The organism is Actinospica robiniae DSM 44927, assembly GCF_000504285.1.
GTDB lineage: Bacteria > Actinomycetota > Actinomycetes > Streptomycetales > Catenulisporaceae > Actinospica > Actinospica robiniae.
Genome location: NZ_KI632511.1, coordinates 1334459 through 1448819, shown reverse-complemented (window position 1 = coordinate 1448819; position 114361 = coordinate 1334459). Strand labels below are relative to the sequence as shown.

Annotated in this window: 113 protein-coding genes and 1 pseudogene (2 of these 114 cut by a window edge); 73 read left to right on the top strand and 41 right to left on the bottom strand. The window is 68.7% G+C overall.

The window, feature by feature from the left end; genetic code table 11:
• Positions 1-252 (bottom strand): IS630 family transposase gene (locus ACTRO_RS51295; protein ID WP_425394855.1); it reaches 809 nt to the left of the window's first position. Within the gene, positions 1-252 belong to an annotated coding region that runs on past the window's edge; the region does not span the whole gene.
• Positions 253-404: 152 nt separating this feature from the next.
• On the opposite strand from ACTRO_RS51295, the gene ACTRO_RS06255 reads away from it, so the two are divergent.
• The 7 genes from ACTRO_RS06255 (at position 405) to ACTRO_RS42840 (ending at position 10500) form a co-directional block, all read left to right on the top strand.
• Positions 405-893 carry a hypothetical protein gene (locus tag ACTRO_RS06255; protein WP_034261897.1) on the top strand — a complete coding sequence of 163 codons (489 nt, stop codon included), beginning with the start codon at positions 405-407 and terminating at the stop codon, positions 891-893.
• Positions 894-990: 97 nt separating this feature from the next.
• Positions 991-1692 (top strand): zinc ribbon domain-containing protein, encoded by a 702-nt coding sequence (locus tag ACTRO_RS06250; protein WP_034261893.1) that lies wholly within the window; start codon positions 991-993, stop codon positions 1690-1692.
• A 647-nt stretch (positions 1693-2339) separates the two neighbouring features.
• Positions 2340-3695 (top strand): hypothetical protein, encoded by a 1356-nt coding sequence (locus ACTRO_RS06245; RefSeq protein WP_157435832.1) that lies wholly within the window; start codon positions 2340-2342, stop codon positions 3693-3695.
• Positions 3692-4255, top strand: a complete 564-nt coding sequence (locus ACTRO_RS42845; RefSeq protein WP_051450388.1) for a hypothetical protein — start codon at positions 3692-3694, stop codon at positions 4253-4255. The genes ACTRO_RS06245 and ACTRO_RS42845 overlap by 4 nt, the downstream gene beginning before the upstream one ends.
• A 2-nt stretch (positions 4256-4257) precedes the next feature.
• Positions 4258-6225, top strand: a complete 1968-nt coding sequence (locus ACTRO_RS06235; RefSeq protein ID WP_034261888.1) for a coiled-coil domain-containing protein — start codon at positions 4258-4260, stop codon at positions 6223-6225.
• A 612-nt stretch (positions 6226-6837) separates the two neighbouring features.
• Complete coding sequence (locus ACTRO_RS06230; protein WP_034261885.1) at positions 6838-7170, top strand: hypothetical protein; 333 nt, start codon at positions 6838-6840, stop codon at positions 7168-7170.
• 51 nt (positions 7171-7221) lie between these two features.
• A complete protein-coding gene (locus tag ACTRO_RS42840; RefSeq protein WP_051450387.1) occupies positions 7222-10500 on the top strand; it encodes an AbiJ-related protein in 3279 nt (1092 codons plus the stop codon).
• 286 nt (positions 10501-10786) lie between these two features.
• On the opposite strand, the gene ACTRO_RS06215 is transcribed toward ACTRO_RS42840, so the two are convergent.
• Genes ACTRO_RS06215 through ACTRO_RS42835 form a run of 3 tightly spaced genes read right to left on the bottom strand, consistent with a single transcriptional unit; the run spans position 10787 to position 12799 of the window.
• Positions 10787-11749, bottom strand: a complete 963-nt coding sequence (locus ACTRO_RS06215; RefSeq protein ID WP_245594660.1) for a DDE-type integrase/transposase/recombinase — start codon at positions 11747-11749, stop codon at positions 10787-10789.
• A 20-nt stretch (positions 11750-11769) separates the two neighbouring features.
• Positions 11770-12228 carry a hypothetical protein gene (locus ACTRO_RS49475; RefSeq protein WP_051450385.1) on the bottom strand — a complete coding sequence of 153 codons (459 nt, stop codon included), beginning with the start codon at positions 12226-12228 and terminating at the stop codon, positions 11770-11772.
• A gap of 40 nt (positions 12229-12268) precedes the next feature.
• Positions 12269-12799, bottom strand: coding sequence for a DUF4145 domain-containing protein (locus tag ACTRO_RS42835; protein WP_051450386.1), 531 nt, complete (start codon positions 12797-12799; stop codon positions 12269-12271).
• A 101-nt stretch (positions 12800-12900) separates the two neighbouring features.
• Here ACTRO_RS42835 and ACTRO_RS06200 point away from each other — a divergent pair, with 101 nt between their 5' ends.
• Both ACTRO_RS06200 and ACTRO_RS06195 read left to right on the top strand, forming a co-directional pair.
• Positions 12901-13359 (top strand): hypothetical protein, encoded by a 459-nt coding sequence (locus tag ACTRO_RS06200; RefSeq protein ID WP_051450385.1) that lies wholly within the window; start codon positions 12901-12903, stop codon positions 13357-13359.
• 237 nt (positions 13360-13596) lie between these two features.
• Positions 13597-14343, top strand: a complete 747-nt coding sequence (locus ACTRO_RS06195; RefSeq protein WP_084316010.1) for a DDE-type integrase/transposase/recombinase — start codon at positions 13597-13599, stop codon at positions 14341-14343.
• Between the two features lie 493 nt (positions 14344-14836).
• Here the strand turns inward: ACTRO_RS06195 and ACTRO_RS06190 are convergent, their stop codons facing one another.
• Entirely contained in the window at positions 14837-16096 is a 1260-nt protein-coding gene (locus tag ACTRO_RS06190) for a hypothetical protein (protein ID WP_034261880.1), read from the bottom strand.
• A 203-nt stretch (positions 16097-16299) separates the two neighbouring features.
• Here ACTRO_RS06190 and ACTRO_RS48640 point away from each other — a divergent pair, with 203 nt between their 5' ends.
• Both ACTRO_RS48640 and ACTRO_RS06180 read left to right on the top strand, forming a co-directional pair.
• Complete coding sequence (locus tag ACTRO_RS48640; protein ID WP_034261878.1) at positions 16300-16590, top strand: transposase; 291 nt, start codon at positions 16300-16302, stop codon at positions 16588-16590.
• On the top strand, positions 16587-17507 hold the full coding sequence (locus tag ACTRO_RS06180) for an IS3 family transposase (RefSeq protein ID WP_211244118.1): 921 nt from the start codon (positions 16587-16589) through the stop codon (positions 17505-17507). The genes ACTRO_RS48640 and ACTRO_RS06180 overlap by 4 nt, the downstream gene beginning before the upstream one ends.
• On the opposite strand, the gene ACTRO_RS06175 is transcribed toward ACTRO_RS06180, so the two are convergent.
• The 3 genes from ACTRO_RS06175 to ACTRO_RS06160 form a co-directional block, all read right to left on the bottom strand.
• On the bottom strand, positions 17462-18118 hold the full coding sequence (locus ACTRO_RS06175; RefSeq protein ID WP_157435828.1) for a hypothetical protein: 657 nt from the start codon (positions 18116-18118) through the stop codon (positions 17462-17464). The genes ACTRO_RS06180 and ACTRO_RS06175 overlap by 46 nt on opposite strands.
• A 93-nt stretch (positions 18119-18211) precedes the next feature.
• A protein-coding gene (locus ACTRO_RS06170) for an IS3 family transposase (protein ID WP_245594284.1) occupies positions 18212-19446 on the bottom strand; the annotation gives its coding sequence in 2 pieces (ribosomal slippage) (positions 18212-19170 and positions 19170-19446; 1236 coding nt in all).
• 51 nt (positions 19447-19497) lie between these two features.
• Positions 19498-20652 carry a restriction endonuclease gene (locus tag ACTRO_RS06160; RefSeq protein ID WP_169739824.1) on the bottom strand — a complete coding sequence of 385 codons (1155 nt, stop codon included), beginning with the start codon at positions 20650-20652 and terminating at the stop codon, positions 19498-19500.
• A 499-nt stretch (positions 20653-21151) separates the two neighbouring features.
• Here ACTRO_RS06160 and ACTRO_RS46850 point away from each other — a divergent pair, with 499 nt between their 5' ends.
• Positions 21152-21685, top strand: a complete 534-nt coding sequence (locus tag ACTRO_RS46850; RefSeq protein ID WP_157435824.1) for a hypothetical protein — start codon at positions 21152-21154, stop codon at positions 21683-21685.
• A gap of 342 nt (positions 21686-22027) precedes the next feature.
• Here the strand turns inward: ACTRO_RS46850 and ACTRO_RS06150 are convergent, their stop codons facing one another.
• The 4 genes from ACTRO_RS06150 to ACTRO_RS06135 form a co-directional block, all read right to left on the bottom strand.
• On the bottom strand, positions 22028-23353 hold the full coding sequence (locus ACTRO_RS06150) for a tyrosine-type recombinase/integrase (RefSeq protein WP_051450384.1): 1326 nt from the start codon (positions 23351-23353) through the stop codon (positions 22028-22030).
• A gap of 146 nt (positions 23354-23499) precedes the next feature.
• Positions 23500-23817 carry a helix-turn-helix domain-containing protein gene (locus tag ACTRO_RS06145; protein ID WP_084316009.1) on the bottom strand — a complete coding sequence of 106 codons (318 nt, stop codon included), beginning with the start codon at positions 23815-23817 and terminating at the stop codon, positions 23500-23502.
• 203 nt (positions 23818-24020) lie between these two features.
• A complete protein-coding gene (locus ACTRO_RS50740; RefSeq protein WP_425394871.1) occupies positions 24021-24626 on the bottom strand; it encodes an XF1762 family protein in 606 nt (201 codons plus the stop codon).
• Between the two features lie 26 nt (positions 24627-24652).
• On the bottom strand, positions 24653-25639 hold the full coding sequence (locus ACTRO_RS06135; protein ID WP_051450383.1) for a hypothetical protein: 987 nt from the start codon (positions 25637-25639) through the stop codon (positions 24653-24655).
• Positions 25640-26684: 1045 nt separating this feature from the next.
• Between ACTRO_RS06135 and ACTRO_RS06130 the strand changes: the two genes are divergently transcribed.
• From ACTRO_RS06130 to ACTRO_RS06120, 3 genes are read left to right on the top strand one after another with little or no spacing between them, the layout of a single operon-like run.
• Positions 26685-27758: a tyrosine-type recombinase/integrase gene (locus ACTRO_RS06130; RefSeq protein WP_034261866.1), complete on the top strand. Its 1074-nt coding sequence runs from the start codon at positions 26685-26687 to the stop codon at positions 27756-27758.
• Complete coding sequence (locus ACTRO_RS06125) at positions 27759-28103, top strand: helix-turn-helix domain-containing protein (protein WP_034261863.1); 345 nt, start codon at positions 27759-27761, stop codon at positions 28101-28103.
• 5 nt (positions 28104-28108) lie between these two features.
• Positions 28109-29785, top strand: coding sequence for a site-specific integrase (locus tag ACTRO_RS06120; protein WP_051450382.1), 1677 nt, complete (start codon positions 28109-28111; stop codon positions 29783-29785).
• Here the strand turns inward: ACTRO_RS06120 and ACTRO_RS06115 are convergent.
• Positions 29713-30741, bottom strand: a complete 1029-nt coding sequence (locus ACTRO_RS06115) for a TRM11 family SAM-dependent methyltransferase (RefSeq protein WP_084316008.1) — start codon at positions 30739-30741, stop codon at positions 29713-29715. The genes ACTRO_RS06120 and ACTRO_RS06115 overlap by 73 nt on opposite strands.
• Positions 30734-31387: a hypothetical protein gene (locus ACTRO_RS46845; RefSeq protein WP_157435822.1), complete on the bottom strand. Its 654-nt coding sequence runs from the start codon at positions 31385-31387 to the stop codon at positions 30734-30736. The genes ACTRO_RS06115 and ACTRO_RS46845 overlap by 8 nt, the downstream gene beginning before the upstream one ends.
• A 777-nt stretch (positions 31388-32164) precedes the next feature.
• Here ACTRO_RS46845 and ACTRO_RS06105 point away from each other — a divergent pair.
• The 9 genes from ACTRO_RS06105 to ACTRO_RS06065 all read left to right on the top strand — a co-directional run bounded on the left by ACTRO_RS06105 (position 32165) and on the right by ACTRO_RS06065 (position 44117).
• The gene (locus tag ACTRO_RS06105) at positions 32165-32971 is read left to right on the top strand and encodes a transposase family protein (protein ID WP_169739823.1); all 807 of its coding nucleotides are present in this window, start codon (positions 32165-32167) and stop codon (positions 32969-32971) included.
• Between the two features lie 120 nt (positions 32972-33091).
• Positions 33092-33829, top strand: a complete 738-nt coding sequence (locus ACTRO_RS06100) for a hypothetical protein (RefSeq protein WP_034261855.1) — start codon at positions 33092-33094, stop codon at positions 33827-33829.
• Between the two features lie 302 nt (positions 33830-34131).
• Complete coding sequence (locus ACTRO_RS06095; RefSeq protein WP_034261852.1) at positions 34132-34500, top strand: pilin; 369 nt, start codon at positions 34132-34134, stop codon at positions 34498-34500.
• A 3-nt stretch (positions 34501-34503) separates the two neighbouring features.
• The gene (locus ACTRO_RS46840) at positions 34504-36471 is read left to right on the top strand and encodes a TrbL/VirB6 family protein (protein WP_051450380.1); all 1968 of its coding nucleotides are present in this window, start codon (positions 34504-34506) and stop codon (positions 36469-36471) included.
• 210 nt (positions 36472-36681) lie between these two features.
• On the top strand, positions 36682-37590 hold the full coding sequence (locus tag ACTRO_RS06085; protein ID WP_169739822.1) for a PrgI family protein: 909 nt from the start codon (positions 36682-36684) through the stop codon (positions 37588-37590).
• Positions 37591-37611: 21 nt separating this feature from the next.
• A complete protein-coding gene (locus tag ACTRO_RS06080; RefSeq protein ID WP_034261848.1) occupies positions 37612-39489 on the top strand; it encodes a VirB4 family type IV secretion system protein in 1878 nt (625 codons plus the stop codon).
• A gap of 35 nt (positions 39490-39524) precedes the next feature.
• Positions 39525-41993: a type IV secretory system conjugative DNA transfer family protein gene (locus tag ACTRO_RS06075; RefSeq protein WP_051450379.1), complete on the top strand. Its 2469-nt coding sequence runs from the start codon at positions 39525-39527 to the stop codon at positions 41991-41993.
• An 88-nt stretch (positions 41994-42081) separates the two neighbouring features.
• Positions 42082-43131 (top strand): replication-relaxation family protein, encoded by a 1050-nt coding sequence (locus tag ACTRO_RS42825; protein ID WP_051450378.1) that lies wholly within the window; start codon positions 42082-42084, stop codon positions 43129-43131.
• Positions 43119-44117: a C40 family peptidase gene (locus ACTRO_RS06065; protein ID WP_034261846.1), complete on the top strand. Its 999-nt coding sequence runs from the start codon at positions 43119-43121 to the stop codon at positions 44115-44117. Before ACTRO_RS42825 ends, ACTRO_RS06065 begins: the two co-directional genes overlap by 13 nt.
• A 123-nt stretch (positions 44118-44240) precedes the next feature.
• On the opposite strand, the gene ACTRO_RS06060 is transcribed toward ACTRO_RS06065, so the two are convergent.
• Complete coding sequence (locus ACTRO_RS06060; protein WP_034261844.1) at positions 44241-44735, bottom strand: GNAT family N-acetyltransferase; 495 nt, start codon at positions 44733-44735, stop codon at positions 44241-44243.
• Positions 44736-44836: 101 nt separating this feature from the next.
• Between ACTRO_RS06060 and ACTRO_RS06055 the strand changes: the two genes are divergently transcribed.
• Positions 44837-45808, top strand: coding sequence for a LysR substrate-binding domain-containing protein (locus ACTRO_RS06055; protein ID WP_084316002.1), 972 nt, complete (start codon positions 44837-44839; stop codon positions 45806-45808).
• Positions 45809-46220: 412 nt separating this feature from the next.
• Here the strand turns inward: ACTRO_RS06055 and ACTRO_RS06050 are convergent, their stop codons facing one another.
• The 3 genes from ACTRO_RS06050 to ACTRO_RS06040 all read right to left on the bottom strand — a co-directional run bounded on the left by ACTRO_RS06050 (position 46221) and on the right by ACTRO_RS06040 (position 50591).
• Positions 46221-46679 carry a hypothetical protein gene (locus ACTRO_RS06050; RefSeq protein ID WP_157435818.1) on the bottom strand — a complete coding sequence of 153 codons (459 nt, stop codon included), beginning with the start codon at positions 46677-46679 and terminating at the stop codon, positions 46221-46223.
• 1030 nt (positions 46680-47709) lie between these two features.
• Positions 47710-48945 carry an IS110 family RNA-guided transposase gene (locus ACTRO_RS06045; protein WP_034261837.1) on the bottom strand — a complete coding sequence of 412 codons (1236 nt, stop codon included), beginning with the start codon at positions 48943-48945 and terminating at the stop codon, positions 47710-47712.
• Positions 48946-49349: 404 nt separating this feature from the next.
• Positions 49350-50591, bottom strand: a complete 1242-nt coding sequence (locus ACTRO_RS06040; RefSeq protein WP_051450303.1) for an ISAs1 family transposase — start codon at positions 50589-50591, stop codon at positions 49350-49352.
• Between the two features lie 182 nt (positions 50592-50773).
• Between ACTRO_RS06040 and ACTRO_RS06035 the strand changes: the two genes are divergently transcribed.
• The 25 genes from ACTRO_RS06035 (at position 50774) to ACTRO_RS05915 (ending at position 69097) form a co-directional block, all read left to right on the top strand.
• Positions 50774-52066, top strand: a complete 1293-nt coding sequence (locus ACTRO_RS06035; RefSeq protein ID WP_425394854.1) for an IS4 family transposase — start codon at positions 50774-50776, stop codon at positions 52064-52066.
• Positions 52041-52322, top strand: a complete 282-nt coding sequence (locus ACTRO_RS48635) for a hypothetical protein (protein WP_051450305.1) — start codon at positions 52041-52043, stop codon at positions 52320-52322. The genes ACTRO_RS06035 and ACTRO_RS48635 overlap by 26 nt, the downstream gene beginning before the upstream one ends.
• 343 nt (positions 52323-52665) lie before the next feature.
• The gene (locus tag ACTRO_RS06025; RefSeq protein WP_034261835.1) at positions 52666-52884 is read left to right on the top strand and encodes a hypothetical protein; all 219 of its coding nucleotides are present in this window, start codon (positions 52666-52668) and stop codon (positions 52882-52884) included.
• On the top strand, positions 52884-53087 hold the full coding sequence (locus ACTRO_RS06020) for a hypothetical protein (RefSeq protein WP_034261833.1): 204 nt from the start codon (positions 52884-52886) through the stop codon (positions 53085-53087). The genes ACTRO_RS06025 and ACTRO_RS06020 overlap by 1 nt, the downstream gene beginning before the upstream one ends.
• A gap of 25 nt (positions 53088-53112) precedes the next feature.
• Entirely contained in the window at positions 53113-53514 is a 402-nt protein-coding gene (locus ACTRO_RS06015) for a hypothetical protein (RefSeq protein WP_034261830.1), read from the top strand.
• A gap of 15 nt (positions 53515-53529) precedes the next feature.
• On the top strand, positions 53530-53922 hold the full coding sequence (locus ACTRO_RS06010) for a hypothetical protein (protein ID WP_034261827.1): 393 nt from the start codon (positions 53530-53532) through the stop codon (positions 53920-53922).
• Between the two features lie 59 nt (positions 53923-53981).
• Positions 53982-55559 carry an AAA family ATPase gene (locus ACTRO_RS06005; RefSeq protein WP_211244116.1) on the top strand — a complete coding sequence of 526 codons (1578 nt, stop codon included), beginning with the start codon at positions 53982-53984 and terminating at the stop codon, positions 55557-55559.
• 78 nt (positions 55560-55637) lie between these two features.
• Positions 55638-57467: a VWA domain-containing protein gene (locus tag ACTRO_RS06000; protein ID WP_051450377.1), complete on the top strand. Its 1830-nt coding sequence runs from the start codon at positions 55638-55640 to the stop codon at positions 57465-57467.
• A gap of 65 nt (positions 57468-57532) precedes the next feature.
• Positions 57533-58138 carry a hypothetical protein gene (locus ACTRO_RS05995; protein ID WP_034261824.1) on the top strand — a complete coding sequence of 202 codons (606 nt, stop codon included), beginning with the start codon at positions 57533-57535 and terminating at the stop codon, positions 58136-58138.
• Between the two features lie 125 nt (positions 58139-58263).
• Positions 58264-58764: a hypothetical protein gene (locus tag ACTRO_RS05990; protein ID WP_034261822.1), complete on the top strand. Its 501-nt coding sequence runs from the start codon at positions 58264-58266 to the stop codon at positions 58762-58764.
• 27 nt (positions 58765-58791) lie between these two features.
• Complete coding sequence (locus ACTRO_RS05985; protein WP_034261820.1) at positions 58792-59361, top strand: hypothetical protein; 570 nt, start codon at positions 58792-58794, stop codon at positions 59359-59361.
• On the top strand, positions 59358-59906 hold the full coding sequence (locus tag ACTRO_RS05980; protein ID WP_157435816.1) for a hypothetical protein: 549 nt from the start codon (positions 59358-59360) through the stop codon (positions 59904-59906). The genes ACTRO_RS05985 and ACTRO_RS05980 overlap by 4 nt, the downstream gene beginning before the upstream one ends.
• Positions 59903-60298 (top strand): hypothetical protein, encoded by a 396-nt coding sequence (locus ACTRO_RS05975; RefSeq protein ID WP_034261813.1) that lies wholly within the window; start codon positions 59903-59905, stop codon positions 60296-60298. The genes ACTRO_RS05980 and ACTRO_RS05975 overlap by 4 nt, the downstream gene beginning before the upstream one ends.
• 14 nt (positions 60299-60312) lie before the next feature.
• The gene (locus ACTRO_RS05970) at positions 60313-61269 is read left to right on the top strand and encodes a hypothetical protein (RefSeq protein ID WP_157435814.1); all 957 of its coding nucleotides are present in this window, start codon (positions 60313-60315) and stop codon (positions 61267-61269) included.
• A gap of 159 nt (positions 61270-61428) precedes the next feature.
• A complete protein-coding gene (locus ACTRO_RS05965; RefSeq protein WP_034261807.1) occupies positions 61429-62388 on the top strand; it encodes a hypothetical protein in 960 nt (319 codons plus the stop codon).
• A 44-nt stretch (positions 62389-62432) separates the two neighbouring features.
• Entirely contained in the window at positions 62433-63521 is a 1089-nt protein-coding gene (locus ACTRO_RS05960; RefSeq protein WP_034261803.1) for a hypothetical protein, read from the top strand.
• A 74-nt stretch (positions 63522-63595) separates the two neighbouring features.
• Entirely contained in the window at positions 63596-64087 is a 492-nt protein-coding gene (locus tag ACTRO_RS05955) for a hypothetical protein (protein WP_034261799.1), read from the top strand.
• A 22-nt stretch (positions 64088-64109) separates the two neighbouring features.
• Positions 64110-64697 carry a hypothetical protein gene (locus ACTRO_RS05950; protein ID WP_034261795.1) on the top strand — a complete coding sequence of 196 codons (588 nt, stop codon included), beginning with the start codon at positions 64110-64112 and terminating at the stop codon, positions 64695-64697.
• A gap of 51 nt (positions 64698-64748) precedes the next feature.
• Positions 64749-65366, top strand: coding sequence for a hypothetical protein (locus tag ACTRO_RS05945; protein WP_034261792.1), 618 nt, complete (start codon positions 64749-64751; stop codon positions 65364-65366).
• A gap of 172 nt (positions 65367-65538) precedes the next feature.
• On the top strand, positions 65539-65907 hold the full coding sequence (locus ACTRO_RS05940) for a hypothetical protein (RefSeq protein WP_034261791.1): 369 nt from the start codon (positions 65539-65541) through the stop codon (positions 65905-65907).
• A 69-nt stretch (positions 65908-65976) separates the two neighbouring features.
• Positions 65977-66579 carry a hypothetical protein gene (locus ACTRO_RS05935; RefSeq protein ID WP_157435812.1) on the top strand — a complete coding sequence of 201 codons (603 nt, stop codon included), beginning with the start codon at positions 65977-65979 and terminating at the stop codon, positions 66577-66579.
• Positions 66576-67574 carry a hypothetical protein gene (locus tag ACTRO_RS05930; RefSeq protein WP_034261785.1) on the top strand — a complete coding sequence of 333 codons (999 nt, stop codon included), beginning with the start codon at positions 66576-66578 and terminating at the stop codon, positions 67572-67574. Before ACTRO_RS05935 ends, ACTRO_RS05930 begins: the two co-directional genes overlap by 4 nt.
• 124 nt (positions 67575-67698) lie before the next feature.
• Entirely contained in the window at positions 67699-68091 is a 393-nt protein-coding gene (locus ACTRO_RS05925; protein ID WP_034261781.1) for a hypothetical protein, read from the top strand.
• A 28-nt stretch (positions 68092-68119) separates the two neighbouring features.
• A complete protein-coding gene (locus ACTRO_RS05920; RefSeq protein WP_157435810.1) occupies positions 68120-68380 on the top strand; it encodes a hypothetical protein in 261 nt (86 codons plus the stop codon).
• Between the two features lie 189 nt (positions 68381-68569).
• Positions 68570-69097: a hypothetical protein gene (locus ACTRO_RS05915; RefSeq protein ID WP_034261774.1), complete on the top strand. Its 528-nt coding sequence runs from the start codon at positions 68570-68572 to the stop codon at positions 69095-69097.
• Positions 69098-69117: 20 nt separating this feature from the next.
• Here the strand turns inward: ACTRO_RS05915 and ACTRO_RS05910 are convergent, their stop codons facing one another.
• On the bottom strand, positions 69118-70362 hold the full coding sequence (locus ACTRO_RS05910; RefSeq protein WP_157435808.1) for a hypothetical protein: 1245 nt from the start codon (positions 70360-70362) through the stop codon (positions 69118-69120).
• On the opposite strand from ACTRO_RS05910, the gene ACTRO_RS05905 reads away from it, so the two are divergent.
• Positions 70361-70585, top strand: a complete 225-nt coding sequence (locus ACTRO_RS05905) for a hypothetical protein (RefSeq protein ID WP_157435807.1) — start codon at positions 70361-70363, stop codon at positions 70583-70585. The two genes, ACTRO_RS05910 and ACTRO_RS05905, sit on opposite strands and share 2 nt — an antisense overlap.
• A gap of 60 nt (positions 70586-70645) precedes the next feature.
• Here ACTRO_RS05905 and ACTRO_RS05900 read toward each other — a convergent pair whose 3' ends face one another.
• Complete coding sequence (locus ACTRO_RS05900) at positions 70646-70918, bottom strand: hypothetical protein (protein ID WP_051450376.1); 273 nt, start codon at positions 70916-70918, stop codon at positions 70646-70648.
• Positions 70919-71301: 383 nt separating this feature from the next.
• Between ACTRO_RS05900 and ACTRO_RS05895 the strand changes: the two genes are divergently transcribed.
• The 5 genes from ACTRO_RS05895 (at position 71302) to ACTRO_RS42815 (ending at position 74344) form a co-directional block, all read left to right on the top strand.
• The gene (locus tag ACTRO_RS05895) at positions 71302-71562 is read left to right on the top strand and encodes a hypothetical protein (RefSeq protein ID WP_034261765.1); all 261 of its coding nucleotides are present in this window, start codon (positions 71302-71304) and stop codon (positions 71560-71562) included.
• 217 nt (positions 71563-71779) lie between these two features.
• Complete coding sequence (locus ACTRO_RS05890) at positions 71780-72454, top strand: SPDY domain-containing protein (protein WP_169739821.1); 675 nt, start codon at positions 71780-71782, stop codon at positions 72452-72454.
• A 93-nt stretch (positions 72455-72547) separates the two neighbouring features.
• Positions 72548-73012: a hypothetical protein gene (locus ACTRO_RS05885; protein ID WP_157435805.1), complete on the top strand. Its 465-nt coding sequence runs from the start codon at positions 72548-72550 to the stop codon at positions 73010-73012.
• A gap of 99 nt (positions 73013-73111) precedes the next feature.
• On the top strand, positions 73112-73528 hold the full coding sequence (locus ACTRO_RS05880; protein WP_034261755.1) for a hypothetical protein: 417 nt from the start codon (positions 73112-73114) through the stop codon (positions 73526-73528).
• A gap of 150 nt (positions 73529-73678) precedes the next feature.
• The gene (locus ACTRO_RS42815; protein ID WP_051450375.1) at positions 73679-74344 is read left to right on the top strand and encodes a hypothetical protein; all 666 of its coding nucleotides are present in this window, start codon (positions 73679-73681) and stop codon (positions 74342-74344) included.
• 368 nt (positions 74345-74712) lie between these two features.
• Here the strand turns inward: ACTRO_RS42815 and ACTRO_RS05870 are convergent, their stop codons facing one another.
• Positions 74713-75195 carry a hypothetical protein gene (locus tag ACTRO_RS05870; protein ID WP_034261752.1) on the bottom strand — a complete coding sequence of 161 codons (483 nt, stop codon included), beginning with the start codon at positions 75193-75195 and terminating at the stop codon, positions 74713-74715.
• 154 nt (positions 75196-75349) lie between these two features.
• Here ACTRO_RS05870 and ACTRO_RS05865 point away from each other — a divergent pair, with 154 nt between their 5' ends.
• Positions 75350-75757: a hypothetical protein gene (locus tag ACTRO_RS05865; protein ID WP_157435803.1), complete on the top strand. Its 408-nt coding sequence runs from the start codon at positions 75350-75352 to the stop codon at positions 75755-75757.
• A 285-nt stretch (positions 75758-76042) separates the two neighbouring features.
• On the opposite strand, the gene ACTRO_RS05860 is transcribed toward ACTRO_RS05865, so the two are convergent.
• Both ACTRO_RS05860 and ACTRO_RS05855 read right to left on the bottom strand, forming a co-directional pair.
• Positions 76043-76531, bottom strand: coding sequence for a hypothetical protein (locus ACTRO_RS05860; protein WP_034261745.1), 489 nt, complete (start codon positions 76529-76531; stop codon positions 76043-76045).
• A gap of 73 nt (positions 76532-76604) precedes the next feature.
• Positions 76605-77432, bottom strand: coding sequence for a MarR family transcriptional regulator (locus ACTRO_RS05855; RefSeq protein WP_084316001.1), 828 nt, complete (start codon positions 77430-77432; stop codon positions 76605-76607).
• Positions 77433-77883: 451 nt separating this feature from the next.
• Here ACTRO_RS05855 and ACTRO_RS05850 point away from each other — a divergent pair, with 451 nt between their 5' ends.
• On the top strand, positions 77884-78087 hold the full coding sequence (locus tag ACTRO_RS05850) for a hypothetical protein (protein WP_034261739.1): 204 nt from the start codon (positions 77884-77886) through the stop codon (positions 78085-78087).
• Positions 78088-78285: 198 nt separating this feature from the next.
• On the opposite strand, the gene ACTRO_RS05845 is transcribed toward ACTRO_RS05850, so the two are convergent.
• The 13 genes from ACTRO_RS05845 to ACTRO_RS05785 form a co-directional block, all read right to left on the bottom strand.
• Positions 78286-79275, bottom strand: a complete 990-nt coding sequence (locus ACTRO_RS05845; protein WP_157435801.1) for a hypothetical protein — start codon at positions 79273-79275, stop codon at positions 78286-78288.
• A 286-nt stretch (positions 79276-79561) separates the two neighbouring features.
• Positions 79562-82711 carry an AfsR/SARP family transcriptional regulator gene (locus ACTRO_RS05840; RefSeq protein WP_034261735.1) on the bottom strand — a complete coding sequence of 1050 codons (3150 nt, stop codon included), beginning with the start codon at positions 82709-82711 and terminating at the stop codon, positions 79562-79564.
• 40 nt (positions 82712-82751) lie between these two features.
• Positions 82752-83183 carry a hypothetical protein gene (locus ACTRO_RS05835; RefSeq protein WP_245594311.1) on the bottom strand — a complete coding sequence of 144 codons (432 nt, stop codon included), beginning with the start codon at positions 83181-83183 and terminating at the stop codon, positions 82752-82754.
• A complete protein-coding gene (locus ACTRO_RS05830; RefSeq protein ID WP_281177840.1) occupies positions 83180-83656 on the bottom strand; it encodes a TadE/TadG family type IV pilus assembly protein in 477 nt (158 codons plus the stop codon). The genes ACTRO_RS05835 and ACTRO_RS05830 overlap by 4 nt, the downstream gene beginning before the upstream one ends.
• A complete protein-coding gene (locus tag ACTRO_RS05825) occupies positions 83653-84096 on the bottom strand; it encodes a TadE family protein (RefSeq protein ID WP_211244114.1) in 444 nt (147 codons plus the stop codon). Before ACTRO_RS05825 ends, ACTRO_RS05830 begins: the two co-directional genes overlap by 4 nt.
• A gap of 63 nt (positions 84097-84159) precedes the next feature.
• A complete protein-coding gene (locus ACTRO_RS05820; RefSeq protein ID WP_034261733.1) occupies positions 84160-84369 on the bottom strand; it encodes a hypothetical protein in 210 nt (69 codons plus the stop codon).
• 163 nt (positions 84370-84532) lie between these two features.
• The gene (locus tag ACTRO_RS05815) at positions 84533-85426 is read right to left on the bottom strand and encodes a type II secretion system F family protein (RefSeq protein ID WP_034261730.1); all 894 of its coding nucleotides are present in this window, start codon (positions 85424-85426) and stop codon (positions 84533-84535) included.
• A complete protein-coding gene (locus ACTRO_RS05810; protein WP_051452302.1) occupies positions 85426-86295 on the bottom strand; it encodes a type II secretion system F family protein in 870 nt (289 codons plus the stop codon). The genes ACTRO_RS05815 and ACTRO_RS05810 overlap by 1 nt, the downstream gene beginning before the upstream one ends.
• Positions 86292-87605 (bottom strand): TadA family conjugal transfer-associated ATPase, encoded by a 1314-nt coding sequence (locus tag ACTRO_RS05805; protein ID WP_034261724.1) that lies wholly within the window; start codon positions 87603-87605, stop codon positions 86292-86294. The genes ACTRO_RS05810 and ACTRO_RS05805 overlap by 4 nt, the downstream gene beginning before the upstream one ends.
• Positions 87602-88372 carry a P-loop NTPase family protein gene (locus ACTRO_RS05800; protein WP_051450374.1) on the bottom strand — a complete coding sequence of 257 codons (771 nt, stop codon included), beginning with the start codon at positions 88370-88372 and terminating at the stop codon, positions 87602-87604. Before ACTRO_RS05800 ends, ACTRO_RS05805 begins: the two co-directional genes overlap by 4 nt.
• Positions 88372-88956, bottom strand: coding sequence for an SAF domain-containing protein (locus ACTRO_RS05795; protein ID WP_051450373.1), 585 nt, complete (start codon positions 88954-88956; stop codon positions 88372-88374). Before ACTRO_RS05795 ends, ACTRO_RS05800 begins: the two co-directional genes overlap by 1 nt.
• A gap of 147 nt (positions 88957-89103) precedes the next feature.
• Positions 89104-89490 carry a PKD domain-containing protein gene (locus tag ACTRO_RS47950; RefSeq protein ID WP_051450372.1) on the bottom strand — a complete coding sequence of 129 codons (387 nt, stop codon included), beginning with the start codon at positions 89488-89490 and terminating at the stop codon, positions 89104-89106.
• Positions 89491-89999: 509 nt separating this feature from the next.
• Positions 90000-90560 (bottom strand): hypothetical protein, encoded by a 561-nt coding sequence (locus ACTRO_RS05785; protein WP_157435799.1) that lies wholly within the window; start codon positions 90558-90560, stop codon positions 90000-90002.
• A 408-nt stretch (positions 90561-90968) separates the two neighbouring features.
• Between ACTRO_RS05785 and ACTRO_RS05780 the strand changes: the two genes are divergently transcribed.
• The gene (locus tag ACTRO_RS05780; RefSeq protein ID WP_051450370.1) at positions 90969-91466 is read left to right on the top strand and encodes a prepilin peptidase; all 498 of its coding nucleotides are present in this window, start codon (positions 90969-90971) and stop codon (positions 91464-91466) included.
• 15 nt (positions 91467-91481) lie between these two features.
• Here the strand turns inward: ACTRO_RS05780 and ACTRO_RS05775 are convergent, their stop codons facing one another.
• The 3 genes from ACTRO_RS05775 to ACTRO_RS05765 all read right to left on the bottom strand — a co-directional run bounded on the left by ACTRO_RS05775 (position 91482) and on the right by ACTRO_RS05765 (position 94171).
• Positions 91482-92117: an HAD family hydrolase gene (locus ACTRO_RS05775; protein ID WP_034261718.1), complete on the bottom strand. Its 636-nt coding sequence runs from the start codon at positions 92115-92117 to the stop codon at positions 91482-91484.
• Positions 92118-92359: 242 nt separating this feature from the next.
• Positions 92360-92980 (bottom strand): flavoprotein, encoded by a 621-nt coding sequence (locus ACTRO_RS05770; RefSeq protein ID WP_051450369.1) that lies wholly within the window; start codon positions 92978-92980, stop codon positions 92360-92362.
• 12 nt (positions 92981-92992) lie between these two features.
• Positions 92993-94171, bottom strand: a complete 1179-nt coding sequence (locus ACTRO_RS05765; RefSeq protein WP_084315997.1) for a helix-turn-helix domain-containing protein — start codon at positions 94169-94171, stop codon at positions 92993-92995.
• Between the two features lie 127 nt (positions 94172-94298).
• Here ACTRO_RS05765 and ACTRO_RS05760 point away from each other — a divergent pair, with 127 nt between their 5' ends.
• The 11 genes from ACTRO_RS05760 (at position 94299) to ACTRO_RS44765 (ending at position 107925) form a co-directional block, all read left to right on the top strand.
• Positions 94299-95009: a hypothetical protein gene (locus ACTRO_RS05760; RefSeq protein ID WP_034261711.1), complete on the top strand. Its 711-nt coding sequence runs from the start codon at positions 94299-94301 to the stop codon at positions 95007-95009.
• Positions 95006-96076, top strand: a complete 1071-nt coding sequence (locus tag ACTRO_RS42805; RefSeq protein WP_157435797.1) for a GOLPH3/VPS74 family protein — start codon at positions 95006-95008, stop codon at positions 96074-96076. Before ACTRO_RS05760 ends, ACTRO_RS42805 begins: the two co-directional genes overlap by 4 nt.
• Before the next feature lie 36 nt (positions 96077-96112).
• Positions 96113-97564 carry an APC family permease gene (locus ACTRO_RS05750; protein WP_051450367.1) on the top strand — a complete coding sequence of 484 codons (1452 nt, stop codon included), beginning with the start codon at positions 96113-96115 and terminating at the stop codon, positions 97562-97564.
• The gene (locus ACTRO_RS05745) at positions 97561-98202 is read left to right on the top strand and encodes a GNAT family N-acetyltransferase (RefSeq protein WP_051450366.1); all 642 of its coding nucleotides are present in this window, start codon (positions 97561-97563) and stop codon (positions 98200-98202) included. The genes ACTRO_RS05750 and ACTRO_RS05745 overlap by 4 nt, the downstream gene beginning before the upstream one ends.
• A 187-nt stretch (positions 98203-98389) precedes the next feature.
• Entirely contained in the window at positions 98390-98617 is a 228-nt protein-coding gene (locus ACTRO_RS05740; protein ID WP_425394870.1) for a helix-turn-helix domain-containing protein, read from the top strand.
• Between the two features lie 188 nt (positions 98618-98805).
• The gene (locus ACTRO_RS42800) at positions 98806-99906 is read left to right on the top strand and encodes a CPBP family intramembrane glutamic endopeptidase (protein WP_245594659.1); all 1101 of its coding nucleotides are present in this window, start codon (positions 98806-98808) and stop codon (positions 99904-99906) included.
• Positions 99907-100182: 276 nt separating this feature from the next.
• Positions 100183-101436, top strand: a complete 1254-nt coding sequence (fxlM, locus tag ACTRO_RS05730) for a methyltransferase, FxLD system (RefSeq protein WP_034261708.1) — start codon at positions 100183-100185, stop codon at positions 101434-101436.
• Positions 101437-101471: 35 nt separating this feature from the next.
• Positions 101472-101630: an FxLD family lanthipeptide gene (gene fxlA, locus ACTRO_RS45280; protein WP_084315995.1), complete on the top strand. Its 159-nt coding sequence runs from the start codon at positions 101472-101474 to the stop codon at positions 101628-101630.
• 67 nt (positions 101631-101697) lie between these two features.
• Positions 101698-104673, top strand: a complete 2976-nt coding sequence (locus tag ACTRO_RS05725) for a lantibiotic dehydratase (RefSeq protein WP_034261705.1) — start codon at positions 101698-101700, stop codon at positions 104671-104673.
• A 1-nt stretch (position 104674) separates the two neighbouring features.
• Positions 104675-105898: a lanthionine synthetase C family protein gene (locus tag ACTRO_RS05720; RefSeq protein WP_034261703.1), complete on the top strand. Its 1224-nt coding sequence runs from the start codon at positions 104675-104677 to the stop codon at positions 105896-105898.
• Complete coding sequence (locus tag ACTRO_RS44765; protein WP_157435795.1) at positions 105880-107925, top strand: thiopeptide-type bacteriocin biosynthesis protein; 2046 nt, start codon at positions 105880-105882, stop codon at positions 107923-107925. Before ACTRO_RS05720 ends, ACTRO_RS44765 begins: the two co-directional genes overlap by 19 nt.
• A gap of 532 nt (positions 107926-108457) precedes the next feature.
• Here the strand turns inward: ACTRO_RS44765 and ACTRO_RS46825 are convergent.
• Positions 108458-109184 (bottom strand): annotated as a pseudogene (locus ACTRO_RS46825) (transposase); the annotation flags it as partial.
• Between the two features lie 47 nt (positions 109185-109231).
• Here ACTRO_RS46825 and ACTRO_RS05705 point away from each other — a divergent pair.
• The 3 genes from ACTRO_RS05705 to ACTRO_RS05695 all read left to right on the top strand — a co-directional run bounded on the left by ACTRO_RS05705 (position 109232) and on the right by ACTRO_RS05695 (position 112781).
• Positions 109232-109921 carry an integrase core domain-containing protein gene (locus tag ACTRO_RS05705; RefSeq protein ID WP_084315993.1) on the top strand — a complete coding sequence of 230 codons (690 nt, stop codon included), beginning with the start codon at positions 109232-109234 and terminating at the stop codon, positions 109919-109921.
• A gap of 258 nt (positions 109922-110179) precedes the next feature.
• Positions 110180-110449 carry a hypothetical protein gene (locus ACTRO_RS05700; RefSeq protein WP_034261699.1) on the top strand — a complete coding sequence of 90 codons (270 nt, stop codon included), beginning with the start codon at positions 110180-110182 and terminating at the stop codon, positions 110447-110449.
• Positions 110450-111266: 817 nt separating this feature from the next.
• The gene (locus tag ACTRO_RS05695) at positions 111267-112781 is read left to right on the top strand and encodes an arabinofuranosidase catalytic domain-containing protein (RefSeq protein WP_034261696.1); all 1515 of its coding nucleotides are present in this window, start codon (positions 111267-111269) and stop codon (positions 112779-112781) included.
• 196 nt (positions 112782-112977) lie between these two features.
• On the opposite strand, the gene ACTRO_RS48630 is transcribed toward ACTRO_RS05695, so the two are convergent.
• A protein-coding gene (locus tag ACTRO_RS48630) for a site-specific integrase (RefSeq protein WP_211244113.1) crosses the window boundary here: on the bottom strand, positions 112978-114361 show its 3' portion. Its footprint extends 251 nt past the window's final position; only the last 1384 of its 1635 coding nucleotides appear in the window; the start codon falls outside the window, past its right edge — the gene reads right to left on this strand; the stop codon is at positions 112978-112980.

Genomic DNA, 114361 nt, shown 5'->3' with positions numbered 1-114361 from the left:
GGCCTCCAATTTCGCGAACAACTCGTCGCTGAGCATCGGCAGGGATGTCGGGCCCTTCGAGACCAGCGCGGCCTCGCCGCCTTCGGACCAGGCCTTGCGCCAGCGCTGGAGCGAGCGCACGTGGACGCGCAGATCCTTGGCGATCAGCGTATTGTCCTGCCCGAGAGCAAAGCGTTCGGCCGCCGCCATCCGCAGGCGCTCGCGCACCTCCCGCCGCTGCGCGGTCAGACCACCGCCTTGTGGGTATCTCACGAGAACGGCTTACCGCAGAACTGACAGTCAGTCAGCTACCTCGATCGCCCTTGGGGCCCCTGAGCCCGGGTGTAAGTCGTTGGCGCCAAATCGTGGTTGTGCGTCATGCTCCTTGCCACGCGCCGCACCAGGCGCCCGGCGGGAGGGGGAGCATGAGGTACGTCGAGCTGAACGCCACGATAAACAACATCTCCGGGGTGATCAGCGCGCAGGCGTACCTGAAACTGCTACCCCAGTTGGCTCGCCACTTGCCGACTGGAGCTCGCGCCTTCGCAACCGACCCGCAGCACTACGACTTCTACAGCCGAAGGTGCGTGAAGGACCTCACGATCGACAACGTCTCCTTCCCGGGCGACGGCGGCCACCAGACCATCGAGATCAGGTTCGGCCACAACTGCTGGAAGCACGAGGAGAACCTCGTCATCACCTACTCGGGAGTCTCCAGTTACGAGCTGCGACCCGAAGACGGCACGAGTAGTTGGACGAACCTCAAGCCGGTAATCCTCGACGAAGTGCTGCCCCACGACCATGGCTGCAGCCACGAAATCGCCTGCCGGGCCGGCACACTCACCATCGTGTCCACCGATCTCGTCGCCTCATGGGCGCCGGCCAACTGCCCCGAGCAGCCGACGGCACGGTAAGCGAACAGCAACTCCAGCCTCGCCGGGCAGACCCGCCAACGACATCACGCTTTGAAGGTCAGTAGTCGCCAGGAAGCTTCAAGACGCCTTCTCCCAGATGCGCCGATCGCGGCCACGCCGCTCCGGCATCCGCGTCGAATTCTCCGTCCGTCCCGACGCCTTTGCCCCGCAGCCGCTACCGGAGATTGATGAGGAGCAGCTGGTGCGTGTCCGCGCGTGTCCGGGATGTCACCTGCACTACGCGGTCTTCGCGGAGCACCGTTTCTGCCCGCAGTGTGGGCAGCTCGCCCCTGGCCACGTCGCGTTCGACGCACTGGCCGCGGACACGGCCAGGCTTGATGCGTTCGCACAGTTGCCGGTCGAGGCCGGCGCTGCATTGCGTGAGCAAGGCGTCTTCGATCGTCTCTGGATCGACACGGTGGAGAACGTGGTCGGCGTGGTCGAGGCCCTTGCCAGCGCCGTCTACCACGCGCACGTCTCCGATGCGGCCGTGCAGCTCAAGGGGAAGGGCAACATCTTTCAGCGCCTGCTGGATGCTGCTGATCTGTTCGCTGCGGCCGGGTTCCGGGACTTGCGCACAGAGATTGACGCGGCGACGTGGTTGCGGCTGGAGAAGGCATGGGCGGCCCGCCACGTTTTCACGCATAACGACGGCATCGTGGACACGAGGTATCTCGAGAAGGTGCCCCATTCGGGCATGCGGCTCGGGCAGCGCCTCAGCCTGTCAGACCCGCTGTGCCGGGAGGTGCTCGCCGACGTGGAAGTTCTGTGTCGCGCCATCCTCGCCCTGACTCCGTGACCGTTGATGCGCCCCGGCCCGGAGGATCGGCGAGGATCCATACCACCGAGGCTCGATCCGGCTCCGACTGCTGGGCCGTGCTACTTCGACGTCTGCACCGAGGTGTTGTCGCCCGACGGCGGCGAGTAGCGCCTCGGTGCTCACCCGGTTCCCGTCGATGAACGGGTTGGCGGAGGCTGGCAGGCCGAAGAGCGCGTAGATGCGGACCAGCGCCTCTTATGCGTCGCGTTCCGGGCCTTCGGCGGCGACCCATGAACGGTCCCAGTTCTGGGCGCTGGCCGGGCAAAGGTCTAGTCTGTGCGAGCTCTTTGAACGGTCGGGTTCGAGTCGAGTCGGCGACCGTTGCAATCCGCCCTCGGGATCGAGACGACCTCTTCGTACTCTCCGAAAAGGTAGCGTTCGCCGGTTTCCATCCACCGCTCCGGCTCCCACTGCTCCCAATCGTTGCCGGGTGCACGCGGAGCGCTTGACATGCTCCCAGAGCGGCTGACGGCCCGTTCTTCTTGATCAAAAACCGATCTCCGCACAGGCTTCACGGTCTGCTTGGGCATCGGCGCTTTGCGTAATGCAACCTGCGTGTCATAGTTTTGATGGTGCCTGCGGTGGTGGCCGTGGTGCCGTGGCTCACGGGAGAGGGAGGCGCGAGAGTGCCGAGCCAGCAGCGCGGACATAATCGATCGCGCCATGTTCAGCTTGAGATTCCTACACCTGAACTGCTGCCCAAACAGCCCGACGACGAAGGTGCTCTTGCGCAGGCCCGCTTCGAGTTCCAAGCCGCCATCGGCGCACGATGGTTCCTCAACGGCCTCAACGACGGCCAACTTATCTCAATAGGCTGCGAAGGGCTTGAGGACCTCGTCGTGCAGACGATCCACGGGATCGCCCTGGTCGACGTTAAGCACCGTGAGCCGAACCGCGGGCCCTGGACACTGGAGGTTCTGTGCAGTGAAGGTGGCCTAGCGCACCTGTTCGATCGGTGGATCTATAGCACCGACAAGATGGCAGATGTCGAGTCGTTCCACATTTCGAACGCCGGGCTGAGAACCGGGGCCTGGCAGGTCCAGAAGCTCAGTGACCTGTGCGACTCACCTAGTCCTTCGCCCGGTGATGTCCTCGCCTTCGCTCGCCATCTGACCTGCCGGTTCCTGACCTTGCGTGAAAAAACAGGAGCCCGGTTCGAGCGGATTCCACGCCGACCGGCCCCTGCTCGCCCGGAAGAACTCGCCGCCGACGACGAGCTGATCCTATTGTGCAGCGACTTCATAAGGTCTCTCAGCTTCGTCAACGTCCCGCATCGCGATCAAATCGGGGCGGTCACCGTTGCGGAACTCGTCCTGCCTTATCTGCGCCGCCACGGCATGGATGGCCACTCCGCTCAAGACTGCTACGACGCGCTCGTCAAGAGGATCTATAAGGCGAGCCGCACCTTCGGCGACCGAAGAATCGACCTGGTCCACAGAACCGTCGGCACCGGCACCAGCCTTGCCGACGCGCAGCACCAAAGCCAGGTCGCGGCGCGTACCATCACGGTCGACGTCGCGCGCGAGGCGCTCCACAACGGCGGCGCGTCCCCGCTGTTCCCACCGAATGTCGATCCGCTCGATGCGCCGGGCGGTGCCGATCTGTTGCGCAAGATGCGGGACGGAGAAATCTCGCACACCCAGCGGCGCTTCGCAGAGCGAGCACGCTCAGCGTGGTACACCACTTGGAGCACGCACCGCCTCGACCTGCCCGGCGACGCAGCCGCGCTGCAAGGAATCGAGCTTCAGGTCATTCAGCAGGTCATCGATGCGCAACGGGCCGCGCGAGCAGCCGGCGAACCATACGGGCAAGCACTGTTCGACGCGCTCCGAGACACCGTGCGGGTCGAGGATTTCGCCGATAGACCGCAACTGCGGATGAACAACCTGCACGCCCTAGGAGTCGCCTTTAACCTCTGCGACGCATGCGACTTCGACTTCCAGCCGACCCAGCGCGCCACGGAGGTGGATCCGACGCTATGACCCCCAGACGCCGCGCCGACAACGCCGCTGCCCTGCGCCGCGAGCACAAATCACGCATCGCGGTGGCAGACGAGGACGCCTATCACCAGGCCCGCGTCCTTCTGCTGATCGACGCATTCACCAAGAGGACACGCGGCCTGGGAGACATTGAGCGACTGATTGTCCTCGACAGTGTCCTGCGCTTTCCCTGGATTCTGCCCCGCCTCCCCTTTAAGCCGCGCAGAGCGTGGCCGGACCGTCTCGCGCCGGATGAGCGCGAAGTCGCCGCATTCGATGCCCGGTACGCGCCCGCGCGCTACGGCCCCTGGACCGACCGCTACGAGCTGATCATCCGAGCGCTTGTCGGACGAGGGCTGGTCAGTGACCACGCGGCATCACCCGAAGACTTCAAGACCACGACCTCCGGCCGCCGAGCCGCGTCACAGCTGACACGACTCTCGGAGTGGTCGCTGCAGCACGACCGCGCAGCCTACCTCTACAAGCACGCCAACCTCGCGACACGCACGCTCGACGAGGCAGTGCGCCAAGCCCTGAGCCTGACTGCAAGGGAGGGCGTCTGACGATGGCTCAAACTTTCCGTCTCGTCTCTCTTCGCGTCCAAACCCGCGAAACCCACAAGGACTACCAGTTCCACCGCTCGCTCACCGTGTTCACTGGTTCAGTCGGCACTGGAAAATCAAGCCTGCTGATGCTCGTCAAGCACACGCTCGGCGGGCGCGCGGCGCTCACCCCCGCAGTCCGCCAGCACGTCATCTCGGCAACCTTGGAGCTCCGGGTCGGTGAGCACCACGTCAAGCTGCGTCGAGCAGTGCCGGACAACTCTCCCGAAGGCATCATAGAGATCCTCGATCTCGACGGCACCGTCGAGGAGCACGTGCCCGCGCGCGCCCGCCGCGGAGTCCGAGAACCCCACACCCTCTCAGACCGTCTCCTGGCATGGCTCGAAATCCCGCGCGAACGCATCGTCACCAACCGCCGCGGGCGGAGAGCCGAGACGATCTCGATCACCTTCCTCAACCTCCTGCCCTACCTCTTTCTTGAGGCCAGGGACATGGACCGCTCGATCGCCGGCAGCGCGGAAACCATCACCAACAGAGCCCGCAAGCACCTGTTCGAGCTGCTCTTCGGGCTCACCAACGAACAGCTTCTCGCCCTGCAACGTACGGAGAATGAACTCGCCGTCGAGCTGCGCAATACGACAGACCGCGTCGGTGCGATCTCAACATTCCTCCAGGATGTCGCGACACCACCCCTCGACGAAATCCACGCGACGCAACAGAGCGTCCGCACAGACCTCACAGAGGCTCGTACCGCACTAGATGCACTGCATCGCGAGATCGCCGTCGGCACGCGCGTGGACGAAGCAGTACAACGCGACATCTCCCACGCCGTCGACGAACAACGAGACCTCACAAAGCGCACCGAAATGCTCCAAGCCGCCGTCGAGTCACGACGCAGCATCACCGCGCAACTCGAACTCGACTTCTCCCGCCACATCCACGCACGAACCGCACGCGAGACCCTACAGAATTTCGAGTTTGTCTCGTGCCCACGCTGTGCCCAAGCCCTCCGCGACCGCGTCGTCGAACCCGACCAGTGCCCCGTCTGCCTCCAGCCCGACTTGCCACCGGCCGATCGCGAACAGGGTGCGGAACTCGCGCGCCTTCAGCAACGCCTGGTGGAATATCGCACACGCCTCGAGGCAGACGAGGCTTCGCTTGCACAACAGGAGTCACTGCTCCAACTTGCGCGAGCGCACACAACGCAGCTACAGCGACGACTCGACGAGATGACACGCCAGAGCGTCGCGCCCCGACTGGCCAAAGCCGAACAACTCAGCTCGCAACAAGCCGCCCTTCGCGCACAGCTTGAGCATCTAAGCCGCTCAGCTGACCTGTGGCGAAGCTTGGAGAACCTCCGCGCTCAACGCGCGCAGATCCAGGCCGAACTCAAAGAGGTCAGGAGTAGCCTAAGGCGACTGAAGATAGAGCTCGCCGAGGCGAGCCGCCGAGTAGATGCAGCCAGCGGCGCCTTCAATCGCGAGGTGCAGGCCATCGGCATACCCGGTGTGACCGAGCCTATGATCAGCCGCTCGGACTACCTGCCCTACTGCGACGGCGTTGTTTTCGACCAGGTCCAGGCATCAGGTGGTGGCCTGCTGACCGCATTACATATCGCCTATAGCATGAGCCTGATCGACGTAGCCCTCGACGACGCAAACGTACTCCTGCCGCTCTTCCTTATGATCGACTCTCCACGCAGGGCTATTGGCCAGACCGCCGACGACGCGGCACTGAGCCGCCGCATCTACAGCCGCCTCGCTGTCCTCGCTGCCGGAGGCCGCACGCAGTTGATCATCGCCGACAACGACCTGCCGGATGAGGCGCGCGCCGAACTCGCCATCAGCGGCTACACCATCAAGGAATTCACCTACGGTCTCGGAGCGATGATCCCCGACGTCGAACACTCAGGGCTTTCGGCCGATCTACCGACAGTCGAGTCGGTCGAAGGGGACGATGAAGGCGAATAACTGGCTGTGGCGTGCCATACTGTGTTATGGCTGTTGAGCTGCGCGAATGCTGGTGTGCGTCGCAGGATCTCAGCTCAAGCGTCTCAGCCTTATCTGCTGGTGCTCTGTGGCTGTCCTGTCACAGTTGCATTGTTGGCACGGTCTTATGTTTAAGAACATTGCAATATTGATGCTGCTTTAGGAGATCGCGATGCTGCGGCGTCAGCCGGGTCGGCGAGGCCGACGTTGAAGTGACCGCGCGGTGATCGCGGCGCTGGTGCAGTTGTTGCCTAAGCCTCTGCGTGCGCATGGGACCGTGACGCCGGGCACGCTGATGCCCTGCGGCGGTGGACGGTGGCGGCGAAGTGGCCCCAGCCGCAGCCTTCGGGTCGCTCCTCGATCCCGCCGGCGTTGGTCGAGCTGATCGTCCGGTTGGCCAAAGAGAATCGGCTCGCCGCGTACCGTCAACCGTCTTGAACTCGATGGAAGCGGCGCACGAGATTGCCCGCACGGATACTCGGTCACCTCCTCGACCGACGGCACGACATGGTCCTCGCTATCGCCTCGGGCGCTGGCACAGGCAGCAGGCTGACATCGACTTGCTGTCTTCAGCCAGCTTCGCGGGTCTAATTTGTGCAGAAGGCCATCTGCCCAGAGCGGTTGGGCGAGGACGGGATCCGCGTCGAGGATCTTGTCGCAGTGGTGCGGGGGGAGGAAGAGGGCAACTCCGTCGAAGTACAGCAGGAGCGCCTTGATCAACTCCATCGACTGCTCGGGCCAGATCCACGCAGTGTGATAGTGGGCGAGTTCTGGGCGATCAGTGGAGTCCGTCACGACACTCAGTCTGCCCGTCGGTTCCGACAGACTCTGGCGACCAGTCAGACGTTCGGCGGCCTCGATCACACCGTTGAGGCTGGCGACGACGAGATTCTGAGTGCCATCCTCTCGGCCCTTGGGCTTCGGTAAAATGAGCATGGTTGGTGCCGGCGGTTGGCGATAGTCGAGTATGGATGAGGCATGAACCGGATCACAGAAGTCACCCGGCTCAGGATCCTGGACGGGCTCACGCAGGTTGGCGCTTTGTGGTTCGGTCGTCTTGACGACGTGCGCTTCCTCCGTCGCCTCTACGACCTCAGCGCCCTTCCCAGCGAGGACCCCCGTTTCACGACTGCGGAGCAGGACATCGTCCAGCACCGGGTCCGGAACGATGATTGGGAGGACAACTGGGTCTTCCAAGATGCCCGGCTCGGGCTCGCGGACGGAACCGACGAAGTGCTGCTCGCCTTCCTCGTTGAGATGCTGAACCCGGTCGTACGGTCCGACCGTGGTGAGGTCGAGCGTCTGCTGGCAGTGTTCAACGACGCGTTGGCGTACGACGGGTACACGATCGTCGAAACTGGGCAGATCAGCGGCGCACCGGTTTATGGCTACCGTGCGACCGGAGCCGATCGATCGATCTTCCCGACGGCCCCCTCTGGTGCGGCTGCCGCGATACCGACCGCACCGGCTACTTCGGAGGGTGAGCGTGAGCAAGCGCTGATCTCGTCGTACGGTCAGCTGCGCTTCGATGAGGTGGAAGATCGGGCTGACGGGCTCCTGGATGTGCTCGTCGACGTCATCACCATGGACGGCGGTCGGCCGAGAAAGCTGACGCAATCGCTCATCGAGGGCTCACGCGCACTCGGCGTAGAGCTGGACGGCGCCTCGTACATCATCGACGTGCTGTGGCCAGAGACGCCTGTAGACATCGGGTTGCTCGAACAGGTCGCGAGGGCCGCTGCCGGGCGGAGTTCACGGACGCCGCGCGTCGTGCTGTGCGGCTCAGGTTTTACACCGGAGATCGTGGCCGGGGCGTCTGACCGTGAATCCGGGGGATGCGCTCTGCTTGACGCCTCTCACCTGGAGGCCATGCTGTGCCGCCTTGTCTCACCAAGCTTGGTGCTTGACCAAGTGCACAAGCAGATCGAGTTCGCGGGCAGAGCGTTCACAGCCCTCGCGGACCTTGTCGCGGGGGAGGCGCCTGCCCCGGCCAGAATGTGGACGCCGGACAAACAGCCCGCGCCGTGGACCGTCAACGATAAGCCGTCGGGCGCCGCGTCGATTAGTGTTGGCCTTGTCGGTGACCCCGGCTGGGAGCAGCCGTCAGGACTGTCTGCGGGGCCGCCTGGGCATGTGTTCGTGACGGTTGATTCAGGTGTTCTTGACCTCGACACTCGCCGTGGCACCACATCGTGGCTTGTGTTCGTTCCCGGTTGCCACGGTCCTGCTTTGCGCACGCCGGACGGACGCATACTGGTCGCTTGCGGCCGTGCGGTCATTGAGGCGGAAGGCACCTCGATCAGGGCGGTTGCTGGTGCTTTTGACCTGTCGGCGCGGCTGGTGCCTGGTGACGACGGTGAGGTCTGGGTTCTCGCGGGTGCCAACGTCGTTCATGACCTGCATGACGAGCGCTCCATCTCGCTGACGCGCATCGGGAGGGGCGTTGGTGACCAGTTGACCCGGCAGATTGTGTTTCCTGCAGCGGTCCGTAGCGCGGTGAGCCTTGGCCGGCACAGGTTCTTCCTCGCCGCGTCGGGACACTCCGCCGTGGTCGACCTGGACCGGAGTAGCCGTGTGTCACGGAGTGCGTGGCTCGAGTCCGCTGGGTCGTACCCGGCGAACAGTGTGCGGGATTTCGCTGGCAATATCGTGACGGCCTCCGGTACGGGAACGGGCACCCGCGTGCTTGTGCACCGTACGGATCCGGAGAACGGCGCTGCGGAGCTGCTGGCGGATCTCGCTCTTAACCGGGTAGATGGTCTGGCAGAAGACGGCGCCTCTGGCGTTTACCTGCTGGGAGACGTACGCGGAAACGGTCCCGACCCGCGACCGTTGCTGCTCCACCTCAGGTTCGCGCACGCTCCGGCTCAGGTGGCTGCGCCAGGTGCGAGTGCTGCCTCCGATCAGCATGATTACCTTGAGCCGTACGACGTGGTACTTGCTGCAGCATGTGGCAATCGACGGGACTACGCGCTCGACAACCGCCCGCTCGATGACGGCGGCCAGGGCGCGGTGTTCCGGGCAGAGCACAAGCCGTCCGGCCTCTTTGTCGCCTTCAAGAAGCGGAGCTCTGGGCTGGACGCCGCTGTCGCGCGGATGAGACGCGAGATCGAGTTCGGACGGCAGTTCGGTGAGGATCCCCACGTCATGCCGGTGCTCGACGCTGACGCGAATGCCTCTTGGTTCACGATGCCGCTTGCCGAAGGCACCGCTGAAACCCTGGCGCTTGCACTTCAGGCCCCGGACGAGCTGCGCGCGATGGTCACCGCAGTATGCGGTGCGCTCAGCCTCGCCCACGGGTTCGGCTGGATCCACCGCGATATCAAGCCGGCGAACATCTTGAGGCTCGACGGCAGGTGGGTTCTTGCGGACTGGGGGCTCGGGCGTCGCGCGCGGGGCCAGACCACCTTTCCCGGCCGTACGAAGGTGGGAGTCACCTACGGTACGGAAGGGTTCGCCGCCCCAGAGTTGTCGATCGACGCCCATCAGGCTGATGGGCGGGCAGACATCTACAGCATCGGCCAGGTCATCGGATGGGCGCTGACGAGGAAGTGGCCGCAGGCGAATGTTCCGCTCATGCCAGCGACGGGATCGTGGCGGCACATCGTCAGAGAGGCGACGCGGCTCGAGCCCGATCATCGACCCGCCGACATCGCGGCGCTGCTCGAGCTCATTCACATCGAGCTCGACCCGGCGGCAGAGGAGCCGGCCAGCGTAGGCGAACGACTTCTCGCTGAGGCTAAAGCCGGCCGGGGCAGGGCTATTGGCGAACTGCTCGACCTTGCGTCCCGGCATCCAGCAAGTTATGAGCTATACGTTGAAATCCTGCTGGGTCTCGATCCTCAGGCTCTTGCGGCTGAACTCGTTGCCATCCCGCAGCGCGGACGCGACGTGGTACGAGCGATGAACGCGCAGACGCCAGGGCCATCGGTTGTGATGGAGTATTGGCAGGTAGATCGCATCATCCGGCTGATGCTGGCGGTGGCCAGAGCCGCCGAGGCCGAGGCGCTGTGGGAGCTCGTTGAAGAGGCAGCGTCCGGTCTCGCAGAGCGCGACGCCGACTGGGACCGATGGGACGTTCAAAAAGACATCAGTACCTGGTTGCGTGAGATCACCGGTGACGCGGCGAGCATTGCCGCTTCGTCGCTTCGTCGCTATCCGAAGTCGGCCCAGCACTTCGCCCACTTGGCCAACGACAGGCACGTGGACCCACGTGTCCGAAGCGCACTCGCAGCATCTGGAGGTACAGACGATTAGCAGGCGAGATGAAGCGCGCGCTGGTCGGGCTCGCGCATCCGATCCCAGGGCGTGAACTCCACGGCCGTCTCCCAAGTAGAGTCGAGCGCTCAAGGATAAGGGGGACGCAACTGAGCACGCAGCGGATTGGCTGCTGACGCCATTATATGAAACATGATCGACCCAGCAGCGCGGCCGTTCACGGTGTCACCGTGGGCTGTCTCTGGTTGGCCTGCTCCCGTGCGAGGCGCGAAGCTCGCTGGGCCGCAGTTTCGGTAGATGTCAAGTCCAGTGAGACAGCTTGTTTCTAGTTGTTGCGCAGGTGGGCTGGCAGGGGCGGTCGGGTTATGGCGTTGGGGTCGTTGATCCAGACGGTTTCGGGGATGGTAGGGGCGGTGGGGCGGCGGGCGAAGCGTTCGGGGTTGGCGGTATAGGCAGCGTTCAGGACGAGTTGGCGCTGGTCGCGGATGAGTTCGGCGGTTCCGTGGTGCACGGAGGCCGGGGTGTGCCAGCCGATGCCGGAGTGGCGGTGGGCGTGGTTGTAGTGGGGGAGGTAGGCGTTGACGTATTCAGTCGCGTGGGCGAGGTCGGCGAAGACCTCGGGGAAATAGGGGTCGTATTTTAGGGTTCTGAATTGTGCTTCGGAGTAGGGGTTGTCGTTCGAGGTCTTGGGCCTGCTGTGGGAGCGGGTGATCGCGAGCCGGGTCATCAGGTCGGCGACGGACCCGGCGGTCATCGCGCTGCCGCGGTCGGCGTGGATGTAGGTGGGGCGGATGCCGCCGTTGGCCGCGATCGCGGCGGCGATGAACTCCTCGGCGTCCACGGCGTTCTCCGAGAGCGCCAGGCGCCAGCAGATCGCCTTGCGGGAGTAGATGTCGAGCATCACGTACAGGTGGAAGTAGACGCCTTTCGCGTGCGAGCGCAGGCGGGTGACGTCCCAGGACCACACGTGGTTCGGGCCGGTCGCGACGAGCTCCGGTTTCACGTTCGCCGGGTGTCCGGCCTGCCGTCGGCGTTCGCCGGCCTGGCCGTGCTCGCGCAGGATCCGGTACATCGTGGAGACCGAGCAGTGGTAGCGGCCCTCGTCGAGCTCGCGGGCGTAGAGCTGGGCGGGGGCCAGGTCGGCGTTCTCCTCGGCGTTGAGCAGGGCGAGCACCGCGGCGCGCTCGGCGTCGGTGAGCGCGCAGGGCGGCGAGGCGCGACGCGGGCGGGGACCTTGTACCGGCGGTTTCAGGCGCCGGTAGTGGGTGGCCGGGGAGCGGCCGGTCAGCCGGCACGCCGCTCGGGTGCTCAGCGCCTTTTGAAGAACGGCGAAGCAGGCGTCGAGGTCGGCTTCGACTGCGTCGGCGTGTCCGCGCTCTCGGAGAGCAGTTCCCAGAGCGCGACAACTTTTCCCAGCGCCTCCACCGCCGTCTTCTGCCGCCCGAGCTCGGTCTCGAGCCGCGCGTTGGCGTTGCGCAGCTTCTCGATCTCGGCGTCGCGCGCGTCCTTCTTCGGCCGCCTGGCCGAGGTGCGGGCATCGGTGAGCCCCGTGAGCGCACCGGCGTCGCGGGCGGTACGCCAGTCGATGATGTGCGAGTGGTACAGCCTCTCGCGCCGCAGGATCGCGCCCTTCTCGCCCTCGGGCGCGGCCTCGTACTCGGCCAGGATCCGCAGCTTGTACGCGGCCGGGAACGTGCGCCGCGTCGGGCGCGGGGCCGGATCGGGCCCGGAGGCGGACGGGGGTATGCGGGACGGGGAGGATGACATCGGGGTGGGGCTCCTTGCGGGGTACAGGTCAAGATCTACCCTAACCCGGACTAACCGGGTGACTCACCCCAGACTGGCAGAGAGGGGTTTTGCCTGGGGCGATGAAGACGCCGTCGAGCAACATGTCCATTAGCTCGACGATCGACGCGGCTTCCTCCGCCGAGATCGTCTCGTGCACCAGGTCTCCGTGGGCGATCTCGTTACCGCCGTGTCTGACTTCATGTGCCGCGTCCTTGACGTGCTCGTAGATCAGGCCTCGGGTGTGCAGTTCGTCGATCTTCTTGATGAGTGTGCCGCTTGTGATCCCCTTCGCCTTCGCTGCTGCTTCGACCACGGCTCGAGCGAGCGCAACGGCGGCGCGGAAATGTCCGACGCTTACGCATCCGTGTGCCTCCGAGGCCAGGCTCGCGATCTCATGGGGAACGAACTGCGGGTATGAGACTCGGAGTGGCTGCTGCGGATACCAGGACTCTGGGTAGAACGAGTCAGGATCGGGGGATCCGAGGTTCACATACGCGAAGTGCCCCTTGGCGAGGCACAGGGCTTCGCATCCCACGCAGCGGTAGGCCATCCATCCTGGAGGGTCCCCTCTCTGCCAGTCTGGGGTGAGTCACCCGGTTAGTCCGGGTTAGGGTAGATCTTGACCTGTACCCCGCAAGGAGCCCCACCCCGATGTCATCCTCCCCGTCCCGCATACCCCCGTCCGCCTCCGGGCCCGATCCGGCCCCGCGCCCGACGCGGCGCACGTTCCCGGCCGCGTACAAGCTGCGGATCCTGGCCGAGTACGAGGCCGCGCCCGAGGGCGAGAAGGGCGCGATCCTGCGGCGCGAGAGGCTGTACCACTCGCACATCATCGACTGGCGTACCGCCCGCGACGCCGGTGCGCTCACGGGGCTCACCGATGCCCGCACCTCGGCCAGGCGGCCGAAGAAGGACGCGCGCGACGCCGAGATCGAGAAGCTGCGCAACGCCAACGCGCGGCTCGAGACCGAGCTCGGGCGGCAGAAGACGGCGGTGGAGGCGCTGGGAAAAGTTGTCGCGCTCTGGGAACTGCTCTCCGAGAGCGCGGACACGCCGACGCAGTCGAAGCCGACCTCGACGCCTGCTTCGCCGTTCTTCAAAAGGCGCTGAGCACCCGAGCGGCGTGCCGGCTGACCGGCCGCTCCCCGGCCACCCACTACCGGCGCCTGAAACCGCCGGTACAAGGTCCCCGCCCGCGTCGCGCCTCGCCGCCCTGCGCGCTCACCGACGCCGAGCGCGCCGCGGTGCTCGCCCTGCTCAACGCCGAGGAGAACGCCGACCTCGGCCCCCGCCCAGCTCTACGCCCGCGAGCTCGACGAGGGCCGCTACCACTGCTCGGTCTCCACGATGTACCGGATCCTGCGCGAGCACGGCCAGGCCGGCGAACGCCGACGGCAGGCCGGACACCCGGCGAACGTGAAACCGGAGCTCGTCGCGACCGGCCCGAACCACGTGTGGTCCTGGGACGTCACCCGCCTGCGCTCGCACGCGAAAGGCGTCTACTTCCACCTGTACGTGATGCTCGACATCTACTCCCGCAAGGCGATCTGCTGGCGCCTGGCGCTCTCGGAGAACGCCGTGGACGCCGAGGAGTTCATCGCCGCCGCGATCGCGGCCAACGGCGGCATCCGCCCCACCTACATCCACGCCGACCGCGGCAGCGCGATGACCGCCGGGTCCGTCGCCGACCTGATGACCCGGCTCGCGATCACCCGCTCCCACAGCAGGCCCAAGACCTCGAACGACAACCCCTACTCCGAAGCACAATTCAGAACCCTAAAATACGACCCCTATTTCCCCGAGGTCTTCGCCGACCTCGCCCACGCGACTGAATACGTCAACGCCTACCTCCCCCACTACAACCACGCCCACCGCCACTCCGGCATCGGCTGGCACACCCCGGCCTCCGTGCACCACGGAACCGCCGAACTCATCCGCGACCAGCGCCAACTCGTCCTGAACGCTGCCTATACCGCCAACCCCGAACGCTTCGCCCGCCGCCCCACCGCCCCTACCATCCCCGAAACCGTCTGGATCAACGACCCCAACGCCATAACCCGACCGCCCCTGCCAGCCCACCTGCGCAACAACTAGAAACAAGCTGTCTCACTGGACTTGACATCTACCGGTCGGCGCTGCTGCTCCAGTCGAACGGGAGGAGTCCGGCCGACTCCGGGATCGCTTGCATCATCGTGTCGTGGCCACACCATCCACAGCGGGCCAGCGAGGTTAGCGTCATACCCGTCGAGGATACGGAGATTCGGGAAGCACCGCGCGTGGAATAGCCGGCGGCCCGAGACCGAAGGTCGGACGCCCGGCGGCGGGACCGCCGGGTCCAATGGCTCTCGGTAGTGAACCAAGGCGGTTTGCGTCCGTTGGCGCCCCGGCCATCGTTGGCCCTGCCGGAGATGGCGATCGTGCGATTCTGGAAGTGACGGCTGCTGCGACGGCCGATGGCTGGATCGCGGAGTCCTTTGACCGGCTGGCCGCGCGTCATCCGCAATGACGTTTCGCACGACGGGCCTCCTGGGACCACATGGCTCATCGGGCTGGCTTGGGCTTCGGCGCCGTCAAAGGTGGCGATTCATCACCCGTTGAGTCGCGCTTTCAGATTTCGGACTGCGTGCACGGCGCTCCATCCGAAGGTGCGGTCCTCGCGGAGCGGTTCGAGGAGGGCGATGGTGCTCTGGTCGCCGACCAAGGCCAGAAGGGCGATGAGCGGATCGTTGCTCAAAGCCGAGATCGGGTAAGGCATGAGCGAGGTGGCGCGGTCGCGGTGTGTTAGCCCGTAGGTGAGGATGCGCCGCGTCTCCGCAGGATAGGCATGGAGTATTTGGAGTAGCGGCGACTCGCCGGGATTGCTGTAGCTGTAGGACGCCCAGTAGAACGTTTGAAGGGGGTCCACGGCGGCATCGACGAGTTCGGTGTTCAAGCGGTTCAGGAGCGGAGCGCAGAGATCGGTACGCTCCTCGGGTGTCAGACCTGGCCGGTTGAGCCAGAAGATTATCTCCCCGTAGCCCCGCCAAGCCTCGGCGTCGCTACCGCTGTGTGAGGTGAGTAAGGCTGGCGGCGTATCGGTGTGGGCGGCGCACCCGAGGATCCCACGGAGATGGCAGCCGATCTCCTCTTGTACGAACGGGCTGCGGATGTCGAGCCGGCCGGCCCAGCGGAGAAAGGCGGGGAGCGCCGTCGGATCGCCGGCACTGAGCAGATCGTCGAGCAAGATCCTTGTGAAGAAGTTGGTGTGCTCTGCCTGGACCGCGAGAGTGTTGAGGCGGATGCGGTCATGCTCGGAGAGCGCTTCTACCGCAGAGAGGAACGGCGCGGCGACGACGTCCTCGAACTGCCCGCACACCAAGCCCATCGCGCGCTCGTAGACCTCTGGCGCTTCCGGGTGCGCAAGTACCTCAGCTATGTCGGTGCTGATCATCTCTGACGAATAGGGGGACTCGATCTGATCGTAGATGTAGAGCGTGTCGACGAGAGTGGTGGACACGAGAAGGTCTTCGCTGTGGAGTCCGTCGAGGACCTCGATGATGGCCTCGGTCGTCTCCGCGTCGGCGGCGCTGCGTACGTGGCTGGCTGTGTCCAACGCCTCGATCTGAACATGCCCGATGCGGGTTTCCCAGGCCAAAGCGAGGACGCGCGGGACCAAGGCAGCAGTGGCAGGTTCGTCGGCGTGCCGAATGAGAAGGCACAGCAGCAGCAGTTCGCCGGCCGATTCCGCGGTGCACTGGTCGAGAAGCAGCATCAGATCCGCTGCGGCCGCGCGTTCGAGGGATGCGATCGGGGTGGGGGCCGAGAGGCCGTGAGTGTCGAGCGCGTGGACGATCCAGTCGGCCGGCATGCGGCCTTCGGCGCCCCTATATGGCCCGACGAGTACGTGAGCCATCATCGATGACGCCGTGTACCGCGCTGAGGCCGCACCACGCTCGCATGCCGCACTGGTCGCTCGAATGAGCGCCACAAGCTCGTGGAAGAAGAGTGGACCCCCGGCAGTCTCGTAGACACTCAGAGCCACTAAGGTGGCTGGTCTACGGAGGTTGATCAGTGGGAGCAGCGCGAAAGAAGTACACGGCCGAGTACAAGTCCCAGGCGGTCGAGCTCGTCATCAGCTCGGGTAAGCCGGTCGCGGAGATCGCCCGCGACCTCGGCATCCATGAAGCCACCCTGGGCAACTGGGTCAATCTCGCCAAGAAGAACGGCACCGTCGTCGAGAAGCCCGTCACCGCCGATGAGCGCGCCCGGCTGCGGGAGCTCGAGGACGAGGTGCGCAAGCTGCGCATGGAAAGAGATTTCCTAAAAAAAGCAGCGGCGTGGTTTGCCAGCCAGAACCAGTGAGGTTCGCCTTCATCTCCTCCATCGTCGAGGACCAGGATGAATCAGGCATACCGCGCCGAGACCGCTACCCGATCGAGCTGATGTGCCGCATCCTGGCGGTCTCCCGATCCGGATATTACGCCTGGTCAAACCGGCAAGAGTCGGCACACACCCAGCGCGACGCCGAGCTGACCGCCGAGATCGTGAAGATAGACCAGGACCACGAGGGCCGCTACGGGATCGACCGCATCCACGCCGAACTGGCCAAGGCGGGCCACGCCACCTCGCAGCGCCGGGTCCGCCGCCTGGCACGGGCCGCCGGCCTGCGCTGCGTACATCCGGCCGCCAGACGCAAGAACACCACCATGCAGGACCCTGCGAACAACCGCGGCCTGCTCGACCTGGTCGAACGCGACTTCTTCCCCGACGCGCCGAACGAGATCTGGTACGGCGACGTCACCTACATCTGGACCCTGGCCGGCTGGGCGTACCTGGCGACAGTGATCGACGGGTTCTCCCGCCAGGTGATCGGATGGGCCGTGGCCGACCACATGCGCGAGGAACTCGTCCTGGACGCGCTGCGCATGGCGATCGCCCGCCGCCGACCAGCACAGGGCCAGACCGTGATGCACACCGACCGAGGCAGCGTCTACACCGGACGCGCATTCCGCGACCTGTGCCTCGACCACGGCATGCTGCCCTCGGTCGGCAACACCGGAATCTGCTTCGATAACGCCGCCGCCGAGTCGTTCAACGCGCTCTACAAGAAGGAACTCATACATCTGTCGATCTGGAGCGAGCTGAAGCAGGTCCGTGCGGCCACCTTCGAGTACATCGAGACCTACTACAACCGCACACGGATCCAGCGCCAGCTCGGATACCTGAGCCCATCTCAATACGAGTCAATTTTTGACAACAAGCTTGCATTAGCAGCATAATACTTACTGTCTACGAAACTGCACGGCGTCCAGAGGCCATGGCGACCCGCGGCGCCGATCGCGATGAAAACCGCGACCTCGTAGCTACTCCATGCCCGGGCCGGCTCCGCGTGGTAGTGACCCAACTCGCTGTCAGGCTTCACCATCGTCCGCTGCGCGACCTCGGTGGCAAGGCCGAGCAGGCGGTGTGCCTCACCGTGCAGGACCTGCAACGCCGTCGTGCCCATGCGGCCGAGGAGTGCCTGCTCGAAAAGGTCCGTGTCGGCGAGGTGCTCCACTAGCTCGAGCACGCGGCGCGGGTCGTTTTCCAAGGAAATGACGAGCGCAGCCAGGTCGTTGTGGTGCGGGCGGGAGAGATCCTGCGCGAGTTGGGCGGGCGTCTCGTCTCGCCACCGCATTGCTTCGGCGGTGAGAAAGCGGGCGAACAGTTCATGACGGAATGCCACGCGGTTGCGATCTCGGTCGACCAGCGGGTTCTGAAGGGCCTGGCCCGCCTGGCGAGCAGAGACGCCATCGGCGGCCTGGGCCAAGCGCTCGGCCTCAGCCAGGGGAAGCCAGGTGACCAAGCGTGCGTCCATCGCCGCCGCCCAGCGGTGCATGACGAGCCGCACTGATCCGCTCCGCGGAAGGGCGCCCAGCTGGTGGCGAATGAAGCAGTCGAGTAGGACAGCCCGTCCTGAACCGCTCCGGGATCGGTCCAGACTCTATGGCTGGGGTTCCAACTGCGGTTTTGACTGTGTGAGGTAGAACTCTGTCTCGTACTCTACGGGTGGGACGTGACCTATCTCACCGTGCAGCCGGGTGTTGTTGTACCAGTCGATCCACTCGGCGGTGCCCAGTTCGACGTCGGTCAGGGTGCGCCAGGGGCCGCGCCGGTTGATCAGCTCGGTCTTGTACAGGCCGATGGTCGACTCCATCAGGGCGTTGTCGAGGGCGTCGCCCACCGTGCCGATCGAGGCGGCGATGTTCTCGCCGGCCAGATGGGCCGCGAGACGGAAACTCGTATATTGAGAACCCGCGTCGCTGTGATGGATCAAACCTTCCCGGTCCTGGCCGGCGCGGTCGCGCTGCCACAGCCCCATCTCCAGGGCGCCGAGCACGAGCGGTGTCGCCTTCGAGGTCGCGGCGGACCACCCGACGATGCGGCGGGAGAAGGTGTCGACGACGAAGGCGACGTAGACGGTCCCACCGTAGGCTTGTACATACGTGAAGTCGGCTACCCAGCAGCGGTTCGGCGCGGGGGCGACGAAGTTGCGCTGGACCAGGTCCGGGGCTCGCTCGGCGGACGGGTCGGGCACGGTGGTGCGCACCTTCTTCCCGCGCACCGCGCCAGACAGGCCCAGCTCGCGCATGAGGCGCTCGACGGTGCACCGGGCCACCTCCTGGCCGCGGCGGTTGATCTCCCGCCAGACCTTGCGGGCGCCGTAGACGCCGAAGTTCTCGCTGTGGACGCGGGCGATCAGCGCCTTGAGCTCGCCGTCGCGCACGGCGCGCGCCGAGGCCGGGCGCTTCTTGAAGTGGTAGTACGTGCTGGGATCGATACTGCAGCCGTGCGCGGTCAGCGCGGTGCAGATCGGCTCGACTCCGCCGAAGCGGTCCCGGTGCTCGTCGATGAACGCTACGAGCGTGTGTGTGGCCGGTCGAGCTCGGCCGCGAAGAAACTCGCCGCCGCCTTGAGGATCTCGTTTGCTCGCTTGAGCTCCGCGTTCTCCCGCTTGAGCCGCTTGATCTCCTCGGCCTCCGCCGTCGTGACGCCCGGGCGGGCACCGGCGTCGACCTCGGCCCGGCGCACCCAGTTCGTCAGCGTCTGGGCGGTGCCGATCCCGAGCTTCGCCGCGATCGACTTGATCGCCGCGTGCTCGGAGGGGTACTGGTCCTTCGTCTCCAGCACCAGGCGCACGGCCCGGTCACGGAGATCTTGTGGGTATGGCTTGCTCATGACGGACTTGATCCTTCCAAAAGATCAAGCCTGGATCAACTCCGGTACGGTTCATCCAGCCCCCTCCGGCAGTTCCTGTGCAAGCTGCGAGGCCAGGGCCAATTCAAAGGGTGTGGTGAAAACGTCGAGCCGGTCGTCGGCCGCGTCCGCGCCATAGACGCGCTTGAGCGCGCTGCGCTGTTCCACGCTGGGAGCCTGCAAGACCAACTGGGCGGCCGTTGGTGCCTGCCAGTCCTCTTGGTCCGTGCTCGTGCTCACCAGCGTTGCGCTTTCGCGTGCAACCCACGCGTTCAGCTGCTGGTTCAGGCGGGGCCGGTGACCGACTGGGCATTCGTTGAGCGCGTCCACCAGCAGGGTCAGCGGGGAGCGTTCGCGGCGTGCCGCCTCGGCCAGCTGGGATGCGCTGATGCTGGTGAACGGCGCGATGGTCTCGTCGAGAAGTTCGTCGAGGTGCCCCTCGTAGAATGACGCCTTCACCAGGATGGGCAGCCAACCGCGGCCTTCCAAGTCGAGCGCCAGGCGGGCGAGAAGATGGCTCTTGCCGGCCCCGGAGGCGGCTCGGATGCTCGCATGTTCGCCCGCTGTCATCCAGTCGGCGAGCGTGCGGCTGGCGATAGCCTCGCCGGTCCGTGCAATTAGGAGGTCGAGACTGACCGTCTCCGGCAGTTGGCTGCCAAGATGCGCGGCGAGCCGTTCAGCGTAGGCCTTGGCCTCGCCGGCAGCGGCGCTCGACGCACTCCGGGTGCCGAGAGGGCGGCAGAAGATGCGCATCGTCTCTTCACCGAAGAACCGGCGCACCAGATCAGGACGGTCGACGAGCATGTCTGATAACTGCTCCCGCCCCCACAGGTCGATCCGCAGATCCGGGAGCGTGGCGCGCTGCGCAGCAAGTTCGTCCTCGATACGCGTGTCGGCGACATCAGCAGTGGTGACCAATACGAGTCGGCCCGCGTTGAGCGGCCGCGTGCCCTGGACGAACGTCGACACGGCGTTCCGCAGATCCCGTGCCGTGAACTTCTCGTACCGTTTGGCCTGGTAGACAGTGGTGGGCTTTCCGTCGAAGAACGCCCCGACGTCAATGCCGTGTTGTTGTTGTCCAGGTCGCCCGTACCGCCGGGCCTCGCGGGCTTGGTCGACCTCGCGGGCGAGCGCGACCACCAGGCGTTCCACCGCTTCCCACGACAGATCGCCCAAGTTGAGTTGCAAAGGAGCAGTGGTCGTCAGTGGAGGAGGAAGCGGGAGCTGCAACGCACCAACAACGAGAGGATGGCCTGCCCCGAGCAGCTCCCCTTCATCGCCGAACTCGGCTTCCTCGATCCTGATGGCAGGTCACCTTCGTTCTCAAGCTGGATCTGACGGACGGTGAGTTGCGCTCGCCAGCCAAGCCTATTGCGGCGGCACTACCAAGCGAGTCGGGGTCCACACTGCGTTTGATCGGCGGTGGCCCGGCCGGATCGCTGCTGGTGTGCTGGCTGTGAAAACCAAGGCGCTCGCGCCGACTGGCGAAGTGCAGCAGCTGCGGCACATGATGCTGTATCCTCTCGGATCAGCGGCCATCACGCTGGCCCGTCTCCGAGCTTGGCACGCCCACGTCGTGCAGCGTTGAGGACAAGAGGCGCCGCCTCGCGGTGGCTTCTAGGATCCCTTTCTCTGGAATCGTTGTCCTCCGGGTGACGTGGGTGCCCACCACCCAAGGGACCACGACATGGACGTACGTAAGCGTGAAGCCCGAGCCCGCATGGCCGCCACCGGGGAGACGTACACTCAAGCCGCGCGGAGAACAGCCGAGTCCGCAACGCGAAACCTCGGCTTGGCAGATGCGATTGCGGCGCACATCCAACAGATCCTTCGAACCTACGACACTGAGCGCGCTGCTCGCCTCGCTAAGCTCGAGGAGCTTGAGGCGCAAGGAAAGAAGATCGTTGACGGAGGCCCGACCCGAGGAGATGGGTGGGCCGTCTTCGACTGGCGCACCGGAGCCAAGATCGCTGAAGGCACTGGAGATGACGAATACGAAGCCGCCTGCCGGCAGCTTGATCCAGATGAACAGTGGTGGCACCGCGACAACTTGAGCGAGTACGTCGATACGGTACGTATTCCCCCCACGCCCGGGCTTCCTCCGAGTCTCGGAAAGGTGCTCGAGGAATGGATCGCCAACCTCGGTACACCTCTCGAGGAGATCGCAGACGTGGCGGGGTTAGAGGTCGAGGAAGTAGAACGCTGTCTTACTGAAGTCTGACCTGCCGGAGTTTCTCTCGACGTGCCGGCTGACGTGCTTCTGCTCTGTAACGGCTATGAGCTCAGTGTTTCGCTCATATGCGATGAGGCCGGGCTAGAGGTCGGCACGGAGCTGCCTGCTTTCGGTTCCGCAAAGCAGCAGCTGCTATGAGGGGCGAGAGTGAACGGGCTGGCCTCGCTCGCGGCACCGACGACAGCACCTCGGGTCACCCCAATCCGCTCCTGTACCGGGTTACGCGTATTGGCGGCCACGAAGCGCAAAGGCGCCGGGCGCGAGCACGAGAGCGCTCTGACCCGGCGCCGAGGGCCGGCGTCCCTGCGCGCCTGGGGTCGCGCGCATTCGTTATCGGGCGGCCAAACCAGGCGGGTTCCTCGGCAGCACCGCGAAGTCGCTCACGGATTGCTGGTAGCGGGCCTCGAGCCGGCCGAGCAGGTGTGCGGTCATGGCGGGGGTGATGTGGCTGTAGCGGTCGCCGATGCTGGGGGTGGCGTGGCCGAGGCGCTTGTCCTGGACGAAGCCGTCGACGCCGTCTTCCTTCATCCAGGTCTTGTGGGAGTGGCGGAGCCCATGGAAGGTCATGCCACTGGCGATTGGCTTGCGCCGGTCGGAGTTTTCGTGACCGGGCGCTCCGTTGACGGCGGGATCCCACGTGCGCTGGCGGAAGTTGGAGCGGCGTAGGTAGGCGCCGCGCGCTCCGGTGAACACGGTGTCGTAGCGAGCGACGGTGAGTTTGGCCGTGAGCAGCTTCGCTAGGAACGGGGGGAGGGGTATGGAGCGGCCGGAGTTCTCGGTCTTGGGCTGGTCGAGCCAGACCCTGCCGGCGAGTTCGCGCAGGTTCCCTTCGTTCGCATGGACGATGATCTTCGGAGTGTCCTGATCGAGCAGGACGTTGTGCCAGCCGAGCGCAGCGAGTTCGCCCCAGCGCATGCCCGTGTAGGCGGCGGTGATGACCATGGCGGCGGAGATTGGATCGAGGCGGTCGGCAATCTCCAGGACCTGAAGTGGGGTGGCGATCGTCTTATCGGGACCCTTGCGGTGCGACAGCCGTAGTCCGTGGCAGGGGTTGATGGATATGTACTGGTTCTCGGCGGCTTCCGCCATCACGGTCGAGAGCAGCGTGAGGATCGAGTGGGCGCTGGAGGTGGCCATCCGGTCGGTCAGGTTGTTGGCCCACGCCTTGACTTCGATCCGGGCGATGTGGGCAATCGGAGTCTCGCCGAACCTGGGCAGGATGTGCAGGCGCAGGTGCGACTCGTAGCGTGCTGCGGTGGTGGGGGCGACCCTGTGCGCGCCCATCCATATCCGGACCCACTGGTCGAGCGTGAGCAGGCCCGCGGCGCTCAAGGTGGCCGGAGATGTCACCGGGCGGGGGTGCTCGGGGGCAGCGCGCCGGGCCGGTCGTATGGCCTCGGGGACGACCGCGCCGAACTCGGGCCTCGGCGCGGCGGCCAGACTCGCGACTGCCGCAGCGGCCGGTGCTGGGTGCGTTGTGGACGCGGAGTTCTCCACCCTTGGCTCCGGGTTGCGATCGGTGGGGCTGGCGTTGAAGTTCTTGGCGTGGCGCCGCGCTTCGATCTTGCTCTCGTAGCGGCCGAGGGTTTCGACGGTGCCGTCGGGGTGGCGGTGGCGGACGCGGAATCCGGCGCCCTTGGGCTCGACCCATGCCATGGTGGTGTGCTCCTGAACGGTAGTTCTCGGGGTGAACGCTTCCGCGTTCGGCTCCCGCCGGGTGGCGGGTGGGGTCCATCCACGCTCGCCGGCCGATATTGATCAAGTCTTTGCTGGTCGGCTGTTTGGGTGTGTTGTGGTGTGGGCTAGTCCGGGCGGGGGCCGGCGGCGTTGTCGGCGACGATCGCGCGCAGGTCGTCTTCGGAGAAGCGCAGGTGCTTGCCGAGGTAGGTGCACGCGATATCGCCCGCGGCTGCTGCGCGCCGCAGCCAGGACGGGCGCACGGCCAGCAGGACTGCTGCCTGTTCGGGCGTGTAGGCGAGCGGGCGGATGCCCGCGGGCAACAGCGGGAACAGTGGTGCGGTGTCGGCGGGTGGGAGCCGTTGGTCGCGTGACTGAACGAGGTGCGCCGGTGCGTCGGAGTCGGAGGAAACCTCATGGGGCGAGTCGTCGGAATCGCCCATGGCGTAGGTGTGCGCGCTGGATCCACCAAGGCTGTGACGGGGGAGTTGGTGTCGAGAACGGTGCGGCACGGCGCTTTCGCGCGCGGCGGCGGCTGCTGTCGTGCCGGTCTGCCGTGCTGAATCGTTCTCGAGCGAGATCGGGTGGGGCGCGGGCTGGTGTGGTGTGCGCGGTGCCGGACGGGAACTGGTTGTGGGGACGGTTGTCAGCGCGTGGGGTCCTTAATCGCGGGCAACTCGTCGATACGACCATCAGCCTCCGTATGCGATCGACTCACCGTGGCTCCGGTCGGTGGCGACGTTTGAGAAGCTGCGGCAGTCTCAGCGCGGTTCTCAGCGCGGCGCGGCGATGGGGCCCGCCACAGAGAGCGCGCGACCTCGTCGGTACCCCGGTCCCTCCTTGGACGAGTCGGCGTGCTCCAGCCACGTCGAGGCGGTAACTTGCGGACCTTGGTCCACCCGGCGGCGCGAAGGCTCGCGCCGCTCTCGTCGGCGTGGGTGTTGGTGATCAGACGCAGATAGCCGAATGCTCTCGCCGCCTGCCAGGCTGCGGAGAGAAGCATCGAGCAGCAGTTGCGCGAGGCGTCGGTGACCAGCCTCGTGACCTCGAGGGTGAGCCCGTCATCAAGGTGGCTCGCGACGGGCCGCCCCACCATCGTGGCTCCGAGCTGCCTCCCTGTCTGATCGAGGGCGCCGATCGAGAACTGGTGGCCAACGGGCCTGGCGCGGTGACGGCGGAGCGCATCGACCAGGTCGCAGGCATCGCGGAACGCAAGCGGCCTGATCTCCAGCCTTCTACTCACAGTCGGCATGCGGGGGCCGGGCATCGTCGGCCCGCTCACGCAGCCCGCCTCGGCTGCCGCGTCTCCGCGGCTGCCGGAGAGAGCGCTGCCGAACCCGAGCGGCACGCCCACGGCCCACAGCCGTCGGGTGATCCTGTCCACTCCTCGTGTGCCGGGAGCAGACGCAAGTGCCCACGGACTCGTCTGATGGCTGGCGGGTCGATCGGCGCCTGGTCGAGCGGTTTGAGAGAGGGATGCAAGAACGCCTGTCCGCGCAGTGCAATGCCGCCGGCGTTGGCCCGGGCGGAGCCGTGGCGGATCGCGTGGTCGAACGCGACGGCCTCGTTCCACTGTTCGGGATGCTCGTCGCGCAGGGTTCTCCATCCCTGGTCGCTGGTATACGGGCATCCGACACACGCCGAACGGCTCACGGCATCGAAGCCGTGCTCGGCGAGGTAGCGTTCGCAGTCCTCGCGGGCAAGCCCGAGCTCGATGAGGGGGAATCGGTTGCGGGCGTAGAGGACGCCGGAGTCTTTAGCCCGGGCGAACTCGTCGGTGGATATCCCGATCCACTGCTCGAGGGACAGGCCGCGCTTGACGCGACCGACTCGGCCATCCGGCAGTTCCTCGGCGCCGAGCCGGCGACGGGCCTCCGCCAGCAAGACCTTCACCTTGTACGAGGAAGTGCATTGCCGGCGGAGCATGCCTCTGGTGCCGTTGAGATTCTTGACGAACAGCGGCATCGTCGCGAACCGCGAGGTGGGATCGAGAGCGTCCCGGCGGATGTCTCCCGCGGACAGGCGCACGACCGGGATTCCGGCCGGCCTGGCGACCTCGTCCTCGAGCCGGTCGAGGGCAGCGTAGGTCTCGGGACGCTCCCATCCCGGGTCGGCGAAGGCCGCGTAATCGAGCTTGGGTAGCTCGCCGTTCGCGGACATGATCAATAGAGCTGAGCTCTGCACGCCGGCGCCGAGCGAAAGGGCGCGGATCGGTGCGGTGCCGGAGACGTGGGAGAACGGGGGAGTGGTGGAGCGGTTGGGCAAGAACTGTCCCTTTCAGAGCAACAGGGCGGTTGGCGCGCGCTGAGTGGAGCGGAGTGAGGCGGGGGTGAAAGGTCTCCGACGAACAAGCGACCGGTGGTGCGTTGCGGGCGGCGCTGGTGCGTGGATGGTCATCCACTCGTTGGCGGCACTGGATTCATCGCGCAGCGGGTTGGTCGAAGAGGGCCGCGCCGGGTCCGGCGTGGCCGATCAGGCGTCGGGCGTGGGCGCGGCACAGACGCAGTCCCCGGGTGCGTGCGGTTGCGCTGGTGGCGGCCGGGGGCATGGGGCATGGCGTGTGGAGCGGTGCTCCGGCGTCTGCGGTGCGGCAGCTCCGACACCAGGGGCCGGTCGGGTCGGGGACGAGTTCGCGGTGGCAGCGTCGGCACAGTGGCGGGCGTCCCTGGCACGCATCAGCCCGAGTCTGAAAGTCCGTGGCGGGTGTGGATGTGGTCATGTGGCTCTCTTACGGTCCGTGCGGGTGCAGACGAGTCCGGGTTCGGCTGCGGCGGTCACCACTCCTTGAGGGGTGAGTCGTGGTCAACGGGGACGGCGTTTTCGACCAGGGGTGCGTGAACGCGGCAGAGCCGCTGGCCCTCGTGGCTGGTGGCCGATGCCGGTAAGGGCAGCAGGCTTGGTCTCGCGGCACGATTGCGTCGCACCTCGGGCACCAGGGAGCGGACGAGGCGGATCCGAACAGCGGCGTGTCGCAGCGCGGGCCCATCGCTTCCTCGCAGCGCTCCGGCGAACTCGCCGCGTCGTGATATCCGGCCACGGTCATGCACCCGCCTCCGCGAAGGCTCGTGCGCGCCATTCGAGGTGGCCCTGACCGGGTCGCGGTTGAGGCGGTGCGGATTGGCCCGAACCTCCAGGCCTCAGTCCGACAACACTGGTGTTCCTCCTGGGTGTGGTGCGGATTGGTGCCGCTGGCCTGGGCTTCGGGGGTCGGGCCTTCCCTTTGCAGAGCATTGACAGAATCTCGGGACTGATGCACAGTTCTCATGTTTCATGAACTTTCCGTGCTCGGCGTGAAGGTTGGGAGCCGGAGTTGGCGCTTGCGCTCGTGCGCGACCTGCGCGACGTTCGGCCGGTGGCGACCGCGGAAGCCGTGGCGGAGTTCGAGGTCGACCTGATGGCCGGGTTCGTGCTCGCGCGGGCGTCGGCGGGCCTGAGCGACTCGACGATCCGTGGCGATGTCAGTCACCTGGATCTGATGCGTGAGTGGTTCGGCCGGCCGTTGTGGGAGATGGCGCCGGCGGATGCCGACGTGTACTTCGGGAAGGTGCTGCGCGGTGCGGCGGGGGGCACGCGACTGGCTCGTGCCGCCGCGCTCTCGGTGTACTTCGAGTTCCTCGAGCTACGCCATCAGGCCGAGTTGCACGCGCTGACCGGCATCGTCGCCGTCTGTCCGCTCGATGAGCTCAACCGGCCGCGCGGGCGCAAGGACGCCCGGTTGCGCATCCCGCCGAGCGAGGCGGAGATGACGGGGTTGTTCACCGGGTGGGGCCAGGCGCTCGGCTCGGCCCGCAAGTTCGCCCCGGCGGCCCGTACCTATGCCGCGGCGAGGCTGATGGCCGATACCGGGCTGCGCGCGAACGAGACTTGTCGGCTCGATCTCGCCGATGTGCGCTGGGAGCTGGGCCGGTTCGGCAAGCTGCACGTGCGCTACGGCAAGGGCTCCTACGGCTCCGGTCCGCGCGAGCGGATGGTCCCGCTGCTCGGCGGTGCCGCCGAGCTGCTGCGCTGGTACATCCAGGACGTGTGGGGCCAGTTGGACCGTGACCACGCCCGGCCCGGTGCGCCGTTGTTCGCCGCCGAGCGCCGGGATATCGACGGCAGTGCGCGCCGGGTGGGCTACGAGACGCTGCGCGCGGGCCTGGCCGAGGCCGCGGCGTCGTACCTGCCGGGGTGGGCGGGCCGGCTGACCCCGCACGTGCTGCGGCACTACTGCGCCTCCCAGCTCTACCTCAACAACATGGATCTGATATCCATACAGGAACTTCTCGGGCATTCGTGGGTGGCCACGACCATGCGGTACGTTCACGTGCACCGCACCCGGATCGAGGACGCGTGGCTGGCCGGCCAGTCACGCGCGGCCGAGAGACTCAAGGGGCTGGCGTAGATGAAGTGGAACCTGCGGATGGCCGCGGCCAAACGCGAGATCTGGAAGGCCTCGGTCCTCCAGCGCGCCCTCGCCGAGCGCGGCCTGGTCCTGTCGGCCGGGAAGATGTCGGGCCTGTGGTCCGGCCAGCCCGCCTCCCTCAAACTCGAGGAACTCGACGTGATCTGCGCCGTACTCGGCTGCGAGATCGGCGAACTGCTCATCCCCGAGCCCGAGAAGGTCGCCCCCGGGCCCGAGGCCGCGAACCTCGCACCAGCCGCCGGGATGGGCGGCCCTGGCACGACCCCGCTCGCGATCGTCCCGCGCCGCACCGGCGGGCGCTCGCTGCCCCCACCGATCGCCTGACCCGGATGCCACGCGGCCTTCCCGGGACCCCGGGCCCGCCCTCGGGCACCTTGGACAGCTGCGTCTCCTGCTACGCCTGGGGGCTGATCCACAGCACCGGGGTATGCCTGGGCTGCTACAACTTCACCGCACCCGCCCGACGACACCCCATCGGCCGCTGCGGTGCCTGCCGGCGCGAGCAGCCGCTCAAGAACGGCTACTGCCGCTTGTGCTGGTGCCAGGCCCGGCACGAACGCGACGGCGCGCAGCACCTGGACGCGCGCGCCAAAGTCATGATCGCCCCGCACCTTCCCCTCGTGCGCCACCAACAGCTCTTCCTCGCCGGAATGACCAAACGCACAGCCCGCCCGCGCACCGCGCCGCGCCGCCGAGGCGAGAAAGGCCGACCGCGCAAACCGCCGCCACCCGTGGCCGCGCGCCCCGCCGCCCGCTGGATCCAGACCGCACTCTTCGAGCTCGACCGGCGCAACTACCGCGCCCAGCGCCTCGACCTGCGCAGCGCCCCGGCACCGGAGAACCCGTTCCTCGCCTGGGCCCTGCACCTGGCCCACACCACCGCCCAAGCCCGGGGATGGAACCCGGCCTCCCAGCGCGCGATGCAGCGCACCCTGACCGAGCTGCTCGCCACCCACCAGGCCGGGGAGACGGTACGCGCCAGCGCCGCACGCCCCGTTGCACGAGCGCACTGCATCGGCCTCGAGCACGTGCTCGAACTGCTCGAGCAGATGGACGTACTCGACGACGATCTGCCCACCACCTTCGACATGTGGCTCGCGGCCAAGGCCGCCACCCTCGCCCCCGCGATCGGCGCGGACATCACCGCCTGGGCACGCACCCTGCGCTACGGCACACCGCGCAGCCCCGCACGCCACCCCCACACCGCCTACACCTACCTCACCGCGATCCTGCCCGCCCTGACCGCATGGTCCGCCCGCTACCACCACCTGCGCGAGGTGACCCCCGCCGATGTCACCGCCGTCTACAACCGGGCCACCGGGCAGCAGCGCAGCATGCTCCTTTCCAGCCTCCGCGCGCTGTTTCGCTGGGCGAAGGCCACCCGCAGCATCTTCGCGAACCCCACCCGCGCCCTGCGCGGCCCGAGCGAGAACCGCCCCATCTGGCAACCCCTGGACCAAGCCACACTCGACCAGGCGATCGCCGCCTGCACGAGCCCACAGGCCCGCCTCTTTCTCGCACTCGCCGCGATCCACGGCGCACGCCCCGGACAGACCCGGGCGCTGCGCCTTAACGACCTCGACCTTCCCGCCCGGCGCATCACGATCGGCGGCATCGAGCGCCCCCTCGACGCGCTGACCCACCAGGTGCTGCTCGACTACCTCGAGCACCGCCACCGACGCCACCCCGGCACCGCCAACCCGCACCTGCTGGTGAGCAAGCAAAGCGCGCTCGGGCTCGGGCCCGTCAGCCAGACCTACGTCATCGACCTGCGCGCGACCGACACGAACCTCGAACGACTGCGGATAGACCGGCGCCTGGAAGAAGCCCTCGCCTCCGGCGCCGACCCCACCCACCTGCTCGCCGTGTTCGGCGGATCCGAGAGCACCGCAGTGCGCTACGCGACCAACGCCCGACTCCTGCTGGCATCCGATCACGAGTCCCTCCCCGGTTCATCCCCGCGAACCTCAGCACTCGACCCCGCCGCAGCCCCGGAAGTATCCTGAAGTTCGACCTGAGAACCCTTCAGTTGACGTGAACTTCTGGAACTTTCGGGCTTGGCGAGGATGATCACGTCCTCGTGGGCGATGACGGCGTGCGGGTGCCCTTCGGCCCGCTTCTTGCGTACGTTGTTGAGTTGGAAGAAGGACGGGCGGGCGATCAGCTCGCCCTCGCGGATCCCGGCGAGCAGCGCGACGCACCGCTCGAGGGGGATCAGGCCCGCGCGCTGCCCGGCGGCGATGACTTCGCTGGGCAGGTCGATCAGTTCGCCGCGCTCGCGCCACGGGCGGGCGGTGACCGCGACGATGCCGCCGGGGCGCAGCAGTGTGGCGCAGCCGGCGAGGATCGCGGCGAATCCGTCGATGAGTCCGTCGAGGGTCAGGTGCGCGAGGTTCGCTTTGTCGGCGGAGTAGCGGTAGTTGATCTTGTGTACTCCGGGCAGTCCGCTTTCCGAGGTGGATCGGATCTGTCCGTGCAGCGACGCCCCGTAGGGCGGCGAGGTGATCACGAGGGCCGCTTCGCCGTGCAGATGCGGCGGCGCGACCTCAAGGAGCCTCCGGGCATCGGCGTTGACGATCTCGGCGGTGCCGGCCGCGCTGTGCGCGGCGGCGTGGGCGATATTCGCGGCGGCGAGCTTCGCCCAGCGCGGCTCGTACTCGACGCCGAAGCCGCGCCGGCCGAGGTGCATCGCCTCGATGAGGGTGGTGCCGATGCCGCACATCGGGTCGATGACGATTTCGCCGGGGCGGGTGTAGGCGCGGATGGCGTGGCGGGCGATGGCCGGGAGCATCTTGGCCGGGTGGGCGACCGAGGCCGGCAGGTAGCGGCCGGTGCGCTGGGTGCGGGAGTTTTGCTGAGCGGTGAGCCAGAGCGAGGTGCCGACCCCGGTGGATTCCGCTTGTCCGGCCAGCAGGCCGTTACCGGGTACGACGGTTTCGGGGCGACGGGGGAACTCAGGCATGCTGCGGCTCCTGGGTGGGGGCGGTGAACAGGTACAGGTCTTGGTGTGCGCGCACGCTCACGGGCGCGGCGGTGAGGTGCGGCAGCGGGCGGGCGGGACTCGGGTGCTCGGCCGCGGACGAGGCGGGCGCGTGGCCCGGGCACGCGGTGGTGATCACGACGATGTGCTGCTGGTAGATGAAGCCGTGCCGACGGGCGCCGGCGATCGCGGTGGACGGGCGTGTGATGTCCGGCCCGCAGACGTCTTGGCCGAAGGCAAGGGCCAGCACGCCGCCGGGGGCGAGCCGGCCGAGCGCATGGACGAGGCGGGCGTCGAGTTCGTGTGTAGGGGACTCGAGCAACACCAGCCCGACCCGGTCACTGTCGGCCGACCGGGTCGGCCGGCGCGGTTCGTGCGCTGAGCTCGCCGCTGCAGGACGTGCGGGGTGTTCGGCGTGTAGACGGGTGCGTGCCCAGTCGGGCAGCACGCCGGATGCGGCGTTGGCGGGCGAGTCGGTTCCGGTGGGCGCGAGCCACAGGCTGGTGGGGACGTCGATCCCGCGTGCCGGGCGATAAGGGCGGCGCGGCGCGGGTTCTGTAGTTCGGCTCGGCCCGGTCGTGGGCCTCGAGGTGTGCGGGCGGGACGGGATGTGAGGCGGGTTGTTCATGGCGGTGCCGTCTCGTGCGGCGCCGGTGATGCTGACCTGCTTTAGAAGGGAATTTGGGGGCCCTTTTTTCTCAGAGCTCCGTGAAAGCCCTGGTCAGGGCCGGAGGCGGTGTGGCCCGTCGGGCCCAATCGGCGGCTGGGGCCCCGCCTTGCCGAGCGCGCGAAGGGCCCTGGGAGGGTATCGGCGCAGGTCAAAGGCTCAGGTTGCGTGCCGGTTGCGCGCGCCTGATGGCTGGTAAGTCCGGCCCGTTCGTACACGTCACCGGGTCGGGTTGCGGATCGGTTGCGCGCAACGAGCACACTCTCCTCGCGGGGGACCGGACCTCGTTTGTCACTCGAGGGATCGAGCAGGCCGGCGAGGCCTGGTACGCGGCGTTGGCCGACGATCGACCCAACTGGTCGCAACCCGTGCGGCTCTCGGGGAGCGTGGCTTTACCCGCCGCCCGAGTCGGCGTGCCGAATCCCGCGCGCCCTGCGGGGAGCCGCGCGAGCCATCGTGATGGCAAGAGTGCGGCCCAGAAAATCTCGAATTTCTTTCCGTCCATTCGCTGTGCGTTCTCGGCCGCGATGTCCGCGCAGCCCAGCGCCACGGGTTGCGCTCGGGGTGCGCGCGGCCCGGCGTAAACGCGCAACCCGGAGGTCTATTCATAAGGGGCCTTGCCCGTCGTGGGACAGGCTCCTGAAATTCACAGGCTGTGACTTGTCGCCGAAGCCTGGACATAAGCAAGGCCCCTGACCTTAGATCGGATCTACTCAAGGAAACGATCAAGGCGGGGCCGTGCGCGTCGAGGCTATAACAGGGCTGGTCAAGGAACAAGTGGACGAGGTCGTGGCGCGGGTGGCCGGGCATCTGGGCACCGGCGAGATCGCCCGACCGGGCGGACGCCCTGCCGCGCTCGGCCTGTACGACTCCGTGGTCCTGGTCATCCACCTGCTGCGCAGGAACCCGGTCCAGCACGTGGCCGCGGCGTTCTTCCACGTCTCCCAGGCCACCGTCTCGCGCCGTTGGGACCTGCTGCGCCCGCTCATCGCCACGGTGCTCGAGGACCTGGCCCCCGACCCACGCGCGATCATCCGCGCCGGCACCGCGCTGGTAGACGGCACCATCTGCCCGACCTGGGACTGGAAGCACCGCGGCGACCTGTACTCGGTCAAGGCCGGATACGCGGGGATGAACGTGCAGATCGCCTGCTCGATGGACGGCGACCTCGCCGCGATCGGCCCCATGCCGATCCCCGGCGCCCGGCACGACGCCTACGCGTACGCCGCCTCGGGCCTGAAAGGCCTGATGGACGGCATCCACCAGCTCGCCGACCTCGGCTACGTCGGGGTCGAGGGCATCGACGTCGTGCCGTACAAGCGGAGACCCGGCAGCGACCTGCACGAGAACTACAAGCGAGACAACAAGCTGCTCTCCGGTGTCCGCGCGGCCGTGGAACGCGCCGTCGCCCACGTGAAGTCCTGGCGGATCCTGAGCGAAGAAGGCGGACGCTACCGCGCACCGCTTGAGAAGTTCCCCGAAGTCCTCGCCGCCATCACCGGACTCATCAACCTACGACGATTCCGGCGTGTGGCTTATGAATAGACCTCCCGGACGCACCCTCGGGGTATCGGCCGGGCACCGCAGGCGCACCCGGTGCGCACCCGGCCCGGTTTCGGATGGCGCTCCCAACCACCCCACGCATCACCATCGGGAGCACACGCCATGACCGCGTTGACGACCTTCGACCTTCCGCTGAACGTGATCCGTCGCGCGTTCGCAACCCAACTCGCCGCGCCGCGCCCGCTCGCCCTCGACGGCGCTCTCCTCGGTGCCGGACTGCCCGCCCGCGTCCTTCCGCTGCACGAGATCAAGTCGCTGCTGATGTCGCCGCAGACGCCGGCGGCCGCCAAGCGTGCGCTGTGGGGCGCCGTGATCGCGCGCTCCAAGGCCGGGATGAGCGAGTGGACTACCGCCGCGCTCGGCCTCGCCTACCCGGGCCTTGCGACCGTGTTCCGCCGCGCCTGCAAGAACGGCCCCGGCAACTGGCAGGACATTCAGGCGGAGCTGGTCACCGAGTTCCTCGTCGCGCTCGGGGAGATCGACGTGTCCGACCCGCAGATCCACGATGTCGCCGGGTGGCTGTGTGCGCGGGCCCTGTCGGCGAGCTGGAAGGCGCGCAAGGCGGAGGAGACGAAGGCCGAGTCGCTCTCCTCGCACAGCGCAGCCATCGGATTGTTCCCGGCCGGCCACCCCGACCACGTCCTGGAGCACGCCGTCGCGCTCGGGGTCTTGACGGCGCAGCAGGCCGATCTGATCGGCCGCATCTACCTCGAGGACGAGCACCACACCGCGCTCGCCAGCCGGTACGGGATCTCAGTCGCCACCCTCTACCGGCGCCGTCAGGAGGCCGTTACAGCACTGGCAGCGGGGATCGAAGACGGGCTGTTGCGCGCCGTCTGACCGCCTCTCGCCGCGGCCTTCTCGACCAGCGACTTCACCGCGCAATGAGAAAAAACGGCCCCGAAATTCCCTTCTAAAGCGCCGAGACTTCATCGCCTCGGCCGCCTGACCGCCCATCTCCGGCGGTCTCCCGGGTCCATCGCCCGCGTGGTGCTGACCCCCCACCGCTCATCGCATACGCCCCTCGATCTCCCGCGAGAGGAGGGCCGTGTCGTGCGGACCCGGGAGCGGCGAGACCCCCTCAATCCACCCGCACGCATCGCGCCGGTTACCTGGCGCGCGCATCGGAAACGAGCACGACCTTGCCTCGAAACCCCAGCGCCCCGCGCCGCCTGCCGCGCCTCAAAGCGCTGCTGACCGTCGCCACCGGCGCCCTCGCCTTGACCGTCCTCGCCGCCACTCCGGCGCTCGCCGACACTGACGTTTCGGTGCTCGCCGCGGCCGACATCCCCACCGTCATCACGAACCTGCAGAACTGGCTGATCGGCATCCTCGCCGCGCTCGCGACCCTGTTCCTGGTCCTGGGCGGCATCCGCTACGTCATCTCCAACGGCAACCCGGGCGAGGTCGAGAAGGCGAAGACCGCGTTCAAGTCGGCCGCGATCGGCTACTGCCTGGCGATCCTCGCCCCGGTTGTGATCACCATCCTCAAGGGCATCGTCGGCGGCTGACCGATGACCACCACGATGCCCTCCACCGGGCGCCCGCAACGCCGCGGGCGCCCGGCCCCGGGCCGCGCGCGTTGCGTGCGGCGCGTGCTCGGGGTGTTTGCGACCGTCGCGCTGGCGGCGCTGATCGCCGCCCCGGCGGCCCAGGCCGCAGCACCGGCCGGAGGTGATTCCGGCTCGGCGCAGCGGGTGATCCTCGCGGATCCGGCGCCGTCACCGACCCCTTCACCGAGCACGCCGGGCATCGGGCTGGGGCCGGGGTCACCGACGTCCCCGAGCACCACGCCGAGCCCGGTCACGACGACCGACCCGGGCACCGGCACGAGCAGCAACCCGTCGTGGTTCGACGTCCCCGGGCAGATCACGAAGGCGATCAACGACTGGTTCGGGTCGCTGATCGCCGACGCGCTGACCCCGATGCTCGACCTGCTCGGCTCCACGCTGCTCGGCACCCCGGACGTGACGGCGATGGCCGGGGTCCAGCGCCTGTGGACGCAGATGGCGCTACTGGCCAACGCCCTCTACCTGCTGCTGGTGCTGATCGGCGCCGTGATCGTCACCACCCACGGGACCGTGCAGTCGCGGCACTCGGCCAAGGAGATCGTGCCGCGCCTGGCGGTCGGGATGATCGCGGGCAATGCGTCCATCGCGCTGCTCGCCCTCATGATCCATCTCGCGGACGCGATCGCCTCGGCTCTTCTGGGCGGCACGATCGATCCGGCGACGGCGGGCAAGGCGCTGGGCAACCTGCTCGGCGGCTCGGCCGGCAACTCGATCTTCCTGATCCTGCTGGACCTCGGTGCGCAGGTGATGTTGATCGCGATCCTGCTGACCTACATCGTGCGCGTGGCACTGACCGTGATCCTCGCGGTCGCAGCCCCTCTCGTGCTGATGCTGCACGCGATCCCGGGCCCGGACACGCTCGCACGGATGTGGTGGCGGGCGATCGGCGGACTGTTCCTGATCCAGCTCGGGCAGTCGCTGGTGTTCGTCGTGGCACTCGACGTGATGCTCGATCCGACGGCGAACGTGAGCCTGTTCGGGCTGCCGAACAACTCCGCGCTGGTCGACACGCTGGTCTTCCTCGCCCTGTGCTGGATCCTGATCAAGATCCCGATGTGGGTCTCGCGCAGCATGCTCGGCGGTGCCGGTTCGGGCGTGGCGCGGATGGCCAAGGCCGTCATCGCATACAAGACCCTCGGCGCGCTCGGCATGCGCAAAGGGCCCGGCGGCTTCCCCGTACGCAAGCCCGGGCGTGCGCCGAACCGGCCGCGTCCGAGCGGCCCGAGCGGGCCGGGCGGCGGTGGCGGCGGCCCGCGCCGGCCGGGCCCCGCACCAGGCGCGAGCGGCGGCGGGTCTGGGGTTATCTACCGCGCCACCCAACTACACCCCGACGCGCCTGCCGCGCGATCGGCCGGGGCGATCGCGACCATCCGTCCGGGCCTGCCCGCGAGCTCCCGGGCCCCGGCCGGGCAAGGCCCGCGCCTGGCTTTGGAGACGGGATCGGCCTCCGGATCACCGAAGCTCGGTGCGCCCGGGACGCCGCCGGCACCCGGCCCCGGAACCGGGTACCGCCAGATGACTCTGCCAATCAAAACTGCCCGGGTACCGCACCCGAAGCCGCCGGCCGCCGCGCACACAGCGGACCCGCGCTCCGCCCCTGCACCCACGGATCGGCTACGGCCGCGTCAGGTCCAGCGCGGCCTTTTCCCGCCACCGCCGAAACCTTCCACTCCTGCCCGTGCCGCCCCACCGAAACCGGGCCCCGAACCTGCATCCGCGCCGCCCGCCCGGATGTCCGCGGCCCGTACGCAGCCTGCACCGCCGTCGCGACCAACCCCGTCCCCGAACCCCGCCGCGTCGTCCTCCGCGCGCATGAGCGCCCCGCCTCCCGTGCGCGGGCCCGCCGCGCCGCAGCCCCCGCACCGTCCCACCCGCGCTCCTGCGCCCCGCTCCACGAAGGAAACCCCGTGAACCCTCACCCGAACCACCGCCGCCCACGCACGTCCTACCGCGGCCGACACCGCCGGACCCGGCGTACGTGCTACCCGCCGTTCGCCCTCACCTTCGCACGCCTGCGGCGCACCCGCCTCCTCGCGTCCCGGCAACTGCCTTACCGGTCGGCACGGCAGATCGCCCTGGAGACGAGGCGGCGTGAGGACGCACGGCTGATGGGTGGACACCGTGTCTGAGGAGTATCTGACCGCCCGGATCCCCGCGGACGTCGACCGCCCCGACGTCGTCGTTGCCCGTCTGACCTTCCGCCAGGTCGCGATCATCGCGGGGGTCGGCGGGGCGTGCTGGCTGATCTTCACCGCCGCGCATCGCGCCGCACCCCACGCCCCGGTCCTCCTCATCGTCGCGCCGCTGGCGCTGATCGTCCTGGTGGCCGCGGCTGTCGCGCTGGCCACCCGTGACGGGCTGTCCGGGGATCGGTTTCTGCTCGCGGCCCTCGCCCACGCCCGCCGCCCTCGCCTGCTGGTCAACCACGCGATCGGAGCCGATCCTGTGCCGCTTCCCTCGATCCTGCCCAAGGCCTGGCGCCAGGCCCAAGGACCGCTGCCCGCAACGCTGAAGCTGCCGGCGGACGGCATCGACGAGGTCGGAATCCTCTCCCTGCGCGAGCACGGGCACGCGGGGATCGCGGCCGCCTCGACCGTGAACTTCTCGCTGCGCACCCCGGGGGAGCAGAACGCTCTGGTCGCCGGGTTCGGCCGGTTCCTCAACGCGCTCTCGGGCCCCGTGCAGATCCTGGTGCGCACCCGTCGCCTGGATCTGACCGCGCTGGTCGCCGACCTCGAGCACGGCGCCGTCGGGCTCGCCCACCCACACCTGGAGGCCGCAGCGCGCGATCACGCCGCGTTCCTCGCCGAGCTCTCCGCCCGCCAGCAGCTGCTCTCCCGGCAGGTGCTGGTGGTTGCCCGCGAGCCCGCGGCCGGTGGCTCTGCCGAGGCCGGGGCGCGCATCGCCCGCCGCCAGCAGGAAGCCGCCGCCGCGCTGACCGGAGCGGAGATCCGCATCGTCTCCTTCACCCCGGCCGGCACCTCGGTACTGCTGGCCGACGCCGTGACCGACCCCGCCCCGCGCACCTGACCCCAGTACCGGAGGACACCCGTGAAACTCGCCACCCGCCGGCGCATCCGAGGCCACACATCCCTGGGCCTCGCTCCTGTACCGGCCCCCGACGCCGTGGAAGTGACCTCCCGGCACCTGGTGGTCGGCGACCAGTACGCCGCCAGCTTCGCGGTCACCGGCTACCCGGCCGAAGTGCACGCCGGGTGGCTCGAACCGCTCACCACCTACCCCGGGCGGCTCGACATCGCACTGCACATCACCCCGATCGACCCGGCCACCGCCGCGACGAAACTGCGCCGCCAGCGCGCCCGGCTCGAGTCCAACCGCCGCTCGGATCACGAGCGCGGACGCCTGCTCGACCCTGAGGCCGAGGCCGCCGCCCAGGACGCCGCCGATCTCGCCTACCGGCTCGCACGCGGGGAGGGGAAACTCTTCCGCGTCGGGCTGTACCTGACCGTCTACGCCGCCGACGAGCAATCGTTGGCGCGCGAGATCGCCGCCGTGCGCGCGCTCGCCTCGGGCCTGCTGGTCACCACCGCGCCCACCACCTTCCGACAGCTCTCGGGGTGGGCCGCGTGCCTGCCGCTGGGGATCGACACGGTCGGGGTCACCCGCACCTTCGACACCGGCGCGCTCAGCGCAGCATTCCCGTTCACCTCCCCGGACCTCGCCCCGGCCGATCCCACCGATCCCGCGACCCCGGCCTCTGGAGTGCTCTACGGCGTGAACGCCGCGAGCAGCGGGCTGGTGTTGTGGGACCGGTGGGCGCAGGACAACCACAACTCGATCACCCTCGCCCGCTCCGGGGCCGGCAAGTCCTACTTCACCAAACTCGACGTGCTCCGCTCCCTCTACGCCGGGGTGCAGGTGTTCGTGATCGACCCCGAGGACGAATACACGCGGTTGACCCGCGCGGTCGGCGGGACAGTGCTCTTGCTCGGCACCGACGGGGTGCGCCTGAACCCGTTCGACCTGCCCCAGCACGCCGCCGACCCGCAGGCCGCGGCGACGGGGGTGAACCTGCTGCTGCGCCGCTCGAGCTTCATCCACACCTTCGTCCAGGTCCTGCTCGGCACCACCCTCGACGCCCAACGCCGGGCGGTACTCGACAAGGCGGTGCTCGCGGCCTATGCGTCGCGCGGGATCAACACCGACCCGCGCACCTGGACGCGCCCGGCCCCGATTCTCGCCGACCTCGTCGAAGCGCTCGCCCGGCATGGCGAGGCCGGAGCCGACCTCGCGGCGCAGCTCGAGCCGTACACGGTCGGGTCCTGGGCCGGATTGTTCGACGGGCCGACCACCACCGAGCCGACCGGGCACTTGGTCTCGATCAGCCTGCGCGAGCTGCCGGACGAGCTGCGCACCGTCGGAACGCTGCTGGTGCTCGACGCAGTCTGGCGGCAGGTCACCTCCCCGCAGCAGCGCCGCCGGCTCGTCGTGGTCGATGAGGCGTGGCTGCTCATGCGCGACCCGGAAGGGGCCAGGTTCCTGCTGCGGATGGCGAAGGCGGCGCGCAAAAGGTGGGCCGGCCTGGCCGTGATCACGCAGGACGCCGCCGACGTGCTCAGCTCAGACCTCGGGGCGGCGATCGTCGCGAACTCCGCGACCCAGGTGCTGCTGCGCCAGGCCCCGCAAGCGATGGACGCGGTTACCTCCGCGTTCCGCCTCTCCGACGGCGAAGCCGCGCTGATCGCCTCTGCGCCGCAGGGTCTGGGTCTGCTGGCTGCCGGCTCCGCCCGGGTCTCCTTCGAAGTGATCGCCTCGCCGTTCGAGCACGACTTGGCCTCCACCTCGCCGGCTGACTCGGCGGAAGAGGAGGAGGTCGACAGCTACTTCGCCGACCAATCTTCGCCGCCTGATCTCGACCTTCCGGCTGCATTCGGCCACTTCGACGATCCCGACGGTGAACTTCTGTGACCGCACCTATATATGGCTCCGCCCCGGTTCCGACGATGGGCGGGCACAGACGGCTGACCGGATTCCTCACCGACCCCGCCACGGTCCTGACACGCTTCGAACACGCTGTCACGCACGCCGCGCCGCTGTACGGGCCGCTTTGCGCGCTCGGCATCGCGATCGTGTCGGCCGGCTACCTCGTGGTGCGCGGTCGGATCCGCGCCGCTCGGCACGCTGCGTACGTCGACGGTGCCCGGGTGATCACGGTGCTGGCGCCGCCGAAGGTCGACGCGCGCGGTGCCGAGGCGTTCTGGTCGCACCTGCTGGGCTTGCTGCGTCCCCCTCGTACGCGGTTCTGGTCCGGTCAGCCGCATCTCGCGTTCGAGTACGCCTGGTCGCGCGCCGGGCTGCAGGTGCGCATCTGGGTGCCCGGTATCGTGCCACCGCTGATGATCGAGCGCGCGATCGTCGCGGCCTGGCCCGGCGCCCAGACCCGCACCGAGGATGCGACCGACGCTGCGACCCGCCTGCTTCCAACGCAGGCGAGAGCGATCGGCGGGCGGATGGTGCTGGCGAAGTCCGAGGTGCTTCCGCTCGAGACCAAGCACGACGCGGACCCCCTGCGTCCGCTCCTGTCTGCCTGCTCCGGTCTGGGCGTGGGCGAGTACGCCGCCGTGCAGTTGCTCGCGCGCCCGGTTACGGGCCGCCGCGCCCGCACCGCGCGGCGCCAGGTGGCCGCGCTGCGCGGCGGCGGGAGCGGGTTCGGGCCGCTGGGGGCGCTGCTTGACCTGATCACCCCTGGCACCAAGGCCCGCGCGAGAGCTGGGCACCGGGCCGGTAAGGCCGTGGTGCTCGACCCGGCGCAGGTCGCGGCCTACCGTGCCGCCTCGGTGAAATCCGCTTCGGCGTTGTGGGACGTGCGGCTCTCTTATGCCGCCGCCTCCACGATCGCGGGCGAACATGAGGATTCCCCGCGGCTGCGCGGCCGTGCCCACCAGATCGCCTCGGCCTTCTCCGTGTACTCCGGCGCCAACTGGATGGCGCGCAAGAGGTTGCCGGCCGCCGGCCAGGTGCTCGCCTCCCGGGCCTTCCACGGCCGCGGGTACCTGCTTTCGGCTGGCGAACTTGGCGCGCTCGCGCACCTGCCGACCGATCCCGGTGCTCCGGGCCTGGAACGTGCCGGCGCCGCCTCGATCAGCCCGCCCCCGGGCATTCAGGCCCCGGATACCAGCGCCGGGATCAAGCCGATCGGCATCACGGACGCCGGCGTCAAGCGCCCGGTCGGGCTGGCTGTGGCCGACGCCCGTCACCACCTGCACGTGATGGGCGCCACCGGCTCCGGCAAGTCCACGCTGATGACGAACCTCGTACTCGATGATGTCGAGGCCGGGCGCGGGGTGGTGGTCGTGGACCCGAAGGGCGACATGATCGAGGACATCCTCGCCCGGCTGCCCAAGCGGGTGGCCGACCGCACGGTGCTCTTCGACGCCGACGACATCAAGGCACCGCCCCGGCTGAACGTGCTGCAGTGCGAGACGGTCGAGGACCGCGACATGGTTGTGGACAACGTCACCGGCATCTTCTCGAAGATCTTCTCAGGGTTCTGGGGTCCGCGCACCGACGACGTGTTCCGCAACGCCTGCCTGACCCTGCTGCACCATGACCCGACCGGCGGCAGCGACCTGGGCGATGTCGCGGCGATGCTCACGGACCGGGTCAAACGCGACCGGGCCACCGCCGGGATCAAAGACGAGGTCCTGCAAGGGTTCTGGGCGGACTACGACGCCTGGACGGACGCGCACCGCGCCACCGTCATCGGCCCGCTGATGAACAAGCTCAGGGCGTTTCTCACCCGCTCGTTCGTGCGCAACTCGATCGCTTCCGGCGCATCCTCGTTCGATATCGGCGACGTGCTCGACGGCGGGCTGTGCCTGGTCCGTATCCCCAAGGGCGTGCTCGGTGAGCAGACCGCGCAGTTGCTCGGATCCCTGGTGGTGGCCAAGACCTGGCAGGGCGCGAGCCGCCGGGCCCGCCTGGCCCAGCACCAGCGCGTCGATGCCGGCCTGTATCTCGATGAGTGCCAGAACTTCCTGTCGCTGCCGTATCCGATGGAGGACATGCTCGCCGAGGCCCGCGGCTACCGCCTCAGCCTCACCCTCGCGCACCAGAACCTCGCCCAGTTGCCGCGCGACCTGCGTGAGGGTGTGAGCGCGAACGCCCGTTCGAAGGTGTTCTTCAACGCCTCACCGGAGGACTCGCGGGACCTCGAGCGGCACACCTCGCCCCTGCTGGTCGCCCACGACCTCTCGCACCTCGGCGTCTACCAGGCCGCAGCCCGTCTGGTCTCGCGCGGTGAGGAGCGCAGCGCGTTCACGCTGACCACGATCCCGCTGCCCCCGGAGATCCCCGGCCGCGCGCAACTGGTGCGCGAACGCTCCCGCGAGGTGTTCGGCCGAGCCCCGGCCACCCCCGACGACCTGCCGCACACCAACACCACCCCCGTCGGCGCCGACCCGCGCGACTAGAAAACCCCGGCCCCCGTGCGCCGTGCCGTCCCCGATGTCGGGCGGCACGGCGCGGAGCCCGCGCACCTTGTGAAAGAGCCCTTATACCGTGCCTGAACCTGCACCGTTCGCCACACCCGCCTTCCCCCAGCGCTACCTGCCCACCCCGGTCACCGCCGACCCGCCGGCCCCGGTGCGCCGCCACCACCTGGCGATCCTCGCCGCGCACCTGACCGCCCGCGACCAGTGGCTGCTCGAAATGCTCCACGAACACAAAGTCTTGACCTCCCACCAGATCCTGGCGCTGGCCTACACCGGAGCCCGCACCATGCGCGCACGCCTTCGCCACCTGACCCTCGATCTGCGCGTGCTCGACCGCTTCCGCCCCCGCCTGGCGATCGGCACCGCCCCGGAACACTACGTCCTCGGTCCCGCCGGCGCCGCATGGCTGGCCGCGGGCCGAGGCGTGAGCATCAAGGAGTTCGGCTACCACCGCTCCCGCGCCCACCAGATCGCCGTCAGCTCCCAACTCGGCCACGCCGTCGGCACCAACGAACTGTTCGTGCGCCTCGCAGCCGCCGCCCGAACCGACCCCACCGGCACCCACCTGGCCGCATGGTGGTCCGAACGCCGCTGCCTACGACTGTGGGGCGACCTGGCCCGCCCCGACGGCTACGGCCACCTCACCGATACGGTCGGCGCCGCCGATCCCGCGGCGGGCCGGCACGTGCGGTTCTTCCTCGAATACGACACCGGCACTGAGGCCCTGACCCGCCTGGCCGGCAAACTCACCGGTTACGCCCACCTCGCTCAGGCCACCTCCCGCCCCCAACTCGTGCTCTTCCGTCTGCACTCCACCGCCCGCGAGACACACCTGCACGATGTGCTCGAAAAGCTGCGCGCGAGCGTTCCGGTGGCCACGACCACGCCCAGCGCCCTCGCAGCCTACGGCCCGACCGGGCCCGCCTACCGGCCGGTATCGACACGCCGGGGCCGCGGCGAGCGCGTCCGTCTGATCGAGCTCGACACCCTCACCCCGCCTGCCCCGCGCCGCACCGGCGAGCCCGCGAACGCGCGCCCGGCCTGGTGGAACGAACCGCCCGCCCCGTTGCCCCCGACCGGCCCCGACGCCGCACCGGAGGGCACGTGGGGAAACTAGCCGCGGCCGCGATCGCCGCGCTCGTCCTCGTCATCGTCCTGATCGCGGCCGCCGGCGCCGGCGTCGCCTCCTTCCTCGGTCTCGGCGATGCCGGAGGCAACAGCACCCTGTGCGGCACCGGCAGCGCCGCAGCCGGCACCGACCTCGGCGACGGCGAGAAACTCACCGCCACCCAAATCGCCAATGCACATACCATCTACCAGGTCGGGGTCCAGATGGGCATCCCCGTCTACGGCGAGCAGATCGCGATCGCCACCGCCATCCAGGAATCACGCCTGCAGAACCTCGACTACGGCGACCGCGACAGCCTGGGCCTGTTCCAGCAGCGCCCCAGCCAGGGCTGGGGAACCCCGGCCGAACTGACCGACCCTGTGTACGCGAGCACGAAGTTCTACCAGGCGCTTGATGACGTCGCGAACTGGCAGAACCTCGCCCTCGCGGTCGCGGCCCAGGACGTACAGCGATCCGCCTACCCCGACGCCTACGCGCAATGGCAGAACGTCGCCGGCCAACTGGTAGCCACCTTCGCCGGAACCACCGGCCCCTGCCCGAGCACCAACGCCGCCACCGCCATCCCGCCCGGCTACAGCATCCCGCCCGGCACACCGCCCCAGGTCGTAACAGCCATCGACTACGCCCTCGCCCAGCTCGGCAAGCCCTACATCTACGGCGGCACCGGACCGACGGGATACGACTGCTCCGGCCTGGTCATGGAGGCCTACCTCGCCGCCGGCATCCAACTTCCCCGCACATCCGAACAGCAGGCACTCGTCGGTACCTCCGTCGACACGGATGCTCTCAAACCCGGCGACCTGCTCTTCGCCGCCGGATCCGACGGCACCCCGCAAGCCCCCGGACACGTCGGAATGTACCTCGGAGACGGCTACGTCATCGAGGCTCCTCACACGGGCACGACCGTTTCCATCGACTCATGGGATTCAGCCTGGAAACCACAAACCGTCGCTATACGCAGGCTAATCGACTAGCCGAAGGTAGGTTCTGATTAGCCCGGTCGGGTTCTCGGTGTCGTTTCGTCGTCGTGTCGGTTATGTCAGATCGCTGAGATGAGGGCGGCTTTGGCGTGCGGCGTGAAGCCGCGGTGGCCCGGCCTAGAGGCCGAGTTCCATGAGGATGTCGGCGCGGGCGTAGTAGTCGGCCACGGGGAGGCGGTCGCGGGTGATCCTGACGAATCCGGCCTGCTCGTAGAGGTGGACGGCCGGGCCGAGCTTGCTGTTGGTGCCGAGGAACATGCGCGTTGCTCCGAGCGTGCGCGAACGTTCGATGGCTGCCGTGAGCAGGCGGCGGCCGAGGCCGCGCCCCTGCGCGCCAGGCGCCACCGCCATCTTCGCCACCTCGAATACCGCGCCCGGATGGGCAAGCAGCGCGATGCATCCGAGCACGGGGCCCTCGGCCGTCTCGCGGGCGACCAGCACGTCGCCACCCCGGGCGAGGATGCGGCCGAAGGGGTCCGCGAGCACGGCCCGGTCCTCCTGCACCAGGGTGAACAGGCGCGAGATCCACTCTTCATTGAGCTCGCGGAACGCGTCCGCATCCGCTGGGGAGGCGATCGAGGAGATCACGGCAGGGGCAGTCGTGTGCGACATCAGGGGTTCTTTTCGGCTCGAGAGGCAGGTCCCGCCAGCGTCCCGCTTCACCCACCCATACGTCCAATACACGGTGCAGGCCATATCTATAGGCTCCGTGTATGGATCACCGGGTGGAGCTTCGCCATCTACGCTACTTCCTGGCCGTGGCCGAGGAACTGCACTTCGGCCGCGCCGCTGAGCGCCTGCACATCGCCCAGCCCGCGCTGTCGCAGCAGATCAGAGCACTGGAGACGATCATCGGCGTCGACCTGTTCCGACGTACCTCGCGCAGCGTCCGGCTGACCGAGGCCGGAGCGGCCTTCCATCCCCGGGCCCGGGACCTGCTCGACCGGCTCGCCGCGGACCTCGATGAGGCCGGCCGGATCGGGCGTGGAGAGGCCGGCCGCCTCGACGTCGCCTTCATCACCTCCGCGACCACCCTGGCGGGCGAACTGGTGCGCGCGTTCTCCCGCCGCCTGCCCGCGGTCCGGGTAAGACTGCGCGACGGCTTCACCGCCGAGGTGCTCACCGCTCTGGAACAGGGCACGGCCGACGTCGGGATCATCCGCGACCCGCAGGAGCGCGCCGGGATCACCCTGCACCCGCTGGCCGTCGAGCGGTTCGTCGCCCTTGTGCCGCAAGACCATCCGGCCGCGAACGCTCCGCGGGTGACCCCCGCGGCGCTCGCGGCGGACCCGCTGATCCTCTACCCCCGTGAGGCCGGGACGCATGCGTTCGCCGTGAACACGCAGCCGCTGCGAGACGCGGGCATCGACGTCCAGCCCGCCCAAGAGTGTTCCGACTGGCAGACCGTCATCGCCATGGTCGCCGCCGGCCTCGGCATCACCATCGCCCCCGACAGTGTCACGGCGCTGCTGCCCGCGGGCGTCCGGAAGCTCGAACTCGACGCGGCTCCCTACGAAAGCCGGATCTTCATGGCCACACGACGAGGGGACGAGCGCCCTCTCGTGCAGGCCTTCATCGCCGGCCGCATCCAGGACGGGCCCGGCTCAGACCGAACCTCCGAACACGAAGCTGAGGCAAACCCCGCCATCGTCGCACAGCGCACCCATCGAAGCGCGACAGGATGAAGAAGACGACAGGTCACTGAGAAACCGAAGCCGCAAGGCTCGCGAGAAGCCGAGCATCAGGCCAGATCAGGATGCAGCCCGCCGCAAGATCCCTTGAGAGCCTACAGAGCTCCCTGTGAAACCGGCCCCGACCGCCCGCCCGCTCCATCCTCGACCTCGACGGGCGCGCCGCGCGTGTCGGGCACCCCGTGCTCGACACGCGCGGCGCCTGCGAACTGCTGGCCAACCCCGCCGACTACGCCGAACTGGAAACGCCCGCCGCGCCCCGCTCGATCGCCATCGGCCGCGCCGGCGGGAAACACCGGCCTGTTGACCGGACTACGGCACGAAACTCGCCATGAGTGTCGGATAACCGGGCTCCTCCGGCCCGCTGGTCAGCGAGGGTGCGGCCGTCGCGCCCCTGCCGGGACGGTCATGCAAAAACGGGTCCGATCAGGTCGATGGGCTGGAAGGCCCTACGTTCGCGCGTGCTGGACTCCTGCATGTCAACGGGAGGGATGTTCTCCGCCGTGCCCGCCGGGGCGATCGCGTCGAGCGTGTCGTTATCCTCGTAGACGTACCAGGGCTGGTCGGTGTCGTTGGCTTCGCTGCTGAAGGTGGCACCGCTGACCCTGAAGCCCACAGCGTCGTGATCGTTTCCGGTGAAGATGAGGATGGCGCGCCCCGTTTCATCGGACCCGGTGTAATCGGCGATGGTGCCGAAATGGTCGGCGGTCGCCACGGCCCGCACGTCGTTGATGCTCGAAGCTGGTCCGGTCACCGCCTCCCAGCCGTCGTTCACCTGCACGTTCAGGTGCATCGAGTTGATCGCGGCCTTGATATCGTCCGGGATCCGCGGGCTTTCTGCCGCGAATGCAGCGGGTGCGCTCACCAGCGCGCACCCGGCCGCCAGGGTGCACGCTCCGAGCGTGGCCGCGCTCTTTCGGGACCAAACCGACATGGCCTTTCACCTCCGCGGCAGCCGCCGCATCGATAAAGCTCCCGCCCGCACGGACGGCTGGCATCGGATCAGTAAATCAATATCTTCAGTGCAGGCCGCGCGACGCGCCGAAAGATGATCAAGAAATCCCGCTGACCGGCTCGCCGACCGAATCCGCCCAGCAGGCTCGCTGAAGGCCGCTGTCCGCGGACGCTGCAGAATCCCCATCGACAAGCTGCGATGGGCAACTGACAGTCTCCAACCCGCTCGACCTGGAGCCGACGAGATCAGCACCACTCGCGCACTCCGTAGTCCGGAAAAGCGCCGCGGCCCTCCGTCTCCAGCCGACCACCAGCCCCGTATAGCGACCGGATCTAGCAGGCGCGCACCGATCGCCATGCCCGCCCTGTCAGCCTCTTGCGGCAGGCACGTCGCCATCGGCCCCTCCGATTCATGCTCCGATTCGTCCTCCGCCATTCCCCGTGCTTACAAGCGGAGGACCGCCTCCCAGCCATGCCCGCTGGTCAAACGCCTGGGTGACGGCGCTTCGACGACCAGACTTAATCTACAGATGAGTCAGCCTTCCGATTAACGTGGCCGGCGGCCCACCCCGTGTACTTCTGTCCTGATGCCGGCCCGGTTAGCTTACTCAGCTCTTGTCTTCGCTCGCCCTGGTTCTCACGGCCCTTTCCTTCTCCGCCTGGTTCTCGGCCTTCCCTGTCGTCGCTCTCGTACTGCGGCCAGTCCGACCACTACCTTATGCCGCTGTGGCAGCCTGTCAGCCCATGCCGTTACCCGTGGTGTCCGGCCGAGGCTCGGCGGTGACACCCTTGCGTGAAACTGCACGCCACGCGTTCATGGCCGCGCCGTACGGCGCCCGGAACGGCTGATCTGAAAATGAACGCAGGTCAACCTTGATCCTGGCGTGCCGGAGTGCCGGTTCGGCGTTCACTTGCCGGACCGGCTGGCGGGCGGTGTGGGGTCAGGCGGCCGAGGTGAGTTCTACGTGGTAGCCGAGGCGGCGCAGTTGGGCGATGGCGCGGTGTTTGGCCCGTTCGGGATTGATCTGGTCGAAGAAGTCGGCGCCGAGGTCGGCGTAGGGCACGTCGCTGTTGAGCATGTGCCAGACGGCGGTCAGGATGGAGTGCTGCAGCGCGACCAGGGCCTTCTTCTTCCCGATCCGTCCGATCAGGCGGCGGTAGCGGGCGCCGAGCCAGGTGTCTTTGGTGCGCGAGGCCGAGAGCGCGGCGATGCCCAGCGCGGCGGCGAGCCAGCGGTTGCCGTGTCGGGTTGCGGCCGGTCTTCGCTTGCCGGCGGACTCGTGGTGGCCCGGAACGGTCCCGGCCCACGAGGCCAGGTGCCCTGCGGTGCGGAACCGGGTCATGTCGGCGCCGGTCTCGGCGATGATGACCTCCGCGCCCGAGCGGCCGATGCCGGGGATCGTCTCGAGCAGCTCAAGCTGACGGGCAAAAGGGCGCATCGCCTCCTCGATCCGTGCGGACAGCTCCAGGATCGAGGCGGTGATCTGGTCGATGCGGCCGAGGTGGATGCGGCACAGGAAGGCGTGGTGCTCTCGGAAGTTGCCCTCCAGCGCCGCGACGAGGTCCGGGATCTTCGCGCGCATCCGGGCCTTGGCCATCTCGGCGAGCACGTGCACGTCGGACTCGCCGTCGATCAGTGCTTGGAGCATGAGGCGTCCGGAGACACCGAGGATGTCGGTGGCCACCGCCGAGAGCTTGATCCCGGCGTCCTCCAGCTCCTTCTCCAGCCGTGAGACCTCGCGGGTACGCTCGGCGGCCAGGGTGGAGCGGTACCGGGTGAGATCGCGCAGTTCGCGAATCGGTTCCGGCGGCACGAAGCTGGGCTTGAGCAGGCCGTGCTCGCCGAGCTGGCACAGCCATGCGGCGTCGGCGACGTCGGTCTTGCGCCCGGGCAGGCCTTTGGCGTGCGCGGCGTTGACCAGCATCACGTTCAACGCGTCTTCCAGCAGGTAGAACGGACTGCGCCAGTAATCGGAGGTTGCCTCCATCACCACCAGCGAGACCTCCTGCCCGACGAGCCAGTCGCGCAGTTCCAGCAGCGCGCCGGTCGTGGTGGCGAATGTCCGGATCTCCTGGCGTCTGGCCTTGCGGCCGGAAACCGGCGGCAGACGCACACAGGCCTTGAGTTCCTTCTTGCCGATATCAAGCGCGGCGCACCGCGCATGCAGTACTTCCACATCCCCTCCCGGACGGTCACAGCGAACACCGGCGCGACCGTCCGGGGGAGCTACAGGGCTAAAGAGTCTGATCTGCGTGCTCGAGGCAACAATCCACTGATCCTGTCAGCAGCTCCCGACGCCAAACTAGCCGACGGGCTCGAAGGCACCATAGAGAAACCGGCGTCCCGGACGGACGCCACACCATTTTCCCGCCCCACGGCGGCCAGCGCAGCGGCCTCGGGAACTAGCCGGGAAACTCACGCAAAGTTCTCGACCCGACACCCGTCAACGATCCAGAGGTAGACCACCCGCGCTACGACGCTTTCAGAGCCGCGCCCCCTAAAGAGTCTTGAAAACGGTCTTAGGCCATCAGAACAACGACGCTTTTAGAGGAATGGCAAAGGCTCAGGGCCTCTGCGTTCTCAGTGGCTGAGACCGAGGAGTGCGAGGGTGTCGTTGCGGTGGTCGCGCATGTGGTCGGTGGCGGCTGCGATGTTGGTCCAACCCAGGAGCTTGAGTAGCGCGAGTGCGAGGTTGCGGAGGCCGGCCATGACGCGCGGGGTGCTGCCGGTGCGGATCCGGCTGGCGTCCTCGCGCCAGGTCACGTCTCTGATGTGGTGCATTGCCTCGATGCCCCAGTGCTCGCGGGCGGCCTGGCCGAGCTTGACCGGCCCGGCCTGCTCGGAGGTGAGGCTGGTTATCGCGTAGGCGACCTCCTTGGTCCCGGCCCCGGGCGCCTTGCCTACGGCGCGACGGCGGGTGATCCGGATGACCTGTGCGGCGTGCGGGAAGTCGATGCCGTCGCACGGCGCGGTGCGGGTGATGCGCCTCTCCCGCCGCCCGTGGCCGATATCGAACGTCTCGGCGCTCGTGCCGGCCCGCTCGTGCTCGGCGTGGGAACCGGGAGCGAGCAGGTCCTGGGCCTGACGCAGGATCGAGGGTTGATTATCCTTCAGGAACAGCAGGTAATGCCCGCCTGCTGCGACGACGGCCTCGGCGGTGGCGCGTTGGGCGTGCAAGGCGTCCGCGGTAACCAGCAGGCCCGTGAGATCGACCCGGCCGAGCAGGTCCGGCAGCGCCGGGATCTCGTTGCTCTTGTCGGCGACCTGGACTTGCCCGATCACGCAGCCGGCCTCGGGCCGGTAGAGCGAGACCAGGTGCGGGCGGGTGCCGTCGGGCCTTGCCGCGCCGCGCACGCTCTTGCCGTCCGCGGCGGCCACCGGCAGCCGTGCCCCGTCGGCCTGGGCGCCGGCGTTCCTCGGGCGAAGGGCATCACGCTCGGTGCTTCGCAGCATCCCGGCCAGCCACGACCCGCACAGCATGTCCACCTCGTCCCCGTCGAGCACCTTCAGCGCCCGACCGAAGGTGGTGTCGGCAGGGCGCAGATTCCGGCCGGTGGCGCCGAGCCGATACAGGAACTCGTCGTCGGCGCTGCGGGTACGCCGAACCACCTCGACCATGGACTTCGCCCCGGCCAGCACCGCCGTCAACGCAGCGGCCAGCAGGAAGCCGAGCCGGTAGCGCCGCCCCCGGGCCCGGCGCCGGTCCGGGATCAGCCCGAGCACCTCGATCAAGGCCATCACCTGTCCGTCATCAAGCTCCACCGCCTCCACCCCGGCTGCGGCCAACTGGCCGGACACGACCTCGATGAGGGAAGATGACACGCGGGCACGGCTCCTTGGATCGCATGGCCTCGAGAACCAGACGATCATCAGGGACCGTGCCCGCCTACATCAAACCTCTGGGCTGACATCAACCCGCCACAGAGCTCAAGCCGTCCGCGCCAACCTCACCCCAATGCCGCTCAGCGTAGTGGGATCATGCTTGTGACCTGTGTGTTCGTGCGGTGATTGGTGGGGCGTTACGGTCGGGGGTGTCGCATAGTGCTGTGGAGGGCCTGTCGGGCCGTTTGACGGATCATGTGTCGGTCGGGTTGTTGGCGGCGGCGGTGCCGCGTGTGGTGATCGATGACGCGGTGGCGGAGTTCGGCAGGGGTGCGAAGCGGGCGGATGCGAAGCTTCCGGCGCATGTCATGGTGTATTTCGCGATGGCGATGGCGTTGTTCGCGGACGAGGACTATCAGGAGGTCCTGACCCGGTTGACCGAGGTCCTGAAGGATTGGGGGCGTTGGGACGCCGGGTGGGAGTGTCCCGGGTCGGGCGGGATCACCCAGGCGCGCAAGCGTCTGGGTTCTGACGTGGTCCGGGAGGTGTTCGAGCAGGTTGCGCAGCCGGTGGCGGGGATGCTGACGCGGGGGGCGTGGCTGGCGGGCAGGCGGATGGTCTCGATCGACGGGTTCGAGTGGGATGTGCCGGACAGTGCGGCGAACGCGGGGTACTTCGGGTACGCCGGTTCGGGCGGCAACCGGTCGGCGTTCCCGAAGATGCGGGTGGTGACGTTGGTCGAGTGCGGCTCGCGGGCTCCGATCGGCGCGGACGCGGGGCCGTGCGGCGGCAAGGGCAGCGGGGAGCAGTCCGCGGCGCGTCGGCTCTACCGGTTCCTCGACCAGGACATGCTGTTGTTGGCCGATCGCAACTTCTACTCGTTCGCCGACTGGTGTCAGGCGTCGCAGACGGGTGCTGAGCTGCTGTGGCGCCTGGGTGACACGATTGCGCTGCCGCTGGTCGCCAAGCTCGGGGACGGCTCGTACACCTCGGTGGTGTTCGCGTCGCGTACCTCGGCGAAGGTCCGTGAGCAGGTCCTGGCGGCGGCTCGGGCGGGGGCGGATCTGGAGGAGTTCGAGGATCGCGCGCGGCTGGTTCGGGTGGTGGAGTACGAGGTGGCGGACCGGGGCACCGCTGGGGAGCGGGAGCTGTTTTGCCTGCTGACGACGCTGCTGGATGCGCGCAGTGCCCCGGCCGCGCTGCTGGCGGCGGGATATCACGAGCGGTGGGAGCACGAGCAGGCGAACGCGCAGGCCAAGACGGTTCTACGGGGACCGGGGAAGGTCATGCGGTCCCAGAGCCCTGACATGGTGATCCAGGAGCTCTACGGCTACCTGCTCACCCACTATGCGATCAACTCCCTGATCTGTCGGGCCGCGACCGAGGCGGACATCGACCCGGACCGGGTGAAGTTCACCAACGCGGTCCGCATCATCCGCCGCCGGATCGATGATCCGGCGGCCTTTTCCCCCTGAGGGCCTGGCGGCCCTGCTCGAGCGGTTCAACACGGAGATCACCGCACCGCGCGAGCTGCATCGCGAGCGGCGCCACCGTTCCTACCCGCGCGTGGTCAAACGGGCACGTCACAACCAGTACGCCGTGAAGAAGGCCACTGATGTCGGGGTACGCCACGCCGGGCCGCCGACCCTACGCATCGCCAACCTCCCGCCGGCACGCCAAGTGCTGCATCCGGGACGGATCAGCACGGGAAACCTCGAACTCACCGCATGATCAATCTACCGTGAGCGGCATTGAACCTCACCCCGTCCATCAACTGAGAACGCAGAGGCCCTGGGCAAAGGCTGGACGTTATATCCGCACCGAGATATATTTTGAATGTGCCCGGGGGAAAGCCCCAAGCGGGGAAACGCGAACCGGACGCAATCCGAAAGGGAAATGGCGAATATCTCGCTAGATATAAGCCGGGAATCGAGATAGAATAAGAATAACGGCGAAACGGAAAACCCGAATGGGACACCGGCGCCGAAACGGAAAACAACCCCCCGCCCATAAGCCCTGCGCGAGCCATGCCGAAAACGGACGCACGCCGCCGGAAGTGAAAGGAGAACCCGCCATGGCCGCAGTGCCCGCCTGCCCCGCATGCGACTACACCCCGCCGGATGCGGCATGCGAGGAATGCGGCGCCGCACCGGGCGAGAAATGCCGCCCGCTGTGCACCGCCCCCAACGGCGAAGGCGGGCCCCTCGAACGACACGACCCGACCGCGCACGACTACAAGCAGGACTGCGTCCCGCGCCCGCCGACCTCCCGCGAACCGAACGGAAACCCGTGATGCCCACCGAGATCCTCACCGCCGTGGCCCTCGCCGCCGCCAACGCCTATTCGCCCGGTAAGCCCGACACTCGCCGCGCCCGCGCCTACGCCGCCTGGTACCTCAAGACCTTCACCCGGACCTGCACGGACCCTGCGACTCTGCCCGACCACACCTCCGGCATGGCCCGCTACGCCCACGAAACGGACGGCACCCCCGCCTGACCCCGACCCTCCGCAGGAGCACGCCATGACCGAGCCCACCGGCGCCCACGTACACGAGGACACCTTCACCATCCAGCCCCTGCCCGCCTGCCTTGCCCCGACCCCCGAGCAAATCGCCCGGCACGAGAAGGACTGGGAGCACCTGCCTGCCGCACGCCTGCCCCGCGCAGGAGATCCCGTGATGTTCGAACTAGGCCACGTGACCTGGCTGGTGATCCTCGACGGCGCCCGCCCGGTCACGGACCACAACAGCCTAATCGTGAGCGCCGGGCGGCTGATCACGGGAGCGTGCGGCGACGTGGAGTGGAGCCGGGCCTATGGGGTCGATCCCGAGGATCCGAACCTCGAGCCCGAGGACGCCGCCGCACTGCCCACCGTGCGCGACCTGCTGATCGCCCACGCCAACGATGCCCACCACGGACTATGAGAGAGCTCCCCGCCCATGACCGCCGCCACCCCGCCAGCGACCCGTGAGATCGCGACCCTCACCGACGCCCAATCCGACCGGCTCTACCTCGACTGGCACGACCAGGTCGCCGACGAGGTCAGCGACGCGATAGCCCTGACCACCGGCTACCGCGAGCAGCGCGAGAACGCCTACGCCGCCCTGCAACGCGACATCACCGCAATCGACCTGTCCCGCGCTGCGCCGACCAAGGCCAACTACCCGCCCGAATCCCCCGGATGGAAGGCGCTGCACGCACGAGGGTTCCTGCGCGACGCCGAGCGCTACTACGCCGGACGCAATCCCGCCCACGCTCTGAAGCTCCTGCAGTACGCCGCCGAACAAGCCCGCGCGGTCCTGCGCGAGATCGGCTGGCATCCCACCGCCTGACCCCCCGGCACCCCGCCAGTAACCCGCCGCACAACCGAAAGACGAAACCACGAACCGCCATGACCCTCCTCGACGACGCCCCGCCCGCACCCTTCACCCCCGAGACCGCTTCACTTCCCCCGGAAGTCGCCCGTGCCCTCGCCATACTCCGAGCCCACGGCCTCGCGGAAATGCCCAGCGCCGAGGCAACCGACGACGCCCCCGACTACGAAACCGACGAGGAATCAGACGCGCAGGAGGCATCCGCCGAGCACGACGCAGCAGAGCACGTCGAACCCGACGACGATCACGAAGAGGCCGAACCCGAGCCCGAACCCGAGGACGAAGGCGAAGAGGAGGAGCCTGACCCGAATCCGCAGCCCGCACTCGCCCCGACGACGCCTGCACCCGCCACACCACCGAGTACCGCACCCGCCTCGCCCGCCGCCCCCGCGGTACAAGGCACCGGTGCGCCCACGGGCCAGGCCGGCGCGGGGGCCCGCAGCAGGCCCGGCGAGTTGCAGGACAAGGTCGCCCACTACCTCGCCGACGAGGAGGGGACCGAGTTCACGGTCACAGAGGTCGCTAACCGGCTCGGGCACTCCGGCGGCGCGGTCGGCAACGCCCTGGAAACCCTGGCCGCCGACGGAAAGATAGCCAAGACCAACGGCAGTCCGCGCACCTACAAGGCCCGACAGCCGAACCCGTACCGTCCCGCGCCCCCTGCGCCCCGCCCGGCGACGCCGCCCCGCAGCACTGCCGCGCAACCGGCATCGGCTCAGGCTCCGGCGAACACGACCCCCGCGAACCCGGCTCCTGCGACACCTGCCGCACCGGCGCGGGCGGAGAAGCCGGGGACTGCGATTCGCCGCCGCAACGGCCAACTCTACTACCCGCGCACACTCGGCAAGCACCTCACCGATGTGCAGGCGCTGCACAAGCTGCGCGAAGCCGGGATCCCGGTACTGCTCGAAGGCCCGCCCGGCACGGGTAAGACGAGTCTGGTGGAAGCAGCGTTCCCGGACCTGATTCTGGTCGCCGGAGATGGCGACACCCAGGTCGCTGACTTGGTCGGCTCGTACACGATGCGCGCCGACGGCGGATACGAGTTCGTCTACGGTCCGCTGATCACCGCGATGACCGAGGGGCGCCCGCTATTCCTCGACGACGCCACCCTGATCTCCCCGAAGGTCCTAGCCGCGATGTACCCGGCGATGGACGGGCGGCGCGAGATCGTGGTCAAGGAGCACCGGGGGGAGACCGTCACCGCGACCGATGGCTTCTACGTGATTGCTGGTCACAACCCTGGGGTGCACGGCGCGATCCTGACCGAGGCCCTCGCCTCCCGGTTCGCCACACGCATCCAGGTCGGCACCGATTGGGAGCTCGCGGTCAGCCTCGGAGTCGATGAGCGCGCGGTCCAGATCGCCCGCAACCTCGCCACCCGCCAAGCCGCAGGCGACCTCGCCTGGTCGCCCCAACTGCGCGAACTGCTCGCGTTCAAGGCCATCCACGAAGTTCTCGGTGAGGACGCCGCGTTCGGCAACCTGGTCGCCCTCGCCCCGGGCGAAGACCGAGACGAAGTCGCCGCCGTGGTGCGCACCATCCTCGGCAAGGCCGCAAGCCCCCTTGCCCTCGGCAAGCAGGCCAAGAAGTAGCCCCACCCCCTCGCCCCCGGCCGGGGTGCCCCGCACCCCGGCCAGTAAATCAAGTACTGAAAGTATCGGTAGAGACAAATGAGTGTCGGATCCCACGTGCACCGCGCCCCGGACCCCGCCCTGACGGCGATGCGAGGACACCTGGCCTCCGCGATGGCTCGAACGGTCGCCGCGAAAGCGGGACCGGGCACAGCCCCGACGAGGCCGGTCAGGAAGACGAACAAGAAGCGTGCGGCCGAGTGGCTGCGAGTCGGTGCGGCGCTGTCCTACCAGGTCGGGGCGATCGCCGCCCGCGCGGACCTGATGGTCGAGGTGCGCCCGCGCGGCACCCGCGCCGGGGCGAAGGCCGTGTTCTACCCGGACCAGGCGAAGATCGAGATCGAGGCGAAGGCGTTCGGCCGGATCGACCCGGCGAGTATCGACCCTGACATCCTCGGCGACCGTGAACGCTACGCGGCGGCGTGGGGCGCGCTGACCCACGAGGCCGCCCACGCCCGCCACTCCAAATGGGAGGCCCCGCGCGAGAAGCGCGGCAGCGCCGCAGCAGAGGCCGCCGAGATGCTCGAGGAATCGCGCGCCGAGGCCCGCCTGCTCCAATCGCGCCCGGGAGATACCCGATGGCTCGGGGCGTGCGTGGCGGAGCTGGTACTGCCCAGCTTCCCCACGACACTGCCGGACACCCCCTGGGCGGCGGGCATGGCAGCAGGGCTGATCACCGCCCGCGCCGACGCCGGGATCGTGCCGAAGGGGATCGCCGTACCGGTCGAGTACGAGGTACGCCGCGTGATCGGACACGACAAGCTCAACCGCCTCAAGATGATCTGGACCGCCGCCCACACCGTGGCTGACGAGGACGCCGCCACGATGCTGCACCTGGGCACGCTGTGGTGCGAGACGCTGGACGTCGAGGCCGAGCAGCCCGCCCCCGACGAGCAGAACGCGGGCGCGCAGCAGGGCCCCGGCGCACCCGCAGCAGGCGGCGGGCGAATCGGCGCGGCGGTGCGCCGCGCAGCCCGGAAGGTCGCGAAGCAGGCGGCCGTACCGACCCCGAGCCCCCGCGCGCAGGCGCGCAGCCGAGCGCAGCAGGCCAGCAGAGCCGGGCAGCGGGTGTTCGGCACCCCCGCCCCGGACCCGAACGACCGCTCCGCCCACACCCCGATCACCGGTGTGCGCAGGCCGAGCGCCAAGGAAAAGGCGGCCACCGCCCGCCTCGGGCGCGCCCTGCGCCAAGCCGGAACCCGCGAACGCCAGGAGATCCGCAGCACCTCGATCGCCCCGCCCGGACGCCTCGGGATGCGCGCGGCCCTGGCCCGCGAGGCCCAGCGAGCCGCCGGAGCGATGCCCAGCGCCGAGCCATGGGTGCACGTAGCTCGCAAAGCCCTGCCGAACCCGCCGGTACGCGTCGGGATCCTCGCGGATGTCTCCGGATCGATGCAGGCGTTCGCAAAGCCGGTCGCCTCCGCCGCCTGGATCATGGCGAACGCGACCTACCAGGCCGGCGTCGACAACGCCTCCGCCACGATCGCCTTCGCCACCCAGGTCACCGTGATCACCCGCCCGGGCAAGCCACCGGCGCAGGTCACCGAGTTCAACGCGCACCCCGGGTGCCACCGGATCACCGAGTCGATCGACGCGCTCACCGGAGCCCTGGGCCTTTCCGCCCCCGGTACCGCCCGCCTCCTCGTGGTCGCCTCCGACGCCGAATTCGAACCGGCCGAGACCCAGGGCGCTCGCGAACGCATCAAGCATCTGATCGCCTCCGGCTGCGCGGTGCTGTGGCTGGATCCCACCGGCACGGCGAAGGTCCCCCCGGGCGTGACCTGCCTGCACCTGGCCGACCCGGCCGAGGCGCCCGAAGCGATCGCCAAAGCAGCCACCCGCGCCCTCGCCGCCGCAGCAGCCCGCTGAACCCGCCACACACCGCCGCGCCCGGCGGAACGATCCCGCCGGGCGCCCACCCCCAGGAGAACCTGATGACCTCGTACGACCCCGCCGACTTCCCACCCACCACCTCACACCGCGCGATCGCCGCCGTGATGACCGGCCCGACCACCTTCACCGCCGCCCTCGAACTCCAGGAATGGATCAGGGACCTGATCGCCGCCGGGTTCACCGACAGACGCCGGACACCACGACCGGTCACCGGCTCCCAGCACGCCTTCGAGGTCACCGACCCCGCCGGCCTCCTGCTCGCCCGCGCGGAGTACGGCTCGCACTGGCCCACCCGCACCATGATCGGACCCTTCTGGGAAGCGGAGTGGTGGGCGAGCTGCCCCGGGCTGATCCCCGCCGCAGCGATCCTCGCCGCCAGGCACTCCTTGAAGGACCCCGGGCTTGACGTCCAGGCCCGCCTGGACGCGGCCGGTTGGCACAGGACCCCGGCCCAGCACGGCACAGGCGAGCCCGAACTGGTGACCACCTGGTCCCTGCCCGACGCCTCGCGCGGCGTGATCCGGATGAACGCCGGTCCCGACCAGGGCTGGCTGATCCACCGCGACGTCATGCGCTCCTGCCCGCCCATCAGCGCCGCCCTGACCACCCCGCCCGGCGTCATCGCCGCCCTCGCCCTGACCTTCTGACACGACCGGAATCCTCATCGAGCCGGACGACCCGACCCAGCGGTCGAGTAGATCGCCAAAGCAGCCGCCCACGCGAGCTCCCCGATCTGACCCGCCTCGCCAGCCGAACGAGAAAGCGCACCGCCATGAGCACTCCCGCCGCGACCACCGCCGTGATCGCCCGCCCCCACGCAAACAGTTGGCAAGGCCGCTACGTCCTCGGCTACGGCGCCCCCGTCGACCTGGGCCCGACTATCCACCGCCTCGCCCACGACGCCTACACCGAACGCGGCACAGACGGCATTACCGCCCTTGCTAGCTCCCTGATCGACGAGCACGTGTGCTGGGAGCAGATCGCCCCGGCCGAGGATCGCCTCGGCGCGTGCCGCTGCCACGACCCCGAGTCGGTCGCCGTCAGCGCCATCGACGCCCTGATGCTCACCCCCGGGCAATGCCGCACCGCCCGCTACGCGTACCTCGTGACCCCCGCCGGGCTGCGCGTCGAGGTGCGCGTGAACGGCGACTGGCGCGGGATCGGGCGCGCCTCCTACACCCGCGAAACCGCCCGGGTCCGGTTCGACCTGATGGCCGAGCGCGCCCGCGAAATGCGCGAAGCCCACGCCTGGGACACCGACCCGGCCAACTGACCCACCCAAGACAAGAAGGACCCTGTGATGGACACGACCCTGATACCCGACGATCTTCCGGTCACCGTGACCTGGAACACCGTCACCACCACGGAGCACTCGCTCACCCTGCCCTACGGAGAACTGCGCGAAGAGATCGGCCGACTGCGCGCACGGCACGGGCGCCCGCCCGACCCCGACCTCGCCGGCGACCTCGACCTACTCGAGCAGAACTGGCTCGGCGCGCACGAATCCGACGGCGCCCCGAGTGACTTCGAACGCTCTGTGACCAGCCACAATCTCCCACCCTTGCCCACCCTGCCCAGCTACACCGTGAGCCTGGACGACTCCGACGAGGAGACACCGTGCCCGCACACCTACGTCCTGCACGCCCCCAACCTCGCAACCGCCGTAGCCCTCGCCCTCACCCGCTTCGCCGAGGAGTTCCCCAACGACTACCTGCGCCCCGGCACCGGGCCGAGCGTGCTCGACGGCGGGTGGTGGACGTTTCCCGGCACACCATCGTGGCCGAGCGAGCTGTCCGGGCGTACCTGGGAGGATCTGCGCGCTGACGAACACCTGCTCGACGCCGCGTACCGGCAGGCGGCTGACTCGTGAGCACAGGGCTGACGCGGGCGGAGATGAGCGAGGGGCTGGACGTCGGGCTGATCGACCAGGGCACCGGGGCGCGCTGGCGCGGAACGATCATCAGCCTCGCCCCGCACGGGGCGAGAGTCTGGGTCCCGACCCCGCACGCGGGTGATGCGAACATCCGTCCGCAAGAGCGCGGGTTCCTGACGACCGTGACCTACCAGGCCGCGCGATCAGGGGCGATGTGGGCCGAGCAGCCCGTTCCCGAGCGCCCGTGTGGCCGCGACGTGTTGGAGTACTGGGCCTGGGCCCGGCGCACCGGCCGGGTGAGACGGCCCTCTGCGACCGCGTACCTGCACGGGGCCCGCAAGGTGCTCGCCGAGCTCCCGGACGGCTACGACACCGACCTGAAAACCCTCGACGTCGAGGACGCGATCGCCCACTACCGCCGGGCGCGCCGCGGCGATCTGGCGCCGGCCTCGATCACCCAGTACACCTCCGGGTTCCGTCGCGCGGTCATCCGGTACCTCGCCGAGACCGCACGGACCGTGCCGCGAAACAGTGCACGATGACCCGCTTGGGTGGGCACGACCCGATTCCCTCACCCGGCTGGTCGTTTGCCATCCGCACGCTGCACACCTCCGACACCGGTGCGCCGTACCTGGCCGGAACCTGGCACCACGGCGGTGCGCAGAGCGCGGAGCCTGGCTGCGCACTGTGGCTCGCGCTCGCCGAACGTGCCGGCGGCGAGGTCGACCTCGTCCTGTTCGCCGACCACGAGCAGATCCCCGACACGTTCGCCCTCGTCACCCGCTACACCTCGCTCGCTCCCGGCACCTGGCTGCGCATCGCCGTACCGGCGATCGCCGCGCACCCGTATGTCACCTGCGAGCACACGCCCGCCCGCGTAAAGCGTCACCGCGCCGCCCGCGCGATCCTCGCCTACCTCATCGCCCGCCCCTGACACAGGACACGCACATGAGCACGACGGAAGAAACCGAAGCACCTACTCCTGCGACACCGCACACCGGCACGCCGGAACCGACCGCAGCCGTCATCTCCCGCCCGGACCGCCACAACCCGGATCTTTACTGGCAAGGACGCTACCTGCACCACGCCCCAGGGCCCTCGGAAACCGCACGGCTGATCCGCGAGACCGTCACCGCCCGATCGAGCGCCCGCACCCGGATGAGCACCGGAGTCAGCGAGCTGATCGACGCGCACCCCTGCGGATGGGAACGCCTCGGGGTGTCTACCGCGAAGGACCCGGAGATCAAGGCCCGGCGCAGGCCCGCCGCCGCAGGATCCTGCTACTGCCACACCTCTGACGGCCAGGTGAGATCCGAGTTCCTCAAGCATCTACTCGGCATGCTCCATCGCGGCGAGCAGTCCAGACCCTACGCCGTCGAGCCTCCCAAGAACGCGATGCCGCACAGCTTCGAGCCGACGAACTCCACCCCCCGACTGATGGACTCCCGCGAGGAGCTGCCCGCCCGCGTCGCCTATGTCTTCCTCCTGCACTCCGAGGGGATCACGGTCGCCGTGTGCGACGGCGCCAACGGCGCGCGGCGCCTGAAGGTCGGCGAGATCGGCTGGAGTGGTGAGGCGGACCGGGAGCAGATCGACGCCGCCGCGGCCGCCATCCGCGCCCGCGGCCCCGAGGACCTTTTGCGCGACGATGCCCGGCACATGCTCGCCCAGGTGGCACGAGAGCTGAGAAGGAGCGCGCGCGGGCAGTACGCGCTGGACCTGGTGCGCTGGAACTCCCGTTCCACTCTCGGGATGGCCCTCGCCCACGACGCGCTCGCACGTGCCGCCGGAACCAGCTCGAACGCGCTGCCCGAACATCTGAGCGGCGCGAGCCTGGACACCCAGGCTGAATTGTTCGAGGCCGCCGTACGGCAGCTGCCGGATCACGGTTACCGCACCCTGTGACCAACCGGCATGGCCACCGCCCGACCGCAGCGCCCCTGGTCCCCGGAAAGCGCGCAAGGACTCTTCCCGCAGCCCCCTGCCACCTTCTAGCACTGGCACGCCCGCGCCCGGTGCGGTGCCGCTCATTCACCCTGATTCGTTCTCGAAGGAGAATCCACGTTGACCAGCACCGAAACCCTCGAGCCCGGCATTCTGGCCGGGGACGAGTTCGCGCAGGAACCGGACGGCGCCGTGATCGCCGTACCGGCCGGAGGCGGCGCGTTCCAGGGACGCTACCTGCACCACGCACCCGGACCGTCAGCCACCGCCCGGATCATCTTGGACCTATTTGCCGTGCGCTACCGCTCACGCGAGGGGCTGCGCCGCGCGGCTGCGGAACTCATCAACGCCCACCCCGGCGGGTGGCGGTACTTGGGCGCGGCCACATCAAAGGACCGTGAGATCCGCCCCCGGCGCGCCCCGGCCCCGGTCGGCTCTTGCTTCTGCCACCAGGACGACGGTTCCCCGAGTCCCGCGTATGTCGAGGCCGCGCTCGCCGCCCACGCCCGCGCCGAAGCCGCCCAGCTCCTTGGCAATGCCTCCGCGGCGAGTGTGCTGCCACCGGGCGGGAGCGCCGGGCCCGGCCATGCCGCGCTGATCACTCGTAGTTCGGTACCCGAGGGCATCGACCTGATCTACCTGCTGTACCGCGACGGCCTGCTGATCGAGGTGCGCGACGGCGCGTACCCGAACTACGGCCGGTTCACCCCCGCGATCGTCGACGTGCCCTGGGGCAGAGAGATCGATCCCGGCGCGATCGAGGACGCGGTCGCCGCGGTGCGTTCGCGCACTCCGGCCGACCTCGCCCGTGCGAAGGTCGCCGAGACCCTCGCTGAGACCGCCGAGCGGCTGCGCGCGATTCCGGCGCACCACGACCTTGTGCTGCACCTGCTTGCCGGCAACAGCAGGCACCTGAGCATCCCGCGCGAGCACGGCCCGGAAACCGCGCTCGCCCGAGCAGCCGGCCTGCACACCGCGGAACTGCCCGGCCACCTGCACCGCCTCGAGCGCGGCGAACAGATCCGGCTTCTGAACCAGGCTGCTCACCTGCTCAACCCGGCTGAGCACCCCGCCGCCTGACCTTCGAGCCCACGCCACTCGACCTGCACGAGAAAGAACCCCCGATGCCCGCAACCCGTCACGAAGCCCCTTCACCGCGCACCAACGGTGTCACCTTGATCGACCTGTCCGCGTTTCTCGCCGACCCCCGCAGCTTTCCGCACGCGAGCCCCGCCACCCGCGAGCGTTTCCACCTCGCGTGCCGCACTCTGTTCGACCCGGACCTGATCGACCCCGCCACTCGCATCGACGACCTCGACATCGGCGCACTGTCCAAGGCGGCGGCGACGGCGAACCCCACGCTCGTACCCGCCACGCTGCGCGCCTACGAACGCACCGTCACCGTGGCCATCTGCGCCCTGCGCGAAAGCCTGAATTCGCGCGTCGACCTTCCCGGCACCGTCGCGGACCTACCAGCTTTCCTTACCCAGGCGCGCGAACGTGGCGAACGGCACCCCCGCACCATCGCCAACGACATCTACGCCGTCAAAAGGCTGCTGCGCGATCTGCCCGACCTCGCCGACCAGAACCTCACCGCGCTCGACCTCGAGAAGGTCGCCCGCCGCTTCACCGAACTCAACCCCACGGTGAAGGAAACCACCGTCAAGGCGTACATCGCCCGCCTCCAGCACGCGATCGCCGTGTACAGCGCCCCACTGAGCACCGTCGAGTCCGAACCCGAAGCCCCGACCCGTCCGACACCACCCGCCCACGACCCCGCTGTGCTCACGACCTCGGCACGAACCCCCGAACCCGGGCACCTGGCGATCCCGCTGCCCGGCGGGCGGGCCGTGAACCTTGCCACCCCACCCGATCTCACCGGGCAGGAAGCCGCCGCCACCGGCGCCCTACTGCGCCTCTACCACCCCGCCATGTTCACCCCTTCACCTGTCACGAGCCGCGACCCGGCCGGCGAATCCGGGCGCTGGACGCTGCTGTTCTGGCCCGAGCACGCCCCCGACGCACCCGAAGCCGCGCACCTGAGCGGACCCACCTTCCGCCGCGCGCTGGCCGACCACGTCCGCGCACGCTGCGAGGAGCTCACCGAGTACCCCGACGACGACGCGATCGACGCCTGGTTCTCCACCGAAGTGTTCGTCGCCCTCGCCCTGCCCGGACACCACGACGCCCGCGACGCCGCCACCCTCCTCTAAATCCCGGACGGCACGGCGAAGCCGAAGCACGACCGCACCCGCACCCAACCTCTTGATGACGAAGGATCCGCGCCATGCTCCACGAAACCCGGCTGACCGCCGAAGCAGAGTTCTTTCACGACCTCAGCCAGCGACGCTGGCGCGCCGAAGGCCGCACCGAGACCACGCTGATCTACCTGCCCGAGCACGGCGAGGCCGCCGTCGAGGTCCTGTTCGACGGCACACCGATGGCACCGGAACGCCTCGCGTCCCGCGCCCGCGCGGTACGGGCTGCCGCGCTGATCGTGACCGGGGAGGCCTGGGTCGGCGGCGTGGTCACCGAGGCCGCCGCGCGCCTGCCAGCCCAGGACCGCCCCCACCCGGCCGAGATGCCCGGCGCCTACGAGGCGATCATCACCACCGCCGTACGCGCCGACGGCTTGAGCGTTTTCCGCCTCACCCGCATCATCGACGGCGCGTTCGGCCGCCTGCTCGCCCCGCAGACCCACACCGACCCCGGCCAGAACTGCGACGGGATGAGCGCGTGGATGCACGCGATCCTCACCGCCGCCAACCACCCCGCCTGACCGAGACGAAGGAGAGACCGAGATGATTCCCCGCGACTACGCCGCAGACCTCGATCACCTGACCGCGCACCTCACCGCGCGCGGCTGGGAAGCGATCGAGGCCGGCCTGGAGGGAACCGACTTCGCCCTGCAGCTGACCGGGATCGCCTACCGGATGCTGCTCAGCCCCGGACGGCGAGTGCTGCTGAGCGCGAACTGGCGCGCCGAGCACGCCTGCACCGAGATCCAGGGCCTTGACCCGCATAACCCGCAGATCCCGCTTTGGCGTGCCCAGGCCGACAACCTCCCCGTCCACATCCTCGCCGCCGCGGCCGAGGCGGCCACCGAACCGGGCGAAAGCCCCGGACCCCTCAGGCTGCTGCGCGAAGCCGGATGGACCCGCCAGCAGTCGGCGACTGCTGCGATCACCCTGCTGCCGGTCATCCTCAGCGATCCCTCCGGCGCACGCACCGCCGCCGCCACCTACCTGCCCACACCCGCAGGCCCCGACCACGGACCCTGGCTGATCGTGCGCGCCGATGTGACTACCACCGCCCGGACCCGCGCCTTCGCCCACACCAGCCCCGCCACCCCCGGCGCCGTGATCGCCGCCCTCGCCACCACCGCCTGACCACACACGCCCGAGCCAACTGCGCACCTGATGAACGATGGAGAGCCAGTCGTGTCCGACCTCACCGAGCTGCTGAACGCATTCACGCGCGCGGCGGGATGGCACCCGGCGCCACCCCGAGCCGAGCCTGCCCCGCTCCTGGCGAACGGCGCGCTGTTCGTCGGGGCGTGGGCGGCGCCGCACGAGGCCGCCCACCTCGCCGCCGGCGAACTCGAGGTGGAGCTGGAGGGGTACGAGCTGCGGGAGCGCTACGCCACCATCGCCCTGACCGCCACTCCCGACGCGGCGTTGCCGTGGGCGGTGACCGGCCAGTGCCCGCTGCCAATCCTGCCGCAGTTGCTGTCGGCCGCCGTGCTCCCGCCGGACACACCCGCCGCAGATCCGATCTCCGTGCTGCCGCGCCTCGACTATCGGCGCGAGACGTGCACCGGATTCCCGCGCGGTCGGTACCACAGCGAGTCCTACTACCAGTGGGAGATCCCGACGCCGCCCTACCGGCTGGCCGAACTGCACTGGTGCGTCCCCGGCGCCACCCGAGCGGACCTGCACGCGGGATGGGACCTGCACCTGTACGGCGCGCCCTACACTCTGCACGCCGACCTCGCCACCTCCCGCCACCTCGTGACCGCGCTCATCACCGCGTTGACCGTCACGAGCCCGGAAACCTAGGTCCGCCTCCGGCCGGATCCCGGCCCCGGCCCACTCTCTCTCGAGCACCGATTGGTGATACCCCCATGCCGAAACTCTTCGACCGCACGCCCACCCTGGGCGAGCGAGCCCGCCACGCCGCAGCGCTCCGGCTTGCCGATACCGCCGAACCCGCGACCTGGCGCGACCCACAGTGGGCCGAGCGCGCGAGGCATCCGCCCACCGGCTGGCCGCGATCCTCGGCATCACCCGCGATCGGATCACCGTCAGCGCCGATCCGACGCGCACCGAGGGCGGCCGGGCCTGGACCCGGCTGACCGTGACCGACCACGGCGTCTACGCGTTCATCGCCGCGGACAACGACCCCGCCCGCCTGCTGTGCCTCGGCCCCTGCCCGCAATGCGGCAACCACGTCCCGCTCACCGCGCTGCGCCACCTCGCCGACCTCGGCGACCTGCTCGAGCACCGCGCCAGGCAGCGCAACGCCGTCACACTCCCGCTCGCCCAGGAACTCGTCGCAGACCCCGCCCACCGCAGCCGCTGCCCTTTCCACCGCGACTAGAACCACCCCCACCACGACCGGCCGATTACGCCCGGCACCACCGCACCTGCACCTATGAGGGAGACCACCGTGATACCTCGCGACCACGCCCTGGAACTCGCCAAGCTCACCGACCTGCTGACCGCCGAGGGATGGGAGGAGATCGACCTCGAGCTCGGCGGGAGCGAGGCCGTCAGAATGCTCACGGACATCAGCTTCCGTCTGCTGGCCAGCCCCGGCCGGCGGATCCTGGTGACCGCGAACTGGCGCGCCTCGCGAGCGAGCACGAGCATCGTGCGCCTCGACCCGGCCGATCCCCGCGCCGCGCTCTGGCACGCCGAAGCCACCGACATGCCCGTCGGCATCCTGGTCGCCGCCTGCCGCGCGGCGCACACCGGACCCTCGGGTACCGGACCGATCGCGCACCTGCGCGCGGCGGGCTGGCTGCGAGGCCCGGTTCTGGGCACCGACTACGGCACACGTGCCCTGATCCTCGATGACCCCGAGACCGTGCGCTGGGCTTCGCTCCAGTACCTGCGCCACCGAGGCCGCCTGCAGCGCGGCCCGTGGATCATCTCGCGCGCCGACGTGGTGACCAGCAGCGGCGAACGCGCCCACGCCCACACGGACGCGACCGCCCCCGGCGCCGTGATCGCCGCGCTCGCCCTCACCGACGACGCAGACCCCGCATGAACCCGCCCGCACGCCCCAACCACACCCAGACCCCGGAGAACCGCGTGACCTCGACCATGTTCCGGCCGCCGCACCTGATTCTGATCAACGCGCTCTACGCGCACGGCTGGGAGAGCACCGGTCCCGAGCCTTCGGCTCTGATCACAGGACTGACCAGCATCACCTTCACCGCCCCGGTCGGCGAGCTGGCCGTGCGGATCGAAGCCGTCGGCGCCACGTCGATGCTGACCCTCACGGGAAACGCGCCGTACGGGCCGGACACGTGCGTGTGCTGGCGGGCAATCAGCCCAGTGCTGCCCATCGACGTCGTGGAGCAGATCGCCCGGGCCGGCGAGGACGCGCGCCGAAACGCCGAGGCCTGCACCGAGGTCGCCGAGCTGATCGCGGACCTCGAAGCCCGCGGCTGGATCCACACCGAGGAACACAGCCACGACGAGCTGCTCGGGGCCCAACTGGCCAGCCCCGACGACGCCGCCCGGATCACCTGGGGCCCGGAGGAAGACGAGTTCCACATCACCGACCGCCGCACCCACCACACGATCACCGCCGACTACGCCACCCCGCTGCGCGTACTGCGGGTGATGGCCGGAATCGACACCTCGCCCCGTGAAACACCCGAACACGCCGCGCACAGCACCGGCGTGCTCCACCTCGCCCGAGCGTTCGGCGCCGCTGCGCAGCGGCTCAACCAGGCTGTGCTCGCAAGGCCCGCAACCGGCGCGAGCCCATCCGCCGGGCGCGTGGGCTGGAGCGCGACCGCGTTCACCGAGCAGGAGTGCGACGAACTGCTGAACCTGCTCGCCGATGCCGCCAACCACATCGCTCACGCCTTGACCTACGCCATGACCACCTTCGCCACCCACGGCACCCGAGAGGCCACCGCCGAGGCCCTGAGCTCCACCAGGCACATCCTCAACCACGCGGCCTCCATCCTGCGCGCCGTCACCGCCGCCGACGACGAGGAGAGCACCGAGGATCCCCGGGAAGCGCCCTGAGCCTCGACGGACGCGAACCGACCGTGACCGGGCGATCGGAAAAGCTCACGGCACCGCGCCAACCGACGCCCGGCCACCTCTCAGCCCCTCCTCGCTGCACCCACCCGAAGAAAGGCTCTGCCACGTGACCGGAACTCCGGCACCCGCCACCGTCTACCACCCGGCCATCGACCTGATCCTCACCCGACTGCTCGGGCGCGAAGGGCCCGCGAACCTGCGGCAGGAGGCGGAGACTCCCGGGTGCGACCCGCTGACCGCGCTGCTGCACGACGCGGCGGTGCGCGCCGGCGAACGCCAGCTTCAGCTCGCCCGTCGGATCAAGCACACGATCGGCGACCTGCAGGCCGCGGCCCAGGAGCTGGCCGATGCCCGACCCGCCGAGCACCTGCTCACCGGACGCCACGACGAGCTGCTCGCCCTCGCCGCCCGCCACCACGACGCCCTCGACCGTCTCGAGACCACCACCCGGGCCTACAGCGTCACCCGAAACGCACGTCACCAAATCGCCATCACTTAACATCCATGTAAGAAATCTGAGCCACCCCATGCCGAACATCACCGCGACCCCAATGCCCGGCGGCATCACCGTCCGCGCCCTGCACACCGCCGACCGGCGCCGCCGCGACAGCACCCACCCGCCGACCTGGCGCGACGAGCGCTGGACTGAGCGCGCCGAAGCCTGCGCCCGGGAACTTGCCGCCCTCCTCGGCATCACCCCCGACCTGGTCCAGATCAGCCCCGACTACACCCGAGCCTCGCTCCTATCTGTACCTGTCAAGCACAAGAGCCATGTCGTAGCTGCGTAGGCTCTTCAGCCACATAAGTTACGTTGCGGCACGGTTGCCCGGAAGTCCGGCTCGGCGCCAGTGGCGATCCCGCTGATCCAACAGAACCCTGCGACCCCGAGCAGATGTGTCTATCGGCAGACGTCCGCTCTGCGCGGCCGTACCCTGGATCGGCGAGAGCCCGATCGGGCCGGTGGGAGGGAGCGGGCGATGGACGTTGGCTTGTGGTCGGGGATAGTCGGCGCGGCCGCCGGAGCGATCGCAGTGCCGATCGCTTGGTACTACGGGCATCGCTCCTCCGCCTCTGGCAAACCGCGCATACAAGTGCGCATGGTCGGCGAATATGTGACGTATGAGCTGCCGGGCAATGGCGGCTTGAAGATGGATCAGTTCGTGATATTGAAGGCTTACAACCTCGGCGACCGCCCAGTTACGATCGTCGGGTGGGGTCTGAAGCTGCCCGGTTCAAGTGGAAATCGCGCCGTTTTCGACAGTCCGAAGAGCCTGGAGACCCAGCTTCCGTACCGGTTGGAGCCGGGTGACATCCCGGCCAAGTTCTTTTTCCTCGCGCAAAAGGTTGCCAGCCTCGGGCAAGTGCATCCTGACGTGCCGTATGAACGCATGGTGGGTTACGTGCGGCTCGCCGACGACACCGACGTCTTCGCCGCGGGCGGCGTTCCCATGTACGTCGGGCGCGAGGCGCGACCCCGACGGAAACAGGATGGCGTCAGTACCTGATCAGCGGCTACAGGTGCAGGTCAGTCGCGTAGCCGACGAGGCAGGTTCTTGAGTCCCCACCGCGGGTCGAGCAGGCGCTTGAGCACGTCCTGGGCGTCTCTTGTGAAGTTCTGCTGGTGGGGGTACTTCCAGTCGGCGCCGTCTTCACCGAGGTCCGGGTAGCGCTCGTTCCATGCACGGCGCAGGCTTGACCATGTGTGCCCGCCGACGGGTCTGGTGTAGTACACGAACCCTCCGGGCGGGTTCGTGGTCCGGGGGCGGCCGGGACCGGGCGGAGGCTGCACCGCGGGAAAGCTGGCCACGTGGGGTCCGACGTGCTCGGCGAGGCGGTACGCCTTGAGCGACTGGGTGCGGCGCGGCGGATCTGCTTCGAGTCGGGCTCGGAGGTCGGCGTAGAGCTCGGCGACCCGGGAGGCCGGCAAAGCGGGGTCGAGGACCATCGTGACGCGTGTCGCGGCCGCGGTGGGCAGGCCGTAGTGCACCTCCGCCGTGGCGGAGTAGGCGATGACTCTCGGCCGGGCGCCGGTGAGCGCGAAGTGCGCCGCCCAAGGCTTGCTCCACCTGTACTCGTCGGCGAGCTTCTCCGACACCTTCGCCAGCTCGCCGAGGGGACCGATGTGGGGGACCGAGAGGTTGCGCAGTTCTCCGTCGTCGAAGTACTGCAGGAGCGCAAGGTCGTTCCGGCCCATCTTCTGCTCCCGCTGAATCAGCTCCGTGACCCGGTCGAGCCCTTCGCCGGCCGTCTTGATGGCGTCGTACTGCTCACGCACCCACCGGGGGGCCTCGTCCTCGCTCAAGAGCTCGACTCCGGGGTTAGGGCCTCGGCTAAGCGCATATGCCCGCAGGGCGTCGGGATCGCGGCGTCGCAGAGCACTTCGCCGGAACGAGTCGAGGGCCGGGTCGCGCTCAGCCCATGTCGCGTAGATCGCGGAGAGCGCGTCGGTGCGGGCTTCGAGCGCTGCGTCGCGCAGCGTCAGCCGGACCGGGGTGCCGGTCGGCGAGTCGCGGGCGGACTGCAATTCCCGCCACTCCTGCACCAGGTAGGGCACGGCCTCGGTGGACGACATCAACTCGGCTTCACCGACGATCCCCATGCGGACCAGGTAGCGCCACGCGCCTTCGCCGACCGGATGCCGGAGCGCCTTGCTCAGACCCTCGCGCAATTTATCGATCAGTGACCTCCCTAGTCGATAAAACACCATAGCCCTGTCGAAGTTCGCCAGACGAAGGTGCAGGTGGGAGATGCCCGGCAGGGCGATGTCCATGGGTATGACGGGGTGGGCCAGCGCGCTCGCGGATCCGGCGGTCCTCATTGCTGTCGCGGTGGTGGTGCTGGGGATCGCGGTGTGCGTCACCGTGGTGCTCTTGGTGGCCAAGACGGCCGAGAAGGACCGGCTGCAGGCCATCAAGCTGCTCGTGCCGGTCCTGGAGCGGCTGGCCAGCGGCAAGCTGCTGCGCCGCGCCCGCCGCGAGGAGCCCAAGAAGTAGTGCGCGGGGCCGCCGCCGACCAGGTCGGCGGCGGCCCCGCGCTTTCGGCGGCGGCCCGGGTCAGCCGGGGCCGGGCTGGTTGTTCTCCCAGATCATCCGACGAAGGCTCAGCCGGGCTCCGGCGAGGTCGTCCTGGACCTCGGCCAGCTGCCGGACGAGCTCATCGGCGCGCTTCCGCGCCTCGGCGAAGTCGGCCACGAGTCCCGCGTTCTCGACGACCAGCTCGTCCACACGCGGGCCGAGGTCGTCACGGGTGAGCTGATCGAGCTGTTGGCCGAGTCCGCGCTGCAGGGCGGCGCGCAGCTGGTCGAGTTCCGCGCCGACCCCGGCCACACCGCGACTTGCCCGAACGCCCCCACCGACTGACCCCGCACTACCGCAGAACGCGAAGACACCACCCGTGCCCGTTCCCGCGAACCCTGCCGCGCCCTCCGCACCGCCACCGGTCCACCCGACCGCCCGGATCGGCATGCCCGCCGCCTACCACGGCCGGGCCACCGCCTACCGCGGCACACTTCGCGCCTCGCCTGGAGCTACTCCGCAGCCCTCTACGTCACCGGGCCGCGACCGGCTCTCCTTCCTCCTCGCCGCCGAGGACCCAACCGCCGTCGATCCCGAGCCCGGTCGCGGCATCCGCGCGCGCCGGGCGAGGAACCCCTGCCCGTCAACCTGGCGCAACCCGCCACCACGATCTGAATCCTTGAAAAGAGCACTCCATGACCTATACCCCGAGCACCCAGGCGACCACCCGGGCACGCGCCGGCCTCGACCTGCTCGCCGAGATGCGCGCCCTCGAGGACGCGTGGCGGGCCGTACGCACCGCATACACCGACGAGGACGGCGAGATCCGCCCCGCGCACTACCGGGACTACGACGAAGCCCGCGGCGACCACGGCATCGAGGTCGCCAACCGGCTCGAGAACTGGATCGAGCGCCTGGCCGAGACCCTCGACATCGGCGCGTCCAATAATCAATAAGTTTAGCTATATGTACTGAGCAATTTGAGGTGCGCTACGCCCCAGGTCGGTTCCGCTGTTCGTCGAGGCCCGCGCGCCGGACGCGCCGATGACGCGGCTATCGCTCAATCGAGCGATAGCCGCGCGGCTTGACGCCCATAGATGTCTGTGTCTGGATATCGATCCGGCGGCGCGGTCGCACCGCCGAAAACACCTCACGTCTGCCCTGGAGGCATCGATGACCCCTGCGTTCCCCATTCCTGCGCCCTTGCTCGTTCCGCCGTACGCGGCGGGCGGCGGGATACCCGCCCCGGCTCTCGAAGCAGCGCGCGCCGCCGGATGGACGAGGTCCGAGGACGAGGCCTCCACCGTGACCCTGACGTCCCCGGACGGGCGCTGCCATCTGGAGTTCGGGCCGGAGACCGAGCGCTACCTGCAGGATGCCGACCGGCTGTGGGTCGCCGAGTACCGACCCGAACCCGGAGGGGAACGCGGATGGGCCGCGCACTTCGGCGACGACGTCCCCGCCGAGGCGATCGCCGCGTTCATCCGCGTCCTGACCGATCCGGCAGGCATCCGCGGCGCTCACCCCGGCCACCTCGCCGGCGCTGCCTACGACGGGGCGCAGGCGGTGTTCGCCGCCTGCGAGGCGCGCGGCTGGACGCGGGCGGTGCGCACCGCGACCTACACCGGCGCCCACGGCGTGCTGCACCTCGTCTACAGCGCTGCCCCGCCCGAGATCCCGGGCCAGTTCCTTGCCGTCGGCCCGCACTACCGCGCCAGCTTCCCCGACGGCCTTCACCGGCGGGAGTGGGAGGCGCTCTTCACCACCCAGGTGCCCGGCGAGGCGATCACCGCGTTCCTCGACGCGCTGACCGACCCCGCCGGACTCGACCCCGACCGCGATGCGTAGCCCGAGCACGCGCCGCCGGATCCGGGCCCGCCTGCGTCGAGCCCACCGTCCTTGCCCGCCATGCATCCCACGAAAGTCAAGGAGCACCAGGCGATGCCGCAACAAGACAGGGAGCTCACACGTGAGTGGCTGCCGACGTTCTGGGCGTTTTCCGCTGCGTTCGCCGCCGTCTGCGAGGCAAGCCTCGCCCTCCTGCACGCCTACACGCTGCTCGCCGACGCAGTAGGGCTCAACTGGAGGCTCGGTGTGGAAACCGCTCTCGCGGCGGGGCTCGACGCACTCGGGGTGGGATACCTCGGGCGCGCCCGGATCGCCATGAGCCGCGACGCACTGATCGTCAGCAACGTGCTGCGCACCCACGTGATCCCCTTCGCCGAGATCGAGTCCGTCACCGGAAGCCTGTGGGGCCTGGCCATCGCGCGCACGGGACATCCGCGGCTGCTCGCCGTGGCTCTGCCCGCATCCACCCGCGCCGTGCGCGCCGGAGTCCACACCCGGGAGGGAGGCATCACCCACGCCATCAGGCACGCCGCCCGCCTGAGCGAACTGAGCCGGTGACCCGCGCCCAGCCGGCAACGGCTTCCGCCTCGCGCCGGGCGCCCCCGGTTCGGCGCCACCGACCCCGGCCCACCCGATACAGCCTTGGAAAGCGAGACGATGACTACTCCACCCGGGCCCACCGTACTGATCACGCCCGGTACCCCGGGCGTCATCCGCCCGCGCCCCGACAGCCAGATCGACGCTCGCACCCTGCAGACAGGGCCCCCGCCCGCCGACAGCGAGCGCATCCTGATCACCGCCGTCGGCGCCGCGTGGTGCAGCGAGTTCGACGCCCTTCCCCTGGCCGAGGACACCGCCTGCGCACCCGGCTCACTCATCCTCACCTACGGCCGCGGCGCCGCCCCCGGAAGCACGAGCCCGGCCGCGGCGGTCCTGCACCTCGTCGAACCCGACGGCCACCTGCACGTGGCCGGCATCTGGCTGCACCTGACCGACGGCTGGATCGAATTCCTGCGCCCCACCGTCGCCCTCACCGCCCGCCTGCTCGCCCGCACCATCCCGCCCACCCCTTGACAGCGCACGTCGCGACCGAAACGAGCCGAGCATGAACAGCCCCTCACACCCGCACACCTGCCCGTACGCAGAACCCACCGACCGCATCTGCCGCAGGGCCGTGCGATGAGCAGCGCGGAACAAGCACTCCGCACCTATCGGGGAATAACTGTGCCTTACATAACAGCCTGGAGTTCCGAGGACGTCCTGGCCGACCCCGAGGCCACGCCCGTCCTGCGCACGGGCCCCGGCCGCACCCCGACGCTGGTCTACCCCGACGAGCAGAGCCAGGACCGCGACCGTCATGGCATCCTGTGGCGGCGGGTGACCTGGGCGCCGGGCGAAGGCCAGCCCCACTTCGCGCGCGTGCATCCGACCAGACACCGCAGGGTGATGTTGAGAGGTGCCTGCCAGATCTGCACGGCGCCCGCCTCGCTGTGGATGACCGCGGCCCCCGCTTGGCAGGCTCACCTCGAACGCCTCGGCCCCGACGCGCCATACCTGACTATGGATCCGCCGGTCTGCCGTTCCTGCGCGGCCACAGCGGCAGCCCAGTGTCCTAACCTTCGTGCTGGCGGGTTCGTCTTCCTCGCCCCGCGCCGCTGGGCGAACGTCGCAGTGCGCGGACAGGTCGCCGAGCCTTCCACGGATTCCTTCAGCGAGCCGCGCCTCGTCCCGCTGCCGGGCGCCGTGACCACCGGTGCCGGGGCCTCGGTGGACCTGCGCCTAGTGATGGCCGAGTCACTCGTCTCAGGGCTGTTCGAGGTCACCGTCCACCACGACGCGGACGCGGTCGCCGGACTCGGCCAACGCCTTGACGCCCCCGCCCGTCCCTAGACGGTCCGCCGACGCCAGCGGGCGTGCCTAAGCAGCCCAGGCAACGACCAGGAATCGGCCCGCCTGGCGGCGTCGTGATCCGCCGGAAACGCCTGCGCACGCGGGCTGATCGGCCTAGCGTGAGCCCTACGCCGCACCCCACGCGGAGTAGGGCTTTTCCGCTATGGCGGATCGAGCTGGAGGAGTCGGAGGCGTTCACAAGGGCTGTGAACGTACTGACCATGGAGAACGAGGTCCTGCGCGAGAAGGCGAACCAGCAGCGAAGCGGCACGGTAGCTCTCTTGCGTCGGCCTCGATAGAGCGTGGCGGGCAACATACCGACCACTGCGAGGTCTCCCGGCACGTAGTCGGCCACGCTGCTGCGCAATTTAGAGATCCGGATCCCGGGCGGGTTCTGAGTCGAGCACGAGGTGGAAGATGTGGAGGTCAACCTCTGCCGTGTCATCTACCCGTGTAGTCGGCCAGGTCAAGCGGACCTGGGCCTTGACGGCGTCGTCGGGCAGCGGCATCCAGAGCCGGAAGTCGGAACGGTGCGCCGTCGACCCGCCGGCGCCGCCGAAGTCGCCGAAGACGATCGGCTGCACGGATCCGTCTGGGAAAGTCGCAATGCCCGACAGGTCGAGGCTTCCGGCGTGCCGACGCTGCCCGATACCGAAGGCGAACTCGTGCACGAAGTCGATCGGCGGCTTGCTAAGAATCAGAAGCCGGAAGGCGATCCCGGTCGGGTACACCTCACAGGTCGAGGTGGCGATCACGAGTTCGTCAGTGTGCGCGAACACGTGCTTGAGCACCGGCGCACTGATCCCGGACTCGTTCACCGCGAAGTGCGGTACGTCACGACGCACGGTCACGCCAGCCATCGTAGCTGGAATTACCGTGCGGACTATTCCGCCCGGCTCGACCCGACAGTCGGCCCCGCCCGCCGCCCGCGGGCGGGGCGGCGTCGTTCACTCGGACGGACCGCTGTGATCGTCGCAGGCCCGGGTCCGCCGTAGCGTCGGGGACGTGACGAGGACGCCGGCGAGCGCAGGCAGCCGCAGCGCTACTCGGCGCGCCGCCGAAGTGATGGCCAAGCGCGCCGAGAAGTTCGCCGCGCGCGAAAAGGCCCTCGAAGCTCTCGTCACCACGTTCCACGCGGCGACCGAAAAGGCCGAGAAGGTCCGCACCGCCGCGGCGAGCAGAGCGGAGAGACTGCGCGAGGAGGCTGAGGCGAAGGCCGCGACGGTGCGGACTAAAGCCGAGAGCGACGCCGCCGTCTTCGACGAGCAGGCCGCGGCGGCCGTGCGCAAGATCCTCGCGGCCGGGGAGAGCTTCGAATCCGTCGCCGAGCTGACCGGCTGGCCGCTCGCACGGGTGCGCCAGGCCCAGCGCGCACCAGCCCCACCCTCGACGCACGCTGGCGAGCAGAGCTGAGCGCGACCGGGCCGCGGAGGAAACAGACGCGGCGGACGTCGGAAACGCGCTCTCGCTCGGCGCTCATAAACACCTCGGGAACCCAACTGGCCACGGCTCACGCGAGCCGTGAGACAGACGCCGGAAAATGAAGGAACTGGGGCCCGGCACCGACACATCACCGTCTGACCGAAGCCCGCAGTTACCGACCCCCGCCCTGCGCACGGCACCGGGACACGAAGCCGTCCGGGGCGGCGGGAACACCCACAGGTGTTTCCCGCCGGCCCCAGACGGCACCAGCGCCCGTCACGGCGCCAGCAGGCCCTCCAGCCACCAATTGGTGCCGTAGTCGCGCGCCGCGAACCACCGGGCCTGGCCGAGCACGGAACCGTACGGCGTGCGCGTGATCACGGTGATGCGGTGGCGCACCACGTCCCCGCCCGGCCAGACGGCGCTGGTGACCACCCCCTCGATCCGGTCCGGCATCTCGGATGCGCGCGGCAGATCATCCGGCGCGAGCCGCTCGAAACCCGTCGATGGGACGCTGACGAACCCGAGCCACGCCTCAACGCCATAGGCGGCGGCGACCGCGCCGACCCCGGCCGCATGCTTGCGCAGTTGCGCGCTGCCCGCCGCGTCCGGGATCCCGTCGGGCATCTCGATCAGGTGCGCGGTCAGGTCGGCGGCGACCAGCGCCAGGTGCGGGATGGCCAGGCCGAACACACGGTGGGAGCGCTCGCCCATCCGGTGCAGGTGGACGCAGGCGATATCGAGGGTGGTAAGAGACAGAGCCATCGAAGCCCTGGCTTTCGTATCAGGGCCCGCCGCGCGCGGCACTCCGTTCGCGCGACGGGCGCAGGGCTCTCGGTCAGGATCCTGCGTCATCGAGGTGGCGGAAAGCGCGCGGCTTCTCGCAGGTCATCTCCGCTTGCCCGAGCTTGACGAGGGTGTCGAGGGCGTTGGAGATTGCGCCGCTCGACTTCCCCAGCACCCGCCCGAGCTTCGAGGCGGTGAAATCCTCGGCAGGGTGCGCGCAAAGGTGGGCGACCACCAAGGCTCGCAGTCCGCCCTTGGCCAGGCGCGGCGCATCCGTCCCGGACGCTGCCGCGCCAGGGACCTCCGGCACCGCAGGCTCGCCTCCGTCCTCGACCGGCACGTCCGGCTCGTCGGCGGATTCGGGTGCCTGCTCGCCCTGGTCGTTCTCGACGGCCTGTTCGGGCTGCTCGCCGCCGACTTCCGGGGTCGGGGATCCGGGCCCCTCGGCTTCCTGCGGCACGCGCTCACCCCCGTCCTCGTTCGGAGCGGCGGGCGAGGGATCCGGTTCGGTCTCCTCCTCGGGCTGTCGCTGGCCCTCCTGAGTGCTGGGGTCTGTGTTCTGTGGCACTGACTCGCATGCAGGCTCGGCGTAGTCGGATCCTTCGTCCGGCGCGGCGTGGCTCGCGCTGGTGGGCTCGACGGACTCGTCGTTTGCGGATGCTGCGACGTGCGCGGCGAACCACAGATCGGGCACGCGTTCGGTGCGCTCGCGCCGGGCGAGACCCTTCTTCTCGAGGACGGCCAGGACGCGGGCGGTGGTGGAGCGGCCGAGGCTGGCGCGCTTAGCCAGTTCGGTGACGCTGGCGCCATTCTGGGCGGACAGTGCGTCAAGCAGCGCGGTCATCGACGGGGTCATGGTGACGGATGGGGATGCGGGCATGACTCTTCCCTTGTTCAAGCGGATGATTTCGGGTGGTCATGCCCCGGCCGGGGCGCGCCCGGGAAGAGACCGGGCGCTGGGTTACCGTCCCGCTCGGCACGTGCTAGCGGTGCGTCGTCGCGGGGCGGTGTACAGATACAGCCATCGATCCCCGGATGAAGTCAAGCGCCCCATCCGCACGCCAGCGTAAACGCAGGTCAAGACGTTGCGCGCCATTGCGTGGCGGCCATGACGGTTCGCCGTCGAAGCCGGGGATCATAACCCTGCTCGGTCCGTGCGTGGGTGACGGCTGTTTTTTCAGCGGGTTGTTTCCCGACCCGGATCACGACAGCAATCACCTTCACGGCACGCGAACGCGGTGGAGAGACCCCCGTTCTTCGCCGCTGTATCGGTCGCGGACCTCAAGGTGGCTCTGGCCTGGTCGACCGACTAGTTCGGCCGACCCGCCGACATGCCGGTGAACGAGTTGGAGTCGATGTGGCAGTGCAACGACACGGCCTGGCTCTACGTCGCGCACGACACCGAGCGCGCCGGCTCGCCGATTGCGACGATCTGCGTGCCCGACCCCGACACAACAATGGCCGAGCGCGGCATCGGACCTTGCCGGTCGAACCGGTCGTCGAAATTCGCGCAACGCTGGAAACGCCAATCCTGACGGTTCTCCAGACGCACGCAGGTGTCTCGCCGAACCGAGTTCGTGCCCTCGACCACTAACTCCAGGGCCTATCCGTCGAGTCTGACGCCGCCCCAGGACGGCTTTTTGCGCTGCAGGTCATGCTCACTGACACCTCCCTGCCCGGGCATAGCTCTTGAAATAGCGACCGAGTTTCAGCGGAATGGCCATCAGGTAGGCCTATACATGCTTGACCAGATCGCTTGCTTCAAATAGGTATGTATACGCGTTGACTTCTCGTTGTGCCCGTAAGCCCGCCAGGCCAGCCAACACTCCGAGCAAGCCCCCAAGCACATCTCCGTGTGCCTCCCAGGCGCCTCCGAGTAGGCCTAGCATCGCCGGTGCTGCCCCCGGGCCGCGTAGCGATATGCGCAGTCTGCGCATCCGCCGCGCCTGGTCGTGAAGCAACTCCGAGCGCTCTGCTAGCAGCCGGGCCCGGTCGGGAGCGCTGGACTGCCATGCGAGCAAGGAGAACAATCGCAGGTCATATGCATAGGCGCGGTATAGCTCGCCATGCTCTCGCCGAAAGGCCAGCACTTCGTCGAGCGGCACGCCTCGAAGGCTGACACCTACGTCGGTCAGGTCGCGGTCGAAAAGTTCGCCGATGCGGCCGTCCGTTGCATCTGTCACGAGGCTATCCAAATGGTACGCGGTCTGGGGCTGCTCAGCGACTGGATGGATAGCGACCTCGTTTATCGCGAGCCGTGCTGCCTGGCTAACCAAGGCGAGCAGCGTGATGTACGCGGGACCGCTCAATCTCACCAGGCCATCGCGCCAGCCGAAAAAGTGCCCGTGCGCGCGCAGGCTATGCAAGAACTCGTGCACCGCCTGCGGATCGGTGGCCTCGCTGCTGAAGTGGAAGTCTCCAAGTTCCGTAACAGACCTGTTACGACTGTCGGGGGGCAGGAGCCGAATCGCCGCGTCGCGAATCGCCGCTGCGGCCGGCTCGGCCAGCCACTCGCGCGGATCAAACGTAAACAACGCGCCGGCTTCGTACATCGCCTGCGCGAGTTCGGATCTATCGATCGTCTCCTGAGCGCGGTCCCAGGGCAGCGTCAGGGCTAATCCGTCGAAGAAGAGGAGCGCCCCTTTCGCCCATTCATCATCTTCCCACAACCAGCCGTTATAGCACTGTGCGAGCTCGGGCCGGCGCACATCGTGGTCTCCCATAGGTACAGTATGGCCCGGTGCGTGCGTAGACGACGCTGTTTTTCCTAACCCGTACTGGCGCTGGGCCACTCAACTCAGTTCCGAACCGCCTGTTGCTCAACGCGCACCCACTGGGTACTGAGCGGAAAGTACGTACGTGGCGGATCCCAGTAGGCCGCCCAGCCTGGCGAGGCACAGCGAAGTCTGGAGAAGGGCGGTAACCGCGTCGCGCTGATCGAGGTCCGTACTCTGAATTGACGCCGTCGCGGCCGGGCGCCGTTTCGGCAGGCGCGTGGCGAGAGTTTGGCTAGGAGGCGCGCGCGCCGCCGACAAGCTGGTGCTCGTGCTCGCGTCCTTCGCCGCGCTGGTGCGGTGTGCTTCCCGTTCTGGCCCGAGGTCGCTCGCGCAGCAGTTCGCCCAGCAGTTGTTCGGTCTGGGGCGTGAGGTATTCGCCGATGGCTTCGAGTTTCGTGATGAGCAGGTCGCGAGTGGCGATGATTTCGACGCGCCGCCCGAGCGCGGCCTGGGTCTTCATGATCTGGCGGTAGACCTCTTCGTTGTCGTCGATGACGCGGGCCTTCTCCCACCAGCCCAGAGCCGTCTCGAGGTCGCCGTTGTCGGTGGCGAGCTGGGCCAGGAGTGCGGCGGTGGCCAGGGCGTCGCGCCGTACTCCGGCGCGGGCGGCTTCGATCCACGCCTCGTCGTTGCCGGTCAGTAGTTCGCCATCGCACAGTTGCAGGGCGGCTTCGGCGGCGGCGGCGCGTTCGAGCGGGTCGGTGGTGCGCGAGGCGAGGGTGCGCAGCCGGTCGAACAGTGCGAGGTCGACGCCGACGAGCTTCGGGTCGAGTCGGTAGCGGCCGGCGGTGTCGAGCACGAACTGGGCGCTGGTGGCGCCAGTGGCTTTGCGCAGCGGGCCGCGCAGGTACGCCATCGCGGTCTTGCGGGTCTCGGAGAGTTCCTTGCCGGACAGATCGGGCCACAGCGCGGCGAGTTCTTCGCCGGATTGGCCGCGCCGGTGGTGCACGGCGAGGCGGGCGGCCAGACGGCGGGAGTTCGCGCGCAGGCCGGTGGTGATCGGGCCGTTGGCGTCTTCGATCACCAGCGGCCCGAGCACGCGCACACGCACGATCGCGGTGTTGAACGCCTCGAGGAGCGCGGTGACTGCGCCTTCCTCGGACTGAGCACTGACGGGTTCGACGTCGGCGGCCGGCGGCTGCTGGGGCGGGGCTGGGTGTTCGATTGCTGCGAGGTCGAGCGGTGTGGGGAGGGCGGCAGGCGAGGTCTGGGCGGCTGCTGCTGGCGCCGAGGTCACGGACGGGGCCTGGTGCTCCTTTTCGGCGGCCGTGTCTTCAGCTGTGGAATCGGCCAGGGGGAGGGCGTGGCATTCCGGTTCTGCCGCTTCGGTCTCCGGGTCGCCGTACTCGCCGAGGCCGAGCGGGATCGCAAGCGAGCCCGAGGGGTCCGGCTCCTCGAGGCCTGGTTGATCGCGCAGCCCAGATCCGGCGGCGACCGCCAACAGAGCGAGGCACTGGCGCAGTGCCAGGGCCGGAAGATCGAAGGCACATGCTTCCCCAGGCACACGCGGATCGCTCCCACCGGTGATCGCGCTGTCGCTGGCGATGTGCCAGGTCGGGTGAGTGGGGTGAGCGCCGAGGAGGACCAGGTGGGCGCGCAGCGCGGTTCCGGCCGCTGCGGTGGCTGCGAGGCGGGTGTCGTCGTTTTGCCGGGCGATGCCCAGCAGGATCAGCGGCGGGTGCGGTTCGAGGTCGCCGTGCTGTTCGGCGAGCTCGTCCAGGTCCGGGCAGTCGTAGTCTTCGAGCAGGCGCGTGCGGTAGGCGAGGTGTTCCTCGAGCAGCGCGAGCGCGGCGGGCAGGTCCGGGGTGACATCGAACTCGGCGACGCCGTCGCAGTACTGCTGGATGTGGGCGGGGTCGTCTTCGAGGAGGAGCGCGAGATCATCGCGCCCGATGATCAGCCGGGGGCGTTCGAGGCGATTGTCGGCGGCGCCGTCGGTCAGCACCGCTGCGGCGATCGCACGGGCCAGGCCGAGGGCGCCGGGGCCGGTGAGCCCCATGCCGCCGGGCAACTGGTCGAGGGTGATTTCCCCGGTCGCGGTGTGGGCGATGGCGATCGCCTGCGCGAAGGACGCATCGAGAGCCTCATACGGCTGCATTTCGGCGTCGTTGGCGTCGGGCTCGGCGGACACGGACTCGAGCGAACCGGGGGTCTCGGCAGAGGGGAACGTCGAGGACTCAGCCTCGGGCAGCGCCGCGCTGGGATCGGCGGACTGCTCGGTCGGATCGGTTGGGGCACCGAAATCGTCGAGCCCGTCATCGTCGGTTTCAGAGGTGGCGGGCAGCGAGGGTCGCAGCGCCGGTGGCAGTTCGTCGCGCACGAGGGCGGCGGCGCCGATCGGCCAGAACGGGCTCGCGAACCGGCGCCTGTGACGCCTGACCAGGGCGAGCGCGCCGAGCAATGCGAGCAGCAGGGAACCTGCGATCGCCCCGCCGTCGGCCAGATCGATACGCGTCACGCTGGGAACGTCACGCAGCGCGGGAGCCGCTGGCCGGGAAACGTCGGACAGGTGACGTACCGGTGGGATTGCCTGGTTGGAGCTGGGTGCCGGAGCCGGGATTGTGGGCGTCGGTTCCGTGTGTGCTGGAGTCGGGCTGGCGGGGGTGGTGGCTGTGGTGGCTGCGTGAGGTGCGGCTTTTGCTGTCGTCGGAGCTGGCTCAGGCGAGTTTGATTTCGACTTCGGTGTGTTGCTCGATGCAGAGCCCTTGGGTTCGATCTGGATCCGCCAGCCCGGGAGGATGAGGTCGGGATTGCTGAGCCGTGCGCCGTCGGGCTGTGGGCGCCCCTTGTTTTCCTGGTAGATCAGGGGCCAGTCCTTGCCGTTGCCCAACTTGCTTTCGGCGATGCGGTAAAGGGTGTCGCCGGGCCGGATGGTGACGGTGGTCTGTGGTGTGCCGGCCGTCGCGGTGTCGGTGTCCTCGGCGGACGTGGCAGTGGGGCCGGGGTGCACGGGCGCGACGGCCGCGGGGGTACTGGTGGGCAGCGGACTCGCGGTAACCGCGGCCGTCGCCGGTCTCGCGGCGGCGGCGCCCAGGCCGATGGCAGTGATCAGGGCGGCGGCCAGGAACTGCCCTGGTCCGAGTCCCGGGATGGTGGGCGCGTGGAGCCGCCGCAGCGTGTAAGAGAGCTCAATGGTGAAGGAGAGCGCGAGCGTCAGCCAGCACAGCCACAGCAGACAGCTGAGCACGTCGATGTACATGTCCGCAGGCGGTGGACTGGTCAGTGCGTTCCCGATGCCGGAGATCGAGGGCGCGGTGTGCGGCAGGGGCCAGCCGACGAAGCGCACCAGCACGTACGGCAGGCCGGCGAGCAGCGCGCCGAGCGCCACGAGGCCGGCAAAGGCTTTGGCCAGTCGGCGGAGGCCTTGTATCAGTGTGTTCACGGCTGGAATCCGTTCGTTGCCGGCTGTCGTAGACGGCGCGTCAGCTGGTCTGTTCGGCGGTGGCGTGGGCGCTGGCGTGCACGGTGATCGTCTTGATGTCCGCGAGGTTGAGCAGTTGGGTGCGCTGGGTGTGGGTGACCGTCACGGCGACGGTGTTTCCGGACACCTGGACGGTGCCGGTGTCGCCTGTACCAGCGAGGTAGTCCTTGGCGGCGGTCGCGGCGGCCTGCGGGTCGAGGACGGTCTGGCCGGTCGCGCGGAAGGTGACGAGGTTGATGGCCTGCGCGCCGGTGCGGGCGGCCTCCTGTGCTTCGTCGAGCGCGGTGACCTTCCCGGACAGCGCGAGTCCGCCGTCGAGCAGCAGTCCGGCGCAGACCAGGAGGGTGATGGCCAGGACGACGGTGAACGCGGTGGCGAATCCGTCTTGGCCGTGTCCGCGCAGCGCTTCGATTCGGGTGCGAATGTGTTTCACGATCCGATCCCGGTGTAGCGGTCGACGACGGAGCGGAAGGTCGAGGTGACGGTGGTCGGCAGGTCGAGGCCTCGTATGCCGGTGGTCGAGACGCGGCAGGTGACGGTGACGGTGATCGTCGAGCCAGGGGTTAGCGCCCCGACGTCGGCGGTGACGTTCATCGGGCTGCAGGTGACTCCGGCGCTGGCGAGTGCCTGGGTGGCGGTCTGTTCGGCGTCTTGTTCGGCCTGGGTGGCGTTGGTCGCCAGTGTCGCTGCCCGTGCGGCGGAGTGCGCTGCGTCCTGGACGCGTTCGCGGGCGTCGACGACGCGTCCGACCGCGACCATGAACAGCAGGAGGAGGATCAGCACGGGGGCGATGATGACGAGTTCGAGTGCGGCTGAACCGTGCTCGGGGTGCCCGCATCGCGTGCGGAGCCGAGCCAGCGGGCCTGCGGCGGTAGGACGTCGGTGTCTGGGGGCTTCCGGGGTCACGGGCTCGTCGTCCTTTCCACGGGCCCAACTGCCTCGGCGTGTACGTGCAGGGTGATGAACGGCAGGATCGACTCTGCGGTGCCGGCCACTTCGACCTGTACCTGTTCAGCGCCGCGCTGGACCGAGACGGTGCGCGTGGGCAGTGACCCGGCGGCTACCTGGTCGAGGATCTGTTCGGCTTGGGCCTGACCGGCTGCCTTGCTGCCGCCTTGAATGCGGGCCGCGGCAAGGGCTTGGGAGGCTGCGGCCTGCGCGACCTGCTCGGCGTGCCAGACGATGGTGAACTGGATGATGCCGAAGATGAGCAGGAGCAGGACTGGCACAGCGATGACCAGCTCGACCGCGCTCGAGCCACGCTCGTGGTCGCGGCGCAGTACTAGATAACGCGCGGTAAGCGCGGGTCGCGTGCGGCGGAGCGCATGGCGGAGTCGGCCGTGCACGAGTCCTCCTTCCTGCCTGATCCTGCGGCCGGACCGTTTGTGCGGCCCGGCCGGCGTCGTTCGTCAGCCGACGGAGATGGAGTTGGCCTTGTCGGTCACGAGCTTGGTGATGATCACGCCGACCGCGATGGCCAGGGCCGCGGCGACGGCGGTGATGATGACCCACTCGATGGCGCTGGCTCCCTTGGAGCGGTTCTCGTCGGCGAAGGCTGCGGCGGCGCGGGCGCGAAGGGCGCCGAGCAGGGCGGTCAGGGGCTGGATCTGAGGGATCATCGGTGGCGCCTTTCGATCGTTGGCGGGGGAGAGGTCGAAGCCCAGGGCCTGTGGCCGGGGCCGAGCCGTCACGCTGGGAGGGCGACGGACGTATCGGAGTGGCCGTGGCCCGGTGGGGGCAGGCCGCATGATTCGTGGGCCGTGTGCTGGTTCATCCGGGTGCTCACATGGCAGCGGCGATGTGGGCCATCGCCGGGTAGCCGAGGAAGCACAGGAAGCCCAGGACCATGAGCATGGTCGGCAGCGACAGTCGCTCGGTGGCGGACTGCGAGGCGGCGTCGGCTTCCGAGAGAGCGTGGGCGCGCAGCGAGGCGGCCTTGGCTGCGAGGCTCGCGCGCACCCGTGCGCCTTCGGTGCCGGCGAGGGTCAGGGAGGCCGAGAGTTCGCCGAGGGCCGGCACGTCGAGCTCCTCGCCGAGCTGGCCGAGGGTTTCGGCGGCGGGGACGCGCAGGGTTTCGGCGGCCGTGATGGCGCGGCGGATCTGGGTCATCGCCCAGCCCTCGCCGGTGTCAGCGGCCTGGGTGAGCGCGGATTCGACACCGGCGCCGCCGGAGAGCGTGACGACGGTCAGGTCCAGGAACGCTGAGAGGGCGTGGCGCACCTCGACGCGGCGGGTCTGCGCTTTGGCTTTGACGTCGTAGTCCGGGACGAGGAACGCCGCGCCCGCGCACACCAGCGCGAACCACAGCGCGGCGATCCACGGCAGCCGGATTCCCGCGACCGTGAGCACGAGCGTGAAAACGCTCGGTACCAGCAGCCCGGCCAGAGCGCCGGCGCACTTCTCCGCCAGGTGCGCTGCCACGGACCGCTCGAGCACAGCGAGGTCTCGCGTGACCTTCACACCGGGCAGGCTGGTGCCCTCGAGCAACCGGGCCAGGGGAGAGCCGAATCGCGCGGCCCAGCCGCCGTCGGCCTGGGTCAGGATGCGGGCCGGCCCGGCGACCGCGCGCTGTGAGGCCATATCGGCGGCCAGGGACGGCTTCGGTGGGCGCAGCCCGTAGACGATGAGGGTGAGACCGGCGCCGACTCCGGCGCCGAGAAGCAGCGGCAGGATCATCAGCGCTGCTCCTCGTGGAGGGCGCGGGTCAGGAACCGCACCGGCTCAGGACCACGGGCGATGCGGGCGAGCCACACGAACGAGAGCGCGAAGACTCCGGCGACCGCGAGCAGCACCAGCTGTCCGACGGGCGTGCCGTAGGGCGCAAGGTAGGAGTGAGCGAAGATCGTCAGGCAGGTGATCATCCCGAGGATCGTCGCGGTGATCGCACGCACGGTCGTGCGGGTACGCGCGCGGTCGGCGGCGGTGCGCAGCCGCAGCGACGCCTGGTCGCGTGCGGCTTGTGCGAGAGTGCCGAGCAGGTCGGCGAGATTGCGCGAGGAGTTGGCCGACGCGAGGGTCAACGCGGCGACCACCAGGTCACACGTGGCATCTCCGACCTCGAGGGCGAACAGCCGCAGGGCGTCGGGCAGGCGCATCCCCGAGGAGATCCGGGCCGCCAGCTCGGCCGCCTGCTCGCGGATCGCCGGCGGCGCTGCGGGGGCGGCCGCGATCAGCGACTGCTCGAGACCGGCCGCCGCCGAGAGGGTGTCACGCAGCAGTTCGGTGTAGACGGCCACCGCCTCGATCCGCGCCAACTCCTTCGCGTGGGCGCGGTCGGTGCCCAGGAACCGGGGCAGCACCCAGGCGCCGAGCGCACCGAGGATCCCGCCGGCCACCCAGCCGGTGAAGGCCGTCGCCGCGATACCCGCGGCGGCGGTGTACCCGATGCGCACGAGCATGCGGCCGCTGCGCAGCTTCTCCGCGTACAGCGAAAGCGCGGAGGGCCCGCGGTCGGCCGACACGCCGATCACGCCACGGATCAGCACCAGGACGCCGAGCGCGACGCCGATCCCGCACAGCGCGGCCAGCGCGTTCGCCCCGGTCACCGCGACCACCCGGCCCGGTGCGCGGCCAGCTCCGGGGGCAGCCCGGCATCGATGAGCCGCTCGGCCATCGCCGTGGTCCACGGCGCGCCGGGCATTGCGCGCCCGTCGCGCCCCGGACGGTAGGTCTCGTTCGAGATCATCTGGTACCCCTCGGCTCCGACGACTTCGCGCACGGAGGAGACCACGCGGGTGCCGTCCTTCAGAGCCTTGATGTGGATGACGACGTTGACCGCGTTAGCGATCAGTAGGTTGACGGTGGGCACATCGAGGCGCTCGGGGGCCTGGGCGGCGTAGGCGGCGAGCTTGCCGAACGCGCCGGCCGAGGAGGAGGCGTGGATCGTGGCCATCGAGCCGTCGTTGCCCTGCGACATCGCATTGAGCATCGGGACGATCTCATCGCCCCGGCACTCGCCGACGATCACACGGTCCGGGCTCATCCGCAGCCCCATACGCACCAGGTCGGCCTGGGTGACCGCGCCCGCACCTTCGAGGTTGGCCTCGCGCGCCTGCATGGCGACGACATCGGGATGAGCGTCACGATCAGCATGCAGGTTCAGCTCGTAGGTGTCCTCGATCGTGATCAGCCGCTCGTGCCCCGGAATCGCGCTCGATAAGCCGCGCAGGAACGTGGTCTTGCCCGCGTTCGTACCGCCCGCGATCAGGATGTTGGCACGAGCGAGCACCAGGGCCGCGAGGACCTCAGCCAGCTCTGGGTCAACGGTGCCCATCCCCGCCAGGTCGTCCAGCGAGACCTTCTCGAACCGGTGCCGGCGGATGGCGACCGACGGGCGCTTCGAGACGCCCATCACCGCGAACAGTCGGCTCCCATCCGGTAGTTGGATATTGAGCGACGGGTTGGCCCGGTCGAAGCGCCGCTCGTCGTGGCCGAGGCGCGAGCCGATCAGCCGGATCATGTCGACCAGCTCGTCATCACTGGCCGCGACGGGCGGATGAAGTTCACGACGTCCGCCGACGTAGGTGACGAATACCTCGTCACACCCGTTGACCGCGATGTTCTCCACGCTCTCGTCGTCAAGCAGCGCCTGGAACCGCCCCAGCCCGAAAAGTCCAGCGAACACGAGCCCGGCCACCCGGTCCTCGGCGAGCCGATCGAGAACGTCTGTGCCGTTCGCCAGCGCCTGACGGGTGTTGGCGTCCAGCGCCTCGCGGATCAGCTCGCGCGCACGAACCTCAAGTTCGGCTCGGGGCAACGGTTCGTCCGTTGCGGCCAGGATCCGACCGACCGACTTCTGGACGCTACGGGCGAGTGCGTCCTCAACTGCGGCGGAGTGAAGACCCATCCCGCTCATGCGTCAGCCTCCTTCGACACGGGCCTGGCGTTGGCGGACACGAGCGCACCCTGTCGTTGAATGACGACGTGGCCGAGCGTGCGTGCAGCCCGCGCCAGACGAGTGCGATCAAGGCCCCTTCGCATGGTCAAGCTCCCGGAGAGCACACCGGCGCACGCTTCGTCGCGCGGCAGGACGGCGAGCACGGGGGTTTGCTGTGACTCGGCGACCGCATCGGCTGGATAGCCGGTGCCGGACAGCACGAGCGAAACCGCCTCCGGGTCTCGGGCATACTGCTTGATCGTCGCGATACGCGCAGCCAACCGCGTGATCTCGGCCAGGTTGGGCCGGGCGACGATCAGAGTCAGGTCTGCGTAAGCCAGCAGATCCAACGTCGAGGAAGCAGGATCGAGGCGTCCGAGATCCAACACCGTGATCGCTTGGTCAGCCGACAAAGCGCGAAGGAGCCCGGCTCCGTCACGCGCGAGGAGCTGCACCGCGGCGCTCGCCTGGTCCGGTCCCTCCGGTGCGGTGACCACGTTCAACCCGCCGGGCAACGCGCTCGCGTGCGCGAACACTGTGGCTGGGTCTGCACTGTGTCTGGCAGCCGTGGCCAGGGCGCCGAGGCCAGGCTCGCCGGGTACGCGCTGCCAACTCTTCATGTCTCCGCCGGCCGGATCGGCCTCCACCACGACGGTGGCCGCGTCGGTCGGCCAGAATCCAGCCAGCGCGAGGGCGAGCGTGGAGACACCGGGTGACGAGCCTTGAGATCCGATCGCTATCAGCATCAGGACCCCGCGCTCACGGTGATCAGCTGCGCCTGGCCGCTCGGAATCGAGGCGATCGTGCTGGCCGAGGTCACATCGGTGCTCAACTCGACTGCCACCGAACCGTCCGAGGTGGTGGACGGGGTGACGGAGACAACGGTGGCCTGCGGGTCGATTTCCAGCGGCTGCCCTGCACCCGCAGTGGTGGATCCTGACGCAGGGCCGGTGGCCACCGCCACGTGAGCGCCCGCGGACAGGTTGACCGAGTACGAACCGAACTTCACCAGCACCGTCAATACAGCCTGACCGGCACCAGGCACCGTCGAGGTGCCGAGGTCCGACCTGGTCAGAAGACTCCCGGACTCCAACGTCACGGCGGCCGTCTGACCGACGACCGAGCTCGACTCGCCCGCCGGGATAACCGAGACACCAGATCCCGCGGACACCTGGACGCTACGCAGATCTTCAGCCGTGATCACCTGGCCGGCGCGAACCGTCGAGGCCAGCGCCAGCACGGCGTCGCGCGATCCCAGATTGACCGACGTCAGCAGCGCACCGAGCGCACAGACGGCGATCAGCACCACGCCGAGAATCGCGTAGGGCACCGATCTACGCTTGCCGACCGATGCGAGCCGGTGGGGAACGTCCGCCGGAGCCGACGGCGTCGGGCGGAGCTTCGTGGAAGGCGAAAGAGGCATGGGCGTATCCCGGAGTGGCGGCGCTAGGTGTTCTGGACGGAGGGACTGCGGTAGTCAGCTGGTGACCAAGGCGTTGGACTGCTCGACGGTGACCGGCGCGCTGGAGGTAGTGGTCATGCCGTTGAACTGGCCACTCTCACCGGCCCCGGCCCAGGTCACCTTCCAAGAGACGGTGGCAGTCAGGGTGAAGGTGCCGGCCTTGGTGTAGGTATGACCGCAGGTCGGGCTGGAGGCTTCCGCTCCGTAGGACGGTTCGTAGACCGTTCCCGGACCGTCGCAGGTGATTGAGGTGCCATCGCCGAACGACCAGACCGCTGAGACTGGAGTCGCGGTCGCGGTGACCGAGACTCCGCCGGCCGTGGCAGTCGCTGACGATGATGACCAAGAAGCTCCCGAAGCCCATACCCACACCGGGACGCTCACGAGCTCTGGGGTGCTCATCGCGGGGTTCGCCCCGATGCCTGGAGCTGGAAGCTTCAACTTGGCCGTCGCTTCCGCGGCCAACGTAGCGGTGGTCACTGCGGGCGACGTCGGAGGATTCGTCAGCCACATCTCAGTGTTTGTGTAGGTGTAGCCGCGGCCGCCCTTGAGAGCGTCGGGGCAGGAGACTGTGTACCACCCGCCCTTCTCTCCCGGGTGAGTGTCTGACCCCGTGGGCGGGATATAGGTCGGGTCGGCGGTGTAGGTACATGCGCCAGGTGTAATCAGTGTGCTCGTTGGTGAAGGGCTTGGGGACGGCTTGCTCTGGTCACCTCCGTTGGAGCCAGAGGACTGGCCGCCGCTCCCCGACGACGATCCCGCTCCTGAGCCAGGGTCCCCTGCAATGACGGTGCACGAGTCGGTGCCCGCTATGCACTCTGTCCCCCCGGTGCCATCCGCAATCGCTGTACCCGAGCCTGCCAACACGACCGCTGCAACACATCCACCAGATATGGCGCCGCGCAGCAAGGTCAACATGTGCCGACGCCGTTCAGCGCCAATTGGTCGATCTTCCACGTACCATTTTTGACTTCGGCCAGTACCTGGGTGCGGTGCTTGCCACCGGGGACGTCGTTGTACAGAGAACCATCAGTTGCTTTGTACTCAAGCCAAGCGGCATCCGAGAAGCAGCTGTTGATCACGATCTCTGTGGGGTTGGTCGAGGGGACCATCTCACCGAACGAAACGTCTGCCACCGTGGGCGATCCCTTGGACACGGCGCCCTTGGACTGCTCAGTCAACAGGGCCTTCGTGATGAGCACCAACGCATCTCCCGAGGCGTATTGGCCGAGTCTGGGGTCCTTGTAATTTGCTGTCCGGGCCGCGGAGACCCAGTCGTTGACCATCTCCACATAGGCGAAGAGTGCCGCCTTCTTCTGCGAGGCGTTCGGACCAGTAACGTCGAGCGCGTTGGCGCTGGGGTCCGGTGAGGCCTTGGCCGCGGGGGTGCTTTCGATCGAGGACTTCGAGCTTGCGGCCTCTGGGGTGGAGGTAGGCGACGCCGTGCACCCCCCGATGGCGAGCGCGGCCACGCCCGAAACAACCACAAGCAGCCTGAAGCGTAAGCAGCGCGACATGACAGCCGTCCCCGCTCTTCCCGTAATGAACCGTACTGGTAGCCACCAATTACTACCTTGAGCGCGATTAGTGAGGCAAGGTGCCTTATGCGGGAGCGCTGAAGATCGAGATCAAGCCGTGATCTAAAACTACGCAGCGTAGCGGTCGACCGGGCGGTGGACTCGCCTCATGACAACTGCCTATAGTCGCTCGGTACCTAATATCTTTCTGACCTGGTGGTATAGCGGATGGGCATCTCGACTGAGTGGGCTGTAGGCACTGGTGCACTTGCGGGCGCCGCGTCGGCGGCGCTCGCGTCTACCAGGTCCCGATTGGCAAGTTCGGCCGGTGGCCGGAGCGCGTCGATCACCATTGCCCCGTGGGTGTCAGTCGCCTTCGGGCTTTTAGTGGGCGCCGCGATCGGTGTTCATTTCGCCCATGTAGATACATTTCCGGCATATCTCGTTTTCGCGGTCTGCGCCGTGCCGCTGGCCGTGACCGATCTCGCCACGTTCATGATCCCGAACCGACTCCTCGGGCCGGCCGCCGCAGCGTCGCTGCTGGGTCTGATCTATGTCCTGCCGGGGGGCGGGGCTGCTCCTCTTGAGCGCGGGCTCCTCGCGGCTGCCGTGGTCGGTGTGGCATTCCTCGCGCTGGCGATCGTAGCCGGAGGCGGATTCGGGCTCGGAGATGTCAAATTATTGTCATATCTGGCCCTGTTGACGGGCTATCAGTCATGGAACCTGGTTCTCGTAAGCCTCCTCGCAGGATTCGTCATCGCCGCGTTGGCCGCCGCAACTATGCGACAAGTGAGGCACGGCAGCCAGATCGCGCTAGCGCCATGGCTGATAGGCGGTGCCGTAGTGGCGCTCGTCCTCTGACTCCTTGGGCTTGAGCTATCGGCAAGCCTTGAGCGCGTCCACAAGGTCGTGCAATGAATCGACGTGCCACTCGGCGGCGGCTCGTACGGCCGGGTCATCCGCGTACCGATATCCCCAGGGCCCGCGGCGCAGGTGCGCTGGACGCAGGCCGGCCGCCCTAGCGGAGATGATGTCGTTTTCCGGGTGATCTCCCACGTACGCGATCTGCTCCGTTGGGAACCCGCTCCATTCGCTGATCTTCTTGAAGAATCGTAGGTCGGGCTTGGCGAGGCCCCACTCGCCTGAGGTGGCGATGGCATCAACCGGCAGGTCGAGTTCGCGTAGCAGCTCGCCCGCTCTGGCGGTCTGATTGCCCGCGACCCCGACCCAGAGGCCGGCCGCTCGGAGGGCGGTCAAGGCTGGGCGGGCGTCGGGGTAAAGGTCGGACACGTCAATATGCTCGCCGCACCCTGCTGCCTCACGTGCGGAGCGTTCGGTCGCGAGGTCGAAGCCCGGCTTGACCAGCGCCAACGCATCGGCGTTGTTGCGACCTTCGGCGGTCACGTGCCCGACCAGCGCGGCGAGCGTGTGATGGGGCACGTTGAGCCAGTTTGCCCATGATCCCCAAAAGGTCGTGTCGTCTATCAACGTCTCGCCGACGTCGAACACCACGGCGCTTACTGGCACCCTACTCACAGGCTCGCCCTCACACTCGGCAGCTAGGTATCACGAGGATACGGGCAGTGAACGAGCAGAAGTAACGCATCGTCAGATCATGATGCCGCGTGGGGTTGGGGAGGCTGTGGCGAGCGGTGTGTTCGAAGGGGTGGACCGCGCCGGCTTAGCGCCAGGCTCTGGCGTGATCCCCGTGCGGTTCAGCTATTGCGTCGGGTTGCGACTGGCTCTTCAGCATTTCACTGGTTGAAGTGGTTCTCCCCAAACACATCGAAGGCGATTTGCCAAGGAAACGCATCGGGGCGGCTCTGGCCGGAATGTGGGACGTGCGGGGTGAATCCGTCCCCGCCGAGCGGAACGCGTACGCCCATCGTCTCCAACTGGCTGACGCCGCGTGCGAACGCGGGGTGGGCCGCCTGCCAGGCGTTGAGGTACGGCAGGGCGACGATCGGCTGAAGCGGGAGGCCGAGGACAGCGTCGTGGATGCGGCGACCGGCGGCCTCGGCGATCAGGCCGAGGGCCAGGTTGTCCTGGTGTCCGTCGGCCCACTTGGTGGTCGTGTTCAGCGTCATCGGCGCGACCAGGAACGCGTCGGGACTGGGCAGGGCGTCGGGTGTGCCGGGCTGCTTGTAACTCGAGCGGACCGGGTGGCCGGTGAGCTCGGCCAACTCGTCCAGGTCCTTGTCGAGCCAGGCGGCCGCGGTCGGGGTCAGGATGAGACAGGTGTCGTAGGCCCGGTCCTGGGCCTGGGTGATGGCGGTACGGATGTGGTGCACCGGCGGGGCTGCGCACCCGATCAGGTAGAGAACGGGCCTATGGTGCGCGGCCGGGTCGGCCGGGGGGTTCGTGTGCGCCGTCATGCCGGGACGGTATCAAGCAGCGAGGCCGGCGCGGCGGGCGAGAGCGCGCAGGCGCTCCGGCCTGGGCCCGGGTACGTCGAGCAGGGCTTGAATCGCGTCGCGCGCGGCCGGGCGTGTGCGCAGCTCTGCGCGGTTAGCTCCTTCGGCTCGCAGCAGTGCCGCGAGCGCGTCGGCGGTGCGGCCCAGCCGGGTGTAGGTGGTGGCGGCCTCGATCAGGTGGTGGGTGCGCCGCTCTGGCGGGAGCGCGTCTAGGGCGTCGGGCCGGATCCAGTCGGCTCCGTCGGCTGCCGGCACGTAGCGGGCGAGTGCCGCGTCGATCGAGACCTGATAAAGCAGGACATTGAGCTGATCGAAGCCGGAGAACAGGTAGTTGGCGCCGGTCGGCACCTGTTCGGCGCAACGGCGCGCCTGCGCGAGCATCTGCTGTGCCGCGACCGGGTTGTGGTTGTCCGCCGCGGCTACGGCTCCTTTGAGCCAGAGCATTCCCAGTGCGGTGGCGGAGGGCACGGATCCATCGGAAAGGCCGTGCTCGAGCCTGGTCGCGTAGCTTTCCGCGGTGTCCATCCCCAGCGCGGCGGCGCCGATCGTGGTCATCGTGTAGACGAGGGACTGGGCGGCCAGGGCGAGGGCGACCGGGTCGCCGCTGGTCTCGGCGAAGGCCACAGCCCGGTTCGCTGCTGTCCAAGCTGCAGGGCCGCCGTTGAACTTCATGAGGGTGATTGCCGCAAGGTGATGGGCACGATATGCGCACCGGGCGCTGGCCGGATCGTCCGGCAGCGCCCGGGCCGTAGTGACCAACTTGGGGAGTGTGCGCAGCAGCGCGCTGTAATGGCCGGCCTGGAACGCGGTGAAGCCGTACGCGCACTCGTCCCAGAGTCTTTCGAGGTCGGTGCCCCGGGTCTCGCCGGTCATCGGAGTGAGCAGCACTGCGCGCAGCAGCACGGTGTCGTCGTCCTCCGGTCTGCATCTCGCGTCAGATGCGGGGTCGTCGACGAGCTGGCTGAGCGGAACGTTCAGCACCCGGGCGAGGTCGCGCAGGGTGCTGAGCTTCGGGTCGGCCTGACGGTGGCCGCCCTCGAACTTCTTGACCCATTCCGCCGAGCAGCCGAGCGCCGCGGCGAGCGCCTCCCTGGTCATATCGCGGCTCTCGCGCAGGCGACGAACGCGTTGGCCGATTGTGCTCTGACTCATCACCTGTGGCTCCGGTAAAACGCAGCAAGATCACAAACAGGGGTACGGATCGTACCCCTTCGCACTTCCGCACCGACTGTAGCTTCCATCTGACGCCAGGTCACCTCATCGCAGCGAGGAAACCGGAATGAGCGAAACCCACCAGCAGCTCGGACACACCATGGCTCTCGAGTCCGTGCGCCATGCGATCACGGACGTCGAGGACGTCTCCTCGCGTCGGCGCACGATCGCGCAGGGACTGGTTGGCGCGCTGCTCAACGCCCTCGAGCATGGCGCCACCGAGTCGGAGATCGCCGCGGTCTTTGAGGCCCAGGACCTCACGTGCGTGCGAGCGGCGCTGGCCGAGGCCCCGCCGGAAAACCCCGAGCACGTCGCACTGCTCATGCGGATGCTCCCCGAGCAGCCGATCGACACCGACATACGAGGGGCTCGCACGGGTAAGACGCGGGGCATCGCGGACGGTCTGCTCTCCGCCGCTGAACTTGCCGGTGTCCTGCGTGCGGCGGCGCGCGTGGCCAAGGGCGATTCGAACCACGATTTCCGCACCGTTATCGACCTCCTCAACACCGAGATACGCGAGCCTGCCGGACAGCGACTGCTCTACAGCCCTGAGGTGAATCAGGTCGCTCATGCCTTGTGCAGGGTGATGGACGAGCGTGACCGATACCCGGTTCGCCCGATCGCCGCCGTGCACAAGTGGACAGCCGAGAAGCGCGTTTCAAGCGCGTCCCACGATGTCGCCCGCACGGCGCTAGTCGAACTGTTCAACGCCGCAGCCACCCTGGTCGAGGCTCACCCCGAAGCCGCCGACCCGGACCGCGACGAGGTTGGACGATGAGCGGGCACGTGCGCACAGCGAGGTTTGCTGCCACCGTTGATGGTGGCCTCTCGGTCAGTGAGCTGCGGGACCTGTTTAACGTCGCAGTGCAGTTGTGCGGGCGACCCGATTCCTCTCCCGCCGATCTGCCCGAGGTGGTGAGGCTCGCGCTCCGACGCCTGGGCCGTCCGGCTCTGGGTGCGGCAGCGCTCGATCAGGTCGCCCAGTCGGTGGTGGACGCGGCAGGGCTGTCGACCCTCCCGGGGTTCGGGCCGATGGAGGCAGTCGCCAGCGCGTTGATCGCAGAGGGCGAGAACGCGCCGGTTGCGCTCCATCTCCTCCTGGTGGAGGCGTGGAAGAGCCTTGAACCGGAAGAGGCGGTGTGGCGGCGTCAAGCGGTGCCGAGTGAGGAGGACCTGCTGCAGGGCGACCTCTCGCGTACGACGCTGTCCGGGCGTTTCTTCCTGCTTGCCCACGATCCCTTCGACGGCTCCCCGCTGATCTCAGAGCCGGTCTGCGCGCTCGGTCTGACCGGGATGCTGCTTGCCGAGCTGCTGCTGGTCGGGCGAGTAAGTCTCGACGTCAAGCGCGATGTGCTGGTCGAGCGTGGTCGCGGTCCCTCCTACGATACCTGGGCGGAGGTGTGCGCGGTGGCGGCCGAGGTCGCTGTGCGTCTGCGCGAGCCGTGCCCCATACGCACGGCGGTGGACGTCATCGCGGCCGACGCCTACCCGCGAACGCGGGAGGAGCTGCTCGGCGCCGGGATCCTGACGCGCCGCGAGGAATCCCGACTGCTGCGCGGAGCGCGCACTGTCTTCCCCCCGGTTCGCCCGCGGCTGGTCGAGCGCGTGTTCTACGGGTTGACTGCGCTTCAGAGCACTGATGCGAGCCAGCTCGATCCGCACCATGCGGCGCTGATCGCAGCCGTGCGGGCGACCGGTCTTGCCGCCACCGCCTCACGGCAGTGGTGGATGGCCGAGAAGGTCCCAGCCGAAGAATCTCTCGCGCGCCGCAATGTGGCACTGAGCTACCTGATCGGCCACGTCCGGTCGGCTACGACCACGGCTGTCGCCTCCCGGCAACGCTGATTCCCACCCACCTTTTACTGATTCGAGGAGAACACAATGACGCAGCTCGCCCACGCCGCGCCGCCCGGCACGAGAGCGCCGGGCCTGGCCCGCGGCAAGCTCAATGCGGTGATGGTCTCGTTCTTCATGATCGCCTCGTTGGGGCCGCTGCTGGTGAGTGGGGGCACACTGCCGTTGTCGATCGCGGCCACCGGCCAGACGCTCTTCCCTGCGGCGTTCCTGCTCACGGCCGTCGTGCTGGCGCTGTTCGTGCCCGGATACCTCGCGATGAGTCGGCATGTGACCAACGCCGGGCCGTTCTACGCGCTGATCACGAAAGGGCTCGGGCGCCCCGCGGGGGTGGCCGGGGCGCTGGTGGCGTTCGTGTTCTACTCCGGGATGCAGTGCTCGCTCTACGGCGCCATCGGCGTGCAGGGCGCCGCGTTCGTCGCGGACAACACGACCTGGCACCCGAGCTGGTGGGCCTGTGCCTTGGCGGCCTGGGCGCTGGTCGCGCTGCTTGGCCTGGCGAAGGTGGAGCTGACCGGCAAGGTCCTAGGGGTGCTCTCGGTCGCCGAGATCCTCGTGATCGCAGGGATCTGCGCTTTTGGCCTGGCCCACCCGGCCGCCGGACGCACGCACCTGGGCGCGCTGAACCCGGCGCACCTGACCATCGGCTCGTACGGTTCGCTGGCCGCGATCTGCGTGCTGTGCTTCCTCGGCTTCGAGCAGTCCGTCGTCTACAGCGAGGAGGCCAAGACTCCGCGCACCACCCTGCTGCGCGCAACCGTCGCGAGCCTCACGGTCGCAGCCGTGATCTACGTGGCCGGGGCACTGGCCGTGGACGTGCACTACGGCTCGCACGTGGTCGCCGACGCACAGAGCAAGGGGCCGGCGCTGTTCCTCGCGATGAGCCCGGGGGCGCTTTCGGACTGCGCGGACGTGCTGTTCCTGACGTCCCTGTTCGCCGCCGCCCTCGCGTATCACAACACGCTCATCCGATACGGGTACTCGCTCGGCCGGGACGGCGTGCTGCCCTCCGCAGTCGCCGCCGTCCGCCGCTCCGGGGTCGCGCGCACCGCCTCGCTGGTGCAGTCCGCGATCGGCCTTGCCGCCATTCTCGCCACGCTGCTGTTCCAGTGGGACCCGATGACGCAGCTGTTCTACATCGCCTCCACGACCGGCGGCTACGGGATCATGGTGCTGCTGGCCGTGACGTCCGTCGCGATCCTGGCCTTCTTCGCCCGCGACCCCCACGGCGAGTCGGCCGCGGTGCGCATCTGGTTTCCCGGAATCTCCGCGCTGGCGCTGCTCGGCATGGTGTGGGCCTGCACCGCGAATCTGCCGGACCTGCTCGGGATCTCCCCGGCCGACCCGACCGTCGAGCGCGTCTTCATCCTGCTCGCCGGGACCGCGGCGCTCGGGGTCGTGGTGGCTCTGGTCCTCAAGCTGGTGCGCCCGAGCGTCTACGCCGCGCTCGCCCCGATCGTCACGGAGGAGGCGGCATGACGCGCGCGACGACTGAGGGCGCTGCGACGCCCGCGATCATCTCGCCCTCGCGTCGGGACGCCCCGGTGCTCGGCCATACGATCGCGACCGCGTTCCACTCGCTGCCCGCCTCCCAGTACCTCGTGCCCGACCCGGAACGCCGCCGGAACGTGTACGGGGCCTACTTCCGACTCGCCGTCGAGGACGCGCTCGAGCAGGGCACGGTTTACGCGATCGGCGAGGGCGCGGCGGTGGCGCTGTGGATGCCCGTACCGGCCGAGGGCCTGCCCGAAGTCGAGCTCGACCACCGCCTGACACGCATCGACGACCTGGCCGAGCGCGACTTCGCGTTCCACCAGGCCCTGCACGCGCGCCACCCGTTCGATCGCGGCGCGCACCAGTGGCTGATGATCCTCGCGGTGCGCCCCGGCCGACAGGGCCAGGGCCTCGGCTCGCTGCTGCTCGACGCCCACCACGACCACCTCGCCAGCCTCGACCCGGAACAGCGCGTCGGGACGTACCTCGAGGCGGCGAGCATGCGCGCCCGCGACTTCTACCGCAGCCGGCACGGCTATTTCGATGTCGGCGATCCGATCGAACTGCCGAACAGGTCCCTGATGTACCCGATGTGGCGCGAACCGCACTCGGCCACGTCCTGACCCTGACTCCTGGCCCGTGCCTCCCGTACGCGGTCCAGGGCCGTGCCGGCTTCCCGCCTCCGCTGCGCTCCAGCGGGATGCCGGCACGGATCACCCCGCCAACCGACTGTGGGCCGCTGCCGGCCTACAGCCCACCCTCCATGAAATCCGATGGGAAACACCATCCGTGAATGAACCAACGACACCGGTGGCGGCGCCCACAGCCGTCCAGTTCTCTTCGACCATCGATCTGAGTGATCTCGCGTTCCTGACCGTGGCCGAAGTCGCCACGGTGCTGCGGGTGTCGAAGATGACGGTCTACCGGATGTTGCGCGACGAAACGCTCGAGGCGGTGCGCGTGGGCCGGGGCTACCGCATCCCGGCCAAGGCCGCACGCGCGCTGCTCACCGTCGAACAGGACGCGCCGCCGTCGTAGCAGCGCGCACTGACATCCCTTCCCTTCTTATGAGAAAGACCTCGATGTCTAGCCCTCTCAGCGGCGACGAAGCCGAGATCTCCTTCGCCATAGTTCCAGCCGATGGCAAGTTGCCGGATGCGGCCCCATTGACTCCGTTCCCGGATCCTCCGGCACCGAAGGCTTGGCAGCCCTCTGGTCGGCCCTTGGTGCATACGGCGCAGCCCACGACCAATCCGGACCGTATCCCAGCACTGCTGGCCTTCGGTGTCTTTGCCGCCATCTTCGGCCCTGGCGTCATCAAATCGGTCCTGGTGACCGGATTCGTGCTCGGCGGTGTGAGCCCGAACCTGCTTTACGATGTCCAGATCCACTCCAGTACATGGGCCGTCTACACCATCACTGCGGCCCTGCTCTACGGCGGGTCGGAACTGGTCTGGCGCCGCAACTGCGGATACCCGCTTCCCGCCCGGTTGGCACAGGTTCCCGTGTGGCTGATGGCAGCCCTTGTTCTGGCCGGCGGCGCAGGTGCGGCGTGGGCCGCGATCCGCCTTGATCGTCAGGGCAGCGATGCTGCGTTCGTCTGCGTTGAGGCGTTCGCCACGGCTATCTGGTTCGTGCTGCTGTGTCCCGCCGAGTCGACCGGCGTTCTCGGGCGCGCACCAGGCCACGCTCATGTCGGCCGCGCCGCAAAGATCGCTGCGGTGAGCATGCTGGGATTCGCCGCGGGTACTCCCGCGGTCGCGAATCTGATCCTCGAGTGGATGGTTGATCGAGGCCCGACTGCCATGGCTGGCAGGCTGGCCGCGGCGTACCGGGACGGCTATGCCAGCACCGGTGGGTGCGGCTGCTCCGGCCACCCCGGCCTCGGCTCCTTCAGGTCCGTGATGGCATTGCTCGCGAACTACGCCGCGAACGCATTCGCCGAGGAGCTGGTGTTCGCCGCCATCGTGCTCACGCTGGCACGCCTCGCCACCAGGCCGTGGGCGATCGTCGCGACGGCAGCCCTTTTACGGGTGCTGATGCATCTGTACTACGGCCCGCCCGGGTTCGCGATGGGCCTGTTCTCCGGTGTGAACGCGTGGGCGCTGCTGCGTTGGCGCAGGCTCGCGCCGCTGATCGCCTGTCACTTCGTCTACGACGTGATCCTGTGGGCTGGGGTGCGCGAAGGCTGGCTCTCCGGCAACACGTGGACCCAATACGGCCAACTGATCGTCATGTGCATGAGCGCAGTCCTGCTGTTCTGGCTGGTCGGCGCGATAGTGCGACGCGGCCGCTTAGCCGTTTCCGCACAGGCCGCTGCCGCATGACGCGAACTCTCGCCTCGCTCGTCGCAGCGGGCCTGCTGCTCACGGTTGGTTGCTGCGCCAGCAGCGGATCTGAGCACTCCGTCCTGGCGCCGGGCGCGAACCGACCCGTCGTAAGCCGAGCAACCAGCACGCGAGAAAGCACTGTGCCGGGATCAGCGCGAATACCGGGGCTGCCCGGCGTGGCGCATCGCCCGGCTGTGGGCGGGGGCTGATTGCCTGTCACGCGCCGGGCGCCCCGGCTGACGTACTGATCGACGAAGAGGAACTGACAACGAGATGACGGATGTGATCGAGATGACGGACGAAGCGGCTGAGGCCAAGGCGCTGCGCGCGGCGCTGGTCAAGACGCTGACCGATGACGGGGTGATCACGAGCGGGGCGGTCGCGGCGGCGGTGGGGGCGGTGCCGCGGCACCTGTTCACCCCGGAGGTCGCACTGGCCGAGGCCTATGGCGCGTACACGTCGGTGGTGACCAAGCGTGGTCCGGACGGGCGAGCGATGAGCTCGGTCTCGGAGCCGCACGTGCAGGCGTTCATGCTCGAGCAGGCGCAGATCGCCCCGGGCATGCGCGTGCTGGAGATCGGGTCGGGCGGGTACAACGCCGCGCTGATCGCCGAGCTGGTCGGCGAGGCCGGCGAGGTGACCACGGTCGATATCGACCCGATGGTGACCGACCGGGCCCGCGGGATGCTCGCGGCGGCCGGGTACGACCGGGTCAGGGTCGTGCTCGCCGATGCCGACGCCGGTCTCCCGGACGGCGCGCCCTACGACAGGATCCTGGTCACGGTCGGCGCGTGGGACATCCCGCCGGCGTGGACGGAGCAGCTGGCCGAGGGCGGCCGGCTGCTGGTGCCGCTGCGGGTGCGCGGCCTGACCCGCGTGATCGCGTTCGAGGACCGCGGCAACCACCTGGAGAGCGTGTCCGAGCGGATCTTCGGATTCGTGCCCATGCAGGGCGAGGGCGCCCACGAGGCGCACACGATCGTGCTGGCCGGCGGCGAGATCAGGCTCCGGTTCGACGACGCCGCCCCCGCGGACCCGGACGCGCTCGCCGGAGCGGTGGGCACGGAGCGGGCCGAGGTGTGGACCGGCGCGCACATCGGCCGCCAGGAACTGCTCCAGGGCATCGAGATGTACATGGCCACCGCCATGGACGGGTTCTGCGTGCTCAGCCTCGACCGCGACAAGGACAGCGGCCTGATCACGTTGCCGGGCAAGAAGGCGTTCGCGATGGCCGCGGTCGAGGGCGGCTCATTTGCCTACCTCACCTCGCGGGCGAGCCAGGACCCGGACGAGGTCGAGTTCGGCGTGCACGCCTACGGCCCCGGACGCGACGCGCTGGCCGAGGACATGGCCGGTCAGGTGCGCATCTGGTCCAAGTGCCTGCGCGGCCGCGGTACGGGCGCGAGCTTCGCGCTCTACCCGGCGGCAACCCCCGACGACCAGCTTCCCGGCGGGCGGGTCGTAGACAAGAAGCACCGCCGGGTCCTGATCTCCTGGCCGGAGGTGACCGCCGGCCAGGACGCGTAACACCCATCCCGTTTCACGAGAGAAAGGGCCTGCTCATGCACCCCTCGACCGACGACGACTTCTCGCTGGACCTCGGCGTGGTCGTCGCCATGACCCCGGACGGACTGATGGACTGCCCGACCGACGACGGCTGCGGCAACACCTGCTCCGGCAACGACAGCTCCTGCAACTCCTTCACCGACGACCCGTCCTGACCACCCCGCCGGTGCGCCGCCGCAACCAGGCGGCGCACCGGCACCACCTGCGCGACATGGAGGAGCGATGGCCAGGCGGCCGACGACATACCGCCACCACGGCGTGGCACTGCTGCGCGCCAGCACCGATCCCGGCGGCCTCGAACTGCCCGGCGACCTTGCCCTCGACGATCTCTCCGAGCATGCCCGCGCCCTGCGATGGATCAACGCGACCTGGCAGCGCGAGCAGGTACAAGCAGCCATCACCCACGCCAGCCCCGCACTCGCGGCACAAATCGAGCAGCTGCGGGACGCCGATGACCCGGCACCCGAGCATGTGCGCCGAGCCGGGCTCTCACTCGCGTCCTACCTGCTGCGTTGGAGCGGGCGGGCCACACCCTTCGGCATGTTCGCCGGGACCGCGTTCGTCCGCACTGCACCGTGTGCGAGTGTGACCTGGACCGGCAAACACACCTACGCGGCCCGTGTAGACGCGGCCTGGCTCTCGCGGACCATCAGCGAACTCGAACAGCAGCCCTCGATCCTCGAGCGCGTCCCCGTCGTCGCTCACAGCGCGGCGAGCATACGCGCTGGCCGCTGCGTCATCCCGGGCCCGCCGGTCGAGCACGCCGATCTGGACCGAGCGCCCGTGGAGGTATCCACTCGCCTGACCCCGCCGGTGCGCGCAGTGCTCGAATCGGCCTCCACGCCGCGCTCCTACCGGTTCGTTCGCGCGCAGGTCGCGGCCCGGTTCCCGGCAGCACCGCGCGAGCGCATCGACGCGCTGCTGTGCGAACTGATCGCTGCGGGCTTCCTGCTCACCGGTCTGCGCGCGCCCGCCACCGAACCCGACCCGCTCGGGCACCTCAGCAATGCGCTGATCCAAGCGCGTACGAGACCCGTCGAACAGATCAGCCGGATGCAGGAGGCGATCGAGTACGGAACTGCACCGCCGGACAGCCTGATGATCAACACTGCTCTGGACGGAGAGATAGCGCTGCCCGATGCCGTACTCGAAGAGGCGAGCGAAGCGGCCGAGCTGCTGTGCCGCCTGTCACCACACCCCGTCGGCTACCCGGCTTGGCGCGACTACCACCGCCGATTCCGCAGCACCTACGGCACCGGCGCCCTCGTGCCGTTACTTGAGCTCGTCGGCGACGCAGGCCTCGGCTACCCGGCCGGGTATTTGGCTTCCGCCTACGAACGCGCACCGCGCCAGCTCGCCCCGCGCGATGAGGCGATCCTCGAACTCGTCCAACGCACCCAGCTTGAGGCGGGCAGCGAGATTGACCTGACACCGGCCGTGATCGCCGACCTGGCAGCCGCAGGCGAGATCATGTATCCGCCGCGGACAGAGATCTGCGTCGAGGTGCGCGCCACCTGCGTGGGCGAGCTGGTGCGCGGCGCCTTCCAACTCACGATCACAGGGGCTCCGCGGCCCGGCAGCAGCATGGCCGGCCGCTTCGCCCACCTGCTCGAGGCTGACGACCGCGAGCAGCTGGCCGCGACGTACGTGGCCCACGACGAAGAGGCACTAACCGCCCAACTCTCCTTCGCTCCGCGCAAACGCTCGAACGAGAACCTCACCCGCACCTCCGAACTGCTTCCGCATGTGATCTCCCTCGGCGAGCACCGCCCGCCGGGCCCGAATGTGATCCTGCCCGCCGACTTGGCGGTGACCGCGGACGCGCGCAGCCTCTACCTCATCCACGCACCCACCGGGCGCGTCATCGAACCCCGCGTCACCCACGCCCTGCAAGCAGGAGTCCAGACCCCACCACTCGCCCGGCTCCTCTCCGAACTGACCACAGCGCGCTGCGCCGTATACAAGGCCTTCGACTTCGGCGCAGCCGCACGCCTTCCACACCTCCCCCGAGTGCGCTACCGACGCACCGTGCTCGCCCCAGCACGCTGGCTCCTGCACGTCAAAGACCTGCCCGGCCGCGCCGCCTCCACCCGCGAGTGGGAGAACGCGTTCGGGGTCTGGCGCAACCGCTGGCAGGTCCCGCAACACGTTGCCATCTGCGAGGATGACCGGCGTCTTCCGCTCGACCTGGATCACCGCACCCACCGACTCGTGCTGCGCACCCGCCTGGCGGCACGAGCACAGATCGAGCTGCGCGAAGCTGTCGAACCGGAGCAACTCGGCTGGATCGGGCGCGCTCACGAGCTGCTCATCCCACTCACCCTCACCCGCCCGGCCAGACCGGCCCCCGCGACCCTGACACTGCGCTCCGAACCCCGGTTCCCGGGCACAGGCAGCGTCCTGCACGCCCGCATACATGCCCACCCGACCCGATACGACGAACTGCTCACCGACCACCTGCCGCTACTGACCGCGTTCCTGCCCGGCTTGGAACGCTGGTGGTTCAACCGCCACCGCGAGATGGCGCGGCCCGAGGCTGACCAGCACCTCAGCATCTACCTCAGACTTACCCACCCCGCCGCATACGGTGATGCGGCGGCCTCGGTCAGCACCTTCGCCCAGGGACTTGAGCGCGCCGGCATCGCTGCTGGCCTGACCCTCGCCAGCTACCAGCCACAAACTGGGCGATACGGGTACGGGCCGGCAGCCGATGCGGCCGAAGAAGTCTTCGCGGCTGACACGGATGCGGCCCTCGCCCAAATCACTTCCGCCCGCTCCGAAGGCGTACACCGCCAAGCCCTGGCCGCGGCCGGCATGCTCTCCATCATCACCGCCCTAGCCGATTCCGAGCGCGAGGCACGCACCTGGCTGCTCGAGCAGCTGCCGCGCACGGGCGAACGACTGCCGGGTTCACTGCGCGAGCAGGCCTTCGCCCTGACCGACCCAGTCGACGGCGCCGCCGCCCTTGCCGCACTGCCCCATGGCGAGCAACTCGGCACGGCCTGGCGCGAGCGCAGCGCCGCACTGCACCGGTACCGCGAGACCGTCGCCGCCCAGCGCAATCCGCTCGACGTCGCCCGCACTCTGCTCCACCAGCACCACGTACGTGCCGTCCGCGTCGACCCGGCGACCGAACGCGTCACCGAACGCCTCGCCCGGGCCACCGCGCTGAGCCTGACCCGACGACAGGAACACTGAATTGCCTGCCGGCACAGCGGCCCTCGCGCACCGCGCCGAAGAGATCGCCCGCAGCCTGTCCACCCCTACACCGCCGCCACCCGGCGAGCCCTGGCTCGCCAGCTCCCTGACCAAGGGGCCCGTGGGGATCAGCCTGCTCCACAGCGAGCGCGCTCGGGCGGGCTTGGACAGTTGGGACAGCGCGCACACCTGGCTCAAAGCCGCAGCCGCCAACCCCGTCTCGGCCGCCGAAACCACCGGGCTCTACCTCGGCATCTGCGCACTCACCTTCGCCCTCGACACCGCATCCGAACGCTACGCCGCCGCCCTGACCGACCTCGACCGGCACGTCCAAGACCTCGCCCACCGACGCGTCGCCGCTGCCACCCAGCGACTCGAAGCCGGAAAGCCCGCAGCTTTCCGAGAGTACGACATCTTCTTCGGACTCACCGGCATCGGAGCCCTCCTGGCCCGCCGCGACCCAGCCGGAAACACTCTCGAACGCGTCCTCACCCACCTCGTCGCCCTCACCCGCCCGCTCCACGTCAGTGGAGTCGCTGTGCCGGGCTGGTGGGTCGGGCACGACCCGCACCGTCGCCAATCCCCAGACTTCGCCACCGGACACGCCAATCTCGGCGCCGCCCACGGCATCACCGGCGTTTTACTCCTGCTTGCCGGCACCGCCCGCCGCGGCATCAGCGTGCCCGGGCAGCTCCAAGCGATCTCCCGCATCTGCGCCTTCCTCGACCGGTGGGAACAACCAAGCGAGCGCGGACCGTGGTGGCCACAGTGGCTCACGTACGAGGAACTCACCACCGGCCGAACCACCCAGGCCGGCCCCGGCAGGCCCAGTTGGTGCTACGGCACACCCGGCATCGCCCGCGCCCAACAGATCGCCGCCATCGCCCTCGACGACTCCGCCAGGCAGGAGCAGGCCCAGCAAATGCTCGCCCTCGTGCTCGAAGACGCCGCCACCCACCGGCGCCTGACCGATCCGGGCCTTTGCCACGGCTGGGCCGGCATCTACATGACAGGACTACGCGCTGCGCTCGACGTCGCCGACCCGAAGCTGGATGCCGCCGTCGACGCCGTTGCCCACGAACTCGGTGAAGTCGCCCACGAACGATCGCCAGGCCGGGACCCGGGACTGCTCGAAGGCGATGCCGGGTTCGCCCTCGCTCTGACCGCAGCGGCACACCGCGCCGCACCGAGCACCGGATGGGACACATGCCTACTGATCAACTAGCCGCTGCCACAGGCCCAGGCGACATCGAAGCCTCACGCTGGGCTCACTACGCGCTGCAATGGGCTGACTGGTCTCAAGCGGAAGACCATGCTCGCACCCACCTCGCCCCGCTACTCGCTTCTCCCAACGGCCACGACCTTGCATGGTGGTTCATTCGTAAACACCCCTGCTGGCGTATCCGCGTAGACCAGGCTCGCGGCCTCCTCCAGGATGAACTCGCCCTCGCGCTCGACCGGCTCGTTGAAGAGGGAGTCCTCGCCTCCTGGCATCAGGGAATCTACGAACCCGAAACCGCCGCATTCGGCGGGCCCGCCGCCATGGCCGCATCACACCAGCTCTTTCTCGCCGATAGCCACGCAATCCTCAAGAACACCACGGCAGCCGGACGCCGCGAGATCTCCCTCACGCTGTGCGGGCTCCTGCTGCGCGGTGCCGGCCTCGAATGGTACGAACGCGGCGATCTGTGGCACCGCGTCAGCCACGAACGCCCCCTGCCCCGAGACGTCGCGGCCGAGAACATCCACGACCTCGCTGCAACGATGCGCACCCTAATGTTGGGCGCTCCGGCCGAGCCCGCCGCGCTCGGCCAGCGGGACCTCGTCGCATGGGCCGTAGCGTTCCACTCCACCGGCCGCGAACTACGCCGCCTCGCCGACCACGGCGCCCTTGAGCGCGGCCTGCGCGCGGTACTGAGTTACCACGTGATCTTCCACTGGAACCGGATGGGTCTGCCTGCCCGCACCCAAGCCATCCTCGCCCACGCCGCCCGCGCCGCAATCCTCGACACCGAACCAGACCCGGTACCGGCAGCACCCAACCCGACGCTACCCGCCGACGCCCTCGCCACGACCACAGCCGCTTTCCCGCTGATCCGCGAACCCCGCCTACACGCCGCTGACCTCACCTCGCGCATCGACGAAGCCGCCACCTTCGCCGACCGACTCGCGGCCGACGCCCCGGCTGAAAAGCAGATCGAGAACGCATGCACAGTATGGAATCTCGCAGCTCTCATCTATGCCGACTGCGGCCTCACGCAACGCGCAGTCGAACTATGCGAGACTCAGTTCGAGATCTTCCACGCAGCCTGGCCTGTCTCTGGTCGTATCGCCATCGCCTCGCTGCAGCCATTGATCAATCTTATCCGCCTCACCCGCCGCGGCGGAGACCCCCGGGCCGCGCACCAAGCGCTCGTCGCGCTTGACCACGCCGTCCACCACGCCGGCAGCACCACGATCACCCGGCGAACCATCAACTTCGCCAGCTTCACCGACCGACCCGGCGGCCTGGGTAAGGCCACGCCCTGGCTGCGCACTGTCCTGCTGGAGGACGGCACGCGAGCGCTGATGGCAGCGCACGACTGGACCGCCGCCGCCGAACACGCCGCCATCTATGATTCGCGTCCCGAACTGCTTCGCGAGGCCCGCCAGACCCGTATCATCGCCTTGGCCCACAACGGACATGCGAAAGAAGCGCTCGCTGTGCTCGCCGCAACCGAACTCTCTCAACCATGGGAGCATGCCGTCGCGGCTTGCCTGCGCAACCTCATCCATCAATTGGTAGACCCGCCGAAACCATACGACGTCTCGGCGCTGTTTGCCGCTGTACAGCTTGCCCGCGCCAACCCCGACCGCTCCACAACCAGCTTCAGGACACGCCTGACTCTCACGGCGCTGCGACTGGCTACGCCGAACGCGCCGGGCGATGCCGCGCAGCTCGCCGCCGGCGTTGCCGAGGACATCATCACCTTCGACAACGCGCTGTGCGCTCGCGACACCTTGGCTAGCCCGGCCGCCTGCGAACGGATGACCGCCTCTCACATCGCTTCGCTTGAGTCGCTGACCGCGCGCGCATACCTGAAAGCCGGAGCAATGCCAGCGCCATACGATCGGCGGCTCATCCACATCCTCGACGAGACTGGGCCTGCTCTCGCCCGGGCCCTCGCCGAGTCAACGCGCGGATCGATCGCGGCAGCCACTTCGTCCGGGGAAAGTCGAGCTCCTTGGCGAGAAGCACGGAGACAGCTTTGAGAATCTTGTGCGCCCGCAGCAGCTCATCCGCCTCCGCGCGCGGCAGTTGAGCGCTTCGTGCTCGACGCCGACGAGACTGCCCCAGCTCGCTGCGGCTCCCTCGCCCTGGCGCACCCACTACCGCAGCGCCTCCGGTGCAGCCATTAGTTCTCTGACTCTCCTCGGTGAGGAGATCATCCGCAGTATCAAGGCCTCCAGGAACCCCAAGCGCATCCCCTCGCCAATCCAGGAGAAACTAGACATATTCCATCAACCTATTGGCAAGGGCTGGGCCTCCTCGATCGCTTGACGGGGAGGCCACGCCACCTCAAATGATCTGCGGCGATACCGTTACGCGTCAGCCGAATTAGCGGAACGGTCTCACATCATTGCTAGCCTCCGTCTTTCGCCAAGCATGTGAGTTCGTGGTCTGAGTCTGCTGGTCGTTGGCCGGATGGTGTGCTGGGTTCTGAGGCATGCCTCGGTGCCGACGCGGGTGGTCGGCTTCTTCCTGGTTCTTTCGGGTCGTGGCCGGCGGGGTTGTTGCGGCTGGTCAGCAGGTGCGGGGCCGGGGCAGGTGGGCGAGACGTTCGAAGGCCGTGGCCGGCTGTTTCGCCCAGGGCCAGTGCTCGTCGATGTGCAGGCGGGTGCGCCTGGCGGATCGGGTGATCCGTCCCGCGACGTGCAGCAGCCGGTAGCGGATCTTCTTCGGCTCGGCGCGCGCGAGAGGCGCCCTCGAGCAGCAGCATCCGCATCCAGCAGGTCAGGTCGATCCCGGTCAGCGCGAGTTCGAGCCAGGCCTGGTTGATCGGGTATTCACGGGAGGGGAAGCGGCCGAAACCGGAGTCTTTGCCGCACCGGATGCGGTCTTCGACCCGGGCGTGCGCCCGGTGGCGTGCCTCGATCCAGGTCAAGGGCCCGTCGCCGAGCTGGCTGTCGGTGGCGATGACCTGGTGGCGCCATCCCTCGATCGTGTCGGACAGGCTCAGTTGGGCGCCCGGGTGCGGGCGCTCGCGCCGCCCCAGGCATCGGGTGCCGGGTGGAAGGTTCGCGCCGTACCCGTAGAGCAGTCCGGTCAGCTCGGCGACCTCGGCGCCGTCGCGCACCTGTCCGTCGGCCTCGATCGCGGGGTACCACGCTGTGGCCGACAGCTTCGTGATCGCCTGGCGGACCTGCTCGTCGATCGGGGCGCGGACCGAGAAGCGTCCGTCGAGGCCTTCCTCGCGCAGGGATCTGATGTGGGCGAGGAACGCGTGCGTGCACCCGGCGCAGCTCGCCCTGGATCCGCACCACGCCCCACCGGTGGTTCTCTCTGGCCATACGCAAGATGAGCTCGACGAGGTCCCATGGGGTCGCTGCCTCCACGATCCGCAAGGTCCTGCGCTCGCACAGGATCCCGCCGCCTGCTCATCGTGACGAAGCCTGGCGCACCTTCCTACGCGCCCACGCCGCGACACTGTCGGCCACGGACTTCTTCCACCTCGACTGCGCTATCACGCTCAAGAGGTTGTATGTGGCGTTCGTGATCGAGATCGACTCCCGTCGAGTGCACCTGCTCGGGATCACCGAACACCTCGCCGGCCAGTGGGCCACCGAGCTCGCGCGCGAGCTGACCTGGCAGCTCGAGGAGACCGGCCACCGGTTCACCCACGTGATCCGGGACCGGGACGCGAAGTTCACCGACGCCTTCGACGCCGCGTTCGCCTCGGCCGGGATCACCACCGTGAAGACCGCGCCGCAGGCACCGCGGATGAACGCGTTCGCCGAGCGGTTCGTGCGCACCGCCCGAAACGCGTGCACCGACCGGATGCTCATCGCCGGCCCACGCCACCTGCGCACCGTCTTGGAGGAGTTCATCGAACACTACAACGCCCACCGAAGCCACCAAGGCCACGGAATGAACCTGCGAGCACCGAACGACGACCCGAATCTCATCGCCTTCCCCACGCCGAAGGAGCGGATCCAGGGCCGAACCGTCCTCGCAGGCCTGATCAACGAGTATCGAGCAGCAGGCTGAAGACCAGGTCACACCATCGGCCTAGTTCTCGACCACTACAGGCACGCATGCCGGCCAGAGCCCACCGGGGGTTGCCCGGCATCCGGACCTCATCCCCGTGCCGTCGCATGACGTAAAAAGGTCGTAACACGCCGCTGATAACCTCAAGGCCCGGTGGGCGGGAAAGGGGATGCGACGATGGCGTAGCGCGCGTTTCGTACAGTGGTTAACGCAAATCCCTGCGGTCTGCGCAGTACGGCGCCGCCCTCGGTCACGCAGATGCTGATCAGCGACGTTACCACGCAGCCGACGCTGGTCAAGCTCATGGGTCGGACATTCTCCGCCATCAACGCGGGCCAAGAAGTCATCATTACCGACACGACAGACATCACCCGGCCCCTCCGCCTTGGTTGCGCCAAGGCGCAGAACGGCGACGGAGCCTGGCAAATCGTTTCCGCACGCGACCATCACCTGCTGACGACGCCGGATCTCCTCTGCGCTGTCGCGGCCCTGCGAGCGTCCACGGATCCGGCGTTCACCGCCGGCTGACTACGCGGACCAACGCGGAGCAGTGTGCCCGCCAACTTCCGAGTCGATCTTTCATGCGTGACAGGAAAGCTTCAGACTCATTCTGACACCCATCGCCTAGTTCGATGGCGAGTAGCGTGGATTCGGGTGGGTGGCAGCCTGATCTGATCAACGGGGTCAGCGAGTTCGGCGCGCCCGAAAAAACTGCGGACATGGGCAGCGCGCTGCTGGCCTGACCTCGACATCCGGTTGTGAGCTGGCGGCGTCTGCGGGCCGAGCCGACTCCGTGTATCGATCCGAGCTGATCCCACGGCTGCCGTCGCGAGCGGTCCATGGTGGCTTGCCGGTGGTGGTGCCGATCGTCGGACAGCGCCGAGTACAGGCCTGAAAGTTTCACAATCAGTCCGACTCATTCGAGGCGTCACGACGGAGGCGGCCGGGCAGCCTGACTGCCCGTCGACAAGGCAAACTCGGCATTCGAAAAGATTCGAACGCATTTCAACAGCTGATCCGACTCTTCCGGACGCCTTGACGCATCTTGCCGCCCGGAGTTTCGTGCCTTCCACGGCTTGGCCTCGACCGGGGTGCCGGACCGGTCATGGTCACCAGCACAGGGACTGAGTACAGGGGTGGCCACAAGCTGCCGAACGCGGCGGCACGGGAAAAGTGCGTCCACGCCGGTCCCGGTGTCACAAAGCGTGCTGCACGCAGTCAATGAGAGGAAGGGAAGATTCCAGTGTTCGAACTCGTACGTCAAGCTTGCCGCGCCGGCAACGGGACCGTGCGTCCACCGGGCCGAGCACGCGGTGAGGGGGGCGCCGGCAGGCATCCGCAGGCAGTGAGGAGGTTTCGCCGCCACGGGCTTCTCGGCCGACTGGCCTCGGCGAGCGTCCTCGCGGCCTCAGTTCTGGTTCCGGTCACGGCAAGCCTGTCGGCGGCTCCGTCAGCACAAGCGGCCGTCTCGCTCCCGTGCGACATCTATGCGACGGGCGGCACGCCGTGCGTAGCCGCGTACAGCACGACCCGCGCCCTGTTCGCCGCGTATAGCGGTCCGCTCTACCAGATTCAGCGCTCGTCGGATAAGAGCTATCTCGATGTCGGCGTCGCGGCGGCCGGTGGCTACGCCAACGCTTCCGCGCAGGTCTCGTTCTGTTCCGGGACGACGTGCACGATAACCAAGCTGTACGACCAGAGTTCGGAGCACAACGACCTGCCGATCTCGTGGATTCAGTCGGATGTCGGTGCTGACGCGATGGCTCTGCCGGTGACCGTGAACGGCAACGCTGTCTACGGGGTGAAGGTTCTCAACACCTCAGCGGGTGCTGTCGGCTACCGGGACTTCAGCACCCAGGGCGTGCCGACCGGTTCCCAGCCGGAGGGGATCTACGAGGTCACCTCGACCGCGCTCTACAACAGCAGCTGCTGCTTCGACTTCGGCAGCGCCGAAAACGGCTGGCGGGACGACGGCGACGGAACCATGAACGCGATCGAGTTCGGCAGCGCGTGCTGGTTCGGGGGGTGCACCGGGTCCGGGCCGTGGGTCGAGGCCGACCTCGAGCAGGGCATGTACAGCTCGATCACCGGGCCGAACAACGCCTCCAACCCGGGCATCACCTACCCGTTCGTCACGGCGTGGGAGAAGAACAACGGCACGAGCAACTTCACCCTGAAGTACGGCAATGCCAACGGTGGAAGTCTCACCACCACGTACTCGGGGGCGCTGCCCAGCGGTGGCTATTCGCCGATGCGCCTGGAAAACTCCGTCTTGCTCGGCACCGGTGGAGGCAACGACCACGGTGACACGGGAGAGTTCTTCGAGGGTGCTGTGACCTCCGGGTTCCCGTCGGACGCGACCGAGAATGCCGTCCAATCCGAACTGGCCTCGGTCGGCTATGCGGCTGTAGCGGCACCTCCTCAGGTCTTCCCCAGCGGTTACCACCGGCTCGTGGTGGGCAATGACAGCCTGTGCCTGGACTCCTACGGCAATACCTCCAACGCGGGTGCGGCGATCGACCAGTACACCTGTAACGGCCAGGCCAACCAGCAGCTCCAGTTCGTGCCGACCTCCGGCGGCTATGGCGAGCTGCAGGTGGAGAACTCGGGGCAGGACGTGAGCGTGGCGAACAGCTCGACCTCCCAGGGCGTGGCCGACATAGTCCAGGAGCCGGTCAACGGCAATGCCGCCAGCCAGTGGCTGCCCTCGCAGCAGTCGGACGGCTCATGGCAGTTCAAGAACAAGAACAGCGGACTGTGCCTGGACGTCTTCGGGGCCGGGTCCAACAACGGCCAGCAGCTGGACCAGTGGCCGTGCAAGAACGCCCCTGGGACCAACCAGGACTTCACGCCCCACTGATGGCCAACCGTGACCTGGGCCGGTATCCGAGCCGGCCCAGGTCCGGAACGCCACGACAGGGCCCTTGATCATCCACGTTTGGGTCTGGTGTTCGATCCGTTGACGGCCAGACTGCCGTGAGTTCAGCGAGACTGACGGCACTTCATCGCGAACCCACGTGGGTTCGTCGCTTGGGGTCGGGATTCTCGGTGGGTTGCTACTTTCGCTGGCGATCAACAGCGGCCACCCAGCCACGGGCGTGCGGGTCGGGATCCGCCCTAGCAGCTTCGATCGCGCCTTCAAACAGATCATGAAGATGTAGAGGGTAGGCGTCGCGTGACGGCGGCAGCATCCAGAGAAGCGCGTAGCGTATCCGCAGGTCCGGCACATCGCGCAGGAGCTTCAGCGAGGTCTCACGCCAGGCATCGACGATGTCCTGCGACACGTCCAGGGCGGGATCACGTGTCGTGCCGACTGCGTAAGCAGGCGATCGGCCTTCCCGCAGTGGGACTCCCGTGCTGTACCAGGCTCGGAGCGCGCCGACACGTTCGGCGTCGGTGCCTGTGCGCAGGTATTCGACCAGTGCCGCACGCACCCGGCGGCGGCCGAAGACGTAGACGGCGGGTTCGACGAACCAGCGGCAGAAGCTGGGGTCGGGGTCGTAGACGGCAGCGGCCATCAGCGCGCCGAATAGCTCCTCTGGCAGGGTCGCGCGCTCGAGCAGCGGTTTCCGCACTTCGGCGGCTATAGCTCGTCCGCTTCGAGGTTCCGTCAGTGCGGCAGTGACGTCGATGCCGAGCAGCTGTGCCACCTTCTCCGCGCGGAGGCGGAGAGCACGTTTCGCTGTCTCGGCATCCCGTTCGCTCACGAACAGCAATTCTGGTTCCCCCGTGTCAACAGGTCCAGCCTGTGCGGCCTGCAGCCTGGTTGTCTGAACCTGGCGTCGGCTCGCCCGCGGGTCCCTCGTTCGTGATCTTCTCTCGATGTCGGCGTACCTGGCGGCGGCGGTGTGGGAGAGGTGGAACACGAGCGCGAGGTGCAGTGGGTCGGGCCCGACGGTCAAGGCCTCGTGCAGGATGCGGTCGGCCCGGATCCGTTCGAGGTCGACGCCGCGGCGAACGAAGTGGACCTGGAGGTAGTGGGCGCTGACCGGGGCGGTGCCGAGCGCGCTGGCGGGGGTGATCAGCACGTGCCGGTTCGGGGTGTGTGGCCAGCGTCTTCTTCTCTCGACCAGCCATGACCTGAGCGCGTCGTGGGCGAGTTCGCTCAGGCGCTGTTCGTTTCCGCCGAGCGTGATGCGTCGGGCGGCGCGGTCGACGTCGTCGAGCGTCAGCTGTCGAATCGCGGCAGGGCGGGCGGCGTGAATGGCGGTCAGGGCGATGACCAGGCGGTGGATCGGGTCGGTTGCCGTGCGTTCGATGGCGCTGATCTCGTGTTCGGCCAGCGGCAGCACCGAGGCGGGGATCTCTTCGCTGTGCAGCCTCCTGGTCGGATCGGTGAAGATTCGGCCGTACTTCTTGGCGTGGCGAAACAGCGACCGTAACGCAGCGACGGCGTTGCGCCGCCGCCAGCCGTTCAGCGGCGCCAGCACCGCGGTGATG

Excerpts from the sequence above, each read along its gene's own strand:
- ACTRO_RS05955 (WP_034261799.1), top strand. The coding sequence starts at position 63,596 with ATGCTCCACGAAACCCGGCTGACCGCCGAAGCAGAGTTCTTTCACGAC.
- ACTRO_RS05805 (WP_034261724.1), bottom strand. The coding sequence starts at position 87,605 with ATGAGCGGGATGGGTCTTCACTCCGCCGCAGTTGAGGACGCACTCGCC.
- ACTRO_RS49475 (WP_051450385.1), bottom strand. The coding sequence starts at position 12,228 with ATGTCATCCTCCCCGTCCCGCATACCCCCGTCCGCCTCCGGGCCCGAT.
- ACTRO_RS46845 (WP_157435822.1), bottom strand. The coding sequence starts at position 31,387 with ATGAACAACCCGCCTCACATCCCGTCCCGCCCGCACACCTCGAGGCCC.
- ACTRO_RS06000 (WP_051450377.1), top strand. The coding sequence starts at position 55,638 with ATGAGTGTCGGATCCCACGTGCACCGCGCCCCGGACCCCGCCCTGACG.
- ACTRO_RS06195 (WP_084316010.1), top strand. The coding sequence starts at position 13,597 with ATGTACCGGATCCTGCGCGAGCACGGCCAGGCCGGCGAACGCCGACGG.
- fxlM (WP_034261708.1), top strand. The coding sequence starts at position 100,183 with ATGACGGATGTGATCGAGATGACGGACGAAGCGGCTGAGGCCAAGGCG.
- ACTRO_RS05880 (WP_034261755.1), top strand. The coding sequence starts at position 73,112 with ATGACTACTCCACCCGGGCCCACCGTACTGATCACGCCCGGTACCCCG.
- ACTRO_RS06060 (WP_034261844.1), bottom strand. The coding sequence starts at position 44,735 with ATGTCGCACACGACTGCCCCTGCCGTGATCTCCTCGATCGCCTCCCCA.
- ACTRO_RS05920 (WP_157435810.1), top strand. The coding sequence starts at position 68,120 with ATGCCGAACATCACCGCGACCCCAATGCCCGGCGGCATCACCGTCCGC.
- ACTRO_RS06025 (WP_034261835.1), top strand. The coding sequence starts at position 52,666 with ATGGCCGCAGTGCCCGCCTGCCCCGCATGCGACTACACCCCGCCGGAT.
- ACTRO_RS05995 (WP_034261824.1), top strand. The coding sequence starts at position 57,533 with ATGACCTCGTACGACCCCGCCGACTTCCCACCCACCACCTCACACCGC.
- ACTRO_RS05930 (WP_034261785.1), top strand. The coding sequence starts at position 66,576 with ATGAACCCGCCCGCACGCCCCAACCACACCCAGACCCCGGAGAACCGC.
- ACTRO_RS06190 (WP_034261880.1), bottom strand. The coding sequence starts at position 16,096 with ATGCCGGCCGACTGGATCGTCCACGCGCTCGACACTCACGGCCTCTCG.
- ACTRO_RS06015 (WP_034261830.1), top strand. The coding sequence starts at position 53,113 with ATGACCGAGCCCACCGGCGCCCACGTACACGAGGACACCTTCACCATC.
- ACTRO_RS05960 (WP_034261803.1), top strand. The coding sequence starts at position 62,433 with ATGCCCGCAACCCGTCACGAAGCCCCTTCACCGCGCACCAACGGTGTC.
- ACTRO_RS06120 (WP_051450382.1), top strand. The coding sequence starts at position 28,109 with ATGCCACGCGGCCTTCCCGGGACCCCGGGCCCGCCCTCGGGCACCTTG.
- ACTRO_RS05700 (WP_034261699.1), top strand. The coding sequence starts at position 110,180 with ATGCTGATCAGCGACGTTACCACGCAGCCGACGCTGGTCAAGCTCATG.
- ACTRO_RS06125 (WP_034261863.1), top strand. The coding sequence starts at position 27,759 with ATGAAGTGGAACCTGCGGATGGCCGCGGCCAAACGCGAGATCTGGAAG.
- ACTRO_RS44765 (WP_157435795.1), top strand. The coding sequence starts at position 105,880 with ATGCCTACTGATCAACTAGCCGCTGCCACAGGCCCAGGCGACATCGAA.
- ACTRO_RS05745 (WP_051450366.1), top strand. The coding sequence starts at position 97,561 with ATGACGCGCGCGACGACTGAGGGCGCTGCGACGCCCGCGATCATCTCG.
- ACTRO_RS42840 (WP_051450387.1), top strand. The coding sequence starts at position 7,222 with ATGAACCGGATCACAGAAGTCACCCGGCTCAGGATCCTGGACGGGCTC.
- ACTRO_RS05905 (WP_157435807.1), top strand. The coding sequence starts at position 70,361 with ATGGGTATGACGGGGTGGGCCAGCGCGCTCGCGGATCCGGCGGTCCTC.
- ACTRO_RS42845 (WP_051450388.1), top strand. The coding sequence starts at position 3,692 with ATGACCCCCAGACGCCGCGCCGACAACGCCGCTGCCCTGCGCCGCGAG.
- ACTRO_RS06145 (WP_084316009.1), bottom strand. The coding sequence starts at position 23,817 with ATGGGCGATTCCGACGACTCGCCCCATGAGGTTTCCTCCGACTCCGAC.
- ACTRO_RS06150 (WP_051450384.1), bottom strand. The coding sequence starts at position 23,353 with ATGGCATGGGTCGAGCCCAAGGGCGCCGGATTCCGCGTCCGCCACCGC.
- fxlA (WP_084315995.1), top strand. The coding sequence starts at position 101,472 with ATGCACCCCTCGACCGACGACGACTTCTCGCTGGACCTCGGCGTGGTC.
- ACTRO_RS06250 (WP_034261893.1), top strand. The coding sequence starts at position 991 with ATGCGCCGATCGCGGCCACGCCGCTCCGGCATCCGCGTCGAATTCTCC.
- ACTRO_RS05950 (WP_034261795.1), top strand. The coding sequence starts at position 64,110 with ATGATTCCCCGCGACTACGCCGCAGACCTCGATCACCTGACCGCGCAC.
- ACTRO_RS05885 (WP_157435805.1), top strand. The coding sequence starts at position 72,548 with ATGCCGCAACAAGACAGGGAGCTCACACGTGAGTGGCTGCCGACGTTC.
- ACTRO_RS06115 (WP_084316008.1), bottom strand. The coding sequence starts at position 30,741 with ATGCCTGAGTTCCCCCGTCGCCCCGAAACCGTCGTACCCGGTAACGGC.
- ACTRO_RS05895 (WP_034261765.1), top strand. The coding sequence starts at position 71,302 with ATGACCTATACCCCGAGCACCCAGGCGACCACCCGGGCACGCGCCGGC.
- ACTRO_RS46840 (WP_051450380.1), top strand. The coding sequence starts at position 34,504 with ATGACCACCACGATGCCCTCCACCGGGCGCCCGCAACGCCGCGGGCGC.
- ACTRO_RS05855 (WP_084316001.1), bottom strand. The coding sequence starts at position 77,432 with ATGCCCGCATCCCCATCCGTCACCATGACCCCGTCGATGACCGCGCTG.
- ACTRO_RS06020 (WP_034261833.1), top strand. The coding sequence starts at position 52,884 with ATGCCCACCGAGATCCTCACCGCCGTGGCCCTCGCCGCCGCCAACGCC.
- ACTRO_RS42805 (WP_157435797.1), top strand. The coding sequence starts at position 95,006 with ATGAGCGGGCACGTGCGCACAGCGAGGTTTGCTGCCACCGTTGATGGT.
- ACTRO_RS05770 (WP_051450369.1), bottom strand. The coding sequence starts at position 92,980 with ATGACGGCGCACACGAACCCCCCGGCCGACCCGGCCGCGCACCATAGG.
- ACTRO_RS46850 (WP_157435824.1), top strand. The coding sequence starts at position 21,152 with ATGGACGTACGTAAGCGTGAAGCCCGAGCCCGCATGGCCGCCACCGGG.
- ACTRO_RS42835 (WP_051450386.1), bottom strand. The coding sequence starts at position 12,799 with ATGGCCTACCGCTGCGTGGGATGCGAAGCCCTGTGCCTCGCCAAGGGG.
- ACTRO_RS06075 (WP_051450379.1), top strand. The coding sequence starts at position 39,525 with ATGGGCGGGCACAGACGGCTGACCGGATTCCTCACCGACCCCGCCACG.
- ACTRO_RS05910 (WP_157435808.1), bottom strand. The coding sequence starts at position 70,362 with ATGGACATCGCCCTGCCGGGCATCTCCCACCTGCACCTTCGTCTGGCG.
- ACTRO_RS05815 (WP_034261730.1), bottom strand. The coding sequence starts at position 85,426 with ATGATCCTGCCGCTGCTTCTCGGCGCCGGAGTCGGCGCCGGTCTCACC.
- ACTRO_RS05750 (WP_051450367.1), top strand. The coding sequence starts at position 96,113 with ATGACGCAGCTCGCCCACGCCGCGCCGCCCGGCACGAGAGCGCCGGGC.
- ACTRO_RS06010 (WP_034261827.1), top strand. The coding sequence starts at position 53,530 with ATGACCGCCGCCACCCCGCCAGCGACCCGTGAGATCGCGACCCTCACC.
- ACTRO_RS05725 (WP_034261705.1), top strand. The coding sequence starts at position 101,698 with ATGGCCAGGCGGCCGACGACATACCGCCACCACGGCGTGGCACTGCTG.
- ACTRO_RS05915 (WP_034261774.1), top strand. The coding sequence starts at position 68,570 with ATGGACGTTGGCTTGTGGTCGGGGATAGTCGGCGCGGCCGCCGGAGCG.
- ACTRO_RS05820 (WP_034261733.1), bottom strand. The coding sequence starts at position 84,369 with ATGATCCCTCAGATCCAGCCCCTGACCGCCCTGCTCGGCGCCCTTCGC.
- ACTRO_RS05890 (WP_169739821.1), top strand. The coding sequence starts at position 71,780 with ATGACCCCTGCGTTCCCCATTCCTGCGCCCTTGCTCGTTCCGCCGTAC.
- ACTRO_RS06055 (WP_084316002.1), top strand. The coding sequence starts at position 44,837 with ATGGATCACCGGGTGGAGCTTCGCCATCTACGCTACTTCCTGGCCGTG.
- ACTRO_RS05800 (WP_051450374.1), bottom strand. The coding sequence starts at position 88,372 with ATGCTGATAGCGATCGGATCTCAAGGCTCGTCACCCGGTGTCTCCACG.
- ACTRO_RS05990 (WP_034261822.1), top strand. The coding sequence starts at position 58,264 with ATGAGCACTCCCGCCGCGACCACCGCCGTGATCGCCCGCCCCCACGCA.
- ACTRO_RS05845 (WP_157435801.1), bottom strand. The coding sequence starts at position 79,275 with ATGGGAGACCACGATGTGCGCCGGCCCGAGCTCGCACAGTGCTATAAC.
- ACTRO_RS05975 (WP_034261813.1), top strand. The coding sequence starts at position 59,903 with ATGACCCGCTTGGGTGGGCACGACCCGATTCCCTCACCCGGCTGGTCG.
- ACTRO_RS05765 (WP_084315997.1), bottom strand. The coding sequence starts at position 94,171 with ATGAGTCAGAGCACAATCGGCCAACGCGTTCGTCGCCTGCGCGAGAGC.
- ACTRO_RS50740 (WP_425394871.1), bottom strand. The coding sequence starts at position 24,626 with ATGCCGACTGTGAGTAGAAGGCTGGAGATCAGGCCGCTTGCGTTCCGC.
- ACTRO_RS06100 (WP_034261855.1), top strand. The coding sequence starts at position 33,092 with ATGACCGCGTTGACGACCTTCGACCTTCCGCTGAACGTGATCCGTCGC.
- ACTRO_RS06200 (WP_051450385.1), top strand. The coding sequence starts at position 12,901 with ATGTCATCCTCCCCGTCCCGCATACCCCCGTCCGCCTCCGGGCCCGAT.
- ACTRO_RS05860 (WP_034261745.1), bottom strand. The coding sequence starts at position 76,531 with ATGGCTCTGTCTCTTACCACCCTCGATATCGCCTGCGTCCACCTGCAC.
- ACTRO_RS05970 (WP_157435814.1), top strand. The coding sequence starts at position 60,313 with ATGAGCACGACGGAAGAAACCGAAGCACCTACTCCTGCGACACCGCAC.
- ACTRO_RS05760 (WP_034261711.1), top strand. The coding sequence starts at position 94,299 with ATGAGCGAAACCCACCAGCAGCTCGGACACACCATGGCTCTCGAGTCC.
- ACTRO_RS05705 (WP_084315993.1), top strand. The coding sequence starts at position 109,232 with ATGAGCTCGACGAGGTCCCATGGGGTCGCTGCCTCCACGATCCGCAAG.
- ACTRO_RS06005 (WP_211244116.1), top strand. The coding sequence starts at position 53,982 with ATGACCCTCCTCGACGACGCCCCGCCCGCACCCTTCACCCCCGAGACC.
- ACTRO_RS05985 (WP_034261820.1), top strand. The coding sequence starts at position 58,792 with ATGGACACGACCCTGATACCCGACGATCTTCCGGTCACCGTGACCTGG.
- ACTRO_RS47950 (WP_051450372.1), bottom strand. The coding sequence starts at position 89,490 with ATGAGCACCCCAGAGCTCGTGAGCGTCCCGGTGTGGGTATGGGCTTCG.
- ACTRO_RS48635 (WP_051450305.1), top strand. The coding sequence starts at position 52,041 with ATGATCCGGCGGCCTTTTCCCCCTGAGGGCCTGGCGGCCCTGCTCGAG.
- ACTRO_RS05850 (WP_034261739.1), top strand. The coding sequence starts at position 77,884 with ATGCCGGTGAACGAGTTGGAGTCGATGTGGCAGTGCAACGACACGGCC.
- ACTRO_RS06235 (WP_034261888.1), top strand. The coding sequence starts at position 4,258 with ATGGCTCAAACTTTCCGTCTCGTCTCTCTTCGCGTCCAAACCCGCGAA.
- ACTRO_RS06255 (WP_034261897.1), top strand. The coding sequence starts at position 405 with ATGAGGTACGTCGAGCTGAACGCCACGATAAACAACATCTCCGGGGTG.